The organism is Kocuria sp. GQ42 (assembly GCF_059758435.1).
In genome coordinates this window covers 1-111,064 of sequence record NZ_JCAXEN010000005.1, presented here as the reverse complement: position 1 = coordinate 111,064, position 111,064 = coordinate 1, and the positions used below count along the sequence as shown (strand labels likewise).

Annotated in this window: 106 protein-coding genes and 1 tRNA gene (1 of these 107 cut by a window edge); 52 read left to right on the top strand and 55 right to left on the bottom strand. The window is 74.1% G+C overall.

Translation table 11 applies throughout. The annotated features are described in order from the left end of the window. The 7 genes from AC6CH6_RS11840 to fdhD all read right to left on the bottom strand — a co-directional run. On the bottom strand, window positions 1-341 hold the start of the coding sequence (locus AC6CH6_RS11840) for a LacI family DNA-binding transcriptional regulator (protein ID WP_081994343.1). The gene continues 679 nt to the left of window position 1, outside the view; the window shows 341 of its 1,020 coding nt (coding positions 1-341); it begins with the start codon at window positions 339-341; its stop codon lies beyond the left edge, outside the window. Between the two features lie 41 nt (window positions 342-382). Continuing rightward, window positions 383-1,837 carry a GH1 family beta-glucosidase gene (locus AC6CH6_RS11835; protein ID WP_498255271.1) on the bottom strand — a complete coding sequence of 485 codons (1,455 nt, stop codon included), beginning with the start codon at window positions 1,835-1,837 and terminating at the stop codon, window positions 383-385. After that, window positions 1,837-2,733, bottom strand: coding sequence for a carbohydrate ABC transporter permease (locus AC6CH6_RS11830; protein WP_498255270.1), 897 nt, complete (start codon window positions 2,731-2,733; stop codon window positions 1,837-1,839). The genes AC6CH6_RS11835 and AC6CH6_RS11830 overlap by 1 nt, the downstream gene beginning before the upstream one ends. Then, window positions 2,730-3,851, bottom strand: coding sequence for a carbohydrate ABC transporter permease (locus AC6CH6_RS11825; RefSeq protein WP_368812881.1), 1,122 nt, complete (start codon window positions 3,849-3,851; stop codon window positions 2,730-2,732). Before AC6CH6_RS11825 ends, AC6CH6_RS11830 begins: the two co-directional genes overlap by 4 nt. A gap of 64 nt (window positions 3,852-3,915) precedes the next feature. Beyond that, window positions 3,916-5,232, bottom strand: a complete 1,317-nt coding sequence (locus tag AC6CH6_RS11820; protein ID WP_498255269.1) for an ABC transporter substrate-binding protein — start codon at window positions 5,230-5,232, stop codon at window positions 3,916-3,918. A 174-nt stretch (window positions 5,233-5,406) separates the two neighbouring features. Beyond that, complete coding sequence (locus AC6CH6_RS11815) at window positions 5,407-6,141, bottom strand: glutamine amidotransferase (RefSeq protein ID WP_498255268.1); 735 nt, start codon at window positions 6,139-6,141, stop codon at window positions 5,407-5,409. 40 nt (window positions 6,142-6,181) lie between these two features. After that, complete coding sequence (gene fdhD, locus AC6CH6_RS11810) at window positions 6,182-7,039, bottom strand: formate dehydrogenase accessory sulfurtransferase FdhD (protein ID WP_498255267.1); 858 nt, start codon at window positions 7,037-7,039, stop codon at window positions 6,182-6,184. 397 nt (window positions 7,040-7,436) lie between these two features. On the opposite strand from fdhD, the gene AC6CH6_RS11805 reads away from it, so the two are divergent. From AC6CH6_RS11805 to AC6CH6_RS11785, 5 genes are all read left to right on the top strand, one after another. Further along, on the top strand, window positions 7,437-8,027 hold the full coding sequence (locus tag AC6CH6_RS11805; protein WP_498255266.1) for an alternate-type signal peptide domain-containing protein: 591 nt from the start codon (window positions 7,437-7,439) through the stop codon (window positions 8,025-8,027). A gap of 109 nt (window positions 8,028-8,136) precedes the next feature. Further along, entirely contained in the window at window positions 8,137-8,724 is a 588-nt protein-coding gene (locus tag AC6CH6_RS11800) for a hypothetical protein (RefSeq protein WP_498255265.1), read from the top strand. Window positions 8,725-8,750: 26 nt separating this feature from the next. Further along, a complete protein-coding gene (locus tag AC6CH6_RS11795; protein ID WP_498255264.1) occupies window positions 8,751-9,740 on the top strand; it encodes a hypothetical protein in 990 nt (329 codons plus the stop codon). After that, window positions 9,737-10,417: a signal peptidase I gene (locus tag AC6CH6_RS11790; protein WP_498255263.1), complete on the top strand. Its 681-nt coding sequence runs from the start codon at window positions 9,737-9,739 to the stop codon at window positions 10,415-10,417. Before AC6CH6_RS11795 ends, AC6CH6_RS11790 begins: the two co-directional genes overlap by 4 nt. A gap of 101 nt (window positions 10,418-10,518) precedes the next feature. Further along, window positions 10,519-11,271, top strand: coding sequence for a PIG-L deacetylase family protein (locus tag AC6CH6_RS11785; RefSeq protein WP_498255262.1), 753 nt, complete (start codon window positions 10,519-10,521; stop codon window positions 11,269-11,271). A 25-nt stretch (window positions 11,272-11,296) separates the two neighbouring features. Here the strand turns inward: AC6CH6_RS11785 and AC6CH6_RS11780 are convergent, their stop codons facing one another. Next, window positions 11,297-12,511 carry an MFS transporter gene (locus AC6CH6_RS11780; RefSeq protein WP_498255261.1) on the bottom strand — a complete coding sequence of 405 codons (1,215 nt, stop codon included), beginning with the start codon at window positions 12,509-12,511 and terminating at the stop codon, window positions 11,297-11,299. Continuing rightward, on the bottom strand, window positions 12,504-13,787 hold the full coding sequence (locus AC6CH6_RS11775; RefSeq protein ID WP_498255260.1) for a glycosyltransferase 87 family protein: 1,284 nt from the start codon (window positions 13,785-13,787) through the stop codon (window positions 12,504-12,506). The genes AC6CH6_RS11780 and AC6CH6_RS11775 overlap by 8 nt, the downstream gene beginning before the upstream one ends. Window positions 13,788-14,013: 226 nt before the next feature. On the opposite strand from AC6CH6_RS11775, the gene AC6CH6_RS11770 reads away from it, so the two are divergent. Continuing rightward, window positions 14,014-14,748 (top strand): ANTAR domain-containing protein, encoded by a 735-nt coding sequence (locus tag AC6CH6_RS11770; RefSeq protein WP_498255259.1) that lies wholly within the window; start codon window positions 14,014-14,016, stop codon window positions 14,746-14,748. Between the two features lie 67 nt (window positions 14,749-14,815). Here the strand turns inward: AC6CH6_RS11770 and AC6CH6_RS11765 are convergent, their stop codons facing one another. Next, window positions 14,816-15,625 carry an SDR family oxidoreductase gene (locus AC6CH6_RS11765; RefSeq protein ID WP_498255258.1) on the bottom strand — a complete coding sequence of 270 codons (810 nt, stop codon included), beginning with the start codon at window positions 15,623-15,625 and terminating at the stop codon, window positions 14,816-14,818. Window positions 15,626-15,798: 173 nt separating this feature from the next. Here AC6CH6_RS11765 and AC6CH6_RS11760 point away from each other — a divergent pair, with 173 nt between their 5' ends. Next, window positions 15,799-16,470 (top strand): hypothetical protein, encoded by a 672-nt coding sequence (locus AC6CH6_RS11760; RefSeq protein WP_498255257.1) that lies wholly within the window; start codon window positions 15,799-15,801, stop codon window positions 16,468-16,470. Between the two features lie 24 nt (window positions 16,471-16,494). Here AC6CH6_RS11760 and AC6CH6_RS11755 read toward each other — a convergent pair whose 3' ends face one another. Continuing rightward, window positions 16,495-17,424 carry an NADP-dependent oxidoreductase gene (locus tag AC6CH6_RS11755; RefSeq protein ID WP_498255256.1) on the bottom strand — a complete coding sequence of 310 codons (930 nt, stop codon included), beginning with the start codon at window positions 17,422-17,424 and terminating at the stop codon, window positions 16,495-16,497. A gap of 173 nt (window positions 17,425-17,597) precedes the next feature. Between AC6CH6_RS11755 and AC6CH6_RS11750 the strand changes: the two genes are divergently transcribed. Next, window positions 17,598-18,017: a VOC family protein gene (locus tag AC6CH6_RS11750; RefSeq protein WP_498255255.1), complete on the top strand. Its 420-nt coding sequence runs from the start codon at window positions 17,598-17,600 to the stop codon at window positions 18,015-18,017. A 68-nt stretch (window positions 18,018-18,085) separates the two neighbouring features. On the opposite strand, the gene AC6CH6_RS11745 is transcribed toward AC6CH6_RS11750, so the two are convergent. The 5 genes from AC6CH6_RS11745 to moaC form a co-directional block, all read right to left on the bottom strand. Next, entirely contained in the window at window positions 18,086-18,544 is a 459-nt protein-coding gene (locus AC6CH6_RS11745; protein WP_133411381.1) for an SRPBCC family protein, read from the bottom strand. A 210-nt stretch (window positions 18,545-18,754) separates the two neighbouring features. After that, a complete protein-coding gene (moeB, locus tag AC6CH6_RS11740; protein ID WP_498255254.1) occupies window positions 18,755-19,927 on the bottom strand; it encodes a molybdopterin-synthase adenylyltransferase MoeB in 1,173 nt (390 codons plus the stop codon). Between the two features lie 5 nt (window positions 19,928-19,932). Continuing rightward, a complete protein-coding gene (locus AC6CH6_RS11735; RefSeq protein WP_035925876.1) occupies window positions 19,933-20,385 on the bottom strand; it encodes a molybdenum cofactor biosynthesis protein MoaE in 453 nt (150 codons plus the stop codon). Beyond that, window positions 20,382-20,921 (bottom strand): molybdopterin-binding protein, encoded by a 540-nt coding sequence (locus AC6CH6_RS11730; RefSeq protein WP_419968484.1) that lies wholly within the window; start codon window positions 20,919-20,921, stop codon window positions 20,382-20,384. Before AC6CH6_RS11730 ends, AC6CH6_RS11735 begins: the two co-directional genes overlap by 4 nt. Continuing rightward, window positions 20,918-21,415, bottom strand: a complete 498-nt coding sequence (moaC, locus tag AC6CH6_RS11725) for a cyclic pyranopterin monophosphate synthase MoaC (protein ID WP_498255253.1) — start codon at window positions 21,413-21,415, stop codon at window positions 20,918-20,920. Before moaC ends, AC6CH6_RS11730 begins: the two co-directional genes overlap by 4 nt. Before the next feature lie 170 nt (window positions 21,416-21,585). Between moaC and AC6CH6_RS11720 the strand changes: the two genes are divergently transcribed. From AC6CH6_RS11720 to AC6CH6_RS11710, 3 genes are all read left to right on the top strand, one after another. Continuing rightward, complete coding sequence (locus AC6CH6_RS11720; protein ID WP_498255252.1) at window positions 21,586-22,794, top strand: globin domain-containing protein; 1,209 nt, start codon at window positions 21,586-21,588, stop codon at window positions 22,792-22,794. A gap of 83 nt (window positions 22,795-22,877) precedes the next feature. Beyond that, window positions 22,878-23,345, top strand: coding sequence for a pyridoxamine 5'-phosphate oxidase family protein (locus AC6CH6_RS11715; RefSeq protein ID WP_017832125.1), 468 nt, complete (start codon window positions 22,878-22,880; stop codon window positions 23,343-23,345). A 65-nt stretch (window positions 23,346-23,410) separates the two neighbouring features. Next, window positions 23,411-24,268 (top strand): alpha/beta fold hydrolase, encoded by an 858-nt coding sequence (locus AC6CH6_RS11710; RefSeq protein WP_498255251.1) that lies wholly within the window; start codon window positions 23,411-23,413, stop codon window positions 24,266-24,268. 4 nt (window positions 24,269-24,272) lie between these two features. Here the strand turns inward: AC6CH6_RS11710 and AC6CH6_RS11705 are convergent, their stop codons facing one another. Together AC6CH6_RS11705 and AC6CH6_RS11700 are read right to left on the bottom strand one after the other, a co-directional pair. Then, the gene (locus tag AC6CH6_RS11705) at window positions 24,273-24,659 is read right to left on the bottom strand and encodes a hypothetical protein (RefSeq protein WP_109243703.1); all 387 of its coding nucleotides are present in this window, start codon (window positions 24,657-24,659) and stop codon (window positions 24,273-24,275) included. Window positions 24,660-24,805: 146 nt separating this feature from the next. Then, window positions 24,806-26,038 carry a molybdopterin molybdotransferase MoeA gene (locus AC6CH6_RS11700; RefSeq protein ID WP_498255250.1) on the bottom strand — a complete coding sequence of 411 codons (1,233 nt, stop codon included), beginning with the start codon at window positions 26,036-26,038 and terminating at the stop codon, window positions 24,806-24,808. 49 nt (window positions 26,039-26,087) lie between these two features. Here AC6CH6_RS11700 and AC6CH6_RS11695 point away from each other — a divergent pair, with 49 nt between their 5' ends. From AC6CH6_RS11695 to AC6CH6_RS11670, 6 genes are all read left to right on the top strand, one after another. Then, window positions 26,088-26,417, top strand: a complete 330-nt coding sequence (locus AC6CH6_RS11695; protein WP_419968495.1) for a biopolymer transporter Tol — start codon at window positions 26,088-26,090, stop codon at window positions 26,415-26,417. A 112-nt stretch (window positions 26,418-26,529) separates the two neighbouring features. Further along, entirely contained in the window at window positions 26,530-27,708 is a 1,179-nt protein-coding gene (locus tag AC6CH6_RS11690) for a GTP 3',8-cyclase MoaA (RefSeq protein ID WP_498255249.1), read from the top strand. Window positions 27,709-27,714: 6 nt separating this feature from the next. After that, on the top strand, window positions 27,715-27,984 hold the full coding sequence (locus tag AC6CH6_RS11685; RefSeq protein WP_133411393.1) for a MoaD/ThiS family protein: 270 nt from the start codon (window positions 27,715-27,717) through the stop codon (window positions 27,982-27,984). 4 nt (window positions 27,985-27,988) lie between these two features. Next, window positions 27,989-28,582, top strand: a complete 594-nt coding sequence (gene mobA, locus AC6CH6_RS11680; protein WP_165979770.1) for a molybdenum cofactor guanylyltransferase — start codon at window positions 27,989-27,991, stop codon at window positions 28,580-28,582. A 39-nt stretch (window positions 28,583-28,621) separates the two neighbouring features. Further along, window positions 28,622-28,918: a DUF6457 domain-containing protein gene (locus AC6CH6_RS11675; protein WP_419968499.1), complete on the top strand. Its 297-nt coding sequence runs from the start codon at window positions 28,622-28,624 to the stop codon at window positions 28,916-28,918. Beyond that, entirely contained in the window at window positions 28,918-30,285 is a 1,368-nt protein-coding gene (locus AC6CH6_RS11670) for a molybdopterin molybdotransferase MoeA (protein ID WP_498255248.1), read from the top strand. The genes AC6CH6_RS11675 and AC6CH6_RS11670 overlap by 1 nt, the downstream gene beginning before the upstream one ends. Window positions 30,286-30,346: 61 nt before the next feature. Here the strand turns inward: AC6CH6_RS11670 and AC6CH6_RS11665 are convergent, their stop codons facing one another. Next, the gene (locus tag AC6CH6_RS11665) at window positions 30,347-30,847 is read right to left on the bottom strand and encodes a DUF456 domain-containing protein (RefSeq protein ID WP_035925832.1); all 501 of its coding nucleotides are present in this window, start codon (window positions 30,845-30,847) and stop codon (window positions 30,347-30,349) included. Between the two features lie 82 nt (window positions 30,848-30,929). Here AC6CH6_RS11665 and AC6CH6_RS11660 point away from each other — a divergent pair, with 82 nt between their 5' ends. After that, on the top strand, window positions 30,930-31,538 hold the full coding sequence (locus AC6CH6_RS11660; protein WP_498255247.1) for a lytic transglycosylase domain-containing protein: 609 nt from the start codon (window positions 30,930-30,932) through the stop codon (window positions 31,536-31,538). Between the two features lie 7 nt (window positions 31,539-31,545). Here the strand turns inward: AC6CH6_RS11660 and AC6CH6_RS11655 are convergent, their stop codons facing one another. The 3 genes from AC6CH6_RS11655 to AC6CH6_RS11645 form a co-directional block, all read right to left on the bottom strand. Continuing rightward, window positions 31,546-32,988 carry a phytoene desaturase family protein gene (locus AC6CH6_RS11655; protein ID WP_498255246.1) on the bottom strand — a complete coding sequence of 481 codons (1,443 nt, stop codon included), beginning with the start codon at window positions 32,986-32,988 and terminating at the stop codon, window positions 31,546-31,548. An 8-nt stretch (window positions 32,989-32,996) separates the two neighbouring features. Further along, a complete protein-coding gene (locus tag AC6CH6_RS11650) occupies window positions 32,997-37,919 on the bottom strand; it encodes an NAD-glutamate dehydrogenase (RefSeq protein WP_498255245.1) in 4,923 nt (1,640 codons plus the stop codon). Between the two features lie 135 nt (window positions 37,920-38,054). Continuing rightward, window positions 38,055-38,633: a histidine phosphatase family protein gene (locus AC6CH6_RS11645; protein ID WP_498255244.1), complete on the bottom strand. Its 579-nt coding sequence runs from the start codon at window positions 38,631-38,633 to the stop codon at window positions 38,055-38,057. Between the two features lie 177 nt (window positions 38,634-38,810). On the opposite strand from AC6CH6_RS11645, the gene AC6CH6_RS11640 reads away from it, so the two are divergent. Then, window positions 38,811-40,193 carry a TIGR01777 family oxidoreductase gene (locus AC6CH6_RS11640; RefSeq protein WP_498255243.1) on the top strand — a complete coding sequence of 461 codons (1,383 nt, stop codon included), beginning with the start codon at window positions 38,811-38,813 and terminating at the stop codon, window positions 40,191-40,193. 118 nt (window positions 40,194-40,311) lie between these two features. On the opposite strand, the gene AC6CH6_RS11635 is transcribed toward AC6CH6_RS11640, so the two are convergent. Continuing rightward, a complete protein-coding gene (locus AC6CH6_RS11635) occupies window positions 40,312-42,537 on the bottom strand; it encodes a catalase (RefSeq protein ID WP_498255242.1) in 2,226 nt (741 codons plus the stop codon). Between the two features lie 250 nt (window positions 42,538-42,787). After that, window positions 42,788-43,795 carry a YsnF/AvaK domain-containing protein gene (locus AC6CH6_RS11630; protein ID WP_498255241.1) on the bottom strand — a complete coding sequence of 336 codons (1,008 nt, stop codon included), beginning with the start codon at window positions 43,793-43,795 and terminating at the stop codon, window positions 42,788-42,790. Window positions 43,796-43,941: 146 nt separating this feature from the next. Here AC6CH6_RS11630 and AC6CH6_RS11625 point away from each other — a divergent pair, with 146 nt between their 5' ends. From AC6CH6_RS11625 to AC6CH6_RS11615, 3 genes are read left to right on the top strand one after another with little or no spacing between them, the layout of a single operon-like run. Next, window positions 43,942-44,205 carry a PLDc N-terminal domain-containing protein gene (locus AC6CH6_RS11625; protein WP_498255240.1) on the top strand — a complete coding sequence of 88 codons (264 nt, stop codon included), beginning with the start codon at window positions 43,942-43,944 and terminating at the stop codon, window positions 44,203-44,205. Between the two features lie 43 nt (window positions 44,206-44,248). Then, entirely contained in the window at window positions 44,249-44,932 is a 684-nt protein-coding gene (locus tag AC6CH6_RS11620) for a tetratricopeptide repeat protein (protein ID WP_109268595.1), read from the top strand. Continuing rightward, window positions 44,929-45,885 (top strand): aldo/keto reductase, encoded by a 957-nt coding sequence (locus AC6CH6_RS11615; RefSeq protein WP_498255239.1) that lies wholly within the window; start codon window positions 44,929-44,931, stop codon window positions 45,883-45,885. Before AC6CH6_RS11620 ends, AC6CH6_RS11615 begins: the two co-directional genes overlap by 4 nt. 15 nt (window positions 45,886-45,900) lie before the next feature. Here the strand turns inward: AC6CH6_RS11615 and AC6CH6_RS11610 are convergent, their stop codons facing one another. Next, a complete protein-coding gene (locus AC6CH6_RS11610; RefSeq protein WP_498255238.1) occupies window positions 45,901-46,671 on the bottom strand; it encodes an IclR family transcriptional regulator in 771 nt (256 codons plus the stop codon). Between the two features lie 172 nt (window positions 46,672-46,843). Here AC6CH6_RS11610 and AC6CH6_RS11605 point away from each other — a divergent pair, with 172 nt between their 5' ends. Together AC6CH6_RS11605 and AC6CH6_RS11600 are read left to right on the top strand one after the other, a co-directional pair. Beyond that, window positions 46,844-48,286, top strand: a complete 1,443-nt coding sequence (locus AC6CH6_RS11605) for an MFS transporter (RefSeq protein WP_498255237.1) — start codon at window positions 46,844-46,846, stop codon at window positions 48,284-48,286. Next, window positions 48,286-50,151, top strand: a complete 1,866-nt coding sequence (locus tag AC6CH6_RS11600) for a bifunctional sugar phosphate isomerase/epimerase/4-hydroxyphenylpyruvate dioxygenase family protein (protein WP_498255236.1) — start codon at window positions 48,286-48,288, stop codon at window positions 50,149-50,151. The genes AC6CH6_RS11605 and AC6CH6_RS11600 overlap by 1 nt, the downstream gene beginning before the upstream one ends. Window positions 50,152-50,175: 24 nt before the next feature. Here AC6CH6_RS11600 and AC6CH6_RS11595 read toward each other — a convergent pair whose 3' ends face one another. After that, the gene (locus AC6CH6_RS11595) at window positions 50,176-50,649 is read right to left on the bottom strand and encodes an acyl-CoA thioesterase (protein ID WP_017834068.1); all 474 of its coding nucleotides are present in this window, start codon (window positions 50,647-50,649) and stop codon (window positions 50,176-50,178) included. Window positions 50,650-50,850: 201 nt separating this feature from the next. Here AC6CH6_RS11595 and AC6CH6_RS11590 point away from each other — a divergent pair, with 201 nt between their 5' ends. The 3 genes from AC6CH6_RS11590 (at window position 50,851) to AC6CH6_RS11580 (ending at window position 52,831) form a co-directional block, all read left to right on the top strand. After that, a complete protein-coding gene (locus AC6CH6_RS11590) occupies window positions 50,851-51,498 on the top strand; it encodes a YdcF family protein (protein ID WP_498255235.1) in 648 nt (215 codons plus the stop codon). A gap of 70 nt (window positions 51,499-51,568) precedes the next feature. Then, window positions 51,569-51,856, top strand: coding sequence for a hypothetical protein (locus tag AC6CH6_RS11585; RefSeq protein ID WP_368812663.1), 288 nt, complete (start codon window positions 51,569-51,571; stop codon window positions 51,854-51,856). A 192-nt stretch (window positions 51,857-52,048) separates the two neighbouring features. Then, the gene (locus tag AC6CH6_RS11580; RefSeq protein WP_109222273.1) at window positions 52,049-52,831 is read left to right on the top strand and encodes a metal-dependent hydrolase; all 783 of its coding nucleotides are present in this window, start codon (window positions 52,049-52,051) and stop codon (window positions 52,829-52,831) included. Between the two features lie 3 nt (window positions 52,832-52,834). On the opposite strand, the gene AC6CH6_RS11575 is transcribed toward AC6CH6_RS11580, so the two are convergent. After that, a complete protein-coding gene (locus tag AC6CH6_RS11575; RefSeq protein ID WP_109268590.1) occupies window positions 52,835-53,692 on the bottom strand; it encodes a formate/nitrite transporter family protein in 858 nt (285 codons plus the stop codon). A gap of 147 nt (window positions 53,693-53,839) precedes the next feature. Here AC6CH6_RS11575 and AC6CH6_RS11570 point away from each other — a divergent pair. Next, a tRNA-Leu gene (locus tag AC6CH6_RS11570) sits at window positions 53,840-53,926 on the top strand. 90 nt (window positions 53,927-54,016) lie between these two features. Here the strand turns inward: AC6CH6_RS11570 and AC6CH6_RS11565 are convergent. Then, window positions 54,017-55,207, bottom strand: coding sequence for a M14 family zinc carboxypeptidase (locus AC6CH6_RS11565; RefSeq protein WP_498255234.1), 1,191 nt, complete (start codon window positions 55,205-55,207; stop codon window positions 54,017-54,019). A 273-nt stretch (window positions 55,208-55,480) separates the two neighbouring features. On the opposite strand from AC6CH6_RS11565, the gene serA reads away from it, so the two are divergent. From serA to AC6CH6_RS11550, 3 genes are all read left to right on the top strand, one after another. Beyond that, window positions 55,481-56,677 (top strand): phosphoglycerate dehydrogenase, encoded by a 1,197-nt coding sequence (serA, locus tag AC6CH6_RS11560; RefSeq protein ID WP_133411412.1) that lies wholly within the window; start codon window positions 55,481-55,483, stop codon window positions 56,675-56,677. 50 nt (window positions 56,678-56,727) lie between these two features. Further along, on the top strand, window positions 56,728-59,739 hold the full coding sequence (locus AC6CH6_RS11555) for a glycosyl hydrolase family 65 domain-containing protein (RefSeq protein ID WP_498255233.1): 3,012 nt from the start codon (window positions 56,728-56,730) through the stop codon (window positions 59,737-59,739). Window positions 59,740-59,896: 157 nt separating this feature from the next. Further along, the gene (locus AC6CH6_RS11550; RefSeq protein WP_133411414.1) at window positions 59,897-60,784 is read left to right on the top strand and encodes an endonuclease/exonuclease/phosphatase family protein; all 888 of its coding nucleotides are present in this window, start codon (window positions 59,897-59,899) and stop codon (window positions 60,782-60,784) included. A gap of 3 nt (window positions 60,785-60,787) precedes the next feature. Here the strand turns inward: AC6CH6_RS11550 and AC6CH6_RS11545 are convergent, their stop codons facing one another. Both AC6CH6_RS11545 and AC6CH6_RS11540 read right to left on the bottom strand, forming a co-directional pair. Next, window positions 60,788-61,987: a CapA family protein gene (locus tag AC6CH6_RS11545; RefSeq protein WP_498255232.1), complete on the bottom strand. Its 1,200-nt coding sequence runs from the start codon at window positions 61,985-61,987 to the stop codon at window positions 60,788-60,790. A gap of 47 nt (window positions 61,988-62,034) precedes the next feature. Continuing rightward, entirely contained in the window at window positions 62,035-62,760 is a 726-nt protein-coding gene (locus AC6CH6_RS11540) for a DUF1028 domain-containing protein (protein ID WP_017834079.1), read from the bottom strand. A gap of 242 nt (window positions 62,761-63,002) precedes the next feature. On the opposite strand from AC6CH6_RS11540, the gene AC6CH6_RS11535 reads away from it, so the two are divergent. From AC6CH6_RS11535 to AC6CH6_RS11515, 5 genes are read left to right on the top strand one after another with little or no spacing between them, the layout of a single operon-like run. Further along, window positions 63,003-64,541 (top strand): ABC transporter substrate-binding protein, encoded by a 1,539-nt coding sequence (locus tag AC6CH6_RS11535; protein WP_498255231.1) that lies wholly within the window; start codon window positions 63,003-63,005, stop codon window positions 64,539-64,541. Continuing rightward, window positions 64,538-65,494 (top strand): ABC transporter permease, encoded by a 957-nt coding sequence (locus AC6CH6_RS11530; RefSeq protein WP_498255230.1) that lies wholly within the window; start codon window positions 64,538-64,540, stop codon window positions 65,492-65,494. The genes AC6CH6_RS11535 and AC6CH6_RS11530 overlap by 4 nt, the downstream gene beginning before the upstream one ends. After that, on the top strand, window positions 65,491-66,459 hold the full coding sequence (locus tag AC6CH6_RS11525) for an ABC transporter permease (protein ID WP_498255229.1): 969 nt from the start codon (window positions 65,491-65,493) through the stop codon (window positions 66,457-66,459). Before AC6CH6_RS11530 ends, AC6CH6_RS11525 begins: the two co-directional genes overlap by 4 nt. Beyond that, the gene (locus tag AC6CH6_RS11520) at window positions 66,459-67,526 is read left to right on the top strand and encodes an ABC transporter ATP-binding protein (protein ID WP_498255228.1); all 1,068 of its coding nucleotides are present in this window, start codon (window positions 66,459-66,461) and stop codon (window positions 67,524-67,526) included. Before AC6CH6_RS11525 ends, AC6CH6_RS11520 begins: the two co-directional genes overlap by 1 nt. Then, window positions 67,523-68,680: an ABC transporter ATP-binding protein gene (locus AC6CH6_RS11515; protein ID WP_498255227.1), complete on the top strand. Its 1,158-nt coding sequence runs from the start codon at window positions 67,523-67,525 to the stop codon at window positions 68,678-68,680. The genes AC6CH6_RS11520 and AC6CH6_RS11515 overlap by 4 nt, the downstream gene beginning before the upstream one ends. Before the next feature lie 16 nt (window positions 68,681-68,696). Here the strand turns inward: AC6CH6_RS11515 and AC6CH6_RS11510 are convergent, their stop codons facing one another. From AC6CH6_RS11510 to AC6CH6_RS11470, 9 genes are read right to left on the bottom strand one after another with little or no spacing between them, the layout of a single operon-like run. Further along, window positions 68,697-71,369, bottom strand: a complete 2,673-nt coding sequence (locus tag AC6CH6_RS11510) for a cation-translocating P-type ATPase (protein WP_498255226.1) — start codon at window positions 71,367-71,369, stop codon at window positions 68,697-68,699. 44 nt (window positions 71,370-71,413) lie between these two features. Next, a complete protein-coding gene (locus AC6CH6_RS11505; protein ID WP_498255225.1) occupies window positions 71,414-71,923 on the bottom strand; it encodes a Na+/H+ antiporter subunit E in 510 nt (169 codons plus the stop codon). Continuing rightward, window positions 71,920-73,725 (bottom strand): proton-conducting transporter transmembrane domain-containing protein, encoded by a 1,806-nt coding sequence (locus tag AC6CH6_RS11500; RefSeq protein ID WP_498255224.1) that lies wholly within the window; start codon window positions 73,723-73,725, stop codon window positions 71,920-71,922. The genes AC6CH6_RS11505 and AC6CH6_RS11500 overlap by 4 nt, the downstream gene beginning before the upstream one ends. Further along, window positions 73,722-75,266: a complex I subunit 5 family protein gene (locus tag AC6CH6_RS11495; protein ID WP_498255223.1), complete on the bottom strand. Its 1,545-nt coding sequence runs from the start codon at window positions 75,264-75,266 to the stop codon at window positions 73,722-73,724. Before AC6CH6_RS11495 ends, AC6CH6_RS11500 begins: the two co-directional genes overlap by 4 nt. Continuing rightward, a complete protein-coding gene (locus tag AC6CH6_RS11490; protein WP_498255222.1) occupies window positions 75,263-76,738 on the bottom strand; it encodes a complex I subunit 5 family protein in 1,476 nt (491 codons plus the stop codon). The genes AC6CH6_RS11495 and AC6CH6_RS11490 overlap by 4 nt, the downstream gene beginning before the upstream one ends. Beyond that, window positions 76,735-77,064 (bottom strand): NADH-quinone oxidoreductase subunit K, encoded by a 330-nt coding sequence (locus AC6CH6_RS11485; RefSeq protein ID WP_498255221.1) that lies wholly within the window; start codon window positions 77,062-77,064, stop codon window positions 76,735-76,737. Before AC6CH6_RS11485 ends, AC6CH6_RS11490 begins: the two co-directional genes overlap by 4 nt. Further along, window positions 77,061-78,035 carry a hydrogenase subunit MbhD domain-containing protein gene (locus AC6CH6_RS11480; protein WP_498255220.1) on the bottom strand — a complete coding sequence of 325 codons (975 nt, stop codon included), beginning with the start codon at window positions 78,033-78,035 and terminating at the stop codon, window positions 77,061-77,063. The genes AC6CH6_RS11485 and AC6CH6_RS11480 overlap by 4 nt, the downstream gene beginning before the upstream one ends. After that, window positions 78,028-78,339 (bottom strand): cation:proton antiporter, encoded by a 312-nt coding sequence (locus AC6CH6_RS11475; protein WP_498255219.1) that lies wholly within the window; start codon window positions 78,337-78,339, stop codon window positions 78,028-78,030. Before AC6CH6_RS11475 ends, AC6CH6_RS11480 begins: the two co-directional genes overlap by 8 nt. After that, window positions 78,336-78,596 (bottom strand): monovalent cation/H+ antiporter complex subunit F, encoded by a 261-nt coding sequence (locus AC6CH6_RS11470; protein ID WP_498255218.1) that lies wholly within the window; start codon window positions 78,594-78,596, stop codon window positions 78,336-78,338. Before AC6CH6_RS11470 ends, AC6CH6_RS11475 begins: the two co-directional genes overlap by 4 nt. Before the next feature lie 273 nt (window positions 78,597-78,869). Between AC6CH6_RS11470 and AC6CH6_RS11465 the strand changes: the two genes are divergently transcribed. Then, entirely contained in the window at window positions 78,870-80,519 is a 1,650-nt protein-coding gene (locus AC6CH6_RS11465) for an SLC13 family permease (RefSeq protein ID WP_498255217.1), read from the top strand. A 40-nt stretch (window positions 80,520-80,559) separates the two neighbouring features. Here the strand turns inward: AC6CH6_RS11465 and AC6CH6_RS11460 are convergent, their stop codons facing one another. Together AC6CH6_RS11460 and AC6CH6_RS11455 are read right to left on the bottom strand one after the other, a co-directional pair. Beyond that, window positions 80,560-81,327: an endonuclease/exonuclease/phosphatase family protein gene (locus AC6CH6_RS11460; protein ID WP_498255216.1), complete on the bottom strand. Its 768-nt coding sequence runs from the start codon at window positions 81,325-81,327 to the stop codon at window positions 80,560-80,562. Between the two features lie 83 nt (window positions 81,328-81,410). After that, on the bottom strand, window positions 81,411-81,974 hold the full coding sequence (locus AC6CH6_RS11455; RefSeq protein ID WP_133411430.1) for a Dps family protein: 564 nt from the start codon (window positions 81,972-81,974) through the stop codon (window positions 81,411-81,413). A gap of 224 nt (window positions 81,975-82,198) precedes the next feature. Here AC6CH6_RS11455 and AC6CH6_RS11450 point away from each other — a divergent pair, with 224 nt between their 5' ends. From AC6CH6_RS11450 to AC6CH6_RS11435, 4 genes are all read left to right on the top strand, one after another. Further along, window positions 82,199-82,429, top strand: coding sequence for a hypothetical protein (locus AC6CH6_RS11450; protein WP_498255215.1), 231 nt, complete (start codon window positions 82,199-82,201; stop codon window positions 82,427-82,429). Between the two features lie 29 nt (window positions 82,430-82,458). Continuing rightward, complete coding sequence (locus AC6CH6_RS11445) at window positions 82,459-83,007, top strand: hypothetical protein (protein ID WP_498255214.1); 549 nt, start codon at window positions 82,459-82,461, stop codon at window positions 83,005-83,007. 72 nt (window positions 83,008-83,079) lie between these two features. Beyond that, complete coding sequence (locus AC6CH6_RS11440) at window positions 83,080-85,116, top strand: oxidoreductase (RefSeq protein ID WP_498255213.1); 2,037 nt, start codon at window positions 83,080-83,082, stop codon at window positions 85,114-85,116. 131 nt (window positions 85,117-85,247) lie between these two features. Further along, window positions 85,248-86,876 carry an amidohydrolase gene (locus AC6CH6_RS11435; protein WP_498255212.1) on the top strand — a complete coding sequence of 543 codons (1,629 nt, stop codon included), beginning with the start codon at window positions 85,248-85,250 and terminating at the stop codon, window positions 86,874-86,876. Between the two features lie 26 nt (window positions 86,877-86,902). Here the strand turns inward: AC6CH6_RS11435 and rraA are convergent, their stop codons facing one another. From rraA to AC6CH6_RS11420, 3 genes are read right to left on the bottom strand one after another with little or no spacing between them, the layout of a single operon-like run. Then, window positions 86,903-87,382, bottom strand: coding sequence for a ribonuclease E activity regulator RraA (rraA, locus tag AC6CH6_RS11430; RefSeq protein WP_017834086.1), 480 nt, complete (start codon window positions 87,380-87,382; stop codon window positions 86,903-86,905). Between the two features lie 41 nt (window positions 87,383-87,423). Next, entirely contained in the window at window positions 87,424-88,986 is a 1,563-nt protein-coding gene (locus AC6CH6_RS11425; RefSeq protein ID WP_498255211.1) for an MDR family MFS transporter, read from the bottom strand. 4 nt (window positions 88,987-88,990) lie between these two features. Beyond that, a complete protein-coding gene (locus AC6CH6_RS11420; RefSeq protein WP_498255210.1) occupies window positions 88,991-89,701 on the bottom strand; it encodes a PepSY domain-containing protein in 711 nt (236 codons plus the stop codon). 172 nt (window positions 89,702-89,873) lie between these two features. On the opposite strand from AC6CH6_RS11420, the gene AC6CH6_RS11415 reads away from it, so the two are divergent. The 7 genes from AC6CH6_RS11415 to pknB are packed head-to-tail and all read left to right on the top strand — an operon-like array spanning window position 89,874 to window position 99,626. After that, window positions 89,874-90,650 (top strand): FHA domain-containing protein, encoded by a 777-nt coding sequence (locus AC6CH6_RS11415; RefSeq protein ID WP_095651319.1) that lies wholly within the window; start codon window positions 89,874-89,876, stop codon window positions 90,648-90,650. Continuing rightward, on the top strand, window positions 90,651-91,148 hold the full coding sequence (locus tag AC6CH6_RS11410; protein WP_133411437.1) for an FHA domain-containing protein FhaB/FipA: 498 nt from the start codon (window positions 90,651-90,653) through the stop codon (window positions 91,146-91,148). 3 nt (window positions 91,149-91,151) lie between these two features. Beyond that, window positions 91,152-92,636: a PP2C family protein-serine/threonine phosphatase gene (locus AC6CH6_RS11405; protein ID WP_035930243.1), complete on the top strand. Its 1,485-nt coding sequence runs from the start codon at window positions 91,152-91,154 to the stop codon at window positions 92,634-92,636. Then, window positions 92,633-94,393 carry an FtsW/RodA/SpoVE family cell cycle protein gene (locus AC6CH6_RS11400; protein WP_498255209.1) on the top strand — a complete coding sequence of 587 codons (1,761 nt, stop codon included), beginning with the start codon at window positions 92,633-92,635 and terminating at the stop codon, window positions 94,391-94,393. The genes AC6CH6_RS11405 and AC6CH6_RS11400 overlap by 4 nt, the downstream gene beginning before the upstream one ends. Further along, window positions 94,390-95,835 (top strand): peptidoglycan D,D-transpeptidase FtsI family protein, encoded by a 1,446-nt coding sequence (locus AC6CH6_RS11395; protein WP_498255208.1) that lies wholly within the window; start codon window positions 94,390-94,392, stop codon window positions 95,833-95,835. The genes AC6CH6_RS11400 and AC6CH6_RS11395 overlap by 4 nt, the downstream gene beginning before the upstream one ends. Further along, window positions 95,832-97,574 (top strand): protein kinase domain-containing protein, encoded by a 1,743-nt coding sequence (locus AC6CH6_RS11390; protein WP_498255207.1) that lies wholly within the window; start codon window positions 95,832-95,834, stop codon window positions 97,572-97,574. The genes AC6CH6_RS11395 and AC6CH6_RS11390 overlap by 4 nt, the downstream gene beginning before the upstream one ends. Before the next feature lie 3 nt (window positions 97,575-97,577). Beyond that, window positions 97,578-99,626, top strand: a complete 2,049-nt coding sequence (gene pknB / locus AC6CH6_RS11385; RefSeq protein WP_498255206.1) for a Stk1 family PASTA domain-containing Ser/Thr kinase — start codon at window positions 97,578-97,580, stop codon at window positions 99,624-99,626. Window positions 99,627-99,674: 48 nt separating this feature from the next. On the opposite strand, the gene AC6CH6_RS11380 is transcribed toward pknB, so the two are convergent. Next, window positions 99,675-100,313 carry an anthranilate synthase component II gene (locus tag AC6CH6_RS11380; protein WP_290467563.1) on the bottom strand — a complete coding sequence of 213 codons (639 nt, stop codon included), beginning with the start codon at window positions 100,311-100,313 and terminating at the stop codon, window positions 99,675-99,677. Window positions 100,314-100,455: 142 nt separating this feature from the next. On the opposite strand from AC6CH6_RS11380, the gene AC6CH6_RS11375 reads away from it, so the two are divergent. Then, window positions 100,456-100,857, top strand: coding sequence for a cell division protein CrgA (locus AC6CH6_RS11375; protein WP_240722726.1), 402 nt, complete (start codon window positions 100,456-100,458; stop codon window positions 100,855-100,857). Beyond that, on the top strand, window positions 100,854-101,084 hold the full coding sequence (locus tag AC6CH6_RS11370; protein WP_498255205.1) for a hypothetical protein: 231 nt from the start codon (window positions 100,854-100,856) through the stop codon (window positions 101,082-101,084). Before AC6CH6_RS11375 ends, AC6CH6_RS11370 begins: the two co-directional genes overlap by 4 nt. A 99-nt stretch (window positions 101,085-101,183) precedes the next feature. Here AC6CH6_RS11370 and AC6CH6_RS11365 read toward each other — a convergent pair whose 3' ends face one another. The 4 genes from AC6CH6_RS11365 to AC6CH6_RS11350 all read right to left on the bottom strand — a co-directional run bounded on the left by AC6CH6_RS11365 (window position 101,184) and on the right by AC6CH6_RS11350 (window position 104,066). Further along, on the bottom strand, window positions 101,184-101,780 hold the full coding sequence (locus AC6CH6_RS11365; RefSeq protein ID WP_419968540.1) for a YceI family protein: 597 nt from the start codon (window positions 101,778-101,780) through the stop codon (window positions 101,184-101,186). A gap of 129 nt (window positions 101,781-101,909) precedes the next feature. Further along, entirely contained in the window at window positions 101,910-102,626 is a 717-nt protein-coding gene (locus AC6CH6_RS11360; protein WP_206064079.1) for a flavin reductase, read from the bottom strand. Between the two features lie 170 nt (window positions 102,627-102,796). Next, window positions 102,797-103,348 carry a flavin reductase family protein gene (locus tag AC6CH6_RS11355; protein ID WP_498255204.1) on the bottom strand — a complete coding sequence of 184 codons (552 nt, stop codon included), beginning with the start codon at window positions 103,346-103,348 and terminating at the stop codon, window positions 102,797-102,799. A 22-nt stretch (window positions 103,349-103,370) separates the two neighbouring features. Then, window positions 103,371-104,066, bottom strand: a complete 696-nt coding sequence (locus AC6CH6_RS11350) for an alpha-ketoglutarate-dependent dioxygenase AlkB family protein (RefSeq protein ID WP_498255203.1) — start codon at window positions 104,064-104,066, stop codon at window positions 103,371-103,373. 146 nt (window positions 104,067-104,212) lie between these two features. On the opposite strand from AC6CH6_RS11350, the gene AC6CH6_RS11345 reads away from it, so the two are divergent. Further along, complete coding sequence (locus AC6CH6_RS11345) at window positions 104,213-105,232, top strand: LLM class flavin-dependent oxidoreductase (protein WP_498255202.1); 1,020 nt, start codon at window positions 104,213-104,215, stop codon at window positions 105,230-105,232. Window positions 105,233-105,308: 76 nt separating this feature from the next. Continuing rightward, window positions 105,309-106,148 carry a GDSL-type esterase/lipase family protein gene (locus AC6CH6_RS11340; protein ID WP_498255201.1) on the top strand — a complete coding sequence of 280 codons (840 nt, stop codon included), beginning with the start codon at window positions 105,309-105,311 and terminating at the stop codon, window positions 106,146-106,148. 89 nt (window positions 106,149-106,237) lie between these two features. Here the strand turns inward: AC6CH6_RS11340 and AC6CH6_RS11335 are convergent, their stop codons facing one another. The 6 genes from AC6CH6_RS11335 to AC6CH6_RS11310 all read right to left on the bottom strand — a co-directional run bounded on the left by AC6CH6_RS11335 (window position 106,238) and on the right by AC6CH6_RS11310 (window position 110,916). Continuing rightward, on the bottom strand, window positions 106,238-106,885 hold the full coding sequence (locus AC6CH6_RS11335) for a DUF3618 domain-containing protein (protein ID WP_498255200.1): 648 nt from the start codon (window positions 106,883-106,885) through the stop codon (window positions 106,238-106,240). Further along, the gene (locus tag AC6CH6_RS11330; RefSeq protein ID WP_017834106.1) at window positions 106,882-107,355 is read right to left on the bottom strand and encodes a phage holin family protein; all 474 of its coding nucleotides are present in this window, start codon (window positions 107,353-107,355) and stop codon (window positions 106,882-106,884) included. Before AC6CH6_RS11330 ends, AC6CH6_RS11335 begins: the two co-directional genes overlap by 4 nt. Then, entirely contained in the window at window positions 107,352-108,161 is an 810-nt protein-coding gene (locus AC6CH6_RS11325) for an ATP synthase subunit B family protein (protein WP_498255199.1), read from the bottom strand. The genes AC6CH6_RS11330 and AC6CH6_RS11325 overlap by 4 nt, the downstream gene beginning before the upstream one ends. 107 nt (window positions 108,162-108,268) lie before the next feature. After that, on the bottom strand, window positions 108,269-109,207 hold the full coding sequence (locus AC6CH6_RS11320; protein WP_498255198.1) for an SDR family oxidoreductase: 939 nt from the start codon (window positions 109,205-109,207) through the stop codon (window positions 108,269-108,271). Between the two features lie 163 nt (window positions 109,208-109,370). Continuing rightward, the gene (locus AC6CH6_RS11315) at window positions 109,371-110,183 is read right to left on the bottom strand and encodes an alpha/beta fold hydrolase (protein ID WP_498255197.1); all 813 of its coding nucleotides are present in this window, start codon (window positions 110,181-110,183) and stop codon (window positions 109,371-109,373) included. Between the two features lie 136 nt (window positions 110,184-110,319). Continuing rightward, window positions 110,320-110,916 (bottom strand): superoxide dismutase family protein, encoded by a 597-nt coding sequence (locus AC6CH6_RS11310; protein ID WP_498255196.1) that lies wholly within the window; start codon window positions 110,914-110,916, stop codon window positions 110,320-110,322. Window positions 110,917-111,064: the final 148 nt, after the last annotated feature.

Sequence of the window (111,064 nt, the reverse complement as noted above, 5' to 3'; positions counted from 1 at the left end):
TCGGACGCGATGACCATGTTCAGAGTGAAGTCGGTGTCCGTCAGGTACATCGCGATGCCCTGGACCACGGTCGTGAAGAACGGGTCCGCGAACACCTTGGACGTGGACTCCGGGATGATCAGGGCGACCGAGTTGGCCCGTCGCTTCGCCAGCGACCGCGCCGCCCGGTTCGGGGTGTAGTCGAGGGCCTCGATGGCCTTCCGCACCGACTGGGCCAGCTCGGGGTCGACGCTGGGCGAGTCGTTGACCACCCGGGACACGGTCGCCCGCGAGACCCCGGCCAGCGCGGCCACCATCTCGAGCGTCGGCACGGGCCGGGGACCGCCTGCGCGCTGCGTCATGATCATCTCCGGTGCTCTCGGCGGGTGGGCTGGCATCAATGCTAGGCGCCCGTGGACGGGGCCACCGGCGTGCGGTCCGCGGCGGCGGCGATGACCCCGGCGTAGGCGCGACCGCTGTCCTTGACGGTGCGCTCGAACGTCCCGTAGTCCACCCGGACCACGCCGAAGCGCTTGCCGTAGCCCCACGACCACTCGAAGTTGTCCAGCAGCGACCACACGAAGTAGCCGCGGACGTCCGCGCCCTGGTCGATGGCCTCCCCCACGGCCGCGATGTGGCCGAGGACGAACTCGGTGCGCTCCGTGTCGTGGACGGCGCCGTCGTCGCTGACGACGTCGTCGTAGGCGGCGCCGTTCTCGGTGACGTACAGGGGCGGGAGCGCGGGGTACTCCTCGCCCAGGCGCACCAGGAGCTTCCGCAGCCCGTCCGGGTTCACCTCCCAGTCCATCGCCGTGCGCGGCAGGCCGCGGCTCGGGAACGCGATGTCCTCGGAGCCGATCCAGCACGAGGACGTGGGACGGCTCGCGCCGCCGGAGTGGCCGTCGCCGCCGGAGGCCTCCGGGTGCCCGCTGATGAGGTCGTCGTGGTAGTGGTTCACGCCGAGGAAGTCGAGGGGCGCCCCGATGGTCGCGAGGTCACCGTCCCGGACGAGGTCGCGGAGGCCGAACCGGTCCAGGTCCACCAGGGTGTCCTCGGGGTACGCGCCGCGCAGGATCGGGTCCAGGAAGAGGCGGTTCTGCAGGGAGTCGAACCGCCGGGCCGCGTCGAGGTCCACCGGGTCCGAGGGGTCCCGCGGGATCGAGTTGCTGAGGTTGAGGGTGATGCCCAGGTGCTCGGCACCGCGGGACCGCAGGTGCTCGACCGCGAGGCCGTGGGCCAGGTGCTGGTGGTGCACGGCGGCGACGGCGGCCCGGGGGTCCTGCCGTCCGGGCGCGTGGACCCCGGCCGCGTAGCCGAGCAGCGACGAGCAGAAGGGCTCGTTGAACGTGGTCCAGTGCCGCACCCGGTCGCCGAGCACCGAGTGCACGTCGTCGGCGTACTCGACGAAGCGGTGCGCGGTGTCCCGGTGGGCCCACCCGCCCTTCTCCTCGAGCGCCTGCGGCAGGTCCCAGTGGTACAGGGTCAGCCAGGGCAGGATGCCGGCCTCGAGCAGCTCGTCGACCAGGCGGGAGTAGAAGTCCAGGCCCTCGGGGTTCGGGGCCCGGTCACCGGGGCGCACCCGCGCCCAGCTCGTGGAGAAGCGGTAGGAGCCGAGCCCGAGCTCCTTCATGATCCGCACGTCCTCGGGCATCCGGTGGTAGTGCTGCACGGCGTCCTCCAGGGTGTCGCCGTGGGCCACGGCGCCCGGCAGCCGGGCGAAGGCGTCCCAGACGGAGTCCTCCTTGCCGCCCTCGTGCCCGGCGCCCTCCACCTGGGCCGCGGCGGTGGCCGAGCCCCAGAGGAAGCCCTCGGGCCAGCTGCGGTGGTGCACGGCTGCGTCTTCTGCGTTGTTCGGCATTAGCCCTTCACTGCTCCTTGCATGATTCCGGAAATGAGTTGTCTGCCCGCGACGGCGAAGAGCGCCAGGAGGGGAAGCGTGGCCATGACGGCGCCGGCGAGGACGATCGAGTAGTCCACGTAGCGGGCCGACTGCAGCTGGCTCAGCGCCGTCTGCAGGGTGGGGTTGCTCGCGTCGAGGACCAGCAGCGGCCACAGGAAGTCGGTCCACGCCGTCATGAAGGTGAACAGGCCGAGGATGGCCATGGCCGGGCGGGCCGCGGGGAGCGCGACGTGCCAGAAGGTGGAGATCATCGACGCCCCGTCCATCCGGGCCGACTCGATGAGCTCGTCGGGGATGACGTCCACGAGGTACTGGCGCATGAAGAACACGCCGAACGCCGTGACGAGGGTGGGCACGACGACCGCCCCGATCTCGCCGGTCCAGCCGAGCTCGCGCATGATCATGAACAGCGGGATGATGCCGAGCTGCGTGGGGATGGCCATGGTCGCGACGACCGCGACCATGAGGCCGTCGCGCCACTTGAACCGCAGCTTGGCGAACGAGTACCCGGCGAGGGTGGAGAACGTGACCACCGAGACGGTGATGATCCCCGAGATGAGCACGCTGTTGCCGAGGGCGAGCCAGAAGGGGATGGTGTCGAAGACCTCGCCCACGTTCGTCCAGAAGTTGCCGCCCGGCAGCAGCGGCGGCCAGGTGCGCCCGAGGGCCTCGTTGGAGCGGCTGCCGATGATCACCGACCACCACAGCGGATAGGCGCTGGCCAGGAAGAACGCGGAGAGCAGGCCGTAGGTGAGGAAGCCGGGGCGGTGCCCGTCCCCGAAGATCCGCCGCCGCAGGGGCACCGCCCGCGGCCGCCGCGTCCTGGTCCTCGTGGGTGCGCCGGTGACGGTCATCGTGTCCTCCTCGTGGTCGTCGGTGCTGCGGCCGCCCGTGGCGCCCCGGTGCCGGTGTTCGCCGCCGCGTCGGGGACGACGGCGTCCACCGCACGCGGCCTCCGCCGCCGACCGGCCCCGCGCCCGGTCCTGCGCCGCGGTCTCCCCCCGTCGGACGCCGTCGCGATGCGGCGCGAGACCAGGTAGTTGACCAGGCCGAAGAGCAGGATGAGGAGGAAGAGCAGCCAGGCGATGGTCGCGGCCTTGCCGAAGTTCTGCCGCTGGAAGGCCATCTCCCAGAGGTAGAGGACCGTGGTCTGGAACTGGCGCTGCGTGCCGCCCGCGGCCACGGGGTCGAAGAGCCTCGGCTCCGTGAAGATCTGGAGTCCGCCGATGGTGGTCGTGATGATCACGAACACCATCGTGGGACGGATGCTCGGCAGGGTGATGCTGAAGAACCGGCGGAGAGGGCCCGCGCCGTCGATCGCGCCGGCGTCGTACAGGTCCCGGGGCACCGCCTGCATCGCCGCGAGCAGGATCAGCGCGTTGTAGCCGGTCCAGCGCCAGTTGACCATGGCGGCGATGGCGATGTGGCTGGGCAGCGTCTCGTTCTTCCACAGGATCGGGTCGACCCCGAAGCTGCCGAGGATGTTGTTGATGAGCCCGTACTGCTCGCCGAACATGTTCGTGAAGATCATGGCCACGGCCACCGGGGTGACCACGTAGGGCAGCAGCACGCTCATCTGCCACAGCGTCCTGGCGCGCAGGTTCTGGTCCAGGACCGCCGCGATCAGCACCGCGGCCGCCAGCTGCGGGATGCTCGAGAGCAGGAAGATGCTCACCGTGTTGAACAGCGAGTTCCAGAAGAACCGGTCCCGCAGCACCTCGGTGAAGTTGCCCGTCCCCACGAACTCGCCCCGGCCGGTGAGCAGGTGCCAGTCGAAGAGCGAGACGAAGAACGTGTACCCGAGCGGGAAGAGCCCCACCACTCCGAAGAGGACGAAGAAGGGCGCGATGTACAGGTAGGGGGAGGCTTTCAGGTCCAGGACGATGAGCCGCTGTCTGCGGGTCGGCCGGGGCGGACTCGGCGCCGGCGCGGCGGGCGCCGCGGCGGCGGGACGGTGGGCTGTCGTGGTCATGAGGGTCTCGCGCTTCCGTGAGGGGGCCTCCGGCGGATTCCGGAGGCCCCGTGGCCGGGTCCTGCTAGTTGTTGACGACCAGGTCGTCGAGAAGCGCGAGGGCCTCGTCCCAGGCCTCGTCGGCCGTGGCGGTCCCGGCGTCGAGGCGCTTCAGCGGCGGCAGGAAGACGTTCTCCTGGATCACGGAGTCGTGCGGGCCCTTGAACTGGGCGACGACCCCCTCGGCGCGGGACGCGAGGATCACCCCGGTGGGTGCGTCGTTGAACACGGGGTTCGGTTCGGCGTCCTCGACCAGCTTCTCCTGGGCCTCGATGGTGCTGGGGAAGTTGTTCGCCTTGGCCGACTGCTTGACCTGCTGCTCGGGCGCGGTCAGCCAGGCCGCGAGCTTCGCCGCCTCCTCCGGGTGCTCGGAGGTCTCCGGGACGGAGAGGAACGCGCCGCCCCAGTTGGAGGCGCCGCCCGGGAAGACGTCGGCGAAGTCCCACCCGCTACCCTCGCCGCCGCCGGCGGACTCGAGCTGGCCCTCGATGGTGCCGAGCATCCAGCCGGGGCAGACGAAGGTCGCGAAGGAGCCGTCCACGAAGGCCTGGCCGTTGCCCCAGTCGAACTGGGTCTGGTTGGCGGAGAGGCCGTCGAGCGTGCCCGCGGCGAGCAGGTCGAAGCGCTCGCGCAGCTGCTCGTTGCCCTCCACGTTCAGCTCGCCGTCGGCGGTGTAGTAGCCCTCCTCGAGCTGGTTGACCATGGAGTTCCACACGAAGCCGGACTGGTCGTACCAGGCCTTGCCCGTGGTCTCCTCGTACTCGCGGCCGAGCTCGAAGTAGGTCTCCCAGGTGGCGTCGTCCCCGCCGAAGAGCTCCGCGACCTCCTCGCGGTCGCTGGGCAGACCGGCCTCCTCGAAGAGCTTCCCGTTGTAGCAGAGGCCCTGGGGGCCGATGTCGGTGCCGTACCCGATGACGCGGCCCTCGGGGTCGGTCCCCTGCTCGAACTTCCACGGCACCCAGTTGTCCTTGATGTCGGCCGCGCCGTGCTCGTTGAGGTCGACGAACTGGTCGGAGACCTCCATGATCGAGCCGAGCCAGCCCTCCTCGATGGCGGTGACGTCGCTGAGCCCGGACCCGGCGGCGATCTTGGTGAAGGCGTCCGTGCGCGCGTTCGAGCCGCGGTCGATGTTCGTGGCCTTGATGGTCACGCCCGGGTTCAGCTCCTCGTACTCGCCGTAGAGGTCGTCGTAGCCGAAGGTCCCGAAGGTGGTGACGGTGAGCTCGACGGGGTTGTCGGCGCTGGCCGGCTCGCCTCCGCCCCCGCCGCACCCCGTGGCGACGGCTGCCAGTGCCGCCGCACCCGCCAGGGCTGTCGTTCGCTTGAGTCGCGTGTGTCCCACGGTCACTCCTTGGTGTGAAGGGCTGGAGAGGAGCTGCTCTCGAGAGAGCGCTCTCTCTCCTGTGCCTCGACTGTATGTGCCGTGGCTCACACCGTCAAGAGAGCGCTCTCTCAGATTTCGGGGAAGTCGCTCCGCGTCGTGCGGGGAGGACGGGACGGGCCCGTCCGCGGCGCGTCAGCGGGCGTAGCGGTCCACGAAGGCGGCGAGGATCTTCTCGGGCTCGGTCACGGGCGGCCCCGTGCGGATCCGGTCCTTGACGTCCTCGGCCTCGGCCGGCGGGAAGTACCCGTGCTCCTTGTACGCCTCGATCCGGCGGAGCAGGGCGGGGGCGTCGAGCTCGGGGTGGAACTGGGTCGCGTAGAGGTTCTGCTTGATCCGGAACATCTGGACAGGGCAGTCCGCGCCGGTCGCGAGCAGGACGGCGGCGGGCGCCAGGGTGCGCGTGCCCTCCTTGTGCCCCACGAACCCGTGGAACGCCGGCGGGAACTCCCGGAGCAGCGGGTCCCGCAGCCCCTCCTCGGTCAGCGTGACCTCGATGACGCCGATCTCCTCGCCGCGGGTGCGGTCCACGATCCCGCCCTGGTGCGTGCCGAGGGTGCCGACGCCGTAGCAGGCGCCGAGGAACGGGAAGTCCCGGGCGACGACCTCGTCGAGCAGGTCCCGCATCTCGGACTCGGCCCGCCGCTGCACCTCGGACTTCCGCTGCGGCGGGTCGGAGGAGTTGAACGGGGACCCGCCGATGACGACCCCGGAGTAGCGCTCGAGGTCGATCGGCGGCATGGGCCCGGCCTCCAGCCGGACCCGGTGGAGGTGGCTCTCCTGCAGGCCGCTGAAGCGGCAGATGGTCTCGTACTCCTCGTCCGCGACGTCGTCCTCGGCGCGGGTGGCGAGCAGCAGGAAGGGCTTCATGACCCCATCGTAGCCAGCGGCGGGGCGCTCCCCCGCCCACTCAGGGGACGAGGCGCTCCCGGTGCGCGTAGGCGTTGAAGGAGGTGCCGCGGCTGAAGCCGAGCAGGGTGACCCCCGTCTGCTCCGCGAGGTCCACGGCAAGGGCCGAGGGCGCCGAGACGGCCGCGAGCGCCGGGACGCCGGCCATGTACGCCTTCTGCACCAGCTCGAACGAGGCGCGGCCCGAGACCTGGAGCACGGTGGAGCCCAGGGGCAGGAGGTTCTCGCGCAGGGCCCAGCCCACCACCTTGTCCACGGCGTTGTGCCGCCCCACGTCCTCCCGCACGCACAGCAGCTCGGGCTCGCCGGCACCGTCGCCGTCGGGACCGTCCGGGAAGCGGAAGAGCCCCGCGGCGTGGACGCCGCCGGTCGTGGAGAACAGCTTCTGCCCGGTGCGCAGCCGGTCCGGCAGGGCGAGCAGCGCGGGCACGGAGAGCCCGGTCCGGTCCGCGGCGGGGTCGAACGAGGAGACCTTGGTGACGGCCTCGATGGACGCCGTGCCGCAGACCCCGCACGACGACGACGTGTAGACGTGCCGCTCCATGGAGGTGTCCGGCAGGGCGACCCCCGGCGCGAGCCGCACCTCCACCACGTTGTAGGTCCGCTGCCCGTCCGGTCCGATGCCGCTGCGGTAGTCCATCTGCACGATCTCGGCCGGAGTCCGCACCACGCCCTCGGAGACGAGGAACCCGGCCACGAGGTCGAAGTCGTGACCCGGGGTGCGCATCGTGACGGTGAACGGCCTGCCGTCGAGCCGGATCTCCAGGGGCTCCTCGCCGGCCAGGGTGTCCGCGCGTCCGGTCCCGCCGCCGTCGGCGGTGTACCGGTGCACGCGGCGCCGCTGGGAAGCTCGGGTCATGGCGGTCCTCCGGTCCCGGCTCCACCGGGTGGGAGCCCTCCCCCGGCATCCTATGGGCGCGGCCCGCGGGAGCCGAAGCGGTGCTATTACCGGACAGTAACGTCGGGCGAAGTGGGGACAGGGAAGTTCTGTTCTTATTCATAGACTTTTGTCTAGAGTTGACGTGTCAAGGGAATTCGGCGGCAGGGCTGCCGGCGGATCCCCCGGGCGATCCACTGCGGTTCCACGGGCCGGCGCGCCGAGGCGCGGCCGTCGCAGCGTGCACCCCGTCCCCCGTGATCCGGGGGGACCGGGTGCACGCCGCCTCCGCGGACACCCCACCGGATGCCCGGCACCACACGCGCACCGATCCCGCGCGGCCTCTCCTCTCACCCCTCTCTCGCTCGAAGGCGGAACCATGAACACTGCAGCGCAGACCCCCCTGTCCGAGTCCACCGCGAAGGCCGCCCGGAACCGGCGGGCCGGCAAGGCCGTCCTGGCCGGCGCCGTGGCCGTCGGCCTCCTCGCCGCCGGCGGCGGCACCTTCTCCAAGTGGTTCGAGGAGCAGGCCATCGCCTCGCAGGACATCATCACCGCGGGTGAGCTCTCCATGGCAGACACCACAGTGGCCTGGAAGGACGGTGCCGGAACCACCATCGACCCGGCCAAGTACCAGATCGTCCCCGGCGACACCATCGCGCTCCACGCCTCGACCAAGGTCATCGCGGAGGGCGACAAGCTGCGAGGGTCCCTGAAGCTCGAGCTCCCGGCACAGCTGCAGCAGGAGATCGCCGCACTGGAGCGGGCCGGCTACGTGTCCTACGACGTGACCCTGACCAGCGGAGACAAGTCGGTCAAGGACGCGTTCCCGATCACCGCGGACGACAACGGGGACACCGTGACGGCTGTCGCCACGTTCACCTGGAACGCGGACATGACCACCGGCAGCAACGGCGAGAACGTGTCCAAGTCGCTGAGCGGCACCAAGCTCGTGCTCACCCAGCAGTGACCGTCCGGGGCCGACCGGCCCCGGACGGCCCCGGTGCGGCGACGACGCCGCACCGGGGTGCACTGCCCCTCGCACCCCGGCTCGCTCCGTCTCACCCCCAGAGGCTCCCATGACGCGCACTCCTCGCTCCCGCCCCTCGACCGCCGGCCGCGCTCTCGCCGCCGCCGCGGCCGCGCTCCTGGCGCTGACGCTGCTCGGCAACAGCCTCGGGACGGCCGCCCGGTGGTCCGACACGGCCCCGCTCGAGACACAGGCCGTCAGCACCGGCACCCTCGACGTGGCGCTGGAGCCCGCGCGGGCGACCCTCCACCGCACCGACGTCGATCCCGCCACCGGTGCCCTCCGGCGCGTGACCACCGACCTCCCCGGAGCGGCGGACGCCCTGTCCGCGCTGGCCCCCGGCGACACGGTCGTCGTCACGACCCGCGCCGTCCTCGACGTTGAGGGCGCGAACCTCACCGCGACCCTCACGGTCGATCCCGGGGTGCCGGCCGGCGGCGCGGTCGTCCCCCGCGTCGAGCTGGTGCCGGTCTCCGGCGCGCTGCCGCACCCCGGGCCGTCCTCCTGGACGGTGTCCTCGGCCCACGACGGCGCGGTCTACGACGTCACCGTCTCCTACGAGGTGCCCCCGGACCCCTCCGCCCAGGGCACGGCCGTCGCCCCGGGTCCGCTCACGGTCGCCCTCACCCAGCACTGATTTCCCCCCCTCCCCCAGGAGCTCCCATGAGCCAGTACCGCACCCCCACGGCCTACGTGCTCGGCGTCCTCGTCCTGCTCGCCGTCATCGTGCTCACGACCCCGAACGGCGGGACCCACGCCCGCTGGTCCGCCACCGCCCTGGCCGAGGTGCCCACCATGACCACGGGCCGGATCGGCTTCGAGATCGCCGGGGTCGAGGGCGCCGGAGGCGCCGCGACCCTTACCAGCACGTCCGGCTTCGACGTCCGGTACCGGCCGGCGCAGGTCTCCCTAGTGGACTCCACCGGGCAGTCCGTGGCCGCGCCGGCGGGCATGCGCTTCGCCTACCGCACCGGCACGGCCTGCGACGACGGCGCGGCGCCGGACGAGTGGACCGCCACCGCACCCGGCGGATCCGCCCCGGCCCGCGTCGACGGCGGGACGCAGGCGCCCCTGGAGCACGACCGGGCCGCGGGGGTGTGCCTGACCGTCTCGACCGACGCCGTCGCCGTGGACGCGCTCCGTGCGCTCGACGCGAAGGTGCTGCAGGTCGTCACCACGGTGGAGGCCAGCACCCTCGGGGACGGCACCTGGTCGACGACCCGCTCCTGGACGGTGCCGTTCACCGTGGAGGCGCCTCCCGGAGAGCAGCCCCCCGTGACCGCACCCGACCGCCCGACGGCGCAGGACGCGGCGCGCTGCGGTGCGGACAACAGCGCCGCACAGCTCCGGTGGTCCTGGACCGGCGGCCCCGGCGTTCCCGCCGTCGTGCGGTGGGAGGTCCGCGTGCGGCCCGTGGGCACCGCGGAGGCCTCCACGCTGGTGAAGACCGTGACGAGCTCGACCGCCCGGGAGGCCCGGATCTCCGCTGCCGAGCTCCTGGGAACGAACCACTCGTCCAGCCAGGACTACCAGGTTCTCGTCCGAGCCGTGTTCGCCGACACAGGAACCTCCTCTGTGGACAGCGTCTATGGGTGGACAGTCAAGGCCCCCGGCAAGAGCGGCCACATCAACTGTGAAGGACTCCCGTCATGACCACCGTGCTCCGCAAGACCCTCCACCCGCTGCTCGCGCTCGCCCTGGCCGCGGTGGCCGCGCTGCTGCTCGCCGTCGTCGTCCTCCCGCTCGCGCTCGGCTGGGTGCCCCTGACGGTGCTCTCCGGTTCGATGGAGCCGACCGTCCCGACCGGCAGCCAGGTCGTGGTCGCCCCGCTCGAGGGCGAGGACGACGCCGCGGGGCTGAGCACCGGGGACGTCGTGACGTTCATGCCCCGTCCGGAGGACCCGACCCTCGTGACCCACCGGATCGTGGGCGTCGCGGTGGACGGCGAGGGGCGGCGCAGCTTCACGACGCAGGGCGACGCCAACGCCGCCCCGGACGCGGAGCAGGTCACCGCCACCCAGCTGCGCGGCCTGGTGAAGTACCACGTGCCCTGGGCGGGCTACGCCGCCACCCTCCTGGACGCGGAGCAGAAGCGCAGCGGGATCGTGCTGGTCGCCGCGGCGCTGTTCGGCTACGCGCTGTGGCAGCTCGTGGGCGCCGTCCGGGACCGCGCCCGGCCCACGGACGAGAGCACGGACGCGGACTGGGGCGCGGAGAGGGACCACGGCGCCGACGGCGTGGCGGAGCAGCTCCCGGCCGGGGAGCAGGCGTCCCCGGCGGAGGCCCCGACGGAGGCGCTGCCGCTGGTGCCCGCCGCCGCCGGCCGCTGAGCGGCGCAGCGCTCGCCCGGGGGCCGGCGCGCCCTGCCGGAGCATCGACGCCGGGCGAGCCGCCGTTGCCGGTCCCCGGCGGCGGGGCCATGATGGGGACCATGACCGAGACCCCGCTCACGCACGTCGACGAGAACTGGCAGCGCGCCCTGGTGGTGGTGGCGCACCCGGACGACATGGAGTTCGGCGCCGCCGCGGCCGTGGCCCGCTGGACCGGACAGGGCAAGGACGTGGTGTACTGCCTCGTCACCAGCGGGGAGGCCGGCATCGACGGCCTCGAGCCGCAGCAGTGCGGTCCGCTGCGGGAGGCGGAGCAGCGGGAGTCCTGCCGGGTCGTGGGCGTGGAGCAGGTGGAGTTCCTGCACCTGCCGGACGGGGTGCTCGAGTACGGGGTGGCGCTGCGGCGCCGGATCGCGGAGGTGGTCCGCCGGCACCGCCCGGACGTGGTGATCACCAACAACTTCCGCGACACCTGGGACGGCGCCACCAACCTGAACCAGGCCGACCACATCGCCACGGGCCGGGCCACCCTGGACGCCGTGCGGGACGCCGGCAACCGGTGGGTCTTCCCGGAGCAGGTCGAGACGGGCCTGCAGCCGTGGCCCGATGTGCTGGCGGTGTGGGCGGCGGCCTCGCCCGCCGCCCGGCACGCGGCGGACGTCACGGAGACCTTCGACGCCGGCGTGGAGTCCCTGCGTGCGCACAGCGCCTACCTCGAGGGCCTGGGCTGGACCGACTTCGACCCGGACGCCTTCCTGCGGGGCAACGCCGCCGCCGTGGGCGAGCGGCTCGGGGTGCCGCTCGCGAGCTCCTTCGAGGTGCTCCCCCTGCAGTGGGGCGGCACCGAGGACTGAGCCCGGCTCCGCCGGCGCGGAGCGGTCAGGCCGGCTCGGGCTCCCGGAGGACCAGGAGCACCAGCAGCACGGCGAGGACCACGAGGGCCGCCACGAAACCGACGGCCCCGGCCCAGCCGGTGACCGTGTAGAAGACCCCGCCGGCCGTGCCCAGCACGGACGAGCCCGCGTAGTAGAAGAGCGTGTAGAGGGACGAGGCCTGCGCCTTGCCGGTGCGGGAGCGCACCGGGACCCACCCGGACGCCACGGCGTGCGCGGCGAAGAAGCCGGCGGTGAACAGCAGCAGCCCCACGACGATCACGGGGATCGACGGCACCAGCGTGGCCAGCAGCCCGGCGAGCATCACGGTCCCGCTGCTCGCGAGGACCACCCGGCGCCCGTGGGCCGCCGCGATCCGGCCGGCCGTCCCGGAGGACCAGGTGCCCGAGAGGTAGGCGAGGAACAGGAGGCTCACCACGGTCTGGGACACCCCGAACGGCTCCTCGCCGAGGTGGAAGCCCAGATAGTTGTAGATCGCCACGAACCCGCCCATGAGCAGGAAGCCCTGCAGGTAGAGCACCAGCAGACCGCGGTCCGCGAGGTTCGCCCGCAGCCGCCCGAGCAGCCCGGCCGGCCCGGTGAGCCGGACGGTCTGGCGCACGAACCCGCGCTGGCGCGGGGCGATCAGGACGAAGACCACGGCGGCGAGCGCAGCGAGCACGCTCACGGTGATCGTGCCGGTCCGCCAGCCGAACGCGTCGCCCACGGGTGCGGCGATGATGCGCCCGGCGAGGCCGCCCAGGCTGGTGCCCGCCACGTAGGTGCCGGCGGCCACGGCGGCGTGCCGGCGGTCGAGCTCCTCCGCGAGGTAGGCCATGGCCACGGCGGGGATCCCGCCCAGGGCGATGCCCTCCGCGAAGCGCAGCGCCACCACCGCCTCGAAGCTCGGCGCCAGGGGCATGACGAGCCCCAGGACCGTGGCGGAGACGACGGCCATGACCATGGTCCGCAGCCGGCCCCACCGGTCGGAGACCACGGACCACGGCAGGACGCCCACGGCGAGGCCGAAGGTCGCGGCGGAGACGCCCAGGGAGGCCCGCGCGGCGTCGATCCCGAGGTCCGCGGCCAGGAGGGGCAGCACGCCCTGCACGGAGTAGAGCTGGGCGAACGTCGCCACGCCGGCGCACAGCAGCGCCAGCAGCACCCGGCGGTAGCCCCGGCTGCCGCGGTCGTAGCCGGTCCAGCCGCCGGGCTCAGCCACGACCGGCCCCGCGGTTCTCTCGGGCCCCGGCCCGCAGCCCGGTGACCACCCACAGGCCCAGGAGCAGGAACAGGGCGAGATAGGGCAGCGCGGCCACGGCGTCGATCGCCGGGCCGGAGACGCCCAAGGGTCCCAGCCACGCGTCCCAGCGGATCGGCCCGACGTACAGGCCCACCAGGGCGACCCCGCCCAGCACCAGGGCGAGCCGGCGCGGACCGTCCCGGAGGAACGCCGGCCACGCCTCGACCCACAGCGCCGTGTACACGAGCCCCCACCACACGTGGTGGTGGGACCAGGTGACCGGGGACAGGTAGAGCATGAGGAGGGCGTTGACCGCCACCACGGAGAGGATCATCCCCCGGGCGGCGAGGACCCGGATCAGCAGGGCGACGCCCACCACCGCGCCGAGGAGCAGGACCCCGCGCAGCAGGGGCTCCGGCTCCCCGGGGACGCCGAGGTGGAGGAGCACCCCCTGCAGCGAGGTGTTGTCGACGTACGCGGTGTCGCCGACGCGCTCGTCGCTGAGCACGGCCTCGGTCCAGAACACGACCGCGTCCCGCGGCAGCGCCAGGAACCCGATCAGCACGGTCGCGGCGAAGGTGAGGCCCATCGTGAGGATCGGCCGCAGCTGCCCGCGCACCAGGAACACCAGCCCGAACGCCAGGGGGGTCAGCTTGATGCCGGCGGCCAGCCCGATCCAGAACCCGCGCGGGATCCGGCCCAGCAGGGTGTCGTCGCGGGTGCGCAGCAGGTCGTAGAGCACCAGGGCCATGAGCAGCGCGTTGATCTGCCCGAGACCCACGTTGCGCATCCACGGCCCCGACCACAGCAGCACGGCGGTGCCGGCGGCCACGGCGGTGGCGGGGCCCAGCAGGGCCTGCAGGGGCAGCGGCCGGTCGCGGGCGGCCGCCCGGCGCAGGAGCACGGCCGAGAGGACCGCGGCGACGCCCATCGAGGCGAGACCCAGGGCGAGCTCGGTGAGCCGCTCGGGGAGGAAGGCGAGCGGCACGAACAGCAGCGCCGCGAACGGCGGGTAGGTGAACGGCAGCCCGCCGTCGCCGTCCGGGCTGAGCCCGGGGCCGTAGAGCTCGTCGTCGAAGCCGTGCCGGTCCACCACGGCCATCCCGCCGAGCCGGTAGACGTCCAGGTCGATGCTGCTGTCGAGGACCAGCCACACGGACCGCACCAGCACGCCCGCCAGCAGCAGCCACACCAGACCGGTCAGCGCCGTCGAGCGTCCGGTGCGGGACGCGACGGCGGCGGACGGAACGCTCACCAGGGCCTCAGTTCTCGGGTCGGTGCGTGCCGGAGCGGACGCGGGCGGAGGTTGCGGCCCCCACTCTAAGCCCGCCCGGCCCCCTCCCCCGTCCCGGTCGGCCCGGGGCCGGGACCGACCGGGACGGGAACACGGCATGATGGACCCTGACACGTCGGAGACACCGCGACGGCACGGACCCCGGGCACCGGGACCGCGTGCCTGCCGCGAGCACCGGAGGAGGACCATGACGGAGCACGACACGGGCGGCACACCGACGGACCAGTTGCACGAGCTGCTGCTGGAGAGCGAGGACATCGCGTCCTTCCTCGACGCCCTCTCGGGCCGCATCGCCCAGGCCCTGTCCACCGACGGGGACGAGGTGTGGTGCGCCGTCACCCTGCTCCGGCCGAAGCGGTCCTCCACCGTGGCCTCCTCCAGCCCCGCCGCCGAGGCCCTGGACGAGATCCAGTACCACTACGGTGACGGGCCGTGCCTCACGGCGTCCCGCGAGAACCGGCTGGTCCACGTCCCGGACACCCGATCCGACCCCCGGTGGCCCGAGTACGGCCGGGCCGCCGCCGCCCACGGCGTCCTCTCCGCCCTGGGGGTGCCCCTGGACCTCGCCGGCGAGGCCGCCGCGGCCCTGGACGTCTACGCCGACCGTCCGCACAAGTTCGACCCGGCGACGATCGAGGTCATCCAGCGCGAGGTGGCCTCCGCCTCCAGCGCGCTGCGCCTGGCCGTGCGGATGGAGAAGCACCGGGACGCCGAGGCGGACCTGAAGGCGGCCATGGCCTCGCGCACCACCATCGACCTCGCCGTGGGCATCGTCATGGGCCAGAACCGCTGCACCCAGGAGCAGGCCTTCGACATCCTCCGGTCCGCCTCCAGCCACCGCAACGTCAAGCTGCGCGACCTGGCCGCGGAGCTGGTCGCCACCGTCGGACAGGGCCCGGCCACCACCCACTTCGACACCTGAGCACTCCTCCGGCGGGCACCGCTGCGTTCCCGCGGAGGGACCGTGGCCGCGTGCGGCGCGGGAGCGGCTACCCCTTCCGCCACTCGTCGCTCGTCAGGTGCGAGCCCGCCTGCGGTCCCATCTGCACCATGCCGCCGTCGACGACCCAGGACGCCCCGGTGACGTAGGCGGAGGCCGGGGACGCGAGGAACGCGATGACCGCGGCGACCTCGCGGGCGTCCCCGGGCCGGCCCAGCGGCACGCCGGGACGGTGGGCGGCCCGCGGGTTCTCGTCCTCCTGCCCCGTCATGGGGGTGGCGATCTCCCCCGGGGCCACCGAGTTCGCGGTGATCCCGTGCTCCCCCAGCTCGAGCGCGATGGTCTTCACGAGTCCGCCGAGGCCGTGCTTGGCGGCGTCGTAGGCGCTCGAGCCGACCCGGGGCACGTGCTCGTGGACGCTCGTGACGGCGATCAGCCGCCCGCCCCGCCCGGCGGCCACCAGGTGCCGCGCCGCCGCCTGGAGGCACACGAACGCGCCGTCGAGATCGGTGGCGAGCACCTTGCGCCACGTGCCCAGGGACGTCTCCAGGAACGGGACGTTCGCCCCCGTGCCCGAGTTGTGCACGAACACGTCCAGGCCGCCCAGGCCCTCCACGAGGCCGTCGACGACGGCGCCGCAGCGCTCCAGCTCCGTGGTGTCCAGCCGCGCCACCACGGCCCGGCGGTCGTAGGACCGGACCTCCTCAGCCGTCCGCTCGGCACCCTCCTCGTCCCGGTGCCAGGTGATCCCCACGTCCATGCCGGCCGCCGCGAGCGCCACGGCGGTCGCACGCCCGATGCCGGAGTCGGAGCCGGTCACCACGGCCGTGCGGGGCTCGAAGTCGGGAGTGTGCTCCATGGTCGTGGCCTTCCCTCCGTGCAGAGCGCGGACCGCCGTGCGGGACGGCCCGGGGGCACCAGCCTATTCCCGGCGGTGACGTGGCGCACACCCCTCGGCCGGAGCCGTTGCGGACCGCGTTCGAGGAGAGGAAGATCTTAAGCAAGCTGATGGTCGGAGACGAGGAGAGCGTCATGGCACACGAGGACCCGTCAGGATCGACCGTCCCGGAGGAGCCCCGGGAGCCCGGGAAGGACCGGCCTGGCGCCTCCACCCCGCGGGGGCGGCGGCAGGAGGTGGTCGCCGCGGAGAAGCGGGAGTTCGGGGGCGTGAAGTTCGGCTCCGCGTTCTTCGGCTGGATGACCGCCACGGGCATCGCCGTGCTGCTCACCGCCCTGCTCGGCGCGATCGGCGCGGGCGTGGGGGTGGCGACCAGCACGGACCCTGGCGAGATCGCGGAGCAGGTGGCGCAGGACGCCGGCACCGTTGGCCTCGTCAGCGGCATCGCCCTGGCCCTGGTCCTCTTCGTCGCCTACTTCGCCGGAGGCTACGTGGCCGGGCGGATGGCCCGGTTCGACGGCGCCAAGCAGGGGGTCGCCGTGTGGGTGTGGGCGGTCCTCATCGCGATCGTCCTGGCGGTCCTGGGCGCGGTGGCCGGCGAGCAGTTCAACGTGCTGCGCGAGCTCAACAGCTTCCCCCGCATCCCCATCGGCGAGGGCGCCCTGACCACGGGCGGCATCATCGCCCTGGTGGTCGCCGTCCTGATCCCGCTGCTCGCGGCGGTCCTCGGCGGCCTGGCCGGGATGCGCTTCCACCGGAAGGTGGACCAGGCCGGCATCGACCACCAGTACCGCTCGCACTTCTAGGACCGCTCCTGGGACCGGGGCGGGTCAGAACTCGAGGACGAGCCGTCCCCGCACGCCTCCGGCCTCGAGCCGGCGGTGTGCCTCGGCGGCGTCCGCGGCGGGCAGGACGGCGGCCACGCGCAGGGAGAGCACCCCCTCCTCCACGTACCGGCGCAGCCGGTCCAGCTTCTCGCCCGAGTGGTACTCCTGGGGCACGCTGATCCGGTGCACGGTGATCCCCCGGCCCGGGTCCCCCGTCCAGTGCCGCACGGTCGCGAACCCTCCGCCGTCCCGGACGGCAGGGGCCGCCTTCTCGTTCAGCACGGCGGCGTCCACGAGGGCGTCGACCCCGTCGGGGAAGAACTCCCGGATCCGCTCGGCGACGTCGTCCCCGCGCGCCACCACGTGGTCGGGGCCGAGGCTGTCGACGAGCTCCAGATCGTGCTCCGCGGCGTCCGCGATGACGGTGAGGCCCTCGTGCTTGGCGAGCTCCACCACGTAGTTGCCGAGGGTCCCGGCGGCCCCGGTGACGGCCAGGGTCTGCTCGGGCTGCAGGTCCAGCACCTCGAGGACCTGCAGGGCCGTGAGCCCGTTCATGGGCAGCGTGGCGGCCGTGGCGAAGTCCGTGTCCGCCGGGAGGCGGGCGATCGAGTCGTCGGGGGCGACGAGGAGCTGCGCGTAGGCGCCCCCGTGCTCCCCGCGCGGCAGGGCGATGGCCATGACCGCCTCCCCCACGCGCCAGGCGCTGCCCTCCCCGACCTCGTCGACGACCCCGGCCGCGTCCATCCCCGGCACGTACGGCGGCCGCTGGTGCTCCACGGGCTGACCCCCGGCGCGCAGCAGGGTGTCCGTGGGGCTGACGGCGGCCGCCCTGACCCGGATCCGCACCTCTCCGGGGCCGGGGTGGGGGTCCGGCACCTCGTGGACGGCGAGGACCTCGGGCCCTCCGAACGTCTCGACTCCGATGACTCGCATGCCCGTTCCAACCCCGGGGCGCCCGCACCCATTCCGGCCCCGCACCGATGCCGTTCCGATGCCGTTCCGATGCCGTCCTGACATGCGGGCGAGGATCCCGTCACACCGTTGCGGCCCCGCCGGTCCGGGGCCATGCTGAGGGCGGGTCCCACCGCACCACGAAGGGGAGCACCATGGCACCGACAGACTTCATCACCCTTCCCGTCTCGGACCTGGAGAGATCGAAACGGTTCTACTCCTGTCTCGGCTGGCGCCTGCATCCCGCGTTCGAGGGCACCGGCACCGGGACCGTCGAGATCCGCGAGGACGAGCACGTCATGGTCCTGAGCGAGGACCGCCACCTGCGCCTGGTGGGGCCCGGGACCCCCGGCACCTCGGCCGACGCGTCCGTCGTCAACGCGCTCAGCGTCGACTCCCCCGACGAGATCGACGTCATCGTCGACCGCGCCGTCCGCGCCGGCGGGACCGAGGGCGACGCCCAGGACTACGGCTTCCTGCGCTCGCGCTGCTTCCGGGACCCCGACGGCCACCAGTGGGAGATCCTGTGGGTCGATCCCGCGGCCGCCTCCGTCCGCGCCGCCCGCCGGCGGTGACCGCGGGCACGGAGGAGCCCGGTCACCACGCGTGACCGGGCTCCTGTCCGCCTCGGCGGCTCAGGCGCTCACTTCTCGGAGACGGCCGCCGCGAGCCGCTCGAGGGAGTGCTCCAGGGCGCCCTCCTCGAAGAGCGGGAAGGACACGGCCTTCCTGGCGTCCGGGGTCGCGTGCTCCCACGAGTAGGTCTCGGTGACCAGCGTGGCGCCGGGGCCCTGGGGCTCGAGCTCCCAGATCCACTCCCAGCCCTCCAGCTCGGCGCCCTGCGGCTTGGGCTTCCAGGCGAGGAGCTTGTTCTCGTCGTAGCCGGAGACGGTGTTCTCCATGACGTAGTCGCCGCCCATGTGCTCGCCGTTCATGTTCATCACGAACACCTGGCCGACCTTCTGGATGCGCTGGTCGTCGCCGGAGACGACCGTGCCGGAGCCGTCGATCTGCCGGTGGCGCGAGGGCAGGCTCAGGACGTCGAAGATGGCGTCGGCGGGGGCGTCGATGACGCGGCTGGCGGACAGGCTGTTCTCGGACACGGGTGGTTCCTCTCGTCGGCAACGGTACGGCCCCACCGTAGGCAGACGGGACCGGTCCCTGGCCAGGGCTGTCCGCTCCCCGCGTAGCCGGGCCCCGGCCCGTGGGCCCGGCCCGGCCCCGCGCCGACGCCCTGCGGCTCCGCTGCCGGTGCCGCAGCCGGCCGGGGTGCTCGACGCCGTGGACGGAGGCGGCCGCCCGGGCGGACCGGGTCAGTAGGCCTGCTGGGACGGGTCCACCTGCTCGATCCACGCCAGCACCCCGCCCTCGAGGTGCGCGACGTCGGTGCGGCCCGCGGCGCGCAGGAGGTGCAGGGCCCGCTCGGAGCGCGCCCCGGCCTTGCAGTGCAGCAGCACCCGGCGGCCCGGGGCGATCCGGGCGAGGGCCTCCCCGGACTCGAACTGGTCCAGCGGGAGCAGCCGTGCGCCGGGGATCGCCGCGAGCCGGGCCTCGTAGGGCTCCCGGACGTCGACGAGCTCGAAGTCCGCGGCGCCGCGCTCCCGGGCCGCCAGCAGCTCCGCGAGCTCGGGGGCCGTCACGGTCGGGACGCCTCCCGGCTGCGGACCGGGCGCCGGGCAGGCGGGGGCGCTGTCACCGGCCGCCGCCAGGGTGGTCACGGGCGCGCGGCCCGGCGTGGGCACCAGCGGGATCTCCCACCAGCGCGCCGAGAGGGCGTCGTAGGTGGCGACCCGGCCGAGCATCGTGGTGCCGATCCCGGTGACCAGCTTGACGGCCTCGACCGCCATGGCGGTGCCCAGCAGCCCCGGCAGCACGCCGAGCACCCCGGCCTCGGCGCAGCTGGGCACCGTGCCCGGCGCCGGGGGCACGGGGTAGAGGTCGCGGTAGGTGGGACCGTGCGCGCCCCAGAACACCGAGTACTGGCCGTCGAAGCGCAGGATCGAGCCCCACACGTGCGGGACACCGGCCAGCTCGCACGCGTCGGAGACGAGGTAGCGGGTCTCGAAGTTGTCCGTGCCGTCCAGGACGAGGTCGTACCCGGCGAGGACCTCCTCCGCGCTGTCCGCGGTGAGCCGCTCGCGGTGCTCCACGACGCGCACCAGCGGGTTGAGGTCGGCGATCCGCACGGCGGCCGAGGCGGTCTTGGGCGCCCCGAGGGTCCCCTCGCCGTGGATCACCTGGCGCTGCAGGTTGGAGGCGTCCACGTCGTCGTCGTCGACGACACCGAGGGTCCCGACGCCCGCGGCGGCGAGGTAGAGCAGGGCCGGGGAGCCGAGGCCGCCCGCGCCCACGCACAGCACCCGGGCGTTCTTGAGCCGCCGCTGGCCCTCCTCGCCGATCTCGGGGACGGTCAGGTGGCGGGCATAGCGGCGCAGCTCGGCGTCGGTGAGCTCCGCGGCGGGCTCGACGAGCGGGGAGAGGTCCACGGCGCTCAGGCGTCCAGTCCGACCCACTCGGTGGAGCCGTCCGCGAACCGCTGCTCCTTCCAGATGGGCACCTCGGTCTTGATCCGGTCCACGAGCGCGTCGCAGGCGGCGAAGGCGAGCTTGCGGTGGGCGGCGGCCACGGCGGCCTCCAGGGCGGAGTCCCCCACGCGCAGGTGGCCGACCCGGTGGGCGGCCCAGATCCGCACCCCGGGGAACTCCTCGGCGACCCGGCGGGCCACGTCCTGGACGGCCCGGTCCGCGCCGGGGTGGCAGGTGTAGTCGAGGCTGGTGACGGGGCGGCCGCCGTCGTGGTCGCGGATGACACCGCTGAAGGAGACCACGGCGCCGGTGCGCTCGTCCTGCACGGCCTCGACGGCCCGGGCGTGGTCCAGGGGCTCCTCGGTGACGAAGGCGCCGACCACGGCGGTCTCCGCCTGGATCGGTCCGGGTGTGCTCATCGGTCGGTCTCCTCGTGCGGTCGGGGGTCGTGGCGGGGGCCGTCGTGCCCGCGGTCGCGGTGGCCCTCGAGCTGGTCGCAGACGTGGTCGAGGATCGGCTCGAGGACCTTCAGCCCGTCCCAGACCCCGCCGGTGGAGCCGGGGAGGTTGACCACGAAGGTGGCGCCGCTGACCCCGGCGTGCCCGCGGCTGAGCACCGCCAGGGGGGTGGTCCTCCGGCCCTCCGCCCACAGTGCCTCCATGATGCCGGGCAGCTCGCGGTCGAGGAAGGGCCGGGTCATCTCGGGGGTGAGGTCGTCCGGGCCGAGGCCGGTCCCGCCGCTGGTGACGACCACCCGGGGGCGGTCCGCGGGGGCCCGGCTCACGAGCAGCCGCTCGAGCTCGGCGCGCACGTCCTCGCCGTCGGCCACCACGAACGGACCTTCGACCTCGAAGCCGTGGGAGCCGAACCAGTCGGCGGCGATCCGCCCGCTCCGGTCCTGGTAGACCCCGGCGGCGGCGCGGGTGGAGGCGACGATGACGGCGGCGCTCCTCATGCGGCGTCCCCGTCGGTCCGCGCCCAGTCCCCGGACTTGCCGCCGGACTTCGCGAGCACCCTGACCCGGTCGATCTCGGCCAGCTTGTCCACGGCCTTGATCATGTCGTAGAGGGTCAGGGCGGCCACCGAGGCCGCGGTCAGCGCCTCCATCTCCACGCCGGTCACCCCGCGCGTGCGCACCGTCGCGGTGATCCGCACACCGTCCGCCAGCCGCTCGAAGTCCACGGTCACCTTGCTGATCGGCAGCGGGTGGCACAGCGGGACGAGCTCCGGGGTCCGCTTGGCCGCCATGATGCCGGCCACCCGGGCCACCGGCAGGGCGTCCCCCTTGGGGAGGTCCCCGGCGAAGACCTGCTCGACGACGTCGGGGCGGGTGCGCAGCGTGGCCGTCGCGGTGGCCTCGCGGGTGGTCACGGCCTTGTCGGAGACGTCCACCATGTGCGCGGACCCGTCCGCCCGGACGTGCGTGAGGCCCTGCTGCTGCTCGGTCATGTCGGTTCGGTCCCCTTCGGCTCTCCCGGATGGTGCGTCCTCCCATTCTGGCCCACCCCCGTGCCGCGCACCGCCGCGTCATGTCTGGTCCCGCGCCGGGGCGCGGTGCTAGCTTGACGGAACGCGACCAGAGCGCCGTCGACGCCGCCGGCTCTCGTGAAGGAGCCACCGTGCTGTCGGACACCTCGTACCCCGTCGTCAAGGCCACGCTGCCCGTGGTCGGGGAGAACATCCAGGAGATCGCCCGGCGCTTCTACGCGCACATGTTCGGCGAGCACCCCGAGCTGCTGGACGGACTGTTCAACCGCGGCAACCAGGCGGACGGCCGGCAGCAGCAGGCGCTGGCCGGGTCCGTGGCCGCCTTCGCCGGCTACCTGGTGAACAAGCCGACCGAGCTCCCGGACCACCTGCTCTCCCGCATCGCGCACAAGCACGTGTCCCTGGGGCTGCACCCGAACCAGTACCAGATCGTGCACGACAACCTCATGTGGGCCATCGTGGACGTCCTGGGCGACGCCGTGACCCCGGAGGTCGCCGCGGCCTGGGACGAGGTCTACTGGCTGATGGCCAACGTGCTCATCAACCAGGAGCGCGGCCTCTACGAGGCGGTCCGGCTCTCCCCCGAGACCGTCTGGCGGACCTGGCGGGTGGTCGAGAAGATCCCGGAGACCGAGGACGTCACGACCTTCGTGGTGGAGCGCGTCGACGAGCGGGAGGTGAAGCGGTCGCTGCCCGGCCAGTACGTGACCCTCAGGATGGAGATGCCCGACGGCGTGTTGCAGCCACGGCAGTACAGCCTGACCCGCGCCGACGACGGACAGCACCGGCGCTTCGCGGTAAAGCGGGTGCGCGGCAACGGCACGCCGGCCGGCGAGATGTCCACCCTCCTGCACGAGACGGTGCAGGTGGGGGACGAGGTGGTGCTCTCGGTGCCCTCCGGCGACGTGGTCCTGGAGTACTCGGACCGGCCGCTGGTGCTGGCCAGCGCGGGCATCGGCGTCACGCCGATGGCGGGCATGCTCTCGCACCTGGTGAAGGACGGCTCCCAGCGCACGGTGCAGTTCCTGCACGCGGACGCCTCCCCGGAGACGTTCGCGCTGCGCGGGCAGATCGAGGAGGACCTCGCCGCCCTGGAGGACGGCTCCCTGAAGGCCTGGTTCGAGCAGCCGTGGGCGGCCGGCGAGCGCGCCGAGAACGAGCACGAGGGGTTCATGGACCTGCGCGCCGTGGAGCTGCCGCACGACGCGCAGTACTACCTGTGCGGGCCGCTCCCCTTCATGCAGGCCGTGCGCAGCGCGCTCGTCGCCCGCGGTGTCCCGCCCCGGGACATCCAGTACGAGGTGTTCGGCCCGGACCTCTGGCTCGCCGACTTCGAGTGACCGGCCGTGCAGGCCCCGGGAGAATGACCGGGAGCAGGACCAGGACACGGCCCGAGGGCCGGACGACGACGACGGAGGACACGATGACGGACACGCACGGCAACCATGTGGAGGAGCTGGCGGTCAACAGCTGCTGGGACCTGCTCCGGGACGCGGGCGTCGGCCGCCTCGCCGTGTGGGTGGAGGACCACCCGGACATCTTCCCGATCAACTTCGTGGTGGACCACGGGACCCTCGTCTTCCGCTCGGCCGAGGGGACGAAGGTCGCCGGGGCCCTCACCGACGTCCCCGTGGCGGTGGAGATCGACGGGTACGACGAGCCCGCCGGGAAGGCGTGGAGCGTGGTGGTCAAGGGCCGCGCCGAGCGCATCCAGCAGGTCCAGGAGCTCACGGACACCCTCGACCTGCCGCTGTTCCCGTGGCAGGCGGGGCGCAAGGGCATCTTCGTCCGGGTCGTGCCGTCCCTCGTGACCGGCCGCCGGTTCCCGGTCGCGGACCCGGAGGTGTGGCGCACCCCGCTGTCGGGGGTGCGGCGCTCCCCCGACGAGTGAGCGCCCGGACGCTGCGTTCCACGCGCGGCCCGACGCCCGGACCGCGCCGGGGCTAGCCTGGCCGGATGGACCGACCGACCCTCCGCCCTCCCGGCGACCTCCGATCCGGCGTGCACCCCGACGTGCGCCTCGACGTGCGCGACGACGGGCCTCCGGACGGAGAGCCCGTGCTGCTGCTGCACGGCTTCCCGCAGGACGGCACGAGCTGGTCCGGGGTCGCGCCCGTGCTGCGGCGCGCCGGCCTGCGCACGCTGGTGCCCGATCAGCGCGGCTACGCCCCCGGCGCCAGGCCCCGGGGCCGCCGCGCCTACCGGCTCGAGCTGCTCGTGCAGGACGCCGTGGCGCTGCTGGACGCCGCCGGGCTGGAGCGCGCGCACGTCGTCGGCCACGACTGGGGCGGGATCGTGGCGTGGGCCCTGGCGGCCAACCGGCCGGAGCGGATGGCGTCCCTGACGGTGGCCTCGGTCCCCCACCCCCGGGCGCTCGCGCGCTCCCTGACCCGCTCGCCGCAGGCGCTGCGCTCGGCCTACGTCGGGGCCTTCCAGGTGCCCCGGCTCCCGGAGGCGCTGCTCGGCCCGCGCCTCGAGCAGCTCCTGCGCCGCTCCGGCCTGCCCGCGGCGGAGGCCGCCCGCTACGCGGCCCGGATGCGGGAGCCCGGCGCGCTCACCGGCGCCCTGAACTGGTACCGCGCCCTGCCGCTGTCCCGGCTGCGCACCGGACCGGTGGACGTGCCGACCACGTACGCGTGGGGCGCCCGGGACCCCGCCCTGGGACGGCGGGCCGCGGAGCTCACGGCCGAGCACGTGCGGGGGCCCTACCGGTTCGTGGAGCTGGACGCCGGCCACTGGCTGCCGGAGACCCGGGCCGAGGAGCTGGCGGGACTGGTGCTCGAGCGCGTCGGCGGATCCGCGAACACCCCGTAGCGGCTCAGCCCCGCGGGGAGGGTCCCTCGGACGGCGCGTCCTCGCGCCGGCGCCGGGGGGTCCCCGCGATGCGCAGCGCGGCCTGGACCGCCAGCAGCGCGAACGCCGCGTAGTAGATCCCCACGGAGGGGTAGAGCTGGGGGACGGTGCCGTTCCAGCCGACCAGGGTGAGCACGAACAGGACGCCCCCGAGCACGAGCAGCCCGAGATGGGCGGTGCCGAAGGCGCCGCGCTCGCCGCGGCGGGCGAGGAAGAGCGCCAGGACGGCGAAGAAGATCGGGAAGAGCATCTGGCCCACCACGGTGATGCCGTTCTGGTGGTACTCGTAGCGGCCGAGCGCCTGGATCACGGCGGTGGCGGCGAGGAGCAGCGGGGCGAGCAGGGACGTCATGGGGACCTGTTCTGTGCGATCGTCCGGGCGGGGGCGCGGACCAGTCTAGCGAGCGGCGGGGACACCGCCGCGACGCCCCGAGACCGGCCGGAGCCGCCCCGGTGGTGGTGCGGCTCTCCGGTCCCGCGGGCCGGGCGCGCACCGGGTCAGTCGAGCAGCAGCAGCTCCACCGGGGTCCCCGCCGGCAGCTCGGCCCCGCCCGCCGGCACGAGCGCGAGGGCGTTGGCCCGGGCCGCGGCGGCCAGCAGGTGGGAGCCGGGCCCGCCCGCCATCCGCACCGTGGCGCCGTCCCAGACGGCGCGGCGCACCTGGGTCCGCCCGGGCAGCGGCCGGAGGGCCTCCGCCAGGGGCCCCGTGCGGCGGGCCCGCGGCGCCGGGGCCCCCATCGTTTCGGTCAGGGCGGGGCGGAGGAACATCTCGAAGGACACGAGGGTGCTGACGGGGTTGCCGGGGAGGCAGACGAAGGGCACGCCGCCCGGCGCCGCGAGACCCTGCGGCCCCCCGGGCTGCATCGCGACGTGCACGAACTCGCCGTGGGGCGCGAGCACCTGCCGGACGACCTCGTAGGCGCCCTCGCTGACCCCGCCGGAGGAGACGAAGAAGTCGGGCCTCCGCGCGGTGTCCTCCGCCAGGCGTGCCGCGAAGGCGCCGGCGTCGTCGGAGAGCAGGTGGGCGCCGACCACCTCCACGCCCGCCTCCGCGAGCTGGGCGCGCAGGATCGCCGCGTTCGCGTCGAAGATCTGGGCCGGGCCGCGCGCGGCGCCGGGCGCCACGACCTCGTCGCCCGTCGTGTAGAGCACGGCCCGGGGGCGGGCGCGCACGGTCAGCTCCGCGCACCCCAGCGCGGCCGCGAGCCCGATCCGGGCGGGGGTGAGCCGCTGCCCCGCGACCAGCGCCGTGTCCCCGGCGACGACGTCCTCGCCGGCACGGCGGACGAACCTCCCGGCCGGCTGGCCCGCCGGGAGCCGCAGGCGCGTCCCCGGGGCCGGGAAGCCCCCCGGCAGCGAATCCTCGACGGGCACCACGGCGTCCGCGCCGGACGGCAGGGGCGCGCCGGTCATGACGGGGGCCGCCTCCCCGGGGCCGAGCGGGCCGGGGACGTGGCCGGCGGGCACGGGGGCGACGACGACGAACGGGGTGCGCCCGTCCTCCCCGGGCGCCGCCCGGCTGTCGGCGGCGCGGATCGCGAAACCGTCCATCTGGGAGTTGTCGAAGGGCTGCAGACTCAGGGGCGCCACGAGGTCCTCGGCCAGGACCCGGCCCGCCGCGGCCGCCAGCGGCACGGTCTCCGTCCGGGCGCGGACGCCACGCAGGGCCTCCGTGACCGCGCGGCGGTGCTCGTCGACGCTGCGGACCGAATGCTGCGCGTGCCTGCTCATTCCTCCAGCGTAGGTGCCGGGGAGCGCCCGTCCTGGCAGGATCGGGGCCATGACGCGACGGGATGTGGAGCACACGCCGGACGGCAGGTGGATCGTGGTGGACGGCCGGCGGTGGCGCCGCCAGGACCCCGGGCTGCCCGAGGACGTCGCGGCCCGGCTGACGTCCCACCTGGGCCGGGCCCGCGCGGCCGTCCGTACGGTGCGGCGGGACGGCACGGAGGAGGAGCTGCGGGCCGTGCGGGACCGGGTGGGACTCGCCAAGCTGGGCCTCGGTGAGCGCGGCACGCCGTGGTGGGAGCAGTCTCCCGCCGAGCAGGAGGCCCGGTGGACGGATGCTCTCGCGCGGCTGGACGAGCAGGCCCCGCCGGAGCCGGCGTGACGCCGTACGGCGCCCGGAGCATTCTCGGCATGCTGGGGACTGATTACACTGGGCGGACCATCCCGGCACGCCGAGCACCGTGCGGGCCGGAGACGACCACCGAGGCGGTGACATGAGCGTTTCCCTGGGACTGCCGCGGCTCCGCGATGCGGGTCCGGGTCCCAGTGGTGCCCCGGCCGGGGCGGGGCTGGTGGACCGCCACGGCCGCCGCGCCACCGACCTGCGCCTGTCGGTGATCGACAAGTGCAATCTGCGCTGCACCTACTGCATGCCCGCCGACGGCCTGCCCTGGCTGCCCGCCGCCCAGCTCATGACCCCCGCCGAGATCACCCGGATCGTCGACGTCGGAGTACGAGAACTGGGGGTCACCGAGCTGCGCCTGACCGGCGGGGAGCCCCTGGTCCGCCGCGACCTCGAGGAGATCGTGGCCGGGGTGCGGGCCGCCCACCCCGAACTGCCGGTCTCGCTCACCACCAACGGCATCGGTCTGGCCGCCCGCGCCCAGGGCCTGGCCGAGGCCGGGCTGAGCCGGATCAACATCTCCCTGGACAGCCTGGACGCGGCGACCTTCCGCGCCCTGGCCCGGCGGGACCGCCTCGCCGATGTGTTGGCCGGGGCGGAGGCAGCGGCCGCCGCCGGGCTGACCCCGGTCAAGATCAACGCGGTGCTGATGCGCGGGGTCAACAACCACGAGGCCCCGGAGCTGCTCGCGTGGGCGCTGGCGCGCGGCTTCGCCCTGCGGTTCATCGAGCAGATGCCCCTGGACGCCGACCACGGCTGGACCCGGGCGGACATGGTCACCGCCGCCGAGATCCGCGACCGGCTCGCCGGCCGGTTCCGGCTGGCCCCGCACCCGGGGGCGCGCGACGGCGCCCCGGCCGAACTCTGGGACGTGCACCCCCGCACGGCCAGCGCCGCCCCCGTGGACTCCGGCGCGACCTCGGACGCGACGTCCGCGGCGCCCCCCGCCGCGGCCTCCGCCCTGCGCCCGGGCGCCCAGGACCCGCCGCTGGGCACGGTGGGCGTCATCGCGTCCGTGACGGAGCCATTCTGCGCCGACTGCAAGCGGACCCGGATCACCGCCGAGGGCAGGATCCGGTCCTGCCTGTTCTCCCACGAGGAGGTCGAGCTGCTGCCGCTGCTGCGCACCGGTGCGACCGACGCCCAGCTCGCCGACCGCTGGCGGGCCGCGATGTGGGCGAAACCGGCCGCCCACGGCATGGACCACGTAGGCCTGGACTCCTCCGACTACGTCCAGCCGGAGCGCTCGATGAGCGCGATCGGGGGCTGAGCCGGGATGCTGATCCGCTACTTCGCCGCCGCCCGCGCCGCGGCCGGCACCGACGCCGAGACCCTGGAGGTCCCCGACGACCGGCCCTGCACGCGCCGGGACGTGGAGGTCCTGCTGGCCCGGGCCCACCCCGAGCCGCCGCCGGGGCAGCCGCCGCTGGCGCAGGTGCTGGCCCGGTCCAGCTTCCTGCTCGACGGCGTGGCCTGCCCCGACCCCGGCACCCCGGTCCCGTCCGGGGCGGTGCTCGACGTCCTGCCGCCCTTCTCCGGCGGGTGAGCGCGTGAGCGCCCCGGGACCGGCCCCGGTCTTCCACGCCGTGGTCCTGGCGGGCGGCCGCTCCGCCCGCCTGGGCGGCCGGCCCAAGGCCGGTCTGCGGCGGGCCGGGCGCACCCTGCTGGAGCTCACGCTGGACGCGGTCCGGGAGGCGGCGGGCGTCGTCGTCGTCGGCCCGGCGGACCCGGCCGTCCCCGGGCACGTGCTGCGCACCCGGGAGGACCCGCCGTTCTCCGGCCCGGCCGCGGGCATCGCCGCCGGGCTGCGCGCCCTCGACGCCCTGCCCGCCGCGCAGTGGACCCTGACCCTGGCGTGCGACATGCCCGGGGTGTCGCGGGCCGTGCCCCTCCTGCTGGAGGCGGCCCGGACCGGTGACGGCGCCGCCGGCTACGTGTCGGTCCCGCCCGACGGCCACCGCCAGCCCCTCGCCGCCCTCTACCGCAGCGACGTGCTGCGCCGGGCCTTCGCGGGGCAGGACGCCGCGGACCGGTCCGTGTTCTCGTTCGTGCGCGAGCTCCCGCTCCGGGACGTCACCGTGCCCGAGGACGCCACCGCGGACGTCGATACGTGGGACGATGTGCACAGGCACCACCTGACCTGACCACGAGCGGGCGGCCCCACCGCCCGGGAGGAGCGGCGCATGCCCAAGGACCTGAGCCCGTCCGAGCACGAGATCCTGGAGCGGTGGGTCGAGGCCGTGCGCGCGGCCCTGGACGTGGCCGACGCCGACCTCCCCCTGGACGCCGTGCTGGGCCTCACCGGCAGGATCGCCCACGGCACCGTGCGCCCCGCTGTCCCGCCCACCGCCTACCTGCTCGGCTACCACGTGGGCCGCGCCGCGGCCGCGGGCGAGGACGAGCACCGCGTCCTGGACCGCGCGCTGCAGACCGTCGACGGTCTCGTCCCCGCCGCCCGCCGAACCCCCGAGGAGAACTGATGTCCGGACTGCCCCTGCCCCACGACACCAACAGCCCCTACACGCACGCGCTGCCCGTCATCGAGGACGACAGCGGCACGCCCGAGAGCGCCCCCGAGGAGGTCGAGACCGTCCACGACGCCGACTGGCACCGGGCCCGGCAGTTCTCGTACGACATCGCCACCGCGCTGCCCAGCCACTGGCTGCCCCTGCAGGAGGCGCTGGGCGAGGTCCTCGCCGAGGACGTCACCGCCCCGATCCCGGTCCCGCACTACGCCTCCTCCGCCATGGACGGCTACGCCGTGGCCGGCCCCCAGCCGTGGACCGTGGTCTTCCCCGAGCCCGTGGAGACCGACCCGCGCAAGATGCTGACCATCCCGCCGCGGGAGCTCTACCGCCCGGTGCTCAACCTCGAGCCCGGCGAGGCCACCCGTATCGTCACCGGCGGACTCGTCCCCGCCGGGGCCCGGGCCGTGCTGCGCGACGAGTACGCGCACCTGTCCGAGGAGGGCACCGTGCTCACGATCGCGGCCCACGCCCCCTCGGCCGAGGACATCCCCTACGGGCAGAACATCCGCCGCACCGGCGAGGAGGTCGCGGCCGGGGACGTCATCCTGCACGCCGACTGCCTGCTCAACCCGGCGCACATCGCCTTCGCCGCCGTCAGCGGCCACGACATGCTCCCGGTCCGCCGCCGTCCGCGCGTGACGATCCTGCTCACCGGCAGCGAGGTGGTCGAGGACGGGATCCCCGAGCCCGGCCAGGTCCGGGACGCCTTCGGCCCCCAGCTGCCCACGTTCGTGGAGATGCTGGGCGGGTCCGTGGACCAGCTCCGGCGCGTCGAGGACACCGCGAAGGCGATGCTCTCCGCCCTGACCGAGGCGCCCTCCGGCATGGCGTCGGTGCTCGACGCCCGCACCGAGGTGGTCATCACCACCGGCGGGACCGGGCACTCCGACGCCGACCACGTCCGGTCGGCGCTCCAGGAGCTCGGGGCGGTCTTCCTCCTCGACGGCCTCGCCCAGCGCCCGGGCCACCCCACGTTCCTGGCGCGGCTGCCCGAGGACGGCCCCTTCGTGGTGGGCCTGCCCGGCAATCCGCTGGCCGCGATGACCAGCATCTTCACGGTGGCCCAGCCCCTGCTCGCCAAGCTGCACAGCGACCGGCCCCCGGCCACGCGCACCCTGCCCGCCGCCGAGGACCTGCCGGGCCAGAAGGTCACCGCCCTGGTGCCCGCCTACCTCCGGGACGGGACCGTCACCCCCCGGGACCGGGTCGGCGCGAACATGCTCCGCGGGCTCGCCCACGCGGACGTCATCGCCGTGGTCCCGCCGGGCGGCGTGGCCGCCGGGCAGGACGTCGAGGTGGTCCCCCTGCCCTGGCGCTGACGCGCCGTGGGACGCCGAGGGCCCGGACACCGCTGGTGTCCGGGCCCTCGGCGTCCCGGGCTCAGGCGGTCGTGAAGAGGACCAGCGCGCCCAGCACGAAGACCGTGGAGGCGGCGAGCGCGCACGCGAACTCCACGACGATCCCCAGGCCGGCCGCCTTGAGGCCCGCCCAGCTGGAGTCCAGCGCCGCCCGGAGGTCCCGCTGGCGGGCGGTCTCGCTCAGCAGCAGGCCCACGAAGAACCCCACGAAGATCCCGACCACCGGGATCACGAACAGCCCCACCACGGCGCCGGCCGCGGCGTAGAGGAGGGAACGGTTGGGGATCTGCCGGCGCTTGAGCCGGGTCCCGGTGAGCACGGCGCTCGCGGCCATCCCGGCGATCGCCAGCGCGGAGCCGATCCCCAGCACGGTCCAGCCCTCGACCGCCTGGACCGTGAGGGCCCAGACGAGGAGGCCGACCACGATCAGGATCGAGCCCGGCAGCACCGGCACGATGATGCCGAGGCACCCGACGACGAGCAGGGCGGCGGTGATGAGGGTGGCGATGATCTCGGCAGTCACGCCCTCATCGTAGGCGCTGGGGCGGGCTGTCCCCCCAAGAGGCCGCAGACCGGGGCGGGTGGGCCGCCCTAGCCTGGGACAAATGGCCACCACCGTCCTGGACCCCGCGCGCCCCGGCACCGAGGAACTCGCCCCGCGCGGTTCCCGGTGGTTCCTGCTGGCCTCCGTGGTGCTGCTCCTGATCGGCGCCGGCGGGCTCTTCCACGCCAACGCCCCCGGGTGCTGCGGGGCGTCCCTCGGCGAGGGGCCGATCCGCACCGCGCCCGTCCCGGAGCCGTGGGGTGATGACGTCCTGGCCGCCGCCGAGCTCTCGGGGCTCCCGCCCGAGATCGTCGCCGCCCAGCTGGACGTCGAGAGCCGCTGGGACCCCCGGGCCGTCAGCCCCGCCGGGGCGCAGGGCCTCGCCCAGTTCATGCCGGACACGTGGAAGCGCTACGGCCGGGGCGACCCCTTCGACCCGCGAGCCGCCATCCGGGCCCAGGGTCTCTACCTCAAGGACCTGCGGCGCATGGTGCGGGGACTGGCGCCCGCCTCGGCCCGGGAGGAGATCGACCTGGTGCTCGCGGCCTACAACGCCGGGCCCACCGCGGTCCTGCGGCACGGCGGGATCCCCCCGTTCGCGGAGACCCGCGGCTACGTGGCGCAGATCCGCGAGCTCGCGGCCACGACGTACGCCGGGGTCGGCGGCTGAGCGCTCGTCAGCCAGCGGGCCGCCGGCTCCTCGCGAGGCCCCGCAGCGCCCTGCGGGCGGCGTGGTACCCGGCCATGCCGTGCACCCCGCCGCCCGGGGGCGTCGACGACGAGCACAGCCAGACCCCCGGCACGCCGGTGGCGTAGGGGTCGGCCTGCACGGCCGGCCGGAACACCTGCTGCAGCCCGTCCAGGGAGCCGCCGCCGATGTCCCCGCCCACGAGGTTCGCGTTCCACGCCTCCAGCCCGGCCGGGGAGGTGTCCACGCGCTCGCGGATCCGGTCGCGCACCCCGGGTGCGAAGCGCTCGAGCTGCCGGAGCACCCGCTCCCCCGCCCGGGGGTCGTCGCACCCGTGGGGGACGTGGGCGTAGGCCCACAGCACCTGCCGGCCCGCGGGCGCCCGGGACGGGTCGGCGGCCCCCTGCTGGGCCACGAGCACGAACGGGCGCTCCGGCAGCCGGCCCGCCCGGGCCTGCTCCTCCGCGGCGCCGATCTCGGCGAGCGTCCCACCCACGTGCACGGTCCCGGCCTCCGCCACGCGCGGGTCCCGCCACGGCACGGGGCCGTCCAGCAGCAGGTCCACCTTGTAGGAGGCCGTGCCGTAGCGCCACCGGGCGAGCGCCCGCCGGTACCGGTCCGGCAGCTCGAGCCCGCGCAGGCCCAGCACCTGCCGGGGCGTGAGGTCCAGCAGGACGACGTCGGCCGGCCGCACCTGGGCGAGGTCCGTCACCGGGGAGTGGACGAGCACCCGCCCGCCGTGCTCCTCGAGATCGGCCACCAGGGCGTCGACGACGGCCTGGGTGCCGCCGCGGGCCACCGGCCACCCCGTGGCGTGGGCGGCGGCGCCGAACAGCGTCCCGAAGGCGGAGGTCAGCGCGTGCCGCGGGGGCAGCACCGCGTGGGCGGCGGACCCGGCGAAGAGCCCCCGGGCCTGCTCGGTGCGGAACAGCGCCCGCGCCGTGGCCGCGGCGGGCCACGGCGCGCGCAGACCGAAGGACGCCAGGGCCCGCGGGTGCTCGGGCACGCGCACGAGCGGGCCCAGCACCGACTCGACCGTCTCCTCCCAGCGCTCCACCACGCCGCGGTGCAGCAGGGACCACGCCCGGCCGTCCGCGCCCAGCCCCGCCGCCGTGCGCTCGAGCGAGCGGTGCAGCAGGCCCGGCGGGCCGTCGTCGAGCGGGTGCGCGGCCACGACTGGCGGGTGCAGCCACTCCAGGCCGTGCCGGTGCAGGCCCAGCTGTGCGAACAGCGGGCTGGCCACGCCGAAGGGGTGGACGGCGGAGCCGAGGTCCACCACCGTGCCGGGGCCGAGCACGGCCGCGGAGCGGGCCGCGCCGCCGGCCGAGCCCGCCGCCTCGTGGACCGTGACGTCGAGCCCCGCACGGGCCAGCACCACGGCCGCGGCGAGCCCGTTGGGCCCCGAGCCGACGACCGCGGCCGTCCCCTGCACGGGCCGTCCTACCCGACCAGGGCGCTGCGCATGGTCCGCAGCGCCACGGACAGGGACGCGAGCTCCGCGGAGGCCTCGCCCGTGTCCTCGGCCTCGATCTCCCCCAGCACCTCGCGCAGCCGGCCCAGGCGGGACTCGTTGCTGGACTCCCAGGACTCCACCTTCTCCCGCGCGTCCTGGCCGGGGGCCTCGAGCGCCTGGTCGGCGAGGGCCACCAGGGTCGCGTACACGTCCTCCCGCATGGACATCCGCGCGAGGTTCTCCCAGCGGGTGGTCTGCGGCAGGCCGGTGATGCGGTTGAGCAGGCTCTCGATGCGGTAGCGGTCGTAGAGCCGGAAGTAGACCTTGGCGATGGTCTTGATCTGCTCCTCGTCGAGGCCGCCGTCCTCGGCGATCGCCTCGCCGGAGGCGTGGGCGAGACGGGCGACGTCGAGCAGCGCGAACGCGTCCAGCAGCTGCGACCACTCCGTGGCCAGCGCCCCGGGGACGCCCTGCCGCGCGGCGGCCTCCGCCCGCGAGTCGACCCTCTGCCGGGAGTCCTCCCCGAGCAGCCGGTCCTCGAGGAACCGGATGTCCACGGTGGGCTTGTAGCGGTCGATGACCTCGGCCACCGGGTTGGCGGTCTCCTCCCGGTTGATGAGCCAGCGCACCACGCGGTCCAGCAGCCGCCGCATGTCCAGGAACATCCGGTCCCACACCTCGGTGGGCACCTCCGCGGGCAGCTCCCGGTGCTGGTGGGCGTAGCGGTCGATCTCGTAGATCTGCACCGCCGCCACGAAGGCCCGGGCCACCTCCACGGGCCCGCACCCGGTCTCCTCCATCACGCGGTAGACGAACGGGATGCCGCCGTAGTTGACCATCTGGTTGGCCACCATCGTGCAGATGATCTCGGCGCGCAGGGGGTGGGTGCCGACGAGCTCGCCGAAGCGCTGGGTGATCTGCTCCGGGAAGTAGGCCTCCAGGACCTCCTCGAACCACGGGTCCTCGGCGAGACCGCCCTCGACCAGCGCCTCCGAGAGCTGGATCTTGGCGTAGGCCGCCAGCACGGACAGCTCCGGGGACGTGAGCCCGTGGCCGGTGCGGACCCGCTCGCGCAGCTGCTCGTCGGAGGGCAGGAACTCGATGCCCCGGTCGAGGTCGGCCTCGTCCTCGAGCCAGTGCAGGAACCGGATGTAGGCCTCGTTCAGGGCCCGCACGCGCGAGCGCTCCGTGGTGAGCAGCACGTTCTGCGCCACGTTCGTCTCGAGCACCAGCCCGGCGACCTCGTCGGTCATGGCCTCGATGAAGCCGGCGCGCTCCTCCGCGGAGAGCTCCCCCGCCACGACCATGCGGTCCACGAGGATCTTGATGTTGACCTCGCGGTCGGAGGACTCCACGCCGCCGGAGTTGTCGATCGCGTCCGTGTTGATCAGCGCCCCGTTCAGCGCGGCCTCCACGCGGCCGAGCTGGGTGCAGCCCAGGTTGCCGCCCTCGCCGACGACCTTGGCCCGGAGGTCCCGGCCGTCGACGCGGATCGGGTCGTTGGCCTTGTCCCCCACGTCCGTGGAGGTCTCCTGCGCCGACTTCACGTACGTGCCGATCCCGCCGTTGTACAGGAGGTCGGCGGGCGCCGTCAGGATCGCCCGCATCAGCTCGATCGGGGAGAGCTCCTCGACGCCGTCCTCGAGGTCGAGGGCCTCGCGGACCTGCGGGGAGATCGGCACGGACTTCGCGGTGCGCGAGTACACACCGCCGCCGGCCGAGATCTTTTCCGGGTCGTAGTCCTGCCACGAGGACCTCGGGCGGCCGAACAGCCGCTCGCGCTCGGCGTAGGAGACGGCCGGGTCCGGGTCGGGGTCGAGGAAGATGTCGCGGTGGTCGAACGCGGCCAGCAGCCGGATGTGCTCGGACAGCAGCATGCCGTTGCCGAACACGTCGCCGGACATGTCCCCCACGCCCACCACGGTGAAGTCCTCCGTCTGGGTGTCGACGCCCAGCGCGAAGAAGTGCCGCTTCACCGACTCCCACGCCCCCCGGGCCGTGATGCCCATGGCCTTGTGGTCGTAGCCCACCGAGCCGCCCGAGGCGAAGGCGTCCCCGAGCCAGAACCCGTACTCCGCGGAGATCGCGTTCGCGGTGTCCGAGAAGGACGCCGTCCCCTTGTCCGCGGCCACCACCAGGTAGGAGTCCTGGCCGTCGCGGCGCACCACGTTCTCGGGGTGCACGACGACGTCGTGGCCGGACCCGTCCCGGACGAGGTTGTCGGTGATGTCCAGCAGGGAGGCGATGAACAGCTTGTACGCCTCCCGGCCCTCCGCCACCCAGGCGTCCCGGTCCGCGGCCGGCTCGGGCAGCTGCTTGGGGTAGAACCCGCCCTTCGCCCCGTTGGGGACGATCACCGAGTTCTTCACCATCTGCGCCTTCACCAGGCCCAGGACCTCGGTGCGGAAGTCCTCGCGGCGGTCCGACCACCGCAGGCCGCCGCGGGCCACGGGCCCGAAGCGCAGGTGCGTGCCCTCGACCCGCGGGGACCACACCCAGACCTCGAACATGGGGTGCGGCAGCGGGGCCGTGCTGATCCGCCGGGGGTCCAGCTTGAACGCCATGGTGGGGCGGTGCCGGTACACGTTGGTGCGCAGCGTGGCGGCCATGCACTCGGCCAGCGCCCGCAGCAGCTTGTCGGCGTCCAGGGTGGGCACCTCGTCCAGGGCCTCGGTGAGCCGCCCCTGCGCGGCGTCGCGCTGGGAGCCGCGCACGGCGTCGTCGAGCGCCGGGTTGAAGCTCGCGTCGAAGAACTCGACCAGCGCCCGGGTGACCCGCGGGAAGCCCAGGAGCGTGTCCGCGATGTAGTCGAAGGAGTTCGGGTGCCCCAGCTGCAGGAGGTACCGGACGTAGGAGCGCAGCACGGCCACGGTCCGCCATGTCATGCGCTCCGTCAGGACCAGACGGTTCAGGGAGTCCGACTCGGAGCGCCCGGACAGCACCGCGCACAGGGTGTCCTCGATGAGGTCCTCGGTCTTGGCGTCCTCCGGGCCGGTCGCGTCCACGCCCTCCGGCAGCCGCACCCCGAAGTCGTAGAGCTGGAAGTGGCGGCCGTCGGCGGGGGTGACCTCGTACGGCTTCTGGTCCAGGACCGTCAGGCCGAGGTTCTGCAGCATCGGCAGCAGCTCGGTCAGGGACAGGGAGCGGGTCAGGTAGATGTTCAGTCGCACGCCCCCGGGGTCGTCGACGACGCGCACCTCCGCGGGCAGGTCCGGGTCCCGTCCCCACAGCTCCTCGCAGCGCTGGAGGTCCTCGACCGCCTCCTCGATCTCGTAGTCCGCCCGGTAGGCGTCCGGGAACGCCTCCGCCCAGTTCTCGGCGTGCGTCCGCGCGAGCTCCTCAGAGAAGTCCCGGTGGATCGCGCGCGCCAGCGCCTCGGACCAGGACCGCACCGCGGCCCGCAGCCGCGCCTCCAGGCCCGAGCGGTCGAAGGACTGCACCTGGCCGGTGTAGGGCAGCCGGATGCGGAAGAACAGGCGGGCGAGCGTCGAGGAGGAGAGCCGGGCATCGAAGTCGATGGACTCGGCGTCGAAGGTGCGCTTGAGCTCGGCCTCGATCCGCCCGCGCACCGACGTGTTGTACCGGTCGCGGGGCAGGAAGACGACCGCGGACATGAACCGCCCGAAGTGGTCCTGGCGCAGGAACAGCCGGGTCTGCCGCCGCTCGTCCAGGCCCATGACGCCGCGCATGATGTCGTAGAGCTCGTCCGCGGTCATGTGGAACAGCTCGTCGCGCGGGTAGTCCTCGATGTTGCCCATGAGGTCCCGGGCCGAGTGCGAGTCCTCGAGGAAGCCGAACCGCTCGGCGACCTCGGCCATCTTGTCCTTGATCAGCGGCGTCTCGCGGGCCGGCGTGTTGTAGGCGCGGCGGGTGAACAGCCCCAGCACGAGGTACTCGCCCACGATCCGGCCCTCGTCGTCGTACTTCGCGACGCCGATGTAGTCGAGGTACTCCCGGCGGTGGATCGAGGAGCGGCGGTTGGCCTTCGTGATGAACAGCGTGCCGGCCTCGCGCGCGTGCTCCCGGCCCAGCCCGGTCAGGACCTGCCGGTGCGGCTTGCGGTCGTGCTCCACGAGCAGGCCCAGCCCGGTCCCGGGACGGCTGACCAGGGAGAGGCCGCCGCCGGAGTCCTCGAGGTCGTACTCCTTGAAGCCCATGAGGATGAAGTTGCCCCGCACCAGCCAGCGCAGGAACTCCTGGGACGGTCCGATCAGCGGCGGGTGCCCGCCCTCGGGCAGGTCCAGCTGCCGCAGCCGGTCGAGCTCCTCCGCGAGCCGTCCGACGCGCTCCTTGAGCTCCACCTGGTCGTCGTCGACCCGCTGGACGTCCTCGAGCAGGCTCGAGAGCCGGGCCACGAGCTCCTGGGCGGTCTCGTCCGAGATCTGCCGGGAGAGCTCCACGGAGATCCAGGACTCCACCACGTGCGTGGTGCCCCCGTCCGAGCGGAATCCGGCCAGGCTGGGCAGCGCGGTGGTGTCCCCGCTGGAGGTGGCCGAGAAGTCCGGGACCTGCTGGAGCTCGCGCAGCTCGTGCGTCCCGGCGTCCCGGGCGGCGACGAGCACGGGGTGGATGAGCAGGCGGGCACCGCCCCACTTGGCGGCGATCTCCGCGGACACGGTGCTCACGAGGTAGGGGACGTCCTCGGTGACCACGAAGACCACGGAGGTCGAGTCCTCCTGGCGCACGCCCACGGCGATCTCCCGGGGCGCGCGGACCCGGCCCACCTCGTGGTGGTGGTCGGCCCGCTCGCGCAGCTGGTCCTCGGTGCGGGCGAGCAGGTCCTCCTGGGGCACGTGGCGGTAGTACTCGTTGATCCACGCCCGGTCCCCGGACCACTCGGGGGCCCGCGGGATCACCTGCAGCGCCTCGGTCCGGTCCTCGTCGGGGATCGTGTACTGGTCAGAGGCCACAGCCGCATCACGCCTTCGTCGCCGTGGACGGCAGGGGGCACGGTCCGTGCGCCGCCCTCGCCGCCCCAGGGGGTGGACGGCACCTCGTGGGACCGTCCCTGGTGGGTCCCAGCTTATTGAACGAAGCCGGGACTGTCAGGGTGCGGTGGACTCCGACACGTCATCTCGCAGGCGCGCCGCACCGAGGGCCTCCGTCCGCACGGGGACCACCTCGCAGTTGCCGATCCGGGGGTGGGCCTCCCCGTTGAGCTCGGAGACCGTCAGGCGGATGAGCGAGCCGTGCGCCACCACCAGCACACTGCGCCCGGGGTGGTCGGCGCGGATCCGGCGCAGCGCCGCCAGACCGCGGCGGACGACCGCCTCCGGCGGCTCCCCGGCGGAGAGCAGCTGCTCCCGCGCGGCGCCCTCGAGACCCGCCAGGCGCGAGCCCTCGAGCGGGCCGAAGCTGCGCTCCACGAGCTCGTCGTAGGTCGCCGCGAGCTCGAGGCCCAGGGCCTCGCCGATGATCCGGGCGGTCTCCACGGCCCGGCCGAGCGGCGAGGAGACCAGGACGTCCCAGCCGAGGGCCTGGGCGTGCAGGTGGCGGGCGACGACCCGGGCCTGCTCCCGCCCGGCGTCGTTGAGCGGGACGTCCGTGGCGCCCTGGAGCCTCTCCTCGAGGTTCCAGTCGGTCTGGCCGTGGCGGATGAGCACGATGCGTCCGGGGGTGTTCACGTCCCCCACTCTGGGCGACGGCCCGCCGGGGGGCAAGCGGGACGGCGGGAACCCCGGTCCGCGGGGGCCCGGGCACCGCACCGCGCCCGGTCACCGCCGGCACTCCGGGGCAGGACACGGACGGCCCGCGGCCCGAGGTCCTGGACGAACCGGGGCAATGCGGGTTGAGTGGCACGCATGACCACCTTCACGTTCAGCTCCCGCGTGCCCCACCCCGTCGAGGACGTCTTCGCCTGGCACGCCCGCCCGGGGGCGCTCACCCGGCTCACGCCCGCGTGGACGGGCTCCGTGGTGGAGGAGTCCTCGCCCCCGCTGCAGGACGGGACGCGGTCCCGGCTGCGGGTGGCCGTGCCGGGCTCCTACGGGCTGGCCTCGGTGCCCTGGACCGCGGAGCACCACGGCTTCGTCCCCGGGCAGGAGTTCCGGGACCGGATGGTGAAGGGCCCGCTCGCCTCGTGGGAGCACCACCACCGGTTCGACGACGACGGGCACGGCGGCACCGTGGTCACCGACACCGTGGAGTACGCGGCGCTGCCGGGCAGCAGGGCGTTCGGGGACCGGCTGATGAGCCCGGCGCTGGGCCGCCAGTTCGAGGCCCGCGCCCGGCGGCTGGCCGCCGACCTCGACCTCCACAGCCGCTATCCCGGCCGGCCCCTGACCGTCGCCGTCACGGGGGCCTCGGGCACCATCGGCGTGCAGCTGGCCGCGCTGCTGAGCACCGGAGGCCACACGGTCCTGCGCTTCGTGCGCCGCGAGGCGCGCACCCCCCTCGAGATCTCGTGGGACCCGGCGGCCGGGAAGCTGGACCCCGCCGCGCTGCGGGGGGTGGATGTCGTGGTGAACCTCGCCGGGCGCAGCATCGGGGGGCGGCTCACGGACGCCGCGAAGGAGCAGATCCACGACTCGCGGGTGCTCGGCACCCGGCTGCTCGTCCGCGCCTTCGTCGCGCTCGGCGACGAGGCCCCCGCCGCGCTGATCAACGGCTCCGCGATCGGCTACTACGGGGCGGACACCCACGGGGAGAGCGTCACGGAGAAGTCCCCGCCGGGCGACGACTTCCTCGCCGAGGTCTGCACGGCGTGGGAGCGGGCCGCCCAGGAGGCCGAGGCCATCGGCACCCGCGTGGTCACGGTGCGCACCGGGGTGGTGCAGAGCCCCGCCGGCGGCGCCCTCAAGGCCCAGCTGCCCCTGTTCCTTGCGGGGCTGGGCGGACGGCTCGGCTCCGGGGACCAGTGGCTGAGCTGGATCTCGCTGGACGACACGGTGGGCTTGTTCGCCCACGCGGTGCTCTCCCCCGGTCTGCACGGGCCCGTCAACGCCGTGGCCCCGATGCCGGTGACGGGCCGCGACTACGCGCGGACCCTCGGCAAGGTCCTCGGCCGGCCGGCCCTGCTGCCCACCCCGGGGTTCGGGCCGAAGCTCGTGCTCGGCGCCGAGGGCGCCGAGCTCATGGCGCTCGCGGACCAGCGGGTCTCGGCGGACCGGGCCATCGACCGCGGCTACCGGTTCCGCCACCCCGACCTCGGCTCGGCGCTGCGGGAGGAGCTGGGCCGCTTCTGACCCGCCCCGGCCCTGCCGACCGCCCGCCACCACCGCCGAGACCACCACGTCGGCCCGAGCACACCGCGGATCCGCGGGGTGCTCGGGCCGACGTGGTAGGTCAGCGGCAGGACGGCCGTCAGAGGCGGCCGGAGACCGGGAACCGCTCCCAGGCGCGGTGGCTCTTCATGAGCGTGACCACCTGCTCGACCACGGCGGCGGCGTCCTTGCCGGAGACCACGCCGGGCGCGCCCTCGGGCAGGCCGGCCGCGGCGAGCACCTGGCCCTTGGCGCCCCAGGTGCCGATGGCCTTGGCCTGGCGGAACACCTCGCCGAGCAGCAGGTGCACGCGCGGGTCCACGCCGCCGGGGGCGACGGCTCCGGCCTTCGCGTCGAGGCCCTGCCGGGCGCCCGGGGCCGGCGGGACGGCGCCGGCCACGAGCACCGAGTCGAACTCGACGGAGCGCGCCGTGAGGTAGGTCCGGTGGGCCACGACCTTCCCGCCGCGCCCGACCGGCCCGCCGTGCGGGGCGATGACCAGCGGCACCATCCCGGCGTCGTCGATCGCCGAGACCACGGCCAGGAGGTCGTTCTCGTCGGGGTCGGGGCCCACCACGATCCCCACCTGCCGGCCGTCGAGGGGCCACTGCCCGCCGACCTGGGACAGCGCGGGGCTGGGCTTGATCCTCCCGTGCTTGACGGTCGGCTTCGGCGCCGGCAGGCCCAGGCCCTGGGCGACCACGGCGCACAGCTTCTCGTCGATGTTGGCCAGGGCCTGCAGCTGGCGCTCCTTGACCGCCTGCTCCCAGCACTTGCCGAGCTCGAAGGTGTACGCCTGCGCGATGTGCTCCTTCTCGACGTCGCTCATCGACAGCCAGAACAGGCGGGTCTGGGTGTAGTGGTCCTCGAAGGTCACGGGGTTGCCGCGCTCCTTGACCGACTCCGCGACCGGGGCCGGGTGGTCGATGAAGGGGCGGGCCGGCTCGTCGGCGGGGAAGGGGTTGTTCCCGTCCAGCGAGTTCGGGTGGTAGGGCGCCACCCCGCTGTGCACGGCCGTCTGGTGCATCCCGTCCCGGAGCATGTCGTTGACCGGGGCGTGCGGGCGGTTGATCGGCAGCTGGGTCCAGTTGGGCCCGCCCAGCCGGCTGAGCTGGGTGTCCAGGTAGGAGAACAGCCGGCCCTGCAGCAGGGGGTCGTTGGTGACGTCGATGCCGCGGACCAGGTTGTTCGGGTTGAAGGCGACCTGCTCGGTCTCGGCGAAGTAGTTGGACGGGTTGCGGTTGAGCGTCATCAGCCCGACCGGCTCCACGGGCGCGAGCTCCTCCGGGACGATCTTCGTGGGGTCGAGCAGGTCGATGCCCTCGAAGACCTGCTCCTCGTTGTCCTCGAAGACCTGCACCCCGAGCTCCCACTCGGGGTGGGCACCGGCCTCGATGGCGTCCGCGAGGTCCCGGCGGTGCACGTCCGGGTCCATGCCCATCGCGATCTGCGCCTCCTCCCACAGCACCGAGTGCACGCCGAGCTTCGGCTTCCAGTGGAACTTCACGAGCACGCTGCGGCCGGCGTCGTCGACGAGCCGGAACGTGTGGACGCCGAAGCCCTCCATGGTGCGGTAGGACCGGGGGATGCCGCGGTCCGACATGTTCCAGATCGTGTGGTGCTGCGCCTCGGTGTGCAGGGAGACGAAGTCCCAGAAGGTGTCGTGGGCGGACTGCGCCTGCGGGATCTCCCGGTCCGGGTGGGGCTTGCCCGCGTGGATGACGTCCGGGAACTTGATGGCGTCCTGGATGAAGAACACGGGGATGTTGTTGCCCACGAGGTCCCAGGTGCCCTCGGAGGTGTAGAACTTCGTGGCGAAGCCGCGGGTGTCCCGGGCGAGGTCGGCGGACCCGCGCGAGCCGAGGACGGTGGAGAAGCGCACGAAGACCGGGGTCTCGACGTCCTTGCCGAACACGGCGGCGGAGGAGATCCTGCTCGCGGTGCCGTAGGAGCGGAACACGCCGTGGGCGCCGGCGCCGCGGGCGTGCACCACGCGCTCCGGGATGCGCTCGTGGTCGAAGTGGCTGATCTTCTCCCGGAAGTGGTGGTCCTGCAGGAGCACGGGACCGCGCCGGCCCGCCTTCAGGGAGTGGTCGGTGTCGGCGCGCCGGGAGCCGTGGGCGGTGGTCAGGTGCTCGCCGCCCTGGGCGTTGAGGGTCGGGTCGATCCCGGTGTCCTGGCCCGTGGGGCTCACCGGCTCCGGCGTGCCCTGGTCCGGCTTGGGCGGCAGCGGCGGGCGGGGCGTGGTGGGCTCCGCGAGCGGGGCGGTCTCGCTGCCGGGGACGCCGGGAGCCGTCGAGGCCTGCCCCTCGGTCCTCTGCCTCATCCTGTTCAGCCTCTTGCGCATGATGGACCTCCCGGTCGTCGAAGTGCGGTCGACACCGGCCGGTCCCGGTCCGCACGGACCGGAACGACCAGCTCACTTACCATTAGTGCACTCCCGTGAGGCAGGGCACAAGTCACCGGGCCCGCCTCCGCGCTGGGTGAACAGCCGACCGCGACCCGGACGGACGCCCCGGACGGAGCGGCACGGACCCCCTCGGCGCCGTGGCCGAGGGGGTCCGGGACGGAGGGGCTCAGTCCTCCTCGACGTCGACCCGCTCCTGGCGCACGGTCTCCTCGACCACCTCCGTGCGCTCCGTGCGGCGCACCACCAGGCGCACCCGCTCGTAGGGCACGCGCACCGTCTGCACCACGGGCACCTCCCGGTAGAGGATGACCTCGTCCTCCCCCACCGGCAGCTCCCGGCCGGCGAGGAACGCCTCGCGCTCCTCCTCGGTGACGGGGGTGCGGACCTCCTCGACGTCCTCGGACGCCAGGGTCTGCTCCGCGCGCACCGGCTCCTCCACCACGTACTTGCGCAGCCGGGCCCGTCCGGACTCGACGCGCTCGGTCCCGACCTGCAGCCGCTCCTCGTGCCGGACCACGGAGGGGGTCTCACCGGGGCGCCCACCGCCCCCGAGGTCACCGGTCACGTCCTCGGCCGCGTCCCCGGCGGCGTGGCGGCCGGCACCGCGCTCCGCCTCGGCCCGGGTCGTGGCGTCCGGGCCGGTGGCGTCCCGGTCCGTGGTGTCCCGGTCCGTGGCGTCCCAGGGCGTGGTGTCCGGGCCGGTGGCGTCCCCGCCTGTGGCGTCCCGGCCGGTCGCCTCCTGGTCGAAGGCCCCTCCGCCGGCGCCGGACGGCTCGTCGCGCCGGCCGTCAGGCCGCTCGTCGCCCACGCTCTCGCGGCCGTGGCCGGCCGTGGCGTCCGCCCCGGTCAGCGACTCGCCGGTCCCGCGCACGGGCGAGCCGTCGTCGCGGCCGGAGTCGTCGCCGTGACGGACGGCGTCGTCGTCCCCGGCGTCGATGTTGTAGGCGGGAGCCCCGCCGCGCGGGTCGCGCGTGTCGGTGGCGCCCGAGGTCGCGGAGCCGCCGATGTCGCCGTCCTCCCGGCCGTAGGCATTGTGGTCCCAGAGCTCGGTCGCCGAGCTGGGCGCGTGGCGCTCCACCCCGGTGTCGTCCGCGTCCCGCCCGCCGGCGCGCCCGGCGGTGGGCTCCTCGTGGGCGGACTCCTGGTCGTACGGACGGTCGTCGGAGGTGGACATCGTGGACTCTCCTCGGGGTTGCAGTCGACAGCCACATTTTATCAGCGTGCTGAGCTGTGGCGCATTCCACTCTACGGGGGACCGGGGACCGGCGCGCCGGGTCGCCCGCCCTTGTCCGCCCGGGCCCACGGTGCGAGGATCGATGCATGAGCACCTGGACCGCCCTCGCGGCCGGCGGCGCCGAGGCCGCGCGGACGGGGGCGTGGGAGAGCGGTGCGACGGTGGCCGGAGCGGTCGTCGTCGTGCTGATGGTGGCCGCCTCGGTCTCCCTGCTGCGCAGCCCGGCCCTGGATCCCGTGCTGCGCCTGCTGTGGCTGCTCGTGATCCTCGCGTTCCCCGTCGCCGGCGCGGGACTGTGGTTCGCGCTGGGCCGCCGGGCCCCGCGCCCGCAGGACCCGCACCCCGCGTAGCCCGCCGACACCCCCGCAGGACCCGGCCGAGAAAGGACTCCGCATGAGCTACACCCAGGACGGGCACGGGTTCTTCACCCGGGCCCTGGACGCCGAGGACCGCGGACGGCTCGACGAGGCCGAGACCGCCTACCAGCAGGCCATCGTGCTCTTCGAGGAGGAGGGCGACTCCCTCCAGGAGCAGGCCGCCTGCCACTACAACCTGGGTCATCTCTACCTCGGGATGAACCGCCCCGGCCGGGCCGTCACCGCCTACGAGAACGCCCTCGGGCTGTTCTGCCGCATCCCCGGCAGCGGCAAGCACCTGGCCCGCACGCACCTGATCCTGGGCAGCCTGCTGCTCGAGCTGGACCGCGCCCACGACGCCGAGGAGCACCTCCTCGACGCCCTGGGCCAGTACCTCGACGCCCCGCACGAGGCGCAGGACCAGGCGCAGTGCCACGTCAACCTGGGACGGGTGTACGAGCTGGGCGAGCGACACACTCAGGCCATCACGGCCTACAACCGGGCGCTGGACTTCTACCAGGAGACCGAGGCCACGGCCACGGACCAGGCGGAGTGCTTCACCGCCCTGGGCCGGCTCTACGAGCGCGCGGGCCGGATGAAGGAGTCCGGGGCCGCCTACGCGGCGGCCGCCCGCCTGCGCTGGTCCGCCGAGCAGCAGCGCCTGGAGCAGCAGAGCCCCACCCGGGACGCCGGGGTGCCCGACGGAGAGGACCGTTCATGAGTTCGCGCCTGATCTACGGCTGCATGACCATCGGGGGGTCGTGGGACGACGCCCCGCCGAACGCAGGGACCGTGGACCGCGCCCGGGCCGCGGTGCACGCCGCGCTGGACGCCGGCATCACCGACTTCGACCACGCCGACATCTACGCCCACGGCAAGTCCGAGGAGGTCTTCGGCGAGCTCCTCGCGGAGGACCCGGCGCTGCGCCGGAGGGTGCGCCTCCAGACCAAGTGCGGGGTGCGCCTGCCGGGCAACACCGCGGCACCCGGCGCGCCGACCCACTACCGGCTGGACCGGGACACGATCCGGCGCGGCCTCGAGGGGTCCCTCCGCCGGCTCCGCGTGGACTCCGTGGAGCGCTTCATGCTGCACCGGCCGGACCCCCTGGCCGATCCCCGGGAGGTCGCGGGGACCCTGGACGAGCTGCGCAAGGAGGGGCTGATCCGCTCCGTGGGCCTGTCCAACATGTCGACCCGCCAGGTGTCCCGCTACCAGCAGGTGCTCAGCACGCCCGTCACCGCCGTGCAGCTCGAGCTGAGCCTGCGGCACCGGAGCTTCGTGGAGCAGCAGATCCTGGCCAACCACCCCGAGGGCGCGGAGCACTCCTTCCCGGAGGGGCTCCTGGAGTACTGCGCGGCCGACGGAATCGAGGTGCAGGCGTGGGGCGCCCTGGCCCGCGGCCTGTACACCGGTGCGCCGATCCCGCCGGAGGACCAGCACGCCGCGGCCACCGCCGAGACGGTCCACCGGATCGCCTCGGCGCACGGCGTCCCCGGCGAGGCGGTGGTCCTCGCCTGGCTCATGAAGCACCCCGGCGGGATCCGCCCGGTGCTGGGGACCACCGACCCGGAGCGAATCGCCGCGTGCGCCGCGGCGGAGGAGCTCGCGTCCCGGCTCGGCCACGAGGACTGGTACGCGCTGCTCACGGCGGCGCGGGGCCAGTCCGTCCCCTGAGCCCGGACCGGCCGCTCAGCCCGTGAGCCGCGCGCCCAGCTCGCCGGCCGCCTCCCGGAGAGCGGGCACCATGTCCACGAGGTCCTCCAGCCGGTGCCGGAACACCGGCGCGGACAGCGCGAGCGAGCCGATGCAGCCCCCGCCCGGCCGCAGGACGGGCACCGCGACGGCGACCATCCCCACGTCGTGCTCCTGGTCCTGGGTGGCCCAGCCCTCCCGCCGGATCCGCTCGACCCGCCGGCGCAGCTCGTCCCGGTCCGTGAGCGTGGCCGGGGTCCGGGCCTCGAGCTCGATGGTGCCGAGCAGGTGCTCGCGCACGTCCTCCGGGGCGAACGCGAGCAGGCACAGCCCGAGGGCCGAGGAGTGCAGCGCGCCGCGGTAGCCGGGGTCGGAGGTGACCCGGAAGTCCGGCCCGTCCTCCTTGGCGAGGGTGTGGAAGCGGTCGCCGTCCAGGACGGCGAAGAGGCAGGACTCCCCCGTGCGCTCGACCATCCGCCGGAGCACGGGCACGACCGTCCCCGTGATCCCGAGGCGCTGGGCCACGCTGTGGGCGGCGTGGAAGATCTTCAGCCCCAGGACGTAGCGCCTGTCCTCCTGCAGCTCGGCGAAGCCGTCCCGGACGAGCGCGTTGAGCAGCCGGTAGGTGGTGCTGAAGGGATAGCCGCAGATCTTGGTGGCCTCGGCCGCGGTCAGCCCGTCCGGGTGCTCCCCCAGCAGCTCGAGCAGCCGGAGGGCCTTGCCCACCATGTCCTGGCGGACGGCCCCCGCCGGCTCCGGGGCCGTCACCGGGGGCACCCGGCGCCGGGGAGGGCGGTCCTGATCGACGTTCGCACAGCAGCGCTCCGTCCGTCCTGCGGTTGACATGTGGACCAGCTCACAGAGATCATGATCACACAGTAGCAGTGACTTCCACAATATGAGAACCAGATCGCGTTGTGGACCGAACCGAAGGACCTCCATGAGCTCAGCAGCGACGACCGCCGAGACCACGGCCCCGCCGCCCTCCGGCCGGACGCCCCGCAAGGCCGCGCTGGCCAGCTGGATCGGCAGCGCCCTCGAGTACTACGACTTCGCGGTCTACGGCACCGCCGCCGCCCTGGTGCTCAACCACCTCTTCTTCCCCGCCGAGACGTCCCCCGGCGTGGCCATCCTCTTCGCCATGGGCACCGTGGGCGTGGCGTACGTCGTCCGCCCCCTGGGGGCCCTGGTCATGGGTCCGCTGGCCGACCGGTTCGGCCGCAAGTTCGTGCTCATGCTGACCCTGTTCATGATCGGCGGGGCGACCTTCGCCGTCGGCTGCCTCCCGACCTACGACCAGGTGGGGATGCTGGCCCCGGTGCTGCTCGTGCTGTGCCGCGTGGTCCAGGGGCTGTCCGCCGCGGGCGAGCAGGCCAGCGCCATCTCCATGTCGCTCGAGCACTCCGACGAGGACCGCCGCGCGTACACCACCAGCTGGACCCTGCAGGGCACCCAGTTCGGGACCCTGCTGGCCACCGCCGTGTTCATCCCGTTCACCCTCCTGCCGGAGGAGGCGCTGTTCAGCTGGGGCTGGCGCGTGCCGTTCTGGCTCTCCGCCGTCGTCGTGGTGGTGGCCTACCTGATCCGCCGCCACCTGGAGGAGCCCCCGGCCTTCCGGGAGGCCCGCGCCGGGACCCCCGCCGAGCAGCCGGAGTCCCCGCTGCGCGTGCTCCTGCGGCACCACCGGGCCGCCGTGGTCCGGATCGCCGCGGCCGCCATGATCAACACCGTCAACGTGGTGTTCACGGTGTGGTCGCTCTCCTTCGCCACCTCCGTGGTCGGCCTCGAGCGCTCCACCATGCTGTGGGTCTCCGTGCTGGCCAACGCCGTCGCCCTGTTCGTGATCCCGGTCGTGGCCGTGCTCGCCGACCGCATCGGCCGCAAGCCCGTCTTCCTCGCGGGGGTCCTCGGCCCCGCCGTGCTGATGTACCCCTACCTCTCGGCGGTCCACGCCGGGAACTGGCCGCTCATCTTCGTGCTCGGCGCCGTCATGTCCGGGTGCTTCTACTCGATGGCCAACAGCATCTGGCCCTCGTTCTACGCCGAGATGCTGCCGCTGCGGGTCCGGGTCACCGGCCTGGCCCTGGGCACCCAGATCGGCTTCGCCGTCTCGGGCGGCTTCGCGCCCGTCCTCGCCTCCGCCGTGGCCGGTCCCGCCGGCGACAACTGGCTGGGCGTGGCCGTGTTCGTCACGGTCGCGTGCCTGATCTCCGGCGGCGCCGCGCTCACCGCGAAGGAGACGGCGCGGAAGTCCCTCGACGAGATCGACGCGCTGCACACCTCGCGCACCGAGGCCGCCGAGCTGCGCGCCCTCGAGGCCCGGGGCCGGGGCGCCGAGAACGAGGGCGCCGCGGAGCCGGCCGCCGCCGGGGCGGCACGCTGATGCGCACCTCGATCGCCACGGTCTGCCTCTCGGGCACCCTCGAGGAGAAGATGCACGCCGCCGCGGCCGCCGGGTTCGACGGGATCGAGGTCTTCGAGCAGGACCTGGTCGTATCCCCCTCCTCCCCCGAGCAGATCCGGGAGCTCGCCGGGCGGCTGGGCCTGAGCCTGGACCTCTACCAGCCCTTCCGGGACTTCGAGGCCGTGGGCCCGGAGCAGCTGGCCGCGAACCTGCGGCGCGCCGAGGCCAAGTTCCGGCTGATGGACCGGCTCGGCACGCAGACCCTGCTCGTGTGCTCCAACGTGGCCACGGCCGAGATCGACGACGACGAGGTCATGGCGGGGCAGCTGCGCCGGCTCGCCGAGCTCGCCGCGCGCCACGGCGTGCGCCTGGCCTACGAGGCGCTGGCCTGGGGGAGGTTCGTCAACGACTTCGAGCGCGCCCAGCGGATCGTGGACCTCGCCGACCACCCGAGCGTGGGGACCTGCCTCGACAGCTTCCACATCCTCTCCCGAGCCTGGGACCCGGCCCCGATCGAGGACATCGCGGCGGAGAAGATCTTCTTCGTGCAGCTGGCCGACGCCCCGCTGCTGAGCCTGGACGTCCTGTCCTGGTCCCGCCACCACCGGGTGTTCCCCGGGGAGGGCGACTTCGACATGGTCGGCTTCATGTCCCACCTGGTCCGCGCCGGCTACGACGGCCCCGTGTCCCTGGAGATCTTCAACGACGCCTTCCGCCAGGCCGACGTCAACCGCACGGCGGTGGACGGGCTGCGCTCCCTGCGCTGGCTCGAGGACCAGACCCGGCGGGCCCTGGCCGGGGAGCGGACCCGGGACACGCTCGAGCTCCAGCCGCTGCCCGCGGTCGAGGAGCCGGCCGGCCACGACTTCGTGGAGATCCGCACCGGGCGGCTCGGCGAGACCACCCGGCTCCTGCACCAGCTCGGCTTCGCCCTGGGCGGGCACCACCAGTCCAAGGAGAACGTGCAGGTGTGGGTGCAGGGACCGGTGCGGGTCGTCGTCAACGACGCGGTCCCGGACGGCTCCCCCACCGAGGTCGCCGCGCTCGGCTTCGACGTCGCCGACCCGGACGCCGCCGTCGACCGGGCCGCCCGGCTCAAGGCCCTGCCCGTGCCCCGCTCCCAGCGCGACGACGAGCAGGTCCTGCGCGGCGTGTTCGCCCCGGACGGCACGGAGATCTTCTTCTGCGAGCGCACGGCGGACGGGGTCCCGGCCTGGCTGGGCGAGTTCGGCGCGGACGACGAGCTCGACACGGGGGCCCTGGTCACCGGGGTGGACCACGTCAACATGGCCCAGCCGTGGCAGCACTACGACGAGGCCGTCCTGTTCTACACCTCGGTGCTCGCCCTCGAGGCGCAGGCCTCGCAGGACGTCCCCGGCCCCTCGGGGCTGGTGCGCAGCCAGGTGATGCGCTCGGCCAACGGGGCGGTGCGGATGCCGCTCAACGTGGCCCCGACCGCCGCGGAGCAGGGCTCCTTCGTGGGCGCGGCCTACCCCGAGCACGTGGCGCTGTCCTGCACGGACGTCTTCGCCGTGGCCCGGCGGGCCCGCCGGCGCGGGCTGCGGTTCCTGCCCGTGCCGCAGAACTACTACGAGGACCTCGACGCCCGCTTCGACCTCGACGCCGGGTTCGTGGCCTCCCTGCAGGAGCTGCACCTGCTCTACGACCGGGACGCCGAGGGCGAGTTCCTGCACTTCTACACGGAGACCCTGGGCACGGTGTTCTTCGAGGTGGTCGAGCGCCGCAACGGGTACTCCGGCTTCGGCGCGCCCAACGCCCCGGTCCGGCTCGCGGCGCAGTACCGGCGCTCGCAGGCGGCCCACCGGGCGCGCACGGAGGCCTGAGCACCCCGCCGCGGGGCGCGCGGGTCAGCGGAAGACTCGCGGGCCCGCGTGCGGGGCGAGGAGCTCCTGCTGCTCCGCCGAGATGCGCAGCACCGTCCCCGTGGCGGGCACGAAGAACGCGAGCTGGGTCTCGGCCCGCACGCACGCCCGGCGCGAGACCACGTCGGTGATCTCGAAGCCCAGCGTCAGCGCCCCGCCGCGGGCGGAGACGACCCACACCCGGACCTCCACCGGCGTGTTGCGGTACTCGAGGGGGCGGAGGTACCTGATCCGGTTCTCGGTGATCAGCGCCTGGGTGCCCTCCGGCAGCGCGGAGAAGAACGGGATCAGCGGGGGCTCCACCTGGTCGCCGGTGCCCACGGGCACGCCCAGGGCCGCGATCCGCGACTCCTCGAGCAGCCGCACGACCTCCACGTTGTTCACGTGCCCGTACGGGTCCATGTCGCCCCAGCGCATGGGCACCCGGCACAGCACCCCGGTCTCGTCCTCCACCGTCATGCGGTCCGTCCTCCTCGGTCCTCGACCTGCCGTGCGCACGGCAGGTCCGCGCGGCACGCCCGCGCGCACCGCACCGGCGTGCTACATCGTAGGCCCGCCCGGGTGGCCTCGGCCCGTCACACGGCGGCCGCGCCCAGCGGCGGGTGCGACAATGTCGGCTGATCCGGACTCCGTCCCCACGACCGGCGAGGAGCGGCCCCGATGCCCCGCAGTGCCCGCACCACCCGCCGCCCCGTCCACCGCTCCGCCCGGGCGACCTGGGTGCTCGTCCCGGTGCTCGCGCTGCTCCTGGTCTGGCTGGTCGCCGGCTGGACGGCGTTCCAGCACCCCCGGACCGACGTCCCGGCGCGCTCGGACGCCCTCCTCGTGCTGGGCCCGCCGGACCGGACCCGCATGGCCGAGGCGCTGCGGCTCATGGACGCCGGGGTGGCGCCCGTGCTGGTCGTGGCGAACCCCGGCACCGGCGACCTCGGCGACGCCTCGGGCCGGGTGTACTACACGCGGGCCGCGCAGACCTGCGCGGGGGGCGGCGAGCAGGACTACGAGGTGATCTGCTTCCGTCCCGACCCCTCGACCACCCAGGGCGAGGCCATGGAGCTGCGCGCGCTCAGCGAGCAGCGGGGGTGGGAGCACGTCAGCGCGCTCACCTACCGTCAGCACGTCGCCCGCTCCCGCCTGCTGCTGGAACGCTGCTACGCCGGGGAGCTGGACGTGCTCTCCTTCGACTACCCGGCCGTGCCGCGGGGTCACCTGCGGGAGTTCGTCTACCAGTCCGGCGGCTTCGTGAAGGCCTGGCTCACCCCCGGCTGCGACCAGCAGCTGCCGTGGCGGCCCAAGTCCCTGGACTGAGCGGGCGGCCGGGACCGTGCCCTGCGGCCCCCGCCTTCCCCCGGCGGGGCCCAGGGGAAAGACTGGGGCCATGACCGACCTGCAGTGCCCGGCCACCGCCGTCCTCCTCGACGAGGCCGGCCCTCCCCCGCCGTGGACCGCGCGCCTGCGCGTGGCCGAGCGGTTCACGGCCGGCGGCCCCGAGGAGCTGACGTCGCTCGTCGAGGACTCCGCAGACCTGTTCCGCGGGGAGACCTTCGTGGTCACCGCCCCCGCCGGCGCCATCGAGGCCGCGCTGCGGCGGCGGGGCGTGGGCGGGCGGGCGCCCGTCGTCGTCGAGGTGGACTCCGCGGGGTGGCGGTCCGTGCCCGCCCCCTGAGACCGGCCCCGCCACCGCACGGGACGGGCGCCGCGGACGGCCCCGAGCAGGGCCCGCGGCGGGGCCGGTGCCGCCGGGAGGAGGACCGCCGCACGGGCGTCCCGTTGTGCTGTCCGGCCCGGACCCTAGTGTTTCCGCTGGTGGGGCCGACCGGCCCGCCGCAACCGGGAATCCGAGGAGGACGTCACTCTCATGATGGGACCGAGCCATGCGGCCTGCGGGGCGGCCGCGTGGGTGGCGCTGACCGCCGACTACCAGCTGCACCTCCAGGACCTCACCGTCCCGATCGGCTGGGGCGTCCTGGACGTCGGCGACACCGGTGTGCTCACCGGCGCGCTCGTCACCGCCGGGGCGGCGCTGCTGCCGGACCTCGACCACCCGGACGGGACCGTGGCCCGGTCCCTGCGCCCGCTGTCCACCTGGCTGGCCCGCGGGATCTGCCGGCTCTCCGGCGGGCACCGGCGCGGCACCCATTCCGTGCTGGGCGTGGCGGTGTTCACCGGCCTGGCCGCCGCGGCGCAGAAGATCGGGATCCCGGTCGAGGGCCTCGGCTGGGTGTGGCCGCTCGCCGCGGTGATGTCCGTGCTCCTCATCGCCTTCGCGGTGCAGGTGCTCGCCTTCGTGCCGGACCGGGTCGCGAAGCTCAACTGGGTCGTGGGGATCGGGCTGGGCGTCCTGGTGGGGCTGCACCCGCCCGCCCACGAGTGGTGGTTCGCCGCGGCCGTGGCCACGGGGGTGGTCGCCCACCTGGCCGGGGACCTGGTGACCACGCGCGGGATCCACCTGCTCTACCCGCTGCGGATGCCGCTGCCCCTGCCCCGGTCGGTGTACAAGAACCGGTCCTTCCTCACGGTGCCGCTGATCGGCAACGCCGGCTCGGCCGCGGAGATCGCGCTGCTCGCCCCGATCACCCTCTTCGCCCTGACGGGCCTGTGGGGGGCCTTCGCCTTGACCACCGGGCTCGTGGTGGCCTGAGCCTCAGACCACCCGCCCGTCGGCGGCGTGCTCGCGCTCCTGCTGCCCGCGCTCCTTCTTGATCAGCTCGAGCGTGCGGATGAGCCGCGGCATCGTGATGATCACGAGTCCGCCCACCATGTTCAGCGGGATGACCCACAGCATCCACACCAGCCACTCCGTGTAGGAGATGTCGGCGCCCGCGTGCATCGCCCCGAAGATGACCGCCGAGTTCAGCGCTCCGTGCAGCATGCCCAGCCCGACGACCAGCAGGCCGTCGATGAGCGCGATGGCGGTGTGCACCACCTCGTTGCTGGATCCCTGGCTCATCCGCGTCCCGAGCGTGATGGTGCTGCCGGCCAGCAGCGCCAGAGCGGCCGACTCCACCGTCAGGCCCCCCTCGAGGTACTTGGTCGCCGACTCCTCCAGGACGTCGTGGAACTGCGGGAACCCCGCCACGATCAACCAGGTGAACAGCCATCCGCCCAGGAGGTTGGTCAGCAGGGTCACCGTCCAGAAGCGCGCCAGCTGCCACCAGGTGCTGTGCCGGGAGACGACGGCGTAGATGGGCACCAGGAAGTTCTCCGTGAACAGCTCCGAGTGGGCGAGCTGGAGCGCGAGCAGTCCGAAGCCGAACGCCGCGCCGGCCAGCAGGTCCGATCCGGTGGCCTCCTTGACCGCCAGGTAGGCGAGGATGCCCACCCCCACGTCGATGCCCCCGAAGAGCCCGGTGATGGTCATCGCCCGCCACGTGCGGGTCAGGCGTTCGGCGCCCTCGGTGACCGTGTTCTCGAACTCCTCGACCAGCTCGTCCTCGAGCGGCTCGTCCGTCCTGCCCAGCTCCTTGCGCTTCTCCTCGAGATTCTCCCTGTCGGGTTCCATCCGTGCCCCCTGTGTGCCCTCGTCGATCCCTGACCGGGATGCGGCAAGCCTACTGACGGCAGGCCGGAGACCACGATTGGCCAACGGCGGCGACTGTGGGTAGGATTGTCGTCGTTGCCCACAGCGGTCCGCCGCTGTGATCCACGAGCGCGAGTGGCGGAATAGGCAGACGCGCACGGTTCAGGTCCGTGTGCCCGAAAGGGCGTGGGGGTTCAACTCCCCCCTCGCGCACCACACAGGCGAAGCGGGACATCCGAGGGATGTCCCGCTTCGTCTTTTTGATGCCCCCGGACCGGCCGGCGCCTCCGGGCCCGGCGGCCGGGCTCAGCCGACCGGGATCACCCCGGCGTAGTCGGTCTGGTAGCCGGTGACCGGGGCGTGCGGGATCTCGGCCCAGCGCTCCGGGTCCTCCTGCTGGACCTCCCCGGTGGCCAGGCCGAGCAGCAGGTCCTTCACGGCGAGCACGTTCTGCCGCACGCTCTTGCCGCGGGCCTTCTGGCCGAGGCTGCCGTCCGAGGAGTTGCCCGAGGTCTCGAAGAACACCACCGGGTGGGAGTGCCCCTCGGGGTTGAGCCCGCCGTGGTCCAGGCCGAGCATCATCGCCGAGACGACACCGCCCTTGATGTCGATCTCGTAGCTGCCGCCGACCTGGTAGCGGTCGATGTTGATGGAGCCGTACTTCGAGAGCTCGTCGTAGACGTGCACGTTCATCTGCCGGGTGAGCCGGTCGTAGGCCCCGCCCTCGAGCCCCGGCAGGGTCGGTCCGCCGGGAGCGAGGGAGATGCCCAGGGACAGGGTGACGTCGTCGCCGGTCCCGTACTGCGTCTTGAGGCCCTGGTGGTGGATGTCCACGCCCCAGGCCGGGTCGACCGTCGTCCAGTACTCGTAGAAGGCGCGGGACTCGTCGGCCGCGAAGCCCTCGGCCGTCCAGTCGCGGTTGAGGTCGATGCGCTGCGGCGTCCCGCCCTCCGGCGCGCCGGAGACCTGGTCCCACAGGACGGTGTGCCGGATGTTGGCCTCGGCGCCGTCCGGGTTGTACATGGGGATGACGTGGAAGGTGAACGTCGAGCGCAGCAGCTCGTACTCGGACGAGCCGTTGGTGCCGAGCTCCTTGAGCAGGCTCAGCAGGGCGTCGGTGCCGTAGGGCTCGTTGCCGTGGATCCGGCCCTGGAGCCACACGTGCTCCGGCCCCGAGCCGGCGGTCGCGACCCACAGGTCCCGGCCCTGCTCGGAGGTGCTCACCTCCATGCCGGCCTCGGCGAGGGTGAAGGCGTCGACACCGTGGCGGCTGGTCCGCTCCAGCTTCTGCAGCTCCCGCACCACGTCGTCGGGGGTCAGGATGCTCGAGATGTTGGTCCTCCCCTCCGTGGCGGGGAAGTTCGCGTCCGCGGCGGCAGGTGCGGCGGCACCGAGGGGAAGGGCGACGGCGAGCGCGAGCGCCGCCGCGGTCCGGCCCCGGCGGCGCGGGCGGTCCGAGGAGCGTGCGGTCGCGGGATCGCGGTGCTGAGGGATCATGGGCTGGTCCTCCTGGGGGGATGGGAGCTGCCGGTGCGGCCCGGGGGCCGCACCTGAGGGGGTGCTCGCGATGTTATTCGCGATGGCACACGTCCGTCACCGGCCGGCCCGCAACAGTGGAAGTACTGTTCGGTAGACCTGGGTCCGCCGGCGGAACGTCCACGGGCTCCGCGCGGGCCGCCCCCCACGGAGCCCGGTGATCCGGGCCACATCGGCCGCGGGGTGACGCCCGGCGTCGCGGTCCCCTGCGCCGTAGCCATAGACTGGGCGACTGTGAAAGCACTGCTCCTGGAGAACGTCCACCCCGAGGCCGAACGCATCCTGTCCGAGAAGGGCATCGAGGTCGAGACCCGCAAGGGCGCCCTCGACACCGGAGAGCTCGTCGACGCCCTCGAGGGCGTCGAGCTGCTCGGCATCCGGTCGAAGACCCACGTGACCCGGGAGGTGTTCGAGGCCCACCCGCAGCTGCTGTCCGTGGGCGCCTTCTGCATCGGCACGAACCAGATCGACCTGGCGGCCGCCACCGAGCACGCCGTGACGTGCTTCAACGCCCCCTACTCCAACACCCGGTCCGTGGTGGAGCTCGCGATCGCCGAGATCATCTCGATGGCCCGGCACCTCACGGACAAGAACAAGGGCATGCACGAGGGCGTGTGGGACAAGTCCGCCGAGGGCGCCCACGAGGTCCGCGGCCGCACCATCGGCATCGTGGGCTACGGCAACATCGGCTCCCAGCTGTCCGTGCTCGCCGAGACCCTCGGCATGCGGGTCTACTACTACGACGTGGTGGACCGCCTGCCCCTGGGCAACGCCCAGCGCTGCGACACGCTGGAGGAGCTGCTGGAACGGGTCGAGACCGTCTCGCTGCACGTGGACGGGCGCACCAGCAACAACAACCTCTTCGGCCGGGAGCAGTTCGAGCGGATGCGCCCCCGGTCCCTGTTCCTGAACCTGTGCCGCGGCATGGTGGTCGACTACAACGCGCTGCGCGACGCCCTGGTCAGCGGGCACATCGCCGGCGCCTCGGTGGACGTCTTCCCCAACGAGCCCAAGGTGGCCGGGGACCCGTTCACGTCGGTGCTGCAGGGCCTGCCCAACGTGATCCTCACCCCGCACATCGGCGGCTCCACGCAGGAGGCGCAGGTGGACATCGGGCGGTTCGTGGCCGGGAAGCTCTCGTCCTTCGCGACCTCGGGCTCCACGACCCTGTCGGTGAACATGCCGCAGGTCCAGCTGGACACCGCCGTCAACGGCACCCGCATCCTGCACCTGCACCGCAACGTCCCGGGCGTGCTGGCGACCGTCAACAGCGTGCTCGGCGACCACGGCATCAACATCGACCGCCAGCAGCTGTCCACCCGCGGGGACACCGGCTACCTCGTCACGGACGCCGGCAACGGCGTGACCCGGGAGGTCATCGAGCAGATCCTGGGGCTGCCCGAGACCATCCGTCTCAGCACCATCAACTGACGCACCGCCCGCCTCCAGCTCCTGACGGAGGCAGGTGGCACAATGACCGCATGAGCGGCGTCCTGGAGCAGCCTGCCGTCCACGGCAGGAGCACCTACGGAGCGGTGGTGCTCGCCCTCGCACCGGCGGGGGCCGCACCGGGCCCCGCCGACACCGCCCGCGCCGGCGACGACGCCGCCCCGGTCCCGATACGCCCCGGCGGGGCAGTCCTGCACCCGCGCCACGAGGCGGGGGCCACGGAGCTCTTCGCCCGTCTGCGCGCCGAGGGCGTGCTCACCGCCCTGGTCACCACCCACCCGGAGCTGGGCGCGGGACCGCCGGCGGACATCGTGGTGGCGGCCGATCCGCCCCGGGACGGCGCCGCGGGGCGGGACGGGCCGGACCGGCACCCGCCGGCCGCCTCCCTGCTGCTCGCCTCCCGCCGGCTGGCGGTGGAGCCCGAGCACATCGTGGTGGTCAGCGACAGCGACCGCCTGGTGCGGACCGCCGTGACCCACGGCTTCGGGCTCGTCGTGGGGCTCGACGGCGCGGGCCGGCGGGGCCGGCTGCTCGCCGCCGGCGCCCACCTCGTGGTGGACGACCTCACGGACCTCGACATCCCGGTCGCCACCGCCCTGGAGGACTCCGACTGGGCCGGCGGCTGCGGCGGGGGCAGCCCGTGGAACCTGACCTACGCCAGCCTCGACCCGCCGCGCGAGGGGATGCGGGAGTCGCTGTGCACCCTCGGCAACGGGTACATGGCCGTGCGCGGCGCCGCGAGCGAGTCCCGGGCCGACGGCACGCACTACCCCGGCACCTACCTCGCGGGCGTCTACAACCGGCTGCGCTCCGAGGCCGCCGGTCTCGTCCTGGAGCACGAGGACCTCGTGAACGCCCCCAACTGGCTGCTGGTGCAGTACCGCGTCCAGGACGGCTACTGGTTCGAGCCCACCCCGGACAACGTGCTGGAGCACCACCAGGACCTCGACCTGCGCACCGGGGTGCTGACCCGCACCCTGCGCTTCCGGGACGAGGCCGGGCGCACCACCCGCGTGACCACCCGCCGGTTCGTCTCCCAGGACCAGCGCCACCTGGCGGGGCAGGAGACGGTCTTCGAGGCCGAGGACTGGAGCGGGACCCTGACCGTGCGCAGCCTCGTGGACGCCGACGTCCGCAACCGCAACGTCGCGGAGCACGCCGCCCTGGCCGGCCGGCACCTGGCCGACGCCCGGCTCGAGGACCTGGGCCACGGGACCGCACGGGTCGAGGTGGCCACGTCCTGGTCCGGCGTCCGGATCGCCGTGGCCGCCCGCACCCGGGTGCTCCGCGGCGGCGCGGAGGACCGGCTGCTCTCCCGGGTCCCGTCCCGGCCCGCGCCCGGGGTGGTGGGCCACGAGCTGCGGCTGCGGATGGACCCGGGGCGGGCCGTGCGGATCGAGAAGGTCGTGGCCCTCGTGACCTCGCAGGACCGGGCGATCGCCACGCCCGCGCTCGCCGCGTCCACGCTGCTGGAGCGGGCGGGCGGCTTCGACGAGCTGCTCTCCGCCCACGTGGTCGCGTGGCAGGCCCTGTGGTCCGCCTTCGCCGTGGCCACCGACGCCGGCGGCCAGCAGGGCCTGGCCGTGAACCTCAACACGTTCCACGTCCTGCAGTCGGTGGCGGCCGCGCACCCGGACCTGGACGCCGGCGTCCCGCCCCGCGGGCTGCACGGCGAGGGCTACCGCGGCCACGTGTTCTGGGACGAGATGTTCGTCTACCCCATGCTCACCCTCCGCCGGCCCGAGTGGACCCGGGCGCTGCTGGCCTACCGGTACCGGCGCCTGCCCGAGGCGCGGGCGGCGGCCCGCGCGGCCGGCCACGAGGGGGCCATGTTCCCGTGGCAGAGCGGCAGCGACGGCCGCGAGGAGACCCCGCGGGCGCTGTTCAACCCCCGCACCGGCCGGTGGATCCCGGACCACTCGCGGCTGCAGCGCCACGTGGGGCTGGCGGTCGCGCACAGCGTGTGGCAGTACTACCAGGCCACGGGCGACACCCGCTTCCTGATCGAGCAGGGCGCCGAGCTCGTGGTCGAGATCGCCCGGTTCTTCTCGAGCCTCGCGGTGCACGACCCCGAGGACGACCGGTACGTGATCACCGGGGTGATGGGCCCGGACGAGTTCCACGACGGCGCCCCGGGCGCGCCGGGCTCGGGGCTGCGCAACAACGCCTACACCAACGTCATGACGGCGTGGCTGCTCGCGCGGGCGGTCGAGATGGTCGAGCGTCTCGGCCAGGACTACGGCGGGCCCCTGTGGCGGCGCCTGGGCCTGCGGGAGGACGAGGTGGCCCGCTGGGAGCGGGTCCGCACCCGGCTGCGGGTGCCGTTCCTGGCCGGCGGCGTCCTCGCCCAATTCGAGGGCTACGAGGAGCTGCCGGAGCTCGCCTGGGAGGACTACCGGGCCCGCTACGGCTACATCGGACGCCTCGACCTCATCCTCGACGCCGAGGGGCGCTCCACGAACGACTACCGGCTGGCCAAGCAGGCCGACGTCCTGATGCTGCTGTACCTGTTCTCCGCGGAGGAGCTGCGGGAGCTGCTGGGGCAGATGGGCTACGACTTCCCGGCGGAGGCGGTCCGGGCCACCGTCGCCTTCTACTGCGACCGCTCCTCGCACGGGTCCACGCTCTCCAACGTGGTGCACTCCTGGGTCGAGGCCCGCCGGGACCGCCCCAGCTCCTGGTCCTTCCTCACCCGGGCGCTCAACAGCGACCTCGTGGACGCCCAGGGGGACACGGTCCGCGAAGGGGTGCACCTGGGGGCCATGGCCGGCTCCGTGGACATCCTCACCCGCTGCTACACGGGCCTGGAGGTCCGGGACGACATGCTGTGGCTGCACCCGGCGATCCCCCCGCAGCTGCCCAAGGTGTCCTTCTCGATCAGCTACCGGGACCAGCCCATCCAGGTCGAGGTCACCCGCGCCGGGCTGCGGCTCTACCTCGCCCCCGGCCCCGCCGAGCCCGTGCGCGTGAACGTCGACGGCGAGGTCCACGAGCTCGCCGCCGGGCAGATCCGGCACTTCCCCGTGGCGGTGCCCGATGCCTGAGCCGTGCACCGCCGGCCACGGGGCCGCGGTCCCCGTGGAGGACCCCACGAGTTCACCGGATGATCACCGGGGGTTCCCCCTCGGTGGCACCGTGGTCGGGCCGCCCGGTCCACCATGGGACGACGACGCCCCCGCACTCCCCCACCCTGGAGCAGTGATGTCCTCAGACACCGTCCTTCTCGACCGTTCCACGACCCCCGGCGTCGCCGATCCCGCGGTGCCGCTCATCGGCCCCGCCACGGGCCGCGCCCTGCACGTGATGAGCTACAACATCCGTTTCCACCACAGCGGCACGCACGCCGGGAACCCGGACCACTGGCCCGACCGCGCGCCCCGGCTGGCGCGGCTGCTGCAGCTCGAGCAGCCCACGCTGCTCGGGGTGCAGGAGGCCCTCCACCACCAGCTGCCGGCGGTGGAGCGGGCGCTGCCCGCCGGCTACCGGATGGTCGGCTACGGGCGCGCCGGTGGCAGCAAGGGCGAGTACTCCGCGATCTTCTACGACGCCCGGCGCCTGGAACTGGTGGAGTGGGACCAGTTCTGGCTCTCCGGCACCCCGGAGCTCATCGGCTCCACCACCTGGGGCAACGACATCCCGCGCATCGTCACCTGGGGCCGCTTCCTGGACCGCGGCACCGGCACCGACCTCGTGCTCGTCAACACCCACTTCGACCACGACTCCGAGACCGCCCGGGACCGCAGCGCGGAGGCCCTGGTCGAGCTCGTGCACAGCTTCCACCCGCACACCCCCACCCTGGTCACCGGGGACTTCAACGCGGAGGCGGGGGACTCCGGGGCGTACGAGACCCTCGTGGGCTCCGGGCTGCTCGCCGACACCTGGACGGCCGCCGAGGAACGGCTCACCCCCGCGTGGGGCACCTTCCCGGACTACGGCGAGGCCGTGGAGGGCGAGGAGCGGATCGACTGGGTGCTGGCCGGCCCCGACGTCCGGGTGCGCCGCGCCGCGATCAACACCGCCCGCTTCGCGGGGGGCCACCCCAGCGACCACGCCCCGGTGCAGGCGCTCGTCACCCTCGACCAGGACTGAGCGCTACGGTCCCGCGGGACCGAGGGTGAGCGGGCGCCACGGGCGGGCGCCGTCGGCCTCCGCGCCCATCGACCCCACGGTCCGCGCGGTGCGCGCCAGGGACGCCGCGTCCTCCTCGCGGGAGCGGCAGACGTCCTCGGCCGGCAGCGCGCACCACCGGATCGGGTCCAGGGTGAGGATGTGCGGGGTCCACACCGGGTCCCCGGCCACCCACTCCCCGTCCTCGCGCGCGAAGGACATGCTGACCGTCAGGCCCTCGTTGTTGACCGGCACCCGGGTGGCGTGCTCCGAGACGCTGTTGCCCAGGCCGTGCACGATCCAGGTGTCCCCGCGCTTCTCGATCGGCAGCACCGAGTGCGTGTGGTGGCCGTAGACGAAGTCGAACTCCCCGCTGTCGGCGAGCGCGTGCGTGACCTCGAGCTGCTGCCGGTCGGGCGCCGAGGAGTACTCCTCGCCGGCGTGCACCGCGGCCAGCACGATCTCCGCCCCCGCCGCCCGGGCCGCGCGCGCCTTGCGGACCATCTCGGGGACGTCCAGCAGGTCCACGCGCCACGCGGCGTCCGGGACGTTGCCGTTGAGCCCGTAGGTGCCGGTCACCAGGCCCACCCGCACACCGTCCGCGTCCAGGACCAGCGGCTCCCGCGCGTCCTCGGCGGCGCGGTACGTGCCGGTGGTCGCGATCCCGGCGTCCGCCAGGACGTCGAGGGTCCGCTCGAGGCCCTCCGGGCCGGCGTCCACCGCATGGTTCGAGGCCGTGGTGCACGCGTCGTAGCCGAGGTCCGCCAGCGCCGGGACGATCTGCGGCGGCACCTCGAACGAGGGGTACCCGGAGAAGGGGCCCTCGGCCGCGGCGAGCGGGGTCTCCATGTTGCAGACGGCGAGGCCGGCGTCCTCCGTGAACGGGCGCAGGCCCTCCACGAGCGGGCCGAAGTCCAGCTCCCCGTCCCCGTCCGCCTCGGCCTGCGCCCACAGCCCCGGGTGGAGCAGGACGTCGCCGGTGACCACGACCTCCAGCCGGTCCGGGGCCGGCTCCGGCGCCGCGGGGGCCGACGACGGCGCCCCGGTCCCGTCCGGAGCGCTCGCCGGCGGCCCGGCCGGCTCCGGGGAGCAGCCGGCGAGGACCGTCGCCCCCGCCAGGAGGACCGCTGTCAGGCCCGCCGCGGGGCCGCGGCGCACCGGCGGGGGGACACGACGAGAGCTCATGGACCGAGGGTAGGCCACCCCGGCGGGGGCCGCCCACCCGCGGGAGGTCAGGACAGGACCGTCGACCAGAGCCCCTCGTCCTCGGGACGGTGCGGGACCTCGGTGCTGGGCACCACCTCGGCCGGCGCCGGGTGGGCCCTGCCCTTCAGCGCGAGCATCTCCTCCAGGTCCTCCAGCGGGGTGGGCGAGTTGTCGGCCCGCAGGTCGACGTCGAGCAGCACGGGGTACTGGAAGCCCGCGAGCGTGTCGGCCACGAGCACCGCGGCGCTCTGCTGCCCCCGGCTGTCCCCGCCCGCGTCCCGGCCCGCGCGCAGGCAGGCCAGGAGCGCGCCGGCCATCTCGGTGCTGGTCGGCCCGGACCCCGTGAGCGCCTCGTCCATCGCGGCGCGCATCGACTCGACGACCTCCGGGCCGGTCAGGTAGTTGCCGATCACCACGAAGTCGGCCCCGGCCACGCCCCCCGCCCAGGGCGTGCACAGGCTGCCGGTGAGGTGGGCGCCGGGCCCCGCCACGGGCAGGACGGCCACCTGGCGCAGCGCCAGGTCCGGGTCGGCGTCGGTCAGGGCCGCGATCGCCTCCTCGGCCGTGCCCCCGTGGTGCAGGGTGCGGAGCATCTCGAAGCGCAGCCGCCGGTTGGTCCACGCTTGGGAGGCGACCACCCCGGCGGTGGGCACGAGGGCCGGCACGGCGTTGCCCACGGCGAGCGAGCAGCTCGCCGTGGCGGCGCCGAGCAGGCGGGAGTCCGCGCTCCGGGCGATCACGGTGTAGGTCACGAGCACCTCCTGGCCGGCACGTCCGTGCCGGCCGGTTCGTTGTCGATGGATGCCCCGCGCGGACCGGGGCGGGACGTCCTCCGCCCCGGCACGCCGGGCCCGCGGTGCTGGTGGCGGGCCGTCCCGGGTGCATAGGGTGGGACGACACCCACGACCGGGTGCGCACCGGCAGGGCGGCCGCACGGAGCACCTGCCGGGTGCTCCCGGGCGGACGGCTCATTCCTACCACCGGGAGGCGGCGGATGGCACGCGGAGCACGGATCGTCGCCCTGGGGAGCGCCGTGTGCCTCGCCCTGGGCGCCTGCTCGGCGGGCGAGGGCGTGGACCTGGCCGGGGCGGGGGACGTCGACACCGACGGCTACCTCGAGGTGGCCATCGCCGGGGAGCCCGACCAGCTCGACCCCCACAACACGAGCGCCTACTTCTCCTTCCAGATCCTCGAGAACGTCTACGACACCCTGGTGGAGCCCGACGAGAACCTCGAGATGCAGCCCGCCCTCGCCGAGTCCTGGGAGGTCAGCGAGGACCAGCTCTCCTGGACGTTCCACCTGCGGGAGGGCGTCACGTTCCACGACGGCTCCGCGTTCACCGCCGAGGACGTCGTGTACTCCTACGACCGGATCATCGACGAGCAGCTCGCCAACGCCTACCGCCTGGCCGCCGTCGAGGACGTGGTGGCGGTCGACGAGCACACCGTGCGCATCGACGTGTCCCAGCCCACGCCCGCCCTGCTCGCCGCGATCGGCGGGTACAAGGGCATGGCCGTCGTCGAGCGGCAGAACGTGGAGAGCGGGGACGTCCAGCTCGACCCGGTGGGCACCGGCCCGTTCGAGGTGGTGGGCAACTCCGCGAGCACGGCCGTGACGCTGCGGGCCAACGACGAGTACTGGGGCGACGGCCCCCACGTCCCCGGGGTCGTCTACCGGTTCATCTCGGAGGGCACCACGGCGCTCGCGGACCTCACCGCGGGCGAGGTGCACTGGACCGACTCCATCCCGCCGCAGCGGGTGAACTCGCTGCGGCGGAACCCCGACCTCGAGGTCGCCGGGGTCCCCTCGACCGACTACTGGTACGTGGCCATGAACCAGGCCCGCCCGCCCTTCGACTCCCTCGACGCGCGCCTGGCCGTGGCCCGGGCCATCGACCGGGAGGCGATCGCCCAGGTCACCTGGTACGGCAACGCGACCCTGAACCAGACCGCGGTCCCCGAGACGTCCGTGTGGCACCACGAGTACGCGCCCTTCGAGCAGGACCCCGAGCGGGCCAGGGAGCTCGCGGAGAGCTCCGGGCTGACCGGGGAGACCGTCGAGCTCATGGTCACCAACGAGTACCCCGAGACGGTCACGGCCGCCCAGGTGATCGCCGCGAACCTCGCCGACATCGGGGTGGCCACCGACATCCGGACCCTCGACTTCGCCACCTGGCTCGACGAGCAGGCCCAGGGGAACTTCGACATGCTCCTGCTGGGCTGGCTCGGCAACGTGGACGTCAACGACTACTACTACAACCAGCACCACTCCGAGGGCTCGAACAACGCCCAGGGCTACAGCAACCCCGAGGTCGACCGGCTCCTGGACGCGGGGCGCACCGAGACCGACCCGGACGCCCGCAAGGAGCTCTACGGCCGGGCGGCGGAGCAGATCGTGGACGACGCCAGCTACGTCTACCTGTACAACCCCGACGTGGTCCAGGCGTGGACCCCCGACCTGCAGGGCTACGAGGCCCGCCCGGACCGCGCCGTCCGGTTCAAGGACGTCCGGCTCGAGGAGGACACCGAATGAGCAGCCCGCTCCTGAGATTCCTCGTCAAGCGCCTGCTGCACACCGTGGTGGTGCTCTTCGGCGTGCTGGTCGTGGTCTTCGCCCTCCTCCAGCTCGTCCCCGGGGACCCCGTGCGGGTGGCCCTCGGCACGCGCTTCACCCAGGAGTCCTACGACGCCCTGCGCGAGGCCTCCGGTCTGGACCGGCCCCTGCTCGTGCAGTTCTTCGCCTACGTCGGCAACGCCCTCACCGGGAACCTCGGCGTGAGCTTCCGCAGCGGCGAGCCGGTCACCCTCATCCTGCTGGACCGGCTGCCGGCCACGGTGTCCCTCGGCCTCGCCGGCATCACGATCGCGCTGCTCATCGCGTTCCCGCTCGGCACCTGGGCCGCCCTTCGCCGCGGCTCCGCGGCGGACGGCGGGATCCGCGCCGTGAGCCAGTTCGGCGTGTCGATCCCCGACTTCTGGCTGGGCCTGATGCTGATCATCGTCTTCTCGACGGTGCTCGGGCTGCTGCCGCCGTCCGGGTACGTGCCCTTCACGGAGGACCCGTGGGGCTGGCTCCAGCGGGTGATCCTGCCGGGTCTCGCCGTGGGCGTGGTCTCCGGGTCGATCATGACCCGCTACGTCCGTGCCGCGGTGCTCGACGTCGCCGGCTCCAACTACGTGCGCACCGCCCGGTCCAAGGGCCTGCCCCGCCGCACGGTCATCGGCCGGCACGTGATGCGCAACGCGCTCGTCCCGATCCTCACGGTGGCCGGCGTCCAGGCCGCCACGATGCTGGGCGGTCTCATCGTCATCGAGGTGGTCTTCGCGTGGCCGGGCCTGGGCCGGCTGGTCTTCGACGCCGTCGCGGCCCGCGACTACCCGGTGGTCCAGGGCACCGTGCTGCTGATCGCCCTGATCTTCCTGCTGATCAACCTGCTGGTGGACATCCTGTACGCCGTCGTCGACCCGAGGATCCGTGTGTCATGAGCAGCCCCGAGACGCCCTCGCCCGACCGCCGCGCCCCGGGCGCCGGCGACGGCAGCACCGGGCCCGACCCGCGGCCCGCCGAGCCGGCGGAGACCCCGGAGGAGGCCGCCCGCACCGGCACCCTGCGGATGCTGGTCTCGAACCGGGTCACGGCCGCCGGTCTGGTCATCCTCGTCGTCGTTCTCCTGCTCGCCGTGCTCGGACGCTGGATCGCCCCCTACGGGGCGAACGACATCGACGTGGTCAATGCCCTGCAGCCGCCCTCGGGCGCGCACCTGTTCGGCACCGACGAGCTGGGCCGGGACGTGTTCTCCCGCGTGGTGCTCTCCGCCCGGATCTCGCTGACCGTGGGGCTCGTGGCCGTGGGCATCGCCCTGGTGGTCGGCGTGGCCCTGGGGCTCGTGGCCGGCTTCTTCGGCGGCTGGCTCGACACCGTCGTCATGCGCAGCGCGGACGTGCTCTTCGCGTTCCCCATCCTGCTGCTGGCCATGGCGATCGTGGCCGTCCTGGGCCCCGGGCTGACCACCGCGATGATCGCGATCGGGGTGGTATACACACCCATCTTCGCCCGCATCACGCGGGCCTCCACCCTGGCCGTGCGCGAGGAGCTCTACGTCACGGCCTCCCGGTCCATCGGCGCGTCCGACGGCCTCATCCTGCGCCGCCACGTGCTGCCGAACATCATGGGGCCCATCACCGTGCAGACCTCCCTCTCGCTGGCCTTCGCGATCCTCTCCGAGGCGGCGCTGTCCTTCCTGGGGCTCGGCGTCCAGCCGCCCGAGCCCTCGTGGGGACGGATGCTCTACGACGCCCAGGCCTTCATCTACGACGCCTGGTGGATGAGCGTGTTCCCGGGCCTGGCCATCTTCTGCACCGTGCTGGCGTTCAACCTCGTGGGCGACGGCATGCGCGACGTCCTCGACCCGCGGCAGCGGACCGCCGACGAGATCCGGAGGAGCGCCTGATGCGCACGACCGAGCCCCACCGACCCGCCGCCCCGGCGCCCGCCGACCGGGACGTGCTGCTCGACGTACGGGACCTGGCCGTCCGGATCGGCCCCGCGGAGATCGTCAACGGCGTGTCCTTCACCGTTCCCCGGGGCGGGACCCTGGGCATCGTGGGCGAGTCCGGGTCCGGCAAGTCCATGACGGTGCTCGCGGCCACCGGGCTGATCGACTCCCCGCCCGCCCGGGTCAGCGGGCAGTCCCTGCTGGACGGTCAGGACATCGTGACGATGAGCCCCCGGCGGCTGCGCGGCGTCCATGGCAGGCGGGTCGGCTTCATCTTCCAGGACCCTTCCACGTCCCTGAACCCGGTGCTGACCGTCGAGCAGCAGCTCACGGAGGCACCGCGCTTCCACCTCGGCCTCACCCGCCGCGACGCCCGGCGCCGGGCGCTCGAGCTGCTCGAGGCGGTCGGCATCCCCGACCCGCCGTCCCGCCTCTCGTCCTACCCCCACCAGCTCTCGGGCGGGATGAAGCAGCGCGTGATGATCGCCGTGGCCCTGGCCTGCGACCCCGAGCTGCTCGTGGCTGACGAGCCCACCACCGCGCTCGACGTCACGACGCAGGCCCAGATCCTCGAGCGGGTCAAGGAGCTGCAGGCCTCCCGGGGCATGAGCGTGATCTGGATCAGCCACGACCTCGGCGTGGTCTCGGGGATCGCGGACCGGGTGGCCGTGCTCTACGGCGGGCAGATCGTGGAGTCCGCGCCCCTCGAGGAGCTCTTCACCGACCCCCGCCACCCCTACACCCGGGGGCTCATGGCCGCCCGGCCGCAGACGGCCCGCGGCAAGGGCGAGCTCGCCGTGATCCCCGGCAGCCCGCCGGACCCGAAGCACCTGCCCCCGGGCTGCCTGTTCTGGGACCGCTGCCCCGTCCGCGGCGACCCCCGCTGCGAGACCGAGCGCCCGCCGGAGACCGTGGTGGGACCGGACCACGTCGCCCGCACCTTCTACGGAGGGGGCGCGGCCGGCGCCGACGCGGCGAGCACCGGCGCGGCCGGCGCCGGCCGGCGAGGAGGCTCCCGATGACCGGCGACCACCGGCCGCTGCTGAGCGTGCGGGACCTCCAGGTCCGCTTCCCCGTCCGCACCGACCGTGGCAAGGGCGTGGTGCAGGCCGTGGCCGGGATCGACTTCGACATCCACCGGGGGCAGACGGTGTCCCTGGTCGGCGAGTCCGGCTCCGGGAAGTCCACGGTGGCCAACGCGCTGATGCACCTGGTGGAGCCCAGCGCGGGGACCGTGCTGCTCGACGGCCGGGACGTCACCTCGGTGCGGGGCCGGGAGCTCAAGGCCCTGCGCCGGCGGATCGCCATGGTCTTCCAGGACCCCTTCGCGTCCCTGGACCCCCGCCAGCACGTCTCCCGCGCCGTGGCGGAGCCCCTCGAGGTGCACGGCCTCGGCGGGGACCGGGACGGGCGCCGCCGCCGGGTGGCGGAGCTGTTCGAGCAGGTGGGCCTCTCCCGCCGCTTCCTCGACCGTTATCCGCACGAGCTCTCGGGCGGGCAGCGCCAGCGCGTGTCCATCGCCCGGGCGCTCGCGGGCGAGCCGGACCTCATCGTCCTCGACGAGGCGACCGCGTCCCTGGACGTCTCCGTCCAGGCGCAGATCATGAACCTGCTCAACCGGCTGCAGGGCGAGCTGGGGCTCACGTACCTGTTCATCGCCCACGATCTCGCGGTCGTGGAGCACATGAGCGACCACGTCCTCGTGATGTACCTCGGCCGGCTCATGGAGGACGGCGGCGTGCGGGACGTCTTCGACGCCCCCGCCCACCCGTACACCAGGGCGCTGCTCGCCTCGGCCCCGTCCGCGGACCCGGTGGCGGAGCGCCGCCGCAGGACCGCCCCGCTCGAGGGCGAGGTGCCCTCCCCCCTCGACCCGCCGTCCGGCTGCGTGTTCCGCACGAGGTGCCCGTGGGCGGCGGAGGAGTGCGCGCGGACGGTGCCCGCGCCCGTCCCGCCGCCGGGCGCCCCGGGCGCGCCCCCGGCGGCCCGCGGCGGCCCGCCGGAGGCCCGGCGCGCCGGCCGGGAGTACGTGGCCGCGTGCCTCCGCCTCCCGGAGGTGCAGGCGTCCGTGCGCGGGGCCTCCCGGCCGGGGGACTCCGCCGCCGGGTCCGGTTCCGCGGGCCCGGAACGACCGTCCGCGGCCCGTCGCGCCCCCTGGGCCGGGCCGGGCTCCTGAGCCAGGGCCGGACCCGTCAGGAGGCGGCCGCCCGGCGGGCCCCCGCCCGGCGCCGCAGGAGCTTCTCGACCTCCACGAGGACCAGGACCGTGGCACCGAGGCCCGCGCAGACGATCCACTCGAGGGGCGTCAGCGGGGTGAGGCCCATGACTGACGCGCTGACCGGCCAGCTCGTGACGGCGAGATGGAGCGCGAGGGCGAGCAGCGTGGCCCCGAGGAGGAGCTTGTTGCCCAGGAAGGGGATCTGGAGCACCGACCGGCGCAGGGCCCGGGCGTTGAGCACGTGGAAGAAGCTCGCGACGACCATGACCGTCAGGGCGAGGGTCCGGGCGTGGTCGTCGTCGGAGCCGGTGCGCAGCGCCCACTGGAAGGCCGCGAGGGCCAGCCCCGCGATCCAGGCGCCGCTGAGCCCGGTGCGCCACCAGGTCACCCGGTCGAGCACCCCCTCCCCCCGCGCGCGCGGGGGCGTGCGCAGCTCGTCCCCCTCCCCCGGCTCGAAGGCCAGGGCGATGACCTGGACCCCGCTCGTGACGAGGTTCATCCACAGCATCTGCACGGGCAGGAAGATCAGCGGGGAGTCCGTGAAGACGTTGACCGTGACGGCCAGCAGTGCCGCGATGCCGGTGGAGAGCAGGAAGAACGTGGCCTTGCGGATCGTGGCGAACGTGATCCGCCCCTGCTCCACGGCGTGCACGATCGTCACGAAGTTGTCGTCCGTCAGCACCACGTCCGCGGCCTCGCGGGCGACGTCCGTGCCGGACCGGCCCATTGCCACGCCGATGGAGGCGGCCTTGAGCGCCGGCGCGTCGTTGACGCCGTCGCCGGTCACGGCGACCACGTCCCCCTGGTCCATCAGCCGGTCCACGATCCGCAGCTTGTCCTGGGGCGTGGTCCGCGCCGCCACATCGGTCTGCCGGAGCCGGGCGTCCAGGGCGTCGTCGTCGAGGTCCGCCATCTCCGTCCCGGTCAGGGGCGGCCCCTGCCGGCCGAACCCGAGGCGCTGCGCGATCGCCAGGGCGGTCACCGGGTGGTCGCCGGTGATCATGGTCACCCGGATCCCGGCGTCGCGGCACGCGGCGACGGCCTCCGGGACACCGGGACGGGGCGAATCGGCCATGCCCTCCAGCCCGAGCAGCAGCAGCCCTCGGGGCGGTGGCAGCTCCGGCGGGAGCGCCTCGTCCTCGGCCAGCTCCCGCCGGGCGGTGGCGATGACCCGCAGCCCGTCCCGGGCCATGGCCTCGTTCGCCGCCTCCGCGAGACCGGTGTCGACCGGGGCCTCGCCGTCCTGGGTGCGCATCGCCGCGCACCGGGCGAGCAGGGCGTCCGGGGCGCCCTTGACGTGCAGCACCCGACGGCCGTCCGGTCCGGCGTGCACGGACTGGCTGTAGCCCAGCGCCGGCTCGTACGGCGTGTGGGCGAGCGGCCGCCGCGCGACCTCCTCCGCCGTCACCGCCCCGAGCCGGGAGGCCACGGCGGCCATCGCCACGTCCACGGCGTCGCCGTGGAAGTCGTGCTCCGCACCGGGCACCGGATCCGCCTCGTTGGTCAGGGCCCCGGTCCGCAGACCCTCGAGCAGCACGGGACCGACGACGGGCGGCGTCCCGGACCCGATCCGCACCGTGCCCGCGGGCGTCCACACGGCCTCGACCGTGAGCCGGTTCTGGGTCAGGGTCCCGGTCTTGTCGGAGCCGATCACCGTGGTGGAGCCCAGGGTCTCGACGGAGGGCAGGTGCCGCACCACGGCGTGCCGGCGGGCCATCTGGGCCACTCCCACGCTCATCGCCACCGTCAGCACCACGGGCAGCGCCTCGGGCATCGCGGACACCACGAGGGCCACGGCCGTGCGGAACATGAGCGAGACCTCGTGGCCCAGCAGGATCCCCGCCCCGAAGACGAACACCGCCGCCGCGGCCACCCCCACGCCGATCCAGCGCTCCAGGGCGTGGGTGAGCTCCTGCAGGGGCGCCGTGCCGCCGGTCCCCTGGACCAGCTCGTTGATCGAGCCGAGCTCCGTGCCGGCGCCGGTGGCCACGACCACCCCCGTCGCCCGTCCCGAGACCACCAGGGAACCGCCGAACACGGAGTTGGGCCGGTCGCCCACGGCCGCCCCCGCCGGTACGGGGTGCGTGTCCTTGTCCGCGGCCAGGACCTCCCCCGTGAGCATCGACTCGTCGACGCGCAGACCGTTGACGTCCACGAGCCGCAGGTCGGCGGGGACGCGGTCCCCGCTCTCCAGGAGCACGAGGTCGCCCGGGACGAGGTCGGCGGCGGGGACGGTGACGGTCCGGCCCCCGCGCAGCACGCGCGAGGAGGGCGAGGCGAGGGACTGCAGGGCGCGCACCTCGGTCTCGGCCTTCTTCTCCTGCCAGAAGCCGATCACCGCGTTGAGGACCACGGCGGCGAGGATGGCCACGGTGTCGACCCAGTGCCGCTGCACGGCCGTGACGACGGCGCACACGAGCAGGAACCCGACGAGGGGGCCGGCGAACTGGTGCAGGAGGATCCGCCAGCCCGGGACGGGCTCCGAGAAGGTCAGCTCGTTGGTGCCCCACCGCGCCCGCCGGGCCTCCACCTCCGTCTGCGACAGGCCCTCCGGGCCCGTCCCCAGCTCCTCGAGGACCGCCGGCGCGGACAGGTGGTGCCAGGGCCGGGGTGCGGACGAACCTGCGGACTGGTCGACGGAGGTCACAGCGTGTCATCCCTCGGATGGGCGGGCGGTGCCGGATGTCCATCCTACCGAGGTGGGCCGCCCTCCCGGAGGGGCGCCCCGGCGGCCGCCGCGATCCCGCGCTGCAGCGCGGCCCAGTTCTCGGCCACCTGGATCCGGGAGTCCAGGACGTGGATCAGCGCGGTGTCCTCCTCCATGCCCACCATGAGCGTTCCGGGCATCAGGCTCACCATGGCCAGGGCGACCTGCCGCTGGTGCCCGGGTTCCAGGAGGAGGGGGTGGCGCTGCACCTCGGGGAGCACGTCCACGCGCCGGGCCAGGATGCGGCGGCTGACGTCGAGGCCGCCCAGCACGGAGTGGACGAGGAACCAGACGACCAGCCGGACCGTGGGCCAGGCCCGGGAGACCCAGCGTCCTCGCGGTGCCGCCGGCGGGGAGAGCCGCAGGCTGAGCGCGAGCGCCACCGCGCCGGCCACCACCCCGTAGTACCACCCGGGCGAGTCGCCCTCGGTGAGCACCCACCACAGCAGGCCGAGCAGCGCCCCGCGGACCACCACCGCCCGGGCCCACCTCACGGGACCACCGCCAGTGCCACGGCCGTGCCGGTCACCAGCAGGAGCAGCGCCACCCCGCTGCCGGACCAGGAGTGCACCGCGCGCACCGCGGACCCGACGGCGGCGATCCTCCGGGGCCCCGGCCGGAGCCGGCCGGCGGCAGCCCGCACCGCGGCCCGGGTCCGTGCGGCGCCCTGCTCGGCGCGGACCGCCGAGCGGCCGATCCGCCGCAGCACGCGCTCCTCCGGGACCAGCAGGTCCCCGGGGGGCACGGTCCGCCCGTCGGGGTGCGCCGCCCACGCGGGGACCGCGTCCCGTGCCGACAGCCGCCACCACGCGGCACCGATCGCCAGGCCGAGCAGGATCGGCCACGAGGCGCCCCAGAGGGTGACGGGCTCGATCCCCGGGTAGGCCGCGATCGGCACCCACTGCCGCGTGAGGGTCCACGGCAGCGTGATCCCGGTCAGCACGATGAGCAGCCACGCCCACAGCTCGGCGTCCGGCCGGTGCCGGGGCCCGCGCTCGCTCCGCACCAGGAGCAGCCCGAAGCGCAGCAGCAGCAGGGTGGAGCCCGTGGCCACGAGCGGCAGGAGCTGCGTGAGGTCCAGGCCCGCGACGGTGACGCCCTCGACGGCGTTCTTGGCGGCGTACTTGCCCACCGCCCCGGAGCTGAACGGCGCCCCGGCCACGGCGAGCGCGGCCCCGCACAGCCCCAGCACGGCCAGCGGGGCGGTGCGGGCGGCCCCGAAGTGCTTCCACACCGGCACCCCCAGGAACAGCGCGCCCTTGGCGAGGCCGTGGTGCACGCTGTACACGACCGCGGCCCCGATGCACGCCTCGGCAAGCTCCGGGACGGCCAGGGCCACCCCGACCAGGGCGGTGAGGAACCCCATCTGGCTGATCGTGGAGTACGCGAGCACGACCTTCGGGTCCGCCTGCAGGTCCCCCGCGGGCACGGCGAGGAACGCTCCGAGCAGGGCGAGCAGCACCAGGGCCGTGCCCCAGCGCTCGAGGGCGACCTCGCCGAGGGGCAGGAACCGGAGCCAGCCCACCAGGCCGGCCTTGACCATGGCGCCCGAGAGCACCGCGCTGGCCGCCGGCGGGGCGGCCGGGTGGGCGAGGGGCAGCCACACGTGCAGCGGGAGGGCGCCGGCCTTCACACCGAAGCCCACCAGCAGCAGCCCCACGATCCAGTGCAGGTGCTCGGAGCCTGCCGCGGCCGCGGGGGCGTCCGCGAGGCGCATCCCGCCCGCGGACACGACGAGCAGCAGGGCGCCGAGGATCGCGGACTCGCTCAGCACGGTCAGCACGAGGTAGACGCGTCCCGCGCGCCGCGCCTCCCGGGTGCGGTGGTGCACCACGAGCCCGTAGGCCGCGAAGCTCATGAGCGCGAAGCACAGGTAGAAGGACACGGCGTCCGCGGCCGCGTAGACCCCCATGTTCCCGACCAGACTGACGAGCAGGAAGCCCGTCAGCCCGGCGGAGCCGATCCCCTCCGCCGGTGCGGGCCGCAGCCACGTGGTCGCCGCGAGCGCCGCCCCGTAGAGCAGCGCGCCTGTGAGCGCCAGGGGCCGTGCCACCGGGTCCAGCTCCCAGGACACCCCGAACAGCATCCAGGGCACCTCGAGCACCGGGCGCCCGGCGGGCCCGTCCTGCGGCAGCAGCGTCAGGAGCACGAACGGGACCACCGCCGGCGGGGCGCAGCGGATCAGGCGCCGCCGGGTGCGGGCGGCGCGCTCCGGGGCCGCGAGCCCGCTCACGGCCAGGGCCGCGGTGAGCACGAGCGGATAGAGCAGGGCGAGGGACCACAGCGCGACGGTCATCCCGGGTGCGCTCCTTCCGCGATCAGCAGGGACAGCCACAGGGGCGAGTACGGGACGCCCGCGAGCACGCCGGCGGCGAGCGACAGGGCCGCCGTCGTCAGGACGGGGACGAGCAGGGCGCCCGGCGCCTCCCGCAGGGGACCGCCGGGGCCGTGCGCCGGGGGCCCGGCCCCGCCGCTCCCCCCGTCCTCCGGCTCCCGGAACCACAGGGCGTAGACGGCCGGCAGGAAGTAGGCGGCGTTGAGCAGGGCGCTGAGCAGCAGCACCCCGACGATCTCGGGGTGCCCCGCGTCCAGGGCACCGCGCCCGAGCTGCCACTTGGAGACGAAGCCCGCGACCGGCGGGAGGCCGATCATCCCGAACGCGCCCACCGTGAAGGCGGCCGCGGTCAGCGGCATCCGGCGCCCCACCCCGGCCAGCCCGGCCACGGTCTTCACGCCCAGGACCTCCGCGAAGATCCCGGCGCAGAAGAACAGGGTGATCTTCATCAGCCCCTGGTGGACCAGGTGGACCAGACCCCCCGCGGTCGCGGCCTCGCTGAACATGGCGATGCCCATGGTCACGTAGGACACCTGGCTGACGGTCGAGTAGGCCAGGCGTCGTTTGAGGTCCTGCTGGCGCAGGGCGAGGACGGAGCCGAAGACCACCGTGAAGGCGGCCAGGGCCAGCAGCGGGCCGAGGAGCCCGAGCGCGTGGGCCAGCTCCACGCCGTAGACGTCGTCGACCACCCGGACGATCCCGAAGACCCCGGCCTTGACCACGGCCACGGCGTGCAGCAGGGCGCTGACCGGGGCCGGCGCCACCATGGCCCGGGGCAGCCAGCCGTGCAGCGGGAACAGGGCGGCCTTGACCCCGAGCCCGGCCACCATGAGCGCGAAGGCGAGCGCGGCGCCGGCCGGGTCCTCCGCGGCGAACACCCGGACCGCGGCGGCCCCGCCCGCCGTGAAGTCCACCGGCCCGGCGCGGACGCTCAGCAGCGCCACCCCGGCCAGCAGGCTGAGCCCGCCGGACAGCGTGTAGTACAGGTACAGCCGCGCGGCACGGACCGCTCCGGCGGTCCCCCAGTGGGCCACGAGCGGATAGGTGGTGATGGTGAGCAGCTCGAAGAAGACCAGGAAGGTCACGAGGTTGCCCGAGAAGGAGATGCCCACCGTGGCGGCCACGCACAGGCTGAAGAACCCGAAGAACCGGCTCCGGTGGGAGTACTGCTCGAGGTAGCCGATGGCGTACACGGTGGTCAGCAGCCACAGCACCGCGGAGAGGCCCGCGAACAGCAGGGAGAGCGGCTCCGCCCGCAGGACGAGGTCGGTCCCGGGGAACAGGGGCGTGCGCCACTCCGGCCGGGCCCCGGCGACCACGACCGGCACGAGCGCGGACACCAGCCCGAGCTTGGCCACGGCGGCGGCGAGGTTGAGCGCCGAGCGCGACCGGACCTGGTCCTCGCGGAGGAAGAAGATGACGGTGCCGGGGACCAGGGAGATCAGCACCATGACCAGCGGGACCACGCTGGGCCCGGTGGAGGCGAAGCCGCCGGTGCTCATGGGCCGACCCCCGGTGGGACCGCCTGGCTCACGAGCTCGGTGAGGACCGGGCCGCCGAGGCCGGCGAGCAGCGGGACGAGCGCCAGCGCGAGCGGAACCCAGCGGACCGGCAGGGGCGCCGAGCGGGACGCCGGCAGCGGCAGCGCCCCGGCCTGCGGCTCCCGCAGCATCACTGTGAGGGGCTTGAGCAGGTACGCGGCCGAGAGCAGCCCGCCGCCGACCACCACCGCGGCCCAGCCCCACTGCCCGCTGTCCACGGACGTCAGGACGAGCTGCCACTTGCCCGCGAAGCCGAGGCTCGGCGGCAGGCCGGCCAGCGTCACCGAGGCGACGCCCATCGCCATGACCACGGAGGGAAGGGGCCGCGCGACGCGCGCCAGGGCCGGCAGCGAGTCGGTGCCGTAGACGCTCTTGAGCGTCCCGGCGGAGAGGAACAGCGAGGCCTTCGCGAAGCCGTGGCCCACGGCCAGGGCCGCCGTCCCGCCCCACAGCGCCCGCAGGGCCTCGGGATCCTGCGCCGAGGCCGTGGAGAGCGGGAAGAGCAGGAACAGGTAGCCCATCTGCACCACGGTGGAGTAGGCCACGACCTGCTTGAGCCGCTGCTGGGCCAGGGCCATCGTGCCGCCCCAGAGCACGGCGAGGGAGCCGAGCAGACCGAGCAGCACCGCCACCGTGGGCTCGGGCCCCAGGACCCAGAACCACATCCGGACCAGCACGAAGAACGCCGCCTTGACCACCAGCCCGGAGAGGATCGCGCTCACGGCGGTCGGCGCGGACCCGTGCGCCGGCGGCAGCCACGCGTGCATCGGCACGAGGGCGGCCTTGAGGCCCAGCCCGGCGACGAGCAGCACCGCGGCCCAGCGGTTGTCCCACCCGGCGCCCGCCAGCCGGTCGCCGGCCGCGACGAGGTCCAGGGTGCCGGCCTGCGCGTACACGAGGGCGACCACCACCAGGAGCAGCGTGGAGCCCAGCACCGCGACCAGCAGGTAGCGCAGGGCCGGGCCCCACGCCTGCCGCCCGCCCAGGGCCACGAGCCCCACGGCGGCGATCCCCACGACCTCGAGGGCCACGTACGTGTTGAAGAGGTCCCCCGCCACGTAGACCGCGTCGAGGCCCGCCCAGGTGGCGAACCAGAGGGGCCAGAAGCGGGCGTCGTCCCCGGTGGCCGCGCGGTCGGAGGCCGCGTACACGGTCACGCCCGCGCCCACGAGCGCGGTCAGCAGGAGGAAGACCGCACTGAGCCCGTCGGCGTGCAGGGCGATGCCCAGGGGCGCGCCCCACCCGGCGAGGTCGTGCGCCGCCGTGCCGGAGCCGGCCACGTGCGCCACGAGCGCCAGCGCCGCCGCGGCCACGGCGGCCGCGCCCAGCAGGCCCACCGGGGGCAGCCACCGGCCCGGCAGGACGGCCGTGAGCACCGCGAGGGCCAGCGGGGCGAGGACCACCAGGCCGAGCAGCGCGGAGGGGTCGCTCATCGGCCGCCCTCCTCCCCTGCCGGCCCCCAGGGGTCCGGCGGAGCCTCACCAGGGTCCGCCGGTGCCTCCTCGGTGCGCCGCAGCAGGACCAGGCCCACCCCGGTGAACGCCACGGTGATCACGATGCCCGTGAGCACCAGGGCGTGCGGCACCGGGTCCGGCGGGTCCGAGCGCGCCGCCAGGACCACCAGGGACAGCAGGGCTCCGCTGCCGGCCACGTTGAGGCAGATGAGGCGCACGAGCGGGTCGTGTGCCAGCAGCAGGCGCACGGACCCCAGGACGGTCAGGGCCGCGGCGACGCACAGGTACCACTCGAGGACGCTCACGGGGGGGCCACCCGCTCCCGGCCCAGCGCCAGGAAGACCACGGTCAGCGCCGTGCCGATGCTCAGGGCCAGCGTCGTCTCCACGGCCACGATCGCCCATCCGGCCCACACCGGGTCCAGTGCCAGCCACGCGCCGCCCGTCGCCGGTCCCCAGGCCGCCACGGCGAGGAAGACCAGGAGACCGGCCACCAGGGCCGCGCGCAGCAGCCCGCCGTGCCGCGGCGACGGGCCCAGCCCGGCCGTGTCCATGAGGATCAGGGCGCCGGCCAGCACCGCGCCCGCCTGGAAGGCCCCGCCGGGCCGGTCCGAGCCCGCGAACAGCACCCAGGCCGCGATCAGGAGCAGCGCCGGGGAGATCACCCGGCAGAACCAGACGAGGGTCTCCGGCCGTCCGGCCGCGGCGACGGGACGGGTCCGGCGGGCCGCGGCGGCCGGCCGGCCGGACCCGGTCCCCAGGGTCACGGCGACGGCCAGGACCGCGACGAACAGCACGGCGATCTCCAGGAGCGTGTCGTAGGAGCGGAAGTTCAGCAGCACGGCCGTCACGGGGTGGTCGACCCCCGACTCGCCCGTCCGCCCGAGCACCTGCTCGGTGAGTCCCGTGCGCCCGCTCCTGACGGCCCGCACGAGCGCCACCGCCAGACCGGCGCCGAGGAGCACACCGGCCGTCACCCCGAGCACGGCCGTCGCCACCGGCCGCCGGGAGACCGGGTGGTCCCCGTCCGGGGCGCCGCGCCCGCGGGTCACCGTGTCCACGAACAGCGCTCCGGTCACCCCCGTGCCGATCGCGGCCTCCGCCAGGGCGACGTCCGGGGCGCCGAGGCGGGTCCACAGCACGACCAGGAGCACCCCGAGGACCAGGAAGGACACGGTGGCGCTCATCCGGCGCCGCGGCGTCACCGCCGCGACCGCCCCCGCCAGCACGGCCAGGCCGAGCAGGACGTCCAGGGCCCGGAGCGGCTCGTCATTCATCGACGGCCTCCTCCGCCGGGCGCAGTCCCTCGCGCCGGGCCAGCAGGGAGGCGACCACCGGAGAGGCGAGCATGGCCAGTGACCAGATCACGAGCAGCTTGGCGGCGGCGCCCACCGAGCCCGCCTGGACGGCCAGCCCGGCGATCACCAGGCCCAGGCCCAGGTTGTCGGCCTTCGTGAGCGCGTGCAGCCGGGTGCGCAGGTCCGGCAGCCGCAGCAGACCGAGGGTGCCGATGGTGAAGAAGGCCGTGCCGGCCACGACGAGGACGGTCGAGAGCAGGTCCAGGGCCAGGTCCGCGGTCACGGCTCCTCCGCCTCCGCGCGCAGCCGGGACACCGCCACCACCGCGGCCAGCGCCATCATGACCAGGGCGGCGTCGCGCAGGGCCGGCACGCCCGTGCGCACGGACAGCACGGCGAGGAGCCCGGCCCCCGTGGTGCCCGAGAGGAGGACGCCCAGGAGGCGGTCGCGGCCGGTCGGGCCGCGCAGGACCCGGACCAGGCAGAGCAGGAGGTTGGCGCCGAGCACCACGGCGACCTCGTCGAGGACCGGCCCGATCATGGCGGGGCGCCTCGCGGACGGGCGGCGCGGACGACCGGCGACCGGACGGCCGGCCTGCCGTGGGCGGCTCCGTTCCCGGATCGGCGACGGGCGTCGTAGCGCATCGTGCTCCTCGGGACGGAGGGTCGATCCCGACCCTACCAGCCGGATCCGGGCCCCGCCGGGCCGTCCGGCCGGGCGGTCCGGCGCGGTGTCCCGGATCACACCGAGCGCGCCGGCCCCCCTAGACTGGGGGCATCCCGACCCGCCACCACGAGAGGACGTGGAGCAGACATGGCCAGCACGCCGTCCGTCCCCGGAGCCCCGTCGACGCAGCGCAGCAGTCCCCGGCCGAGCGGCGGGGAGGACGCCGAGCACCGCTCCCCCGGGGAGGAGGCGCCCCCGGTGCACGCCAAGACGCACCGGATCAGGTGGGCGGGGCTCGTGGCCGGCCTGGTCCTGGCCCTGCTGGTCTACGTCGTCATGCCCGCCGACCTGGCCCACCCCGCCAAGCTCACCGCCGCCACCGCGGTGCTGATGGGCGTGTGGTGGATGACGGAGGCGATCCCGATCCCGGCCACCGCCCTGCTCCCGCTGATCGTCTTCCCCGTGCTCGGGGAGGACGTCGCCGTGGACGACGTCGGCGCCTCCTACGGCAGCAACATCATCTTCCTGTTCATGGGCGGGTTCCTGCTGGCGCTGGCGATGCAGCGCTGGAACCTGCACCGCCGGATCGCCCTGCGGACCGTGCGCGTGATGGGCACCAAGCCGGCCCAGATGGTGGCCGGGTTCATGCTGGCCACCGCGTTCCTCAGCATGTGGGTCTCCAACACGGCCACCGCCGTGATGATGCTGCCCATCGGGGTGTCCGTGCTGCTGCTGCTGCCCAAGCTGCTCGAGGACTCCGGTGCGCCGGCCGGCGGCACGGACGGCGGCGCGCTGGAGGACGCCGACCTGGAGGGCGCCGACCCGCAGAGCGCCGAGGTGAAGGAGGCGGTCATCGCCTCCAACTTCGGCACCGCGCTGATGCTGGGCATCGCCTACGCCGCCTCGATCGGCTCCCTCAGCACGATCATCGGCACCCCGCCGAACACTCTGATGGTCGGCTACCTCCAGGAGGCGCACGGCATCGACGTCGGCTTCGGCCAGTGGATGCTCGTGGGCGTGCCGCTGTCCGCCGTCATGCTCGTCGTCGCCTGGTTCCTGCTCACCAAGGTCCTGTTCAGACCGGAGATCGACGAGATCCCCGGCGGCCGGAAGCTCATCGACCAGGAGCTGGAGAAGCTCGGCCCCATGTCCACCGGGGAGAAGCTGGTGCTCGCGATCTTCGCGCTGGCCGCGCTCAGCTGGGTGTTCGTCCCCATCGTCTTCGACTCCCCGCCCATCAGCGACGCCGGCATCGCCATGGTCGTGGGGCTGCTGCTGTTCCTGCTCCCCGCCGGGGCCCGGCGGGGGGTGCGGCTGCTGGACTGGGAGTCCGCGGTGAAGCTGCCGTGGGGCGTGCTGCTGCTCTTCGGCGGGGGGCTGGCCCTGTCCGCGCAGTTCACCTCCTCCGGCCTGACCGACTGGATCGGGCAGGGCGCCGCGGCACTGGGCGCGGTGCCGGTCGTCCTGGTCGTGGCGATCTTCGCCGCCGGCATTCTCTTCCTCACGGAGCTGACGAGCAACACCGCCACGGCGGCCACGTTCCTGCCCGTCTCCGGGGGCGTGGCCCTCGGCCTGGGACTGGACCCCATGCTGCTGGCCATCCCGGTGGCCCTCGCGGCCACGTGCGCGTTCATGCTGCCGGTGGCCACCCCGCCCAACGCCATCGCGTTCGGCTCCGGCTACGTGACCATCGGGCAGATGATCAAGGGCGGGCTGTGGCTGAACCTCATCGGGATCGTCCTGATCACCCTCCTGACCATGACGCTGGGCGTCTGGGTGTTCAGCATCGTGTACTGACCGGCCCGTCCCACCGGGCGGGCGCACGGCGGCCCCGGCCTCAGGAGGCGGGGCCGCCGTCGTGCTCGAGCTCGGCCAGCACCGGGAAGTGGTCCGAGGCCCACACCCCGCGCGGGCGCTCGGCCAGGACCCGGGCGTCGAGCACGCGGACCGGGCCGCCGTACAGGATCCAGTCCAGGCGCGGCGTCCTGCCGCCGGGCTCCCGGTAGCGGGGGAAGGTCCCCGCGGCGTCCGGGGGCAGCGTGTCCCGCAGCCCGCCGGCGAGCGCGGCGTCCCAGGTGCGGGAGCGGCCGGCGGCCGCGTTCATGTCCCCGAGGAGCACCAGGGGGCCGTCCCACCCGAGGAGGAGGCCCTGGAGCGCGGCCAGCTGGCGCAGCCGCGCCCGCTCCGGCCACGGGTCCAGGTGGGTGGCGCCCACCCGCCAGGCCACTCCCGTGCGCCGGTCCGTGAGGTCGGCCAGCACCAGGGTGCGGGGGAAGAGGTCCCCCGGCACCTTCGACCCCGGGACCTCCGGCAGCGCGGACAGCCACCGCTGCTGCCAGCGCTCGATCCGGAAGCGGGCGGTGTCCACGGCCAGCAGGCACCGCTCGCCGCCGCCGTCGGCGTCCCGGCCCCCGCCCAGGAGGACGTGGTCCGGGCCCAGGGCCTGCCGGACGTGGTGCAGCTGCTCCGGGAGGACCTCCTGGAGGGCGGTCAGCTCCGGCCGGTGGGCCCGGAGCACGGCCTGCACGGCGGGGGCCCGGGTGAACCACGCGTCCGGCGCCGTCCGGCCGTACTTCGGCAGGGGACGCCGGACGTTGAAGGTCATGGCCGTGAACGCGCCCCGGCCCCGCGGACCACGGGGGTCGGCGGGGCCGGGGCGGGCGTGGGCTGCCACGGTCGCGGGACGGACTACTGGGCGGCGGACTCCGCCGCGCCCTGCTCCGTGCGAGCGCCGCCGTGCTGGAGGTCGCCGCCGCTGTTCTCGAGGTGGGCGCGCATGAACCACTGGAAGAGCTCGAGCTCCTTGACCTGGCCGATGAGCATGTCCTCGGTGACGGGGTCGAGCTCGCCGACCTTCTGGATCGCGTCGCGGTGGTCCTCGATCACGCCGTTGTAGACGATGTCGAGGGCGGCGAGGTGCTCCACGCCGGTGGCGCGGTGGACCGAGTAGTCGTCCCAGGTGCGGGCCTGGACGAGATCGCCCGGCAGACCGGAGGGGCCCACGCCCATGGTGGCCATGCGCTCGGCGAGCTCGTCGACGAAGCCGCGCACGAGCTCGATCTGCGGGTCCAGCATCTCGTGGACCGAGATGAAGTTGGGGCCCACCACGTTCCAGTGGGCGTGCTTGAGCGTGAGCTGGAGGTCGTTGAGGGCGTGCAGGCGCTGCTGGAGCGTCTGGGCGACCTCGTGACCGTTCTCGGTGGACAGGCCGGGCACGGTGTAGGGGGCGGTGCGCTGGTTCGGGGTGGCCATGAGTTCGTCTCCGTGTTTCCGGCCGCCGCGGGGCGGCGGCCTGGCTCGACAACTGTGGGCGGCCCGCGGGACGGGCCTCTGCCCCCACTATGGCACGCCCCCCACCCACTGTCAGCACCCTGTCCATTCGCTTCGCTGTCCGCGATATCCGGGCGGTGCGCGCCCGCCGCCGGACGCCTGAGCAGATCCTTGCCAGGACGCGGAGCCACTGATTGGCTGGGCCCATGAACACGACTCCCGCCTCCGGCGACCAGCTCCCCGACGACCCGCACCTGGCCGACGACGTCGGCGTCCCCGACACCCCGGCGCGCGACCTCGAGACGGCCCCGGACCCCCTGGGTCAGACCAACGCCGGCCAGCGCGTGCCGAGCGCGGGGGACGCCGCGGACCCCGCCGACCCGGACTTCGGCGCGGGCGAGGGCGCGAGAGGCCACGGCCCCACGGCCGGGGACTGACCCGGCGCGCCGCCGCTGCCCTGGATCCCATGAGCACCCGCAGCACCAGCACCGCCGGGATCGCGCGGGCCACCGGCATCCCGTGGGAGACCTGGACGGCGCGGCTCGACGAGCTCGGCGCCCGGACGATGGGCCACGCCGAGGTCGCCCGCCGGGTGGCGGAGCAGCTCGAGGGCGTCGTCGAGAACCACGAGTGGTGGGCGCAGTCCGTCGCGGTGGCCTACGAGCAGCACACGGGAGCCCGCCGGCCCGGTCAGGCCGGGGACGGCACCTTCGGGGCGAGCGCGAGCCGGACGGTGGCCGGCACCCCGGACGAGGCGCTCGCCCGGTGGACGGCGCTCATGGCCGGCCGCACGGAGGTCGGCGGCGTCCCGTTCCAGCAGCCGCCCACCACCGCCGCCACCGAGAAGTGGCGCTACTGGCGCGTTCGCCTGGCCGACGGGACCAGGGTCTCCGCGAACATCGGCGCCAAGGCGGGCGGCCGCGCCACGGTGGCCCTCGCGCACACCGGACTGGCCTCCGCGGAGGACGTCCTGCGGTGGCGCGCGGCCTGGAAGGACCTGCTGGCCGCGCTCTGAGCCCGCGCCGCGCTTGTGAGGCGGCTCACTCCTCGCCTACGGTGACCAAGTACCTGAGACGAGGAGTATCACATGACCGTGCCCTATCCGCGCCTGCTCGCACCCCTGGACCTGGGCTTCACCACCCTGCCCAACCGGGTGCTCATGGGATCGATGCACACCGGTCTCGAAGAGCTGCCCGGAGGGTTCGAGCGGCTCGCGGAGTTCTACGCGGAGCGCGTGCGGGGCGGGGTGGGGCTCATCGTCACGGGCGGCGTGGGGCCGAACCCCGAGGGCGCCACCCGGGCCGGGGGCGCCCTCCTGCGCACCCCCGAGGAGGTGGCCCGGCACCGCCTGGTGACCGGCGCCGTGCACGCCGAGGGCGGCAGGATCGCCCTGCAGATCCTGCACTCCGGCCGCTACGCCAAGGCCCCGGCCGCCGTGGCACCGAGCGCCCTGCGTGCCCCCATCAGCCCCGTGGTGCCGCACGAGCTCACCGCGGAGGAGATCGAGCGGACCATCGAGGACTTCGCCCGCACCGCCGCGCTCGCCCGGGAGGCCGGCTACGACGGCGTGGAGATCATGGGCTCCGAGGGCTACCTCATCAACGAGTTCGTCGCCGCCGAGACCAACCACCGCACCGACGAGTGGGGAGGGTGCTACCCGAACCGGATGCGCCTGCCCGTGGAGATCGTCCGCCGCGTCCGCGAGCGCACCGGCCCGGACTTCGTCCTCATCTACCGCCTCTCCATGCTGGACCTGGTCCCGGGCGGCTCCACGCTCGAGGAGGTCGTGGCGCTGGCCCGGGCGGTCGAGGCCGCCGGCGCCACCCTGCTCAACACCGGCATCGGCTGGCACGAGGCGCGCATCCCCACGATCGCCACGGTCGTCCCCCGCGGCGGCTTCTCCTGGGTGACGCGCCGGCTCAAGGGCGAGGTCGGGATCCCGCTGGTCGCCGTGAACCGGATCAACACCCCGGAGACGGCGGAGCGGATCCTGGCGGACGGGGACGCCGACATGGTGTCCCTGGCCCGGCCCCTGCTCGCGGACCCGGACTTCGTGGTCAAGGCCGCGCGCGGCCGGGCGGACACCATCAACACGTGCATCGCGTGCAACCAGGCGTGCCTGGACCACACCTTCGCGGGCCGCACCGCGTCCTGCCTGGTCAACCCGCGGGCCGGGCACGAGACCCTGCTGCGCCTCGGCCCCACCCGCCGGGCCGAGCGGATCGGCGTGGTCGGCGCGGGCCCCGCGGGGCTGGCCTTCGCCGTCGGCGCCGCGGAGGCCGGGCACGCCGTCACCCTCTTCGAGGCGGCGGACCGGATCGGCGGGCAGTTCCTGATGGCGCTGCGCATCCCCGGCAAGGAGGAGTACGCGGAGACGCTGCGCTACTACGGCGTGCGGCTCGCCGAACTGGGGGTGGACGTGCGGCTCGGGACGGAGGCCGGGCCCGGGCACCTGCGCGGCTTCGACCGGCTCGTGCTCGCCACGGGCGTGGAACCGCGCGTGCCCGCGATCGAGGGGGTGAAGCACCCGTCGGTCGTGGGCTACCGGGACGTCCTGCAGCACGGGGCGCCCGTGGGCCGCCGGGTCGCGGTCCTGGGCGCCGGGGGCATCGGCTTCGACGTCGCCGAGTTCCTCCTGCACTCCGCCGGCACGGACTTCTACCGCGCGTGGGGCGTCGACACGACGCTGTCCGCCCGGGGCGGGCTGGTCCCGCCGCGGCCCGGGCGCCCGGCGCGCGAGGTGACGCTGCTGCAGCGCTCCCCCGGCAAGCTCGGGGCCGGCCTGGGCCGCACGACCGGCTGGATCCACCGGACCTCGCTCCGGGCCGGCGGCGTCCGTACCCTGAGCGGGGTCACGTACCGGCGGATCGACGACGACGGGCTGCACCTCACCGCGCCGGGACCCGACGGCACGGAGCCGGTCGAGCAGGTGCTGCCGGTCGACACCGTGGTGCTGTGCACGGGCCAGGAGCCGCTGCGGCGGCTGCACGACACGCTGCTCGGGACCGGCCACGACACCGGCGCCGTGCCGGTGCACCTCATCGGCGGGGCGGACGTGGCGGCCGAGCTGGACGCCAAGCGGGCGATCCGGCAGGCCACGGAGCTCGTCGCCGCCCTGGGCTGACCGCTCCCGGCCCCGGGCCCGGCCTCGCGGGACCGGCCCGGGCGGGGCCGGGTGCGGGCCGCGCCGTGCGGCGATGTGCGGGGCCGGGCCCCGGGTGCCACGATGGGGTCACTCCCGCGGAAAGGATCCCCATGCAGCTCGACCTCCTGCTCGTCAACGCCACGGTCCTGACCATGGACCCGGACCGCCCGACGGCGTCGAGCCTCGGCGTGCACGGCGGGCGGATCGTGGTCCTCGACGACCCGGACGTGCCGGCGGCCGAGACCGTGGACCTCGGCGGGGCCACCGTGCTGCCGGGGTTCGTGGACGCGCACTGCCACACCGCGTGGTTCGGGCTCGGCCTGGCGGAGGTGGACCTCTCCGGCTGCACGTCCCTGGACGAGCTGTACGCGGCCCTGGAGCGCGGCATGGCCGCGAAGCCGCGGGACGAGGAGTGGCTCATGGCCACCGGCTTCCTGCCGGCCACCGTGGGCGGGACGCTGCCCGACATCGACGTCCTCGACCGCATCACGGGCAGCACGCCGCTGTTCGTCCGGCACACGTCCGGCCACGCGGCGGTGGTGAACTCCGAGGCGCTGCGGCGGGCGGAGATCTTCACCCCGGGGACCCCGGACCCGGTGGGCGGACGGGTGGTGCGGGACGACACCGGCCGCGCCACGGGCCTCGTCGAGGAGACCGCGCAGGCCGTGGTGCAGGAGCTGTTCCGCCCCTACCCGGTGGACCGGATCGTGGCGGCGCTCGACCGCGCCACCGCCCGCTACGCCGCCGAGGGCATCACCACGTTCGCCGAGGCGGGGGTGGGCGCCGGGTGGATCGGGCACAACCCCTCCGAGCTGCAGGCCTACCAGCAGGCCAGGGACGCCGGCGTCCTGCACGCCCGGGCCCAGGTGATGCCCGTGCTGGACGTCCTGCACGGGATCGGCGGGCTCGGGGACGGCTCCGAGCGCGGGCTCGACCTCGGGCTGCGCACCGGCTTCGGCGACGACGAGCTCAGGCTCGGACCGGTCAAGGTGTTCGTGGACGGCTCGCTGCTCGGCGAGACCGCCGCCGTGACCGAGGCGTTCTGCGGAGGCCACTCGACGGGCTACTTCCAGGAGAACCCCGAGCAGATGGCCGAGGCGATCCACGCGGCGTACCGTGCGGGCTGGTCGGTGGCCGCCCACGCGATCGGGGACCGGGCCATCGACTTCGCGATCGACGTGATCACCCGCTGCCAGGACGAGCACGGGCGCCACCGGCTGCCCAACCGGATCGAGCACGCGAGCATCACCCGCCCGGACCAGCTGCCGCGGCTCGCGGCCGCGGGGATCGTGGTGACCCCGCAGATCGGCTTCCTGCGCCCCATGGCCGCCCAGTTCCGCCGGCTCCTGGGCCCCGAGCGCACGGACTGGACCTACCGGGGCCGCAGCTTCCTGGACGCCGGGGTGCGGGTGGCGGGCAGCTCCGACCGGCCGGTCGCCGACGGCGACGTGCTGCGCTCGGTCCAGGCCTGGACCGACCGCCTCGACGGCGACGGGCGGCGGTTCGGTCCCGCCGGGGAGCGGCTCGACGTGCTGCAGGCCCTCGCCGCCTACACGTCCGAGGCCGCGAAGGCGCTGGGGATGTTCGACCGGATCGGCTCGCTCGCCCCGGGCAAGCTCGCGGACCTGGTGGTGCTGGAGGAGAACCCCCTCGAGGTGCACCGGCGGGGCGGGTCGGTGGAGCACATCGGCGTGCGCGCGACCTACCGCGGGGGCCGGCTCACCCACCGCGCCGGCTGAACGGCGCCGGACGGAGCGGACGGCGCTCAGCCCTCCACGAGGATCCCGTCCTCGTCGGCCCACACCGTCCGGCCCGGGCGGAAGGTCACGCCCTCGATGACGACCGGCACGTCCTGCTCCCCGACGCCGTCCTTGGCGGACTTGCGCGGGTTGGAGCCCAGGGCCTTGACGCCGAGGGGCAGCCCGGCCAGGGCGACCCGGTCCCGCACGGGGCCGTTGATGATGACCCCGGCCCACCCGTTGCGCACCGCGGACTCGGCGATCATGTCCCCCATGAGCGCCGTGCCCATGGAGCCGTGGCCGTCCACGACGAGGACCGCGCCCTCCCCCGGGGAGTTGAGCACGGCCTTCACCAGGCCGTTGTCCTGGAAGCAGCGGACCGTGCGCACCGGCCCGGTGAACGCGGCCGTCCCGCCCAGGTCGAGGAACTGGCGCGGGCAGGACATCAGCTGCTCCCCGCGCTCATCGTAGAGGTCGGCGGTGGTGAACGGGCGCGGATCGGTCATGAGCTGCTCCTGAGGCATCCGGTGGTGGTTCCGGCACCAGCCTAGCCAGCGGAACCGCCGCGCTCGGCCCCGGCGGGCGCCGCGGCCGGCCCCGGCGCCTCCTCCCGCGCGGCGGGCACGGCGGTGCCCAGCGGGATCTCCTCGATGAGCAGGGACAGCACGAGGCACGCCGCCGCGACCGGAAGACCCCACAGGAAGATCGGCGGCAGGGACTGGGCGAAGGCCTGCGCGACGGCCTCCTGCACCGGGGCGGGCAGTCCCGCGAGCACCTGGGGGCTCAGGGCGTCGAGGTCGAGGGCGGGCACGGCGCGGCCCGCGAGCGCGTCGTCGAGCCGGGCGACGAAGACGGAGCCGAACACGGCGATCCCGAAGGACGCCCCGATCTGGCGGAAGAAGTTCGACGACGACGTCGCGGCCCCCAGCTCCGCGGGCGGCACCGCGTTCTGCACGATCAGGACGAGGTTCTGCATGAGGCAGCCGATGCCGAGACCGGTGACGGCCATCCCCGCGGCCGTCAGGGCGTACGGGGTGGTCTCGTCGATCAGCGAGAGCAGCGCGAGCCCGGCGGCCATCACCGCGGAGCCCAGCACGGGCCAGTGCTTGTAGCGCCCCGTGCGCGCGATGCGGCGGCCGGTGCCGATCGTGCCGACGAGCATCCCGGCCGTCACGGGGATCATCATCAGGCCGGCGGTGGTGGCCGAGGCGCCGTCGACCATCTGCAGGTAGGTGGGCAGGTAGGTGATGGTCGCGAACATGATCACGCCCATGCCGACGGCCGCCGCGGTGGGCACCACGAAGTTGCGCACCCGGAACAGGTGCAGCGGGATGATCGGCTCCGCGGCGCGGCGCTCCACCAGCACGAACAGCACGCCGAGCACCAGGACCGTCCCGGCGAGGCCGAGGATCCGCGGGCTCGACCACGCGTACGCCGTGCCGGCCCACGTGGTGAGGAGCACGAACGCCACGCTGCCCAGCGCCAGCAGCGCCGTCCCGAGCACGTCGAGCCGCACCCGTCCCCGGGGGACGTGCGGCAGGTGCAGGAACCGGGGGATGAACAGGAGCGTCACCAGGCCCAGGGGCAGGTTGATGTAGAACACCCACCGCCAGCTCACGAGGTCCGTGAGGAACCCGCCGACCAGCGGCCCGCTCACCGAGGCGAGACCGAAGGCCGCCCCGATCACGCCCATGTACCTGCCGCGCTCGCGGGCGGGCACGAGGTCCGCGATGATCGCCTGCGCCCCGATCAGGAGGCCGCCGCCGCCCAGGCCCTGCAGCGCGCGGAGGACGATGAGCTGCGTCATGTCCTGGGCGGCGCCCGAGAGCACGGAGCCCAGCAGGAAGACCACGACGGCCACCAGGAAGATCCGCTTGCGCCCGTAGAGGTCGCCCAGCTTCCCGTAGACCGGCAGACCCACGGTCGCGGCGAGCACGTACGCCGTGACCACCCAGGAGATCCGGTCGAGCCCGTCCAGGTCCCCGACGATCGAGGGCAGCGCCGTGGCCACGATCGTCTGGTCGAGGGCGGCCAGCAGGACCGCCATGAGCAGGCCCAGGAACGTCAGCCGCAGCCGGCGGCGCTCCGTGCGGCCGGGGTCCGCGACCACCGGGTCAGCGGTCGATCTTCAGCACGGAGCCGTCCTCGACGTTGACGAACACGTCCACGGAGTTGCCGTCCGGCTCGTCGATCTCGACCTCCCACACGGTCGTGCCGTCCTCCGTCTCGAGCTGCGCCTCGTCGACCGTGCCGTTGACCGTCTCCAGCGCCGTGGCCAGCCCCTCGTCGAGGGGCACCTGGACCTGGGCGAGCTTCTCGCCGTCGTCGGTGTCGAGGCCGCCCTCCTCCTCCTGGCTGATCACGTCCTCGCCGTCCTGCGAGACGTACACCTGGTGCTCGCGGTCGTCGGCGGCGACGGTGAGCTCCCAGCTGGCCGGACTGTCCTCCCGTCCGATCTCGAAGGCCTGGGCGTCACCGCCCACCGCGTCCTCGGCCGCGGCGACCGCGGAGGCCACGGCGGCCGCCTCGCCGCCGGACCCGCCGGTGGCGTCGTCGCCGGGACTCTCCGAGGGCGAGGCCGAGCCGGAGGCGGTGGCGGTGCCGTCGTCGTCGGGCGTGGCGCTGTCGTCCGGGCTCGCGCTGTCGTCCGGGGTGGCGGTGTCGTCCGGGGTGGCGGTGTCGTCCGGGGCGCCGGTCTCCGCCGGGGCGGTGGTGCCGTCCCCTCCGGCGCCGCCGTCACCCCCGTCGCCGCCGCAGCCCGTGAGGAGCAGGGCGGAGAGGGCGAGCGCCGCCAGGGACAGGTGCCTTCGGTCAGTGTGCTTCATACCCGGGATTCTTCTCCCCTGCAGACCGCCTGGCAAGGACGTGACCGGGGCGCTGACCCGCCGGGCGCGGACCCCCCACCGGGCTCACAGGCGTCCCGTCTACTATCCTGGAGAACGCCTGACCCGGGACCGGGTGCATGCGCACCGTGATCGACGCCAGGAAGGAGGCGGCATGGGATTCCTCGAGAGCCTCGAGAAGAACATCGAGAAGGCCGTCCGCGCCACCTTCTCCACCGGCTCCCGGAAGCGGGTGGAGGCCGTCGAGATCGCCAGCGCCCTCCGGCGGGAGCTCGACCAGGAGGCGTTCACGATCTCCGCGGGCCGCACCATGGCCCCCAACGTCTTCGTCGTGGAGTTCTCGGACGAGGACTTCCCGCGCGCCCAGGACTGGGGCACGCCGCTCGCGGAGGAGCTGTGCGACGTCGTCATCAAGCACGCCCGCAGCCAGGCCTACACCCTCCAGGGGGCGGTGAAGGTGTCCTTCACCCGCAACCCGGAGGTGGAGGCCGGCGAGTTCCGCGTCCACTCCTCGGCCCAGCGCACCGCCGAGTCCCCCAACACCCCCGCCACCCCGAGCGGGCAGCGGATCGCCCGCGGCCACCGCCGGGAGGAGGACGAGGGGGAGCCGACGCGCTCCGTGCCCGCGCAGCACTGGATCCCGGTGCTCGACGTCGACGGCGCGCGCTACTCCCTCAACGCGGACTCGATCGTGCTGGGCCGCTCCGCCGAGGCGGACATCACCGTGGAGGACACCGGCGTGTCCCGCAAGCACCTCGAGATCCGGCGGCAGGGCGAGCACTTCGTGGCCGTGGACCTCGGCTCGACCAACGGTTCCTACGTGGACGGGGAGCGGGTGATCGGCCGCACCGAGCTGGTCAACGGCTCCGTGATCACCATGGGTCGGACCAGGATCACGTTCCGCCTCCTGACCCCGAAGGGGAACCGCTGAATGTCCGAACTCACCGTCACCCTGCTCCGCTTCGGCTTCCTGGCGCTGCTCTGGATCTTCATCTTCAGCATCGTCGCCAGCCAGGGTCGTGACCTGGCGGTCGGCGGGAAGCTCCCGGCGGTGCTCACGAGGTCCCGCGCCGAGCGCCGGGGCGCCGCGGAGGACCCGGTGCCGCCCGCCGCGGGCCCCGGCACCGGGCAGCGCTCCCGCCCCCAGACCCTGGTCGTCCTCGACGGCCCGCTCCGCGGCCGCAGCTACCCGCTGGGCAACGCCCCGGTACTGCTGGGCCGCTCCCCCGAGGCCACCGTGCCCCTCGGCGACGACTACGCCTCGGGGCGCCACGCCCGGCTGTTCCCGCAGGGCTCCCGCTGGTTCCTCGAGGACCTCGGCTCCACCAACGGCACCTTCGTCGGCCAGCAGCGCCTCTCCCGGGCCGTGCCGCTCGACCCCGGGACCCCGTTCCGGGTGGGCAAGACCGTCCTGGAACTGAGGTCCTGACGCATGGCGATCGCCTTCCGCTACGCCGCGCGCTCCGACGTGGGCCGGGTCCGCTCGAAGAACGACGACTCCGCCTACGCGGGCCGCCACCTCGCCGTGGTCGCCGACGGCATGGGCGGGCACGTGGGCGGGGACGTCGCCTCGGCCTCCGCGGTCATGGACCTCACGAGCCTCGACCGCCCGGACCACCACGGCGACGGCGCCACCGTGCTCACGGACGAGATCCAGAACGCCAACCAGAACCTCGCCAAGCTGGTCCTGGGCAACGCCCGCCTGGGCGGCATGGGCACCACCGTCACGGCCCTGCTCGCGGACCAGGACGAGCTCGTCGTGGCCCACATCGGGGACTCCCGCGCGTACCGGCTCCGGGGCGACGAGTTCCGCCAGGTCACCAAGGACCACACCTTCGTCCAGCGGCTCATCGACGAGGGCCGGCTGCGCCCGGACGAGGCAGAGTCCCACCCGCACAAGAACGTCCTCATGCGCGTGCTCGGGGACGTCGACGCCTCCCCCGAGATCGACGTGGAGACCCTCCGCCCGGAGCGCGGCGAGCGCTGGCTGCTGTGCTCCGACGGGCTCAACGCCGTGGTCCGCCCGGAGACCATCCACTCGGTGCTGGGCTCCACCGACGACCTCAACCAGATCGTGGACACGCTCGTGGAGCTGACCCTGGACCGCGGGGCCCCCGACAACGTGACCGTGGTGGTCGTCCAGGTCTTCGAGACCGACGACACCGCCCCCGTGCCGCAGGCCGGCGAGGCCCGCGGCGCCGTCCCGGACCCGGAGTTCGCCCGCACCTCGGACGAGATCACCGGGGACGCCGGGACGCAGGGGACCGCCGAGGCCGAGTCCTCGGCGGCCGCGCTGCGCCGCGACCTCGCCGCCCGCCCCCACCTGCTGGTGGGCGCCGCCGCCAACGCCACCCAGACCGGGCGCATCCCCACCGTGAGCGACAGCGTCCTGGAGCGCCGCGCGACCCTCCTGCAGACCTCCGCCCCGGACACGCTGGCCGATCCGCGGGACGTCGAGTCGGCGCTGCACCGGGCCGACGCCACCGTGCCGTCCCCGCGCCGGCGCCGCCACCGGCGCGCCGTGGCCGTGCTCGCACTGGCCACGGCAGGACTGCTGCTCGTCGCCGGGGGCTGGCTGACGAGCGGCTGGATCAGCTCGCAGTACTACGTCGGCGAGCAGCAGGGCAACGTGGCGATCTACAACGGCGTCTCCCAGTCGCTGGGGCCCGTGAGCCTCAGCGACCTCGAGCGCGCCACGGACCTGCGGGTCGAGGACCTCCCGGGCTTCGCCCAGGAACGGGTCCGCAACGCCATCCCCGCCGGCAGCCTCGAGGAGGCGGAGCGGATCGTGCGCGAGCTGCGCGAGTCCGTGCCCGAGGAGACTCCCGGCCCGGAGCCGCGCCCGACGGGCACCGTCCAGCGGGCCACCGCCTCCCCCACCCCCTCGCCCGCGGCCTCTCCCGGTGGTGACGGATGAGCGCCCCCGCCGCGACCTCCCCCCGGGAGGAGCAGGTCGAGCCCCGCCAGAAGCCGCGGCGGCTCACCGAGCTGCTCCTGCTCGTGCTCGCCGTGGGCATCGGCGTGGGCGCGAACGTCCTCGTGGACCCCGACCAGCTGGGCTCGGGGGACCCGCACCTCCTCGTCTCCGGGCTGGTCCTGGGCATCGGCGCGCTGGTCCTGCACGTGGTGCTGCGGCTGCGGGCCAAGTACGCGGACCCATACGTCCTGCCGATCGTGGTGGCCCTCAACGGCCTGGGCATCGCCATGATCCACCGGATCGACCTCACCACGGACCAGACGGCCGCGGGCTCCCAGGTGGTGTGGACGGCCTTCGCCATGACGGCCGCCTGCCTGGTGCTCTGGTTCCTCAAGGACCACCGGGTGCTGCGGCGGATCACCTACATCTGCCTGGTGCTCAGCGGACTGCTGCTGCTCCTGCCCCTCCTGCCCGGTCTCGGCCTGGAGCTCAACGGCGCCCGGATCTGGATCTCGGTGGGCGGGCGCACCTTCCAGCCCGGGGAGGTCGCCAAGATCACCCTGGCCGTCTTCTTCGCCGGCTACCTCTCGACCAACCGGGACCTCATCCTGCTGGCCGGCAAGAAGATCGGCCCCGTGCGCCTGCCGCGGTTCCGGGACATGGCGCCGATGTTCGCGGCGTGGATCATCGCGATCGGCGTGCTGGTGTTCCAGCGGGACCTCGGCTCCGCGATCCTGTTCTTCGGCCTATTCCTGGCCATGATCTACCTCGCCACCAGCCGGCTCAGCTGGATCGTCATCGGGCTGCTGCTCGTGGCCGTCGGAGGGTTCTTCGCGAGCCAGACCTTCGGCCACGTGGCGGCGCGCCTGGACTCCTGGCTCAACGCGTTCGACCCGGAGGTGTACAACCGGGCCCCGGGCGGCTCCGGGCAGATCGTCCAGGGCCTGTTCGGGCTCTCCTCCGGCGGGCTCTTCGGGCAGGGGCTCGGCCAGGGCCGGCCGGACCTCGTCTCCTACGCCAACTCGGACATGATCATGACCGCGTTCGGCGAGGAGCTGGGGCTCATCGGCCTGAGCGCCGTGCTCGTGCTGTTCTTCCTGTTCGTCACCCGGGGCTTCCGGGCCGCCCTGGGCACCCGTGACTCCTTCGGCAAGCTGCTGGCGGCGGGGCTGTCCGCGGTCATCGTGCTGCAGCTGTTCGTGGTGGTGGGCGGGGTCACCCGGCTCATCCCCCTGACCGGGCTGACCACCCCGTTCATGTCCGCGGGCGGCTCCTCGCTGCTGTCCAACTGGATCATCGCGGCGATCATCCTGGCGATCTCCCACACGGCCCGCCGGCCCGTGGTCACCGGTCCGGCCACCGAGGCCGACCTCGCCGAGATCGCCGCCCACGAGGCCGCGCTGCGCGAGGCGGCGCGGCGCGACGAGCAGGAGCGCGCCGAGCGCCCGGGACGCCGCCGGGACCGCCGCCCCGGGACGGATCCGGACGGGCCCGAGCAGGACGCGGGGCAGGCGGACGGGGAGGACCGCGCCGCCGGACGGCGGGGCACCGGGGCCGAGACCGCCCGCGGCCCGGCGGTGCCCGCCGACACCGCCGCCACCGAGCCGATCGCCGCCGCGGGTCTCGACGGGCACCGGGACGCCGAGGACGCGGACCACCACGGCGGCACCCCCACCGAGGCGATGTCCCGCCTCACCGACAAGGACCGCAGGGGCCCCGGCGGGTCCCGGAGCACCGAGAACGGAGGAGCATCGTGAACCGGGCGATCCGACACACCTGGGTGGCCGGCGTGGCGATCTTCACCGTGCTGCTCCTCGCGCTGACCTACGTGCAGTTCGTCGCGGCGCGCAGCCTCGAGGCGCACCCGTGGAACAACCGCAGCCTCTACGACCAGTTCGGCGCGGACCGCGGGGCGATCCTCGTGGACGGCGACCCGAAGGCGTCCTCCGTGCCCTCGGAGGACGACTTCGAGTACCAGCGCGTCTACGCGGACCCGCTGACGTACGGGCACCTCACGGGCTACTTCTCCCTCGTCTACGGCGCCACCGGGCTCGAGGCGGCCCTCGGCGAGGAGCTCTCCGGCGCCTCCGACGAGCAGTTCTACGACCGTGTGGTCTCCATGTTCTCCGGGAACCAGCCCACGGGCGCGTCGGTCGAGCTCACCATCGACCCGGAGCTGCAGCAGACCGCGGCCGAGGTGCTCGAGGGCAGGAAGGGCTCGATCGTGGCCCTCGACCCGGAGACGGGCGCGATCCTCGCCATGGTCTCCACCCCGGGCTACGACCCCAACGAGCTGGCCTCGCACGACTCGGGCTCCGTGATCGCCGCCGCGGAACGGCTCAACGCGGATCCCGACGCGCCCCTCGTCAACCGGGCCGTCGCCGGTGACCTCTATGCCCCCGCCTCGACGTTCAAGATCATCGACACCGTGGCCGCCCTCGAGTCCGGGGACTACACCACGGAGACCCTGATCCCGAACCCCCAGGAGCTGCCCCTGCCCGCCACCGACGTGACCCTGCCCAACTACGTGGGCGGCGGCTGCACCGCCCGTGCGGAGGCGGACCTGGAGTTCGCGCTCGAGCAGTCCTGCAACACGCCGTTTGCCTCGATCGCCCTGGACCTCGGGGAGGACGCGATCCGGGAGACCGCCCGGAACTTCGGCTACGGGGAGCCCCTCTCGGTGCCGCTCAAGGTGACCCCGTCGGTGTTCCCCGAGGAGCTCAACGAGGCCCAGCTCGCGCTGTCCTCGATCGGCCAGTACGACGTGCGCACCACGCCCCTGCAGGTGGCCATGATGAGCGCCACGATCGCCAACAACGGCGTGCAGATGAAGCCCCAGCTCGTGCGCACCGTGCGCTCCGCCGACCTGTCCGTGATCGAGGAGCTCAACCCGGAGCAGCTGCGCCGTTCCACGAGCGCGGACGTCGCAGGGACCGTCTCGGACCTGATGGTGCAGGTCGTCGAGGACGGCATCGCCCGCGGCGCGGCCGTCCCGGGGGTCGAGGTGGCCGGGAAGACGGGCACCGCCGAGATCGGCTCGGACGAAGGCCTCAACGACTCCTGGTTCACGGGCTTCGCGCCGGCCGACGACCCCCAGGTGGCCCTCGCCGTCGTCTTCGAGGACGTGGACGTGGCGACGGGCGCCTCCCTGACCAGTCCCGGTGCCAAGCGACTCTTCGAGGCGGTGTTGAACAAGTGAGACCATCGTCGAGCACCGTCCTGGGCGGGCGCTACGCACTGACCGATCGGATCGCGATCGGCGGCATGGGTGAGGTGTGGAAGGCCAAGGACCGGGTCCTGGGCCGGATCGTGGCCGTGAAGATCCTCAAGGAGGAGTACAACGGGGACCCGAACTTCCTGCAGCGCTTCCGCGCCGAGGCCCGGCACACCGCGCTCCTGAACCACCCCGGGGTGGCCAACGTCTTCGACTACGGCGAGGAGGAGGGCTCCGCCTTCCTCGTGATGGAGCTGGTCCCGGGCGAGCCGCTGTCCAACATCATCGAGCGGCAGAAGACGCTCGCCCCGGACACCGTGCTCAACTACATCGGGCAGACCGCACGGGCGCTGGCTGCCGCGCACGCCCAGGGCCTGGTGCACCGCGACGTGAAGCCCGGCAACCTCATCATCACCCCGGACAACCGGGTGAAGGTCACGGACTTCGGCATCGCCCGTCTCGCGGACCAGGTGCCCCTCACGGCCACCGGGCAGGTCATGGGCACCGCCCAGTACCTCGCGCCCGAGCAGGCCACGGGTCAGACCGCCACGGGGTCCTCGGACATCTACTCGCTGGGCATCATCGGCTACGAGTGCCTGGCCGGGCGCCGCCCGTTCACCGGGGAGTCGCAGATCGCGATCGCCCTCGCGCAGGTCAACGACCCGCCGCCGCCGCTGAAGGACAGCGTGCCCGAGACCGTGCGGGCGCTGCTGATGTCGATGCTGGCGAAGGACCCCAAGGACCGCCCGGCCACGGCCGGTGCCCTGGCCACCGCCGTGGACGCCATCCGCCGCGGGGACGAGGACGCGGCGGTCGCGGCCGTTCCCGGGATGCGCCCCTTCCTCGACCTGCCCGACGACGACGCCACCCAGGCGTTCGAGCCGGTGCGCGACGAGCCGACGCAGGTGCTGGACCGGGACCGCACCGCGGCCGCCGCGGCGACCGGGGCCGCCGCCGGAGGACCACGGCCCATCACCGCCGAGCTGGACGTCGTGGACGGCCCGGAGGACTCCGGGGAGGACCCCGGCACCGGTCCGGCCCGTCCCGAGGAGCGCCGGGAGCGCCGCTCGGTGTGGGCCTGGCTGCTGCCGGTGCTCCTGGTGCTGCTCCTCGTGGCGGGGCTGCTGTGGTTCTTCCTGCTGCGCGAGCCGGCGCCCGTGAGCCAGGAGCCCTCCCCCACGGGCACCGTCTCGACCTCGACGGTCCCCGGTGAGCCGACGCCACCGGCGGCGGAGCAGCCCGGCGCGGACACCGTGGAGGTCCTCGCCGCCCGCTACGAGGGCCGGCCGGTGGACGAGGTGGTGCAGGAGCTCTCCGACCTGGGCTTCCCCGTGGAGCGGGAGGGCCGCACCGCCGACGAGGAGCAGAACACCGTCCTGTCCCTGAACCCCGTGGGCCAGGTGGCGCGGAGCACCACCATCACGGTGGTGTACTCGACCGGCCCGGACACCGTAGAGCTGCCCTCCGGGATGGTCGGCCGCCCGGCCGACCCGCTGATCGACGAGATCCGGCTCCTGGGCGTGAACATCATCCGCTACGACGAGACCACCGAGGACGCCGAGCCCGGGACCGTGCTGCGCACCCAGCCCCTGGGCGGGTCCACCGTCCGCCCCGGTGACACCATCGAGATGTGGGTCGCCGCGGCGCCCGAGACCACCACCGCCCCCACCACCGGATCGCCCTCGCCCACCGCGACACCGACCGGGCCCGGCCAGGAGGGCTGAGCCGTGCCGGGCCGGAACCCCGTCCCCTCCCTCATCAACGACCGCTACGAGGTGGGCGAGACCATCGGCCGCGGCGGGATGGCCACCGTCCACCTCGGGCGGGACCTGCGGCTGGGCCGGCGGGTGGCCATCAAGGTGCTGCGCCCCGAACTGGCCCGGGACGGCACCTTCCACGAGCGGTTCAAGCGCGAGGCCCAGTCCGTGGCCGCCCTGAACCACCACTCCATCGTCTCGGTCTACGACACGGGCGAGATCCTCGCGACGACCGACGAGGGCGTGGACCGGCCGTTCATCGTGATGGAGTACGTGCCCGGCCGGACCCTGCGGGAGCTGATCCACGAGAACGCCGTGACGCCCCAGGAGGCCGTGGACATCACCCTGGGCATCCTCGACGCCCTGGAGTACAGCCACCGGGCCGGCATCGTCCACCGGGACATCAAGCCCGCCAACGTGATCGTGACCCCCGAGCGGCAGATCAAGGTCATGGACTTCGGCATCGCCCGGGCCGTGGAGGACACCTCGCCGGCCCTGACCCAGGCCCAGGCCGTCCTCGGCACCGCGCAGTACCTGTCCCCGGAGCAGGCGCGGGGCGAGTCCGTGGACGCCCGCTCCGATCTCTACTCCGCCGCGTGCGTGCTCTTCGAGATGCTCACGGGCCGGGCGCCGTTCGTGGGCGGGTCCTCGGTGGACATCGCCGCCCAGCACGTCCGGGACCGTCCCCCCGCGCCCTCCGAGCTGGACCCCCGGCTCGGCGGGCGCGTCGACGACTTCCTGGCGAAGGCCCTCGCCAAGGACCGCTCCGCCCGCTTCCAGGACGCCGGGCAGATGCGCCGGGCGCTGCGCGAGCTGCGCCCCGCGGTGCCGGGGGACCTGGACGCCACCCAGCCCCTGCACGCGGTGCGGCAGCGGGACGAGGACACGAAGACCCTCCCGCCCGTGCCCGTTCCCGTGCCCGCCGGGGCGGCCGCTCCGCCGACGGCGGCGGGCACGGCGGTCGCCGCGGCACCGGTGCCGGCGGACGGCCCCGGGAGCGGCTCGACCCCTGCGCGGGACCGCCGACGGCGACCGCTGCGCGCGGCGCTGATCGGCCTGCTCGCCCTCGCGGTCCTCGCCGTCCTCGGGGTCGTGGCCCTCCAGTGGGTCCAGGACCAGCGCGGCGGACCCGCGCTCGTCGCCGTCCCCTACGTGGCGGGGATGGACGCGGCGGTGGCCGAGACGGCGCTGCGCAACGCGGAGCTCGTGCCGCAGCGCGAGGAGGTCTTCGACGACGAGGTGCCCGAGGGGGACGCCGTGGGCACCGATCCCACGGCCGACACGCAGGTCGAGGAGGGCTCCACCGTGGTCCTCGCGGTCTCGCGGGGGCCCGCCGAGGTGGAGGTCCCCGACGACCTCGCGGGCCGGTCCGAGGAGGACGTGCGGGACGCCCTGGAGGCCGCCGGGCTCGAGGCCGGGGCGTCCCGCACGGCGAACAGCCCGTGGGTGCCCCAGGGGATGCTGGTCGCCACCGACCCGGCCGGCGGGACCACCGTCCCGAGCGGTTCGGAGGTGCAGCTCGTGCTGTCCACGGGGCGGGTGACGGTGCCGCAGCTCGTGGGCCTGAGCCGGCAGGAGGCGGTCGCGGCCCTCGGCGCGGACGCGGTCCGCCTCTCGTCCGAGGTCGTCACCACCCCCCGGGCCGGAGTGCCCGCCGGGCAGGTCGTGGACCAGAGCGTCGACGCCGGACAGTCCGCGCCGCAGGGCTCGACGATCACGCTCACCGTGGCGGTCGCCCCGGAGCCCGAGCCCGCTCCGGAGCCGACCCCCTCGCCCACCCCGTCCCCCTCCCCGGAGGCGACCGAGGACGAGGATGAGCCCGAGGAGACCGCCGCACCGGAGGAGGAGGAGTCCGAGCCCAGCAGCGCCCCGGACGACTCCGCCGAGACGTCCCCGGAGGACTCCCCCGAGACCGAGGCGCGCGACACCGACGAGCAGGACGGGATCCCCGAGCAGGCGGCCGACCGGGCCCGCGAGGCGCTCGAGCAGGGCGCGGACCGCGGGCCCCGGCGGGACTGACGTCCGGGCCGGGGAGTCACCGCGCCGCGGACCCGCGCGGGCCGGCGGTCAGACGGTGATCAGCGGGGAGAGCGACGCGGCGGCCCGCGCCGCGCCCTTGAGCCCCACGAGCTCGAGCCAGTTGCCGAGCATGAGGTAGCCGCCCTCGGTGAGGACGGACTCCGGGTGGAACTGCAGCCCGTGCAGCGGGGCGCTCTTGTGGCGCAGCCCCATGATCACCCCGTTCGGGGTGCGGGCGGTGACCTCGAGGACGTCGGGCACGGACTGGTCCACGACGGCGAGCGAGTGGTAGCGGGTCGCGGTGAACGGACTGGGCACCGCGCCGAAGACGCTCGTGCCGTTGTGCTCCACCCGGGAGGTCTTCCCGTGCATGAGCTCCTCGGCGTGGGTGACGGTCCCCCCGTACGCCTCCGCGAGGGCCTGGTGACCGAGGCAGACGCCGAGCAGCGGCTGTCCCGTCCGCTCGGCGTGGCGGATCAGGGCGGTGCACACGCCGGCGTCGGCGGGAGCGCCCGGGCCGGGCGAGAGGAGGACGCCCTGGTGCTCGTCGGCGAGCGCGCACGCGGCGGTCTCGTCGAGGTCGTCGTTGCGGATGACCGTGGTCTTCGCACCGAGCTGCTCGAGGTAGCCGACGAGGGTGTAGACGAAGCTGTCGTAGTTGTCCACGACGAGGATCTTGACGGTCACAGGATCTCCTGGGAGTGGGGTGCCTCTCGGCGCGTGCGCCCGTCCAGCTTACGCGTCCGCAGGAGGGCGCGCACCGGGCGGCTAGACTGGTGCACCGGACCCCCCGCCGTGAAGACGGCCCGCTTGGTGATCAGGAGGATCAGTGCCCGAGTCCAAGAACCGCCGCAAGAAGCCGGCCCGCCGTCCGGGCGGCTCCGGACGGTCGACGCCGGCCGCCGCCCCGCCCGTCGACGCGGAGCTGGCGCGGCTGGCGGCGGAGGGGCTGCCCGGCGGCTCCACCGCGTTCGACCCGGAGGCCGCCGCGAACGCGGTGGCGCAGGAGCTCACCGAGCGCTCCCGGCACGGCTCCCCGGAGACCCACGCCCCGACGCCCACCTGGTACAAGGCCATCATGCTGGGCCTGCTGGTGGTCGGGCTGCTGTGGCTCATCGTCTACTACCTCTTTCAGGGCACCTATCCCGTGCCCGGGATCGGCACGTGGAACATCGGGGTGGGCCTGGCCCTGATGATGGTGGGGCTGATCATGACCACGAAGTGGCGGTGACCTCGGTGCCCCCTGCCGGCACCGGCCCCGAGGACCCGCACCAGGACCCGCACGAGGACTCGCAGGAGCCCTTCCCCAAGCCGCTCGAGGACGAGATCGCCGAGTCCCGGCCGAAGGACGGGCGGCGGTTCAACGCCGCCACGTTCGAGGTGCGGCTGCGCCGGTGGGCGCTGCTGCTGCTGGTCGCGGGTCCCGCGATCTGGTTCCTGGTGCAGCAGCTCCGCTAGCCGCACCGGCCCGCGGCACCGGTCACGGCGCGCACGGAAGCGGCCCGCACCCTAGCAGGGGTGCGGGCCGCTTCCGTGCGCGCGGGCGCCCGTCGGGGATCAGGCCTGGGCGGAGACGGCCTCCTGGCCCTCGACGGTCTCCTCGGGGTCGTTCTGCGGCGCGGTGAACGCGACGTCGAGGCTGATGACGACCTTGTCGGAGACGAGGACCCCGCCGGCCTCCATCGCGGCGTTCCAGGTGATGCCGAAGTCCTTGCGGGAGATGGTGGTCTCGGCGGAGAAGCCGGCGCGGGTCACGCCGAAGGCGTCGACGACCACGCCGCTGAAGTCGGTGGCGAGCTCGACGGTGCGGGTCACGTCCTTGATGGTCAGCTCACCGGTGATCGTGCCCTCCTCGCCGTCGAACGCCACGGCGGTCGAGGTGAAGGTCATCGTGGGGTGCTCCTCGACCGCGAAGAAGTCGGCGCTGCGCACGTGGGCGTCGCGGTCGGCGTTCTTGGTGTCGATGCTCGCCATCCGGACGGTGGCGTTCAGGGTCGAGCCCTCGACCGGGTCGGTGACCTCGAGCTGCGCGTCGACCTCACCGAAGGTGCCGCGCACCTTGGAGATGCCGGCGTGGCGGACGGTGAAGCCGACCTCGGAGTGGGCGGGGTCGAAGGTCCAGGAACCGGGGACGAGACCGTTGAGCTGGGACATGGTGTTCTCCTTGGGGATCGGTGGCGAGCAGGTTGTTGCTTCGTCAACTACTCTAGGAGCACCTTGGTGATGTGTCAACAACGAGGTCCGAAGTTCTTCGGGGATCCCTGGGGGCTCGCCTCCGTGCGCTCAGGCCTCGGGGTCCAGGGCGGAGCGGTCGTTGAGCTCGTGGAACCGGCGGCGGTGGTAGACGAGGGGGACGCCCGTGCCCTCGTGGCCGAGGACGTCGACCACGGCGGCGTTGAACACGAGGGCGGGCCCGGCCTTGATCCGGGCCAGCGGGACCGCGCGCAGGACCCGGGCGACGTTCAGCAGCCGGGGCTCCCCCGTCTCCAGGTACTCCCAGGGCATGTCCGCCCCGAAGCGCGGCGCCCCGGAGACGGCGAAGGACCGGGCGAGGTCGAGGTTCTCGGCGTCCAGCAGGTGCACCAGGAAGGAGTCGGCCTCGGCCAGCAGTGCGGCCGAACCCTGACGGGCCTGCAGCGAGAAGCCGAGGATCGGCGGCACGGCCGACACGGAGGACACCGAGGACGCCGTCAGGCCCACCGGCCCCTCGGGGCCCCGCGCGGTGATGATCGCGACCCCCGCGGGGTGGTGGGCGAAGGCCGCCTTGAACGCCTCGCCCACGTGCTCGAGGTCCTGGAGGTGGTCGGCCGGGACCTCGAGGTCGGCGACCGACGCGGCCGCGCGCTCGGCCGGGGCGCCGGGCCGCGGGACCGCGCTCAGCCGCGGCTCCTCGGCCGCACGCTCGGGCGTCCGCGCAGGGCTCTGCTCCGGTGCGCCGCCGGCGGGCGCGTCGTCGTCGTGACCCCGACGAGGCCGGCGTTCGTGGTGCTGGGCCGCCATGAGTGTCCTTCCGTGGAGAGCCGTGGGAACGGTGCCGCCGGGCGGCCCCACCTGTCCACGCTACGTCCGGAACCGGAGCGGGAGTCAATCGATTCCGCCGCTGACGGGGCGGGTGAAACCCGACGTCACAGTCTTGCACGGGCGCCGTCGTCGTGTCCGGCGCCCCCGGGTCACCGGGTCAGGCCCCGGTAGCCGCGGGCGTAGTGCACCAGCGGGTCGTCGGCCTGGGCCTCCGCGACCCCGCGGCCCATCGCAGTCACCTCGCCCACGACCACCCGGTGCGTCGCGGCGGTGTGCACGGCCACGGTGGAGAGCTCGAACCACGCGAGCGCCCCGTCCAGGACGGGCGCCCCCGAGCGCGGCGAGCGCCGGAAGGGCACGCCGTCCAGCAGGCCCTCGACCGGATTCCCGGGGCTCGCGAGCCAGTTGGCGATCCCCTCCTGGTCCCGGCGCAGCACGGAGAGCGTCCACGCGCCGGAGGACTCCACCGCGTCGCAGATCCGCCCCTCCTCGAAGAGGCTCACGAGCATGGTGGGCGGGTCGTAGGAGACGTCGAGGAACCCGGTCACGGTCGCGGCGACGTCCCGCCGGCGGTGCCGGGCGGCCACGACCGCCACGCCGGAGGCGATGTCCGCGGCGAGCACGCGGTAGGCGCCGACGTCCTCGGCGTCCGGCGCCGCCGGGTCGATCAGGTGGGCCGGTGCGGGATCGGGGAGCTCCATCCCGCCAGTCTGGCACGGGGACTCAGCGCTCCGGCCGGGACCGTCCCGTCATCCGGAGGGTCAGGTTCAGCCGCCCGCCCTTCATGCCCAGCGCGGCCGCCCCCGTGCCGGGGCGGATGCGCGGCACCCCGTGGAACGCGTAGCGGGAGGGTCCGCCGAAGACGAAGAGGTCGCCGCTGCGCAGCTCCACGTCCCGGTACGGCGCCGAGCGGGTCTGCGTGTTCCCGAAGCGGAAGACGCAGGTGTCCCCGAGCGAGAGGGAGACGATCGGCGCGGCGGAGGCCTCGTCCCTGTCCTGGTGCATGCCCATCCGGGCGTCGGCGTCGTAGAAGTTCACCAGGGCGGTGTCCGGCCGGTAGTCCTGCACGTCGGGGCTGCCGGGGCCGTAGGCCTCCTGGGCGGCCCGGCGGCCCAGCTCGGTCAGCCACGGGGGCATGTCCGGTGCCCGTTTGCACTCCCCGGTGCGCAGATAGCGGTAGGGCGCCCAGTCCCAGCCCAGTGTCGTGGAGCGCACCGACATCCGGCCTCCGCCCGGGAGCACCATGTGCCGCATGGGCACCGGGCCCACGGCCCACTCCCGGCAGCGGAGCACCAGGTCCCGCTGCTCCTCCGGCCCGAGCCACCCCGGCACGTGGACGGCGCCGGGGGCGATCTCCGCGCGCTCCCGGGGCAGCTCGAACAGCTCGGGCGCCGAGAACGGGGTCGAGGGGTCGATCATGCCGCCGAGCGTAGCCGCGACCGCCGACACCGCGCACGGCGCGCACCGGCACCGCGGGCGGCGGCACCGGTGTGCGCCCCGCCACGGCGGCCCCGGGCGGAGAGGAGTAGCGTGGAGGGTCTCCCGATCACCGTGAAAGGTCCGCCGTGCCGCTGCCCCTGTCCGTCATCGACTTCGCCACCGTCCGCAAGGGCGCATCCGTGGGCGAGAGCTTCGCCGACTCCGTGCGCCTCGCCCAGCACGCCGAGCGCCTGGGGTACCTGCGGGTCTGGTACTCGGAGCACCACAACATGCCCACGATCGCCTCCTCGGCCCCGGCCGTGCTGATCGCCCACGTCGCCGCGCACACCTCCACCGTCCGCCTGGGCGCGGGCGGCGTCATGCTGCCCAACCACTCCCCCCTCGTGATCGCGGAGCAGTTCGGCACGCTCGCCGAGCTGCACCCCGGACGGATCGACCTGGGCCTGGGCCGGGCCCCCGGCACGGACCTGCGGACGGTGCGGGCCATGCGCCGGGACCCCTCCGCCGCCGAGCAGTTCCCGCAGGACGTCCGCGAGCTGCAGGGCTATCTCAGCGGCCGCTCGGTCGTCCCGGGGGTCAGCGCCGTGCCGGGCGCCGGGACGGACGTGCCCCTCACGATCCTGGGCTCCTCGCTGTTCGGCGCCCAGCTCGCCGCCGCCTACGGGCTGCCCTACGCCTTCGCCTCCCACTTCGCCCCCGACGCGCTCGTGGACGCCGTGGCCGCCTACCGCGCCGGGTTCCGCCCCTCCGAGCAGCTCGCGGAGCCGTACGTCGTCGCGGCCGTCAACGTCATCGCCGCGGACACCGCCGAGGACGCCGCCGAGCAGCTCGGGACCGCCCGGCGCGAACGGGTGCGCGCCATGGTGGGCCGCGGCCGCGAGCTGAGCGAGGCCGAGCTGGACATGGTGATGGACAGCCCCGCCGGGCAGCAGATCCTGCACATGCTGCACTGGTCGGCCGCGGGCACGGGCGACGAGGTCCGGTCCGCCCTGGAGGACTTCGCGGCCACGGCGGACGCCGACGAGCTCATGATCGCCCCCGCGTCCCCCACCCACGAGCAGGTGCTGCGCTCCCTGGAACTCCTGGCCGGGTCCTGGGGTCAGGACGCCGGGACAGACCTTCCCTCCGCCGCGTCGCGACTGTAAATTCAGGGAGTCACCGGCGTCCGCCGTCACGGCGCCGCCCCCGGGAGGCGCCACCGCCCCCCGAAAGGTCCCCGCCATGTCCTCAGTCACCGCCCGACGCACCGTCACCGCCCTGGCCGCGGCGCTCGCCCTCTCGGGCGCGGCCGCCTCCCCCGCCGCCGCGGCCCCGCGCACCGTCGAGGTCGTCAACCTCGGCGACTCCTACTCCGCGGCCTTCGGCACGGGCGGGCTCCAGGCGGTCGAGGGCGTTCCCGGCTGCGTCCAGGGCACGGGACGGGACCACGTCGACAAGCTGGACTCGCACCCCCGGGTGGAGGTGACCCTGGACGCGGCGTGCGCCGGCTACGAGACGCACGAGGTGCGGAAGCTCGTCTCCACGGAGCCGGTCGCCGACGCCCTCGCCTCGGCCGACCTGGCGACACTGACTCTCGGGGGCAACGACATCGGGTGGGGCGGGTTCATCGAGGCGTGCAGCGCCCCCGCCGAGGCCGCCTACGGCCCGGGGCCGTGCGACACCAAGCTCGCGGAGGCCCCCGCGCTCATCGCGTCCGCCGCCGCCTCCGCGGGCGAGACCGTCGCGGCCGTCGACGCGGCGTCGGACGCGCGCATCGTGGTGCTGGGCTATCCGCACCTCTTCGACGACCGCGCGGACAGCCCGCTGATCTCCGCCGAGCGGGCCGCCCAGCTCAACGACTGGACCGACGAGCTCAACGCGGCTCTGGCGGCGGGCGTGGAGGAGGAGGGCGCCGTCTTCGTGGACGTCACCGACCGCTTCCGCGGCCACGGCGTCGGCTCGGCGGACCCGTGGATCCTCTTCGGCCCCGACGCCGGCGACCACAACCTGCACCCGACCGAGCGCGGCTACCTCTCCGGCTACTTCCCGGGGCTCCTCGGGCAGGCCGCCCGGGCCCGCTGACCACTCGCCGGGCACGACGAAGCCCCCGGACCGTCGGTCCGGGGGCTTCGTCGTGCCCGGTGCGTCACCGGCTCGCGGCCGGGCGCGGATCAGGCGTTCTTCGTCTCGTCCTTGACGGACTGCGCCGAGTCCTGGGCGGAGGACTTCAGGTGCTGGGCCTCGCCCTGGCCCTGCTGCTTGACCTCCTGGGCACCCGACTGCGCGGTCTCCTTGACGGACTGCGCGGCCTCCTGCGCCGGCTCCTTCAGGTCCTGGGCGACCTCCTGCGCCGCGCCCTTCGCGGACTCGACCGCGTGCTGGGCGTGGGGCTGCACCCGGTCCGCCGCGTCGGCGACGAGCTCCTGCTCCTTCTGCGTGGAGGGCAGCAGCGAGCCGACGAGCCAGCCGGCGCCGAGGGCGATCAGACCGGCGGCCAGCGGGTTGCCCCGGGTCTTCGCCCTGGCCGTGGCCGGGGCGTTCTGCACGGCGCCGCGGGCCTGGTCGGCGCGGTACGCCGCCTCGTCCCTGACGTCACCGGTGGAGTAGCCGCCCACCGTGAACTCGTCGTCGGAAGAACCCATGACTCGCTCCCTCACTCCGTGCACGGTGTCCTGGACCTTGCCGCGGACCTTGTCCTTCTGCCGCTCGACGACGCGCTCGGGCGTCACCTTCTCCGCGACGGCGTCGACGTCGGAGCCGAGCCGAGCGCGGGTGGCCTCGATGTCGGCGCGGATCTGTTCGGGGTTCTGCTGGCTCATCGGTTCTCCTTCTTGGAGGGCTTCACGGTGTCCGGGATCTCGGAGACGGTCTCGCGGGTGAGGGGCAGCGGATCCTGGGTCGCCTCGGTCATCTCCCGCTTGCCCTCGTTGAGGTTCTTCTTGCCCATCGCGGCGAGGATGCCGGCGATGACGGCCCAGAGCACGGCCACGATGACCGAGGACCAGGCCAGGCCCACGAGGTTGCTGAGTCCCCACATGAGCGCGAGGGACAGGAAGAGCAGGACGAAGTGACCGGCCACGCCGGCCCCGGCGAGCATGCCGGCGCCCTTGCCTGTGTCCTTGGCGGACTGCTTGGCCTCCTGCACCGCCTGCGTCGTCTCGGCCTTGGCGAGCGCGATCTCCTGCTGGATGAGGGTGGAGAGGTTGGTGCTCAGCGACTTGAACATCTCACCGAGCGACTCGTGCTCCGCCCTGTCCTCGGCGTCCGAGGGGGGAATGGGATGGCTCATCGACGGTCGCCCTCCTGGTCCGGGTAGACGGTGCCGGGCACGCGGTCGGTGTAGGTGCGGGCCGCCTCGCCCTGCTCGTCGGAGCGGTAGGCGTAGGGGTCGGCCGGGGTGTAGCCCGAGGTCTCGGTCGCCGTGAGGTTGCGGTCGTAGCCCTGGTCGTAGACGGCGCCGGTGGCGACGCCCGTCCCGGCCGGAGCGCCCTGGTCCTGCCGGCCGGAGACGCCGAAGTACTCCTTGGCGCCCTGGCGGTCGGTCGCGATCTCGTCGCTGTCCTTGACGCCGCGGGTGGCGCGACCGGCGAGGAGCCCGATGCCGGCGGCGAGGGCCAGGAAGGTCCCGGGGCGGCGGGCCGCGAACCGGCGGACGTCCTGCAGCAGGTCCTGGGCGTCCTTGTTCTCCAAGGAGGAGGCCATGGAGTCGACGCGCCCGGAGACGTTGCCGAGCAGACCCGTGACGAAGTCCGTCTCGGGCTTCTCACCGCGGGACAGGGCGTTGATCTCGTCGCTGACGGAGCGGACGCTCGAGGCGATGCGCTCCTGCTGGGGGGCCACCTGGTCCCTGAGGTCGCTCCGGAGTTGGCCGAGGAGGTTCTGCGCCTGGGCGGTGGCCTCCTGCTTGACGGCTCCGGCCTGCTCCTTCGCCGTCTCCTTGACGCGCTGGCCGGAGCCGGCGGCCTCGTGCTTCAGCTGGTCCGCCTCGGCCTTGCCCTGCTCCGCCGCGACGTCCTTCTTGGAGGTGGTGCCGGTGTCGGCCGCGTGGCTCGAGCCGGCGTCGTAGGGGGTCGGGTCATAGGGGTTGGTGGTCATGATTCCGCCTTTCTGGAACACTTCATAAGTCCACTGATGGTGCGGGCTGGTTCTAGCCTAGGTCGAAGGCTCCACGGAGCCAAGCCCTTCGCCGGATCGGCGCGTCCTCACGGCGACGGGCTGCCGCCGTTGACGTTGAGGGTCTCGCCGATGACGTAGCTCGACTCGGAGGAGGCGAGGAACACGTAGGCGGGGGCCAGTTCCGTGGGCTGGCCGGCCCTGCCGAGGGGCGTCGACTGCCCGAACTCGGGCAGCGCGTCCTTCGGCTGCCCGTCCGAGACCTGGAGAGGCGTCCAGAACGGTCCCGGCGCCACGGCGTTGACGCGGATGCCCTTGGGTGCCAGCTGCTGGCCGAGGCCCTTGGTGAAGTTGTTGATCGCCGCCTTGGTCGACGCGTAGTCGAGGAGGTCCGGCGACGGCTGGTACGCCTGGATCGACGTCGTGTTGATGATGGAGGAGCCCGCGGGCAGGTGCCGCAGCGCCGCCTTGGTGATCCGGAACATCGCCACGATGTTGACGGTGAAGGTGTCGACCAGCTGCTCGTCGCTCAGGTCCTCGAGGCTCTCGACCGCCACCTGCTTGCCGGCGTTGTTGACGAGGATGTCGAGCCCGCCCAGCCCGGCCACGGCGTTCTCCACCAGGGCCGCGCAGAAGTCCTTGTCGGTCAGGTCCCCGGGGAGGAGGACGGCCGTGCGGCCGGCCTTCTCGACGGCGGCCTTGACCACCTGCGCGTCGGGCTCCTCGTCCGGGAGGTAGTTCAGGGCGACGTCGGCGCCCTCCTTGGCGAACGCGATGGCGACGGCCGCGCCGATGCCCGAGTCCGCCCCGGTGATCAGGGCCTTGCGCCCCTCCAGGCGGCCGGTCCCCCGGTAGGAGAGCTCCCCGCGGTCGGTCCTGGGCTCGAGCTCGACGTCCAGGCCCGGCTCGGGTTGGTCCTGCTTCGGGGGCGACAGGACGGGGTATCGCGTCACGGGGTTCTGGAACGCGAGCTGGTCCACCGTCTCGCGGTCGGCGTTCTCCGGGTTGCCGCTGTTCGTCTCGGCCATGCTCCACTTCCTCTCGTCGTGCACTGATCTGGACAGCATACTGATGATGCGGTCGGGAGGACAACGGCTTCTCTGTGGGAGAACAGGACACCCTGCACCCCGTGACGGAGGGACCGCCGAGGGGCACGGGGTGCAGGAGCGTACCGCCGCGGGGTGACCGCGCTCAGGCGTCGAGACGGCGCAGGAAGTTCTCCAGGGCGGCGTCGAACGCGGCGGGCTGCTCGAGGTTGGGGGTGTGCCCGGCGCCGTCGACGACGACGAGCTCCGCGCCGGGGGCCAGCTCCGCCATCCGCCGGCCGGCGCCGCCGTCGAAGGCGTCGTCCGCGCCCACCACGACGAGCACGGGGATCCGGGCGCCGCGGAGCAGCTCGGTGAAGTCCCGGCGCTCGGCGCGCCCGCGCATGGCCGCGGCGGCTCCCTTCGCGGGAGCGCGCTGGAGCATGGCCAGCACCTCGGCCGCCACCCCGGGGCGGGTCTCCACCGTCGATTCGGCGACCATCTTGCCCAGGACGCTGCGGCCGTAGGCCTCCATGCCGCCGGTCAGCATGGCGTCCGCGGCGACGTGGCGGCGCCGCTTGCCGGCGGCGTCCTCCGCCTCGGGGACGGTGTCGTTGACGACCAGCGCCCGGACCCGGTCGGGGTGCCGGTGGAGGAGCTCCATGGCGATCTGGCCGGACATCGAGAACCCGACCACCACTGCCCGGTCGACAGCCAGGTGCTCGAGCAGCGCGGCGACGTCGTCCGCGAACTCCTCGGTGTAGACGATCCCCTCGGTGACCCCGGACCCGCCGAAGCCGCGCAGGTCGGGGGCGATCACCCGCCGGCCGCGGTCGGCGAACACCTCGACCTGGCGGGCCCACATGCTGCGGTCGTAGGCGTGGCCGTGCAGCAGGAGGAGCACCGGCCCCTCCCCCCGGTCCGTGTAGGTCATGGTGACCCCGTTGATCCGGGCGGTGGCGGGACTGACGTCGGGCATGGTGGGAGACCCCTCTCGCGGGCGTACGGCAGGAACGCTCCCAGAGTATCGAAGGACGCCGCCGCAGCGCCGGGTGTCACCCAGGGCCGGGTGTCACCCGCGGCCGGGCCTCACCCGCGGCCGGGACGGCCCGCGGTCATTCGACGACGCCGCAGGCCAGCCGCGAGCCGGCGTCGCCCGTGCCCAGCGTGGCCTCGTCGGGGCCGTCGGGGGCGTAGCGCTCCGGGACGTTGGCGTGGTTGTCGGGGCCCGAGTGGACCATCACGGCGCTGCCGTCGTCGTCGGCCACGAGGTCCTGGACGCCGAAGCGGTCGGTGACCGTCGTGAGGAAGCCCGTCCCCTCCTCCGTCACCAGGAGGTCGGGGAGGTCGCCCCGGTGGTCGGGGTGCTCGGCGTCCTCGCTCCCGAGGTGGCTGCCCGCGGAGAGGAACGCACCCGTGGTGCCGGGGTCCCCCGGTGCCGCGCTGTCCGGTTCGCAGAGGCCGGTCGCGTGCACGTGCAGTCCGTAGAAGCCGGGCTCGAGCCCCTGCACCTCGGCCACGACCTCCGTGCCGGCGGCGACCTCCGAGAAGCTGACGCTGCCGACCTCCGCGCCCTCGGCGTCCTGGAGGACGGCGCGGGAGCCGGCGCCCGCCTCTGGGGCGGCCGACGTCTCCTCGACCACGGCGCTGTCGTCACCGCCCCCGCCGCACCCGGCGAGCACCAGGGCGGTCGTTCCGAACACTGCTGCCATCAGCCTGCTCCGTCGCACGGCTCCTCCTCGTCGTCACCGGGTCCTGGACCTCGACCATAAGCCGTGGTCGGAGGGGATACAACGAAGACGAGAAGCGTTAAATGCGGGGAGCCCCCGCACCGTGTGGTGCGGGGGCTCGACCCTTTTG

Coding starts and splice junctions, on each gene's coding strand:
- AC6CH6_RS11695 (WP_419968495.1), top strand. CDS start 26,088: ATGACGCGACGGGATGTGGAGCACACGCCGGACGGCAGGTGGATCGTG.
- AC6CH6_RS11525 (WP_498255229.1), top strand. CDS start 65,491: ATGAGCAGCCCCGAGACGCCCTCGCCCGACCGCCGCGCCCCGGGCGCC.
- AC6CH6_RS11615 (WP_498255239.1), top strand. CDS start 44,929: ATGAGTTCGCGCCTGATCTACGGCTGCATGACCATCGGGGGGTCGTGG.
- AC6CH6_RS11710 (WP_498255251.1), top strand. CDS start 23,411: ATGGACCGACCGACCCTCCGCCCTCCCGGCGACCTCCGATCCGGCGTG.
- AC6CH6_RS11575 (WP_109268590.1), bottom strand. CDS start 53,692: ATGGAACCCGACAGGGAGAATCTCGAGGAGAAGCGCAAGGAGCTGGGC.
- AC6CH6_RS11760 (WP_498255257.1), top strand. CDS start 15,799: ATGGCACACGAGGACCCGTCAGGATCGACCGTCCCGGAGGAGCCCCGG.
- rraA (WP_017834086.1), bottom strand. CDS start 87,382: ATGACCGATCCGCGCCCGTTCACCACCGCCGACCTCTACGATGAGCGC.
- AC6CH6_RS11435 (WP_498255212.1), top strand. CDS start 85,248: ATGCAGCTCGACCTCCTGCTCGTCAACGCCACGGTCCTGACCATGGAC.
- AC6CH6_RS11835 (WP_498255271.1), bottom strand. CDS start 1,837: ATGCCGAACAACGCAGAAGACGCAGCCGTGCACCACCGCAGCTGGCCC.
- AC6CH6_RS11605 (WP_498255237.1), top strand. CDS start 46,844: ATGAGCTCAGCAGCGACGACCGCCGAGACCACGGCCCCGCCGCCCTCC.
- AC6CH6_RS11800 (WP_498255265.1), top strand. CDS start 8,137: ATGACGCGCACTCCTCGCTCCCGCCCCTCGACCGCCGGCCGCGCTCTC.
- AC6CH6_RS11700 (WP_498255250.1), bottom strand. CDS start 26,038: ATGAGCAGGCACGCGCAGCATTCGGTCCGCAGCGTCGACGAGCACCGC.
- AC6CH6_RS11440 (WP_498255213.1), top strand. CDS start 83,080: ATGACCGTGCCCTATCCGCGCCTGCTCGCACCCCTGGACCTGGGCTTC.
- AC6CH6_RS11805 (WP_498255266.1), top strand. CDS start 7,437: ATGAACACTGCAGCGCAGACCCCCCTGTCCGAGTCCACCGCGAAGGCC.
- fdhD (WP_498255267.1), bottom strand. CDS start 7,039: ATGACCCGAGCTTCCCAGCGGCGCCGCGTGCACCGGTACACCGCCGAC.
- AC6CH6_RS11825 (WP_368812881.1), bottom strand. CDS start 3,851: ATGACCACGACAGCCCACCGTCCCGCCGCCGCGGCGCCCGCCGCGCCG.
- AC6CH6_RS11735 (WP_035925876.1), bottom strand. CDS start 20,385: ATGAGCACACCCGGACCGATCCAGGCGGAGACCGCCGTGGTCGGCGCC.
- AC6CH6_RS11365 (WP_419968540.1), bottom strand. CDS start 101,780: ATGTCCCAGCTCAACGGTCTCGTCCCCGGTTCCTGGACCTTCGACCCC.
- AC6CH6_RS11490 (WP_498255222.1), bottom strand. CDS start 76,738: ATGAGCGACCCCTCCGCGCTGCTCGGCCTGGTGGTCCTCGCCCCGCTG.
- AC6CH6_RS11620 (WP_109268595.1), top strand. CDS start 44,249: ATGAGCTACACCCAGGACGGGCACGGGTTCTTCACCCGGGCCCTGGAC.
- AC6CH6_RS11530 (WP_498255230.1), top strand. CDS start 64,538: ATGAGCAGCCCGCTCCTGAGATTCCTCGTCAAGCGCCTGCTGCACACC.
- AC6CH6_RS11520 (WP_498255228.1), top strand. CDS start 66,459: ATGCGCACGACCGAGCCCCACCGACCCGCCGCCCCGGCGCCCGCCGAC.
- AC6CH6_RS11495 (WP_498255223.1), bottom strand. CDS start 75,266: ATGAGCACCGGCGGCTTCGCCTCCACCGGGCCCAGCGTGGTCCCGCTG.
- AC6CH6_RS11335 (WP_498255200.1), bottom strand. CDS start 106,885: ATGAGCCAGCAGAACCCCGAACAGATCCGCGCCGACATCGAGGCCACC.
- AC6CH6_RS11555 (WP_498255233.1), top strand. CDS start 56,728: ATGAGCGGCGTCCTGGAGCAGCCTGCCGTCCACGGCAGGAGCACCTAC.
- AC6CH6_RS11405 (WP_035930243.1), top strand. CDS start 91,152: ATGGCGATCGCCTTCCGCTACGCCGCGCGCTCCGACGTGGGCCGGGTC.
- AC6CH6_RS11690 (WP_498255249.1), top strand. CDS start 26,530: ATGAGCGTTTCCCTGGGACTGCCGCGGCTCCGCGATGCGGGTCCGGGT.
- AC6CH6_RS11670 (WP_498255248.1), top strand. CDS start 28,918: ATGTCCGGACTGCCCCTGCCCCACGACACCAACAGCCCCTACACGCAC.
- AC6CH6_RS11830 (WP_498255270.1), bottom strand. CDS start 2,733: ATGACCGTCACCGGCGCACCCACGAGGACCAGGACGCGGCGGCCGCGG.
- AC6CH6_RS11565 (WP_498255234.1), bottom strand. CDS start 55,207: ATGATCCCTCAGCACCGCGATCCCGCGACCGCACGCTCCTCGGACCGC.
- AC6CH6_RS11535 (WP_498255231.1), top strand. CDS start 63,003: ATGGCACGCGGAGCACGGATCGTCGCCCTGGGGAGCGCCGTGTGCCTC.
- AC6CH6_RS11350 (WP_498255203.1), bottom strand. CDS start 104,066: ATGATCGACCCCTCGACCCCGTTCTCGGCGCCCGAGCTGTTCGAGCTG.
- AC6CH6_RS11500 (WP_498255224.1), bottom strand. CDS start 73,725: ATGACCGTCGCGCTGTGGTCCCTCGCCCTGCTCTATCCGCTCGTGCTC.
- AC6CH6_RS11465 (WP_498255217.1), top strand. CDS start 78,870: ATGGCCAGCACGCCGTCCGTCCCCGGAGCCCCGTCGACGCAGCGCAGC.
- AC6CH6_RS11550 (WP_133411414.1), top strand. CDS start 59,897: ATGTCCTCAGACACCGTCCTTCTCGACCGTTCCACGACCCCCGGCGTC.
- AC6CH6_RS11310 (WP_498255196.1), bottom strand. CDS start 110,916: ATGGCAGCAGTGTTCGGAACGACCGCCCTGGTGCTCGCCGGGTGCGGC.
- AC6CH6_RS11320 (WP_498255198.1), bottom strand. CDS start 109,207: ATGGCCGAGACGAACAGCGGCAACCCGGAGAACGCCGACCGCGAGACG.
- AC6CH6_RS11450 (WP_498255215.1), top strand. CDS start 82,199: ATGAACACGACTCCCGCCTCCGGCGACCAGCTCCCCGACGACCCGCAC.
- AC6CH6_RS11815 (WP_498255268.1), bottom strand. CDS start 6,141: ATGAAGCCCTTCCTGCTGCTCGCCACCCGCGCCGAGGACGACGTCGCG.
- AC6CH6_RS11765 (WP_498255258.1), bottom strand. CDS start 15,625: ATGGAGCACACTCCCGACTTCGAGCCCCGCACGGCCGTGGTGACCGGC.
- AC6CH6_RS11685 (WP_133411393.1), top strand. CDS start 27,715: ATGCTGATCCGCTACTTCGCCGCCGCCCGCGCCGCGGCCGGCACCGAC.
- AC6CH6_RS11635 (WP_498255242.1), bottom strand. CDS start 42,537: ATGAGGCAGAGGACCGAGGGGCAGGCCTCGACGGCTCCCGGCGTCCCC.
- AC6CH6_RS11360 (WP_206064079.1), bottom strand. CDS start 102,626: ATGGCGGCCCAGCACCACGAACGCCGGCCTCGTCGGGGTCACGACGAC.
- AC6CH6_RS11340 (WP_498255201.1), top strand. CDS start 105,309: ATGTCCTCAGTCACCGCCCGACGCACCGTCACCGCCCTGGCCGCGGCG.
- AC6CH6_RS11705 (WP_109243703.1), bottom strand. CDS start 24,659: ATGACGTCCCTGCTCGCCCCGCTGCTCCTCGCCGCCACCGCCGTGATC.
- AC6CH6_RS11420 (WP_498255210.1), bottom strand. CDS start 89,701: ATGAAGCACACTGACCGAAGGCACCTGTCCCTGGCGGCGCTCGCCCTC.
- AC6CH6_RS11715 (WP_017832125.1), top strand. CDS start 22,878: ATGACGGACACGCACGGCAACCATGTGGAGGAGCTGGCGGTCAACAGC.
- AC6CH6_RS11625 (WP_498255240.1), top strand. CDS start 43,942: ATGAGCACCTGGACCGCCCTCGCGGCCGGCGGCGCCGAGGCCGCGCGG.
- moaC (WP_498255253.1), bottom strand. CDS start 21,415: ATGACCGAGCAGCAGCAGGGCCTCACGCACGTCCGGGCGGACGGGTCC.
- AC6CH6_RS11795 (WP_498255264.1), top strand. CDS start 8,751: ATGAGCCAGTACCGCACCCCCACGGCCTACGTGCTCGGCGTCCTCGTC.
- AC6CH6_RS11355 (WP_498255204.1), bottom strand. CDS start 103,348: ATGGAGCTCCCCGATCCCGCACCGGCCCACCTGATCGACCCGGCGGCG.
- AC6CH6_RS11630 (WP_498255241.1), bottom strand. CDS start 43,795: ATGTCCACCTCCGACGACCGTCCGTACGACCAGGAGTCCGCCCACGAG.
- AC6CH6_RS11660 (WP_498255247.1), top strand. CDS start 30,930: ATGGCCACCACCGTCCTGGACCCCGCGCGCCCCGGCACCGAGGAACTC.
- AC6CH6_RS11325 (WP_498255199.1), bottom strand. CDS start 108,161: ATGACCACCAACCCCTATGACCCGACCCCCTACGACGCCGGCTCGAGC.
- AC6CH6_RS11515 (WP_498255227.1), top strand. CDS start 67,523: ATGACCGGCGACCACCGGCCGCTGCTGAGCGTGCGGGACCTCCAGGTC.
- AC6CH6_RS11755 (WP_498255256.1), bottom strand. CDS start 17,424: ATGCGAGTCATCGGAGTCGAGACGTTCGGAGGGCCCGAGGTCCTCGCC.
- AC6CH6_RS11580 (WP_109222273.1), top strand. CDS start 52,049: ATGATGGGACCGAGCCATGCGGCCTGCGGGGCGGCCGCGTGGGTGGCG.
- AC6CH6_RS11730 (WP_419968484.1), bottom strand. CDS start 20,921: ATGAGGAGCGCCGCCGTCATCGTCGCCTCCACCCGCGCCGCCGCCGGG.
- AC6CH6_RS11600 (WP_498255236.1), top strand. CDS start 48,286: ATGCGCACCTCGATCGCCACGGTCTGCCTCTCGGGCACCCTCGAGGAG.
- AC6CH6_RS11315 (WP_498255197.1), bottom strand. CDS start 110,183: ATGCCCGACGTCAGTCCCGCCACCGCCCGGATCAACGGGGTCACCATG.
- AC6CH6_RS11770 (WP_498255259.1), top strand. CDS start 14,014: ATGACGGAGCACGACACGGGCGGCACACCGACGGACCAGTTGCACGAG.
- AC6CH6_RS11640 (WP_498255243.1), top strand. CDS start 38,811: ATGACCACCTTCACGTTCAGCTCCCGCGTGCCCCACCCCGTCGAGGAC.
- AC6CH6_RS11675 (WP_419968499.1), top strand. CDS start 28,622: ATGCCCAAGGACCTGAGCCCGTCCGAGCACGAGATCCTGGAGCGGTGG.
- AC6CH6_RS11545 (WP_498255232.1), bottom strand. CDS start 61,987: ATGAGCTCTCGTCGTGTCCCCCCGCCGGTGCGCCGCGGCCCCGCGGCG.
- AC6CH6_RS11785 (WP_498255262.1), top strand. CDS start 10,519: ATGACCGAGACCCCGCTCACGCACGTCGACGAGAACTGGCAGCGCGCC.
- AC6CH6_RS11410 (WP_133411437.1), top strand. CDS start 90,651: ATGTCCGAACTCACCGTCACCCTGCTCCGCTTCGGCTTCCTGGCGCTG.
- AC6CH6_RS11330 (WP_017834106.1), bottom strand. CDS start 107,355: ATGAGCCATCCCATTCCCCCCTCGGACGCCGAGGACAGGGCGGAGCAC.
- AC6CH6_RS11590 (WP_498255235.1), top strand. CDS start 50,851: ATGCCCCGCAGTGCCCGCACCACCCGCCGCCCCGTCCACCGCTCCGCC.
- AC6CH6_RS11415 (WP_095651319.1), top strand. CDS start 89,874: ATGGGATTCCTCGAGAGCCTCGAGAAGAACATCGAGAAGGCCGTCCGC.
- AC6CH6_RS11460 (WP_498255216.1), bottom strand. CDS start 81,327: ATGACCTTCAACGTCCGGCGTCCCCTGCCGAAGTACGGCCGGACGGCG.
- AC6CH6_RS11470 (WP_498255218.1), bottom strand. CDS start 78,596: ATGATCGGGCCGGTCCTCGACGAGGTCGCCGTGGTGCTCGGCGCCAAC.
- AC6CH6_RS11595 (WP_017834068.1), bottom strand. CDS start 50,649: ATGACGGTGGAGGACGAGACCGGGGTGCTGTGCCGGGTGCCCATGCGC.
- AC6CH6_RS11790 (WP_498255263.1), top strand. CDS start 9,737: ATGACCACCGTGCTCCGCAAGACCCTCCACCCGCTGCTCGCGCTCGCC.
- AC6CH6_RS11400 (WP_498255209.1), top strand. CDS start 92,633: ATGAGCGCCCCCGCCGCGACCTCCCCCCGGGAGGAGCAGGTCGAGCCC.
- AC6CH6_RS11480 (WP_498255220.1), bottom strand. CDS start 78,035: ATGAATGACGAGCCGCTCCGGGCCCTGGACGTCCTGCTCGGCCTGGCC.
- AC6CH6_RS11750 (WP_498255255.1), top strand. CDS start 17,598: ATGGCACCGACAGACTTCATCACCCTTCCCGTCTCGGACCTGGAGAGA.
- AC6CH6_RS11455 (WP_133411430.1), bottom strand. CDS start 81,974: ATGGCCACCCCGAACCAGCGCACCGCCCCCTACACCGTGCCCGGCCTG.
- AC6CH6_RS11585 (WP_368812663.1), top strand. CDS start 51,569: ATGACCGACCTGCAGTGCCCGGCCACCGCCGTCCTCCTCGACGAGGCC.
- AC6CH6_RS11445 (WP_498255214.1), top strand. CDS start 82,459: ATGAGCACCCGCAGCACCAGCACCGCCGGGATCGCGCGGGCCACCGGC.